Raw genomic sequence first — 111,826 nt, forward strand, 5'->3', positions numbered from 1 at the left:
AACTCGTCCCACGAGCATAAGGTAGAAGGATGCTATGACTCCAGTGCGCCGGGGACAGTGGCAGACGGCTTCCGACGTATTGATGCGGGTGAGCCGTCAGCCCGGGATCACGCGTGCCGCGGTGGCGCGGGAGCTGCGGCTGAGCACGAGTTCGGCCACTGAGGTGACCGCTCGGCTACGCGACGTACGGCTGCTCACCGAGGCACCGGCGCCCAGCCAGGGGCGGGGACGGCCGACCACGGTACTGCGGCCGCATCCGCAAGGGCCTGTGGCGCTCGCACTGGACCTCAGGCAGGGCAGTTGGCGGAGTGCCGTGGTCGCGGTCGACGGGTCGTTCCTGGAGCAGCAGTCCAAGCGGCACCGCAGTCGGCGCTCGCAGGTCGTGCTCAGCAACCTGCAGAAGGAGGTAGAGCGCGTACACCAGCAGTACGGCGCTCGGCTGCGGGTCGTGAGCCTGGCCGCGCCGGGCACCATCCGCGACAACCGTTTGATGCAGGCGCCAACGCTGGACTGGGCCGAGCTTGACCTCGAGACGGTCACAGCACGCACCGGCGTACCACTACTCGCCGGCAACGACGCGACCTTGAGCGGTGTGGCCGAAGCGCGCACTGGTGCGGCCGCGGGAGCCGGTACGGCGTTGCACCTGATCGTCGAGGTGGGTCTCGGCGGCACGCTGATCATCGACGGCGTACCAGCGCAGGGAGCGTCGGGCGCCGGCGGCGAGTACGGACATGTCCCGTTCGGGGATCGCACTCGGTTGTGCCCGTGTGGTGCGCGCGGCTGCTGGGACCTGGACATCGACGGGCGCGCACTGGCCAGGTATCTCAAGGAGACCGCACCGGACGATCCGTACGCCTACGCCGAGGCTGTGCTCCGCCGCACGGACCGTGCAGCGGCCCGGGCAGTCGCCAAGGTGGTCACGGCGTTGGGCACCGGCATCGCCGGTCTGGTCAATGCGCACGACCCCGACGTGGTCACGCTGGGCGGTCTGGCCATCCCACTCCGCGCTGCCGCCGCGACCGCGTTCGAGCAGGCCTACCTAGCCGGTCTGATGACCTTCCACCGCAGCTCTCCCCCGCCGGTCCTGTCGGCCACACACCAACCAGACGGCCCGCTCCGCGGTGCCGCCGCGCTGGCACTCGACCACCTCACCAGCGAGCCTTCCATCGCGACTTGGGCCGCTAGTCGGTAGTGGTCTCCTCCACTGCGGGAGGCGGCTCAGGCTTGGCCTTGGAGACGATCGGGGGCTCCACCTCCGCGAGGATGGTGATGAGGTCGAGCCGGTGGTGCTGGATCTCATGGGCGGTGTGGCGGATGATCCAGCCCAGCGTGCGCGGTGCGCGGACCGGGTAGTTGTAGAGGCCGAGCTTGCCGAGCTGCGGCGGGGTCAGCACCCGTGCGGCGGCACCGAACTCGCGGGCGAACCGCACCAGTGCGGCCGCCACCTCCATCGGGTCCTGGTCCTCGTACTTCTGCTGCTTCACCCGACCGGTCCGGTCCATCGGCGCGTACACCGGCCGGTCCTCCGCGAGGCACTGAGCGATCCGGAACCGCTGCACCTGAAGTACGTCGCGCACGTGGCAGGCGTACTCGATCGCGGACCACACGTCAGGCTTCGGCCGCAGCCGTACGACGTTCGGATCCGGACCGGCCGCGGCCTTGGTCAGAGCCATGCTGCAGTCCGCCGCCTGCCGGATGAGCAGGGTCACCGTGCCCTGCAGGTCACCCGTGTCGTAGTTGAAGCGGCACTGCTCGCAGTACCCGTCCACCGGGGGCTGCTGCTTCGTCAACTGCCACTCCCTCGAAATCTCCACGCGTGATCGACCGGACCGATTCCACCACCGAGTGCGAACCCGGCCGCGATCGCCCCGGTCACGTACTCCTTCGCAGCACCGACCGCACTCGGTACGTCGTACCCGCGCGCCAGGTACGACGCGATGGCGCTGGCCAAGGTGCATCCGGTGCCGTGGGTGTGCCGGTTGTCCGCCCGCACCGCGCTGTAGGACCGTCGTACCCCTGGACCGTGCAGCACGTCCACTGCCGCCGTACCGACGTCGTGGCCGCCCTTGACCAAGACCCACGTGGCTCCGGCGTCCATGAGCAGCTTCGCGGCGAGCTCACGGTCCTCGATGGTCTCCAACTCGATCCCGGCGACCGGTCCGAGCTCGGTCAGGTTCGGCGTCAGGACGGTTGCCAGCGGCACGATCTCGGTCCGTACGGCATCCATCGCGTCAGCGGCCAGCAGCGCGTCACCGTGCTTGGACACCGACACCGGGTCGACCACCACTGGCACCGACGGCGGCAGAGTCCGTAGCAGGGACGCCACCACGCCGACCATCCGCGCGGAGGCCAGCATGCCGGTCTTGACCGCATCCACACCGATGTCGTCCACCACACTGTGGAACTGGGCGCGGACCTGCTCCTCCGGCAGCTCCCACGCACCCTGCACGCCGAGGCTGTTCTGCGCTGTGATCGCGGTCAGCACGCTCATGCCGTGCACACCGTTGGCCAGCATGGACTTGAGGTCGGCCTGGATCCCCGCTCCGCCGCCGGAGTCCGAACCGGCGATCGTGAGCACCCTGGGCAATCGACTCATCTCAGCTCCTGAAGTGGGCGTGACCGGACTCCTCGGCGTACGCCGCGCCGTCCACGGTGACCGTTCCGGCCGGCCGTTCCTCGTTGCCCTCAGCAACCGCACCGATGACGGTCCAGCCCTCGGGCACGTCCGCGGGCTCGAAGGTTCCGACCAGTGCGTGGTCCTCACCACCCGTCAGCACGAACTTTAGCGCGTCCACACCTGTCGCGGCCGCCACCGCCTGCAGCGGCTCCGGCACGGCCAGCGCGTGCGAGTGTACGTCGATGACCACCTGACTCCGGGTGGCGATGTGGCCGAGATCCGAGAGCAGTCCGTCGCTCACGTCACACAGCGACGACGCACCGGCCAGTGCAGCCCGCGGCCCCTCGGCGTACGGCGGCTGCGGGCGGCGGTGCGCTTCCACCACCGACCGCGGCGAGCGGAAGCCGCGGGTGAGCACTGTGTAGCCGGCTTCGGCCCAGCCCAACCGGCCGATGTACGCGACCTCGTCACCTGGGCGTGCACCGGAGCGCAGCACCGGCGCCCGGCCGTCGAGCGTTCCGAAGGCTGTCACCGAAACGACGATCTTGTCCGATTGCACGGTGTCGCCGCCGACGATGTGCACATCGACCAGTTCGCACTCGTCCACCAGGCCCTGGTTGAGCTCCAGCGCCCAAGCGGTCGCCAGGTCGGCCGGTGCGCCGAAGCCGACCACCATGGACGTCGGCCGCGCGCCCATCGCCACCACATCGGCCAGGTTCTGCGCGGCGGCCTTGCGGCCCACGTCGTACGCCGACGACCAGTCCCGGCGGAAGTGGCGGCCCTCCACCAGCAGGTCCGTCGTGATCACCATCCGCCCGTCCGGCACCGCCACCACAGCCGCGTCGTCACCAGGCCCGACCAGGACGTCCTCACTTGTGGACAGCCCCTTGGTGACGGCCTCGATCAGGCCGAACTCACCCGTGCTCCCCAACGTCTCTGTCACGTCAGCAGACCTCCCATATCGCCAGTGGGAGTCTAGGCGGTGTCTGGTGGTCCCGCGCTGTAGCGAGCAGGTGCTCGGTGCGGTGCGGCGAGGTGCCGTGCCGAGTGCCGCGCAGTAGGCGGGGGATTACCAGACACCGCCTTAGGCGGTACCGTGACCGGGCAACGAAGAGTACGCCCGGCCGCCGCCCAGTACAGCGGCCGGAGCCAGCTGAGGACGACTGAGTGGAGAACGACGTGGTGGTCCAGGCCTACATCCTGATCCAGACCGAGGTCGGCCGGGCGGCCGACGTCGCCGCACAGATCGCCGAGGTCCAGGGCGTCACCCTGGCCGAGGACGTCACCGGTCCGTACGACGTGATCGTCCGCGCGGAAGCCCGCAACGTCGACGAACTGGGCAAGCTGGTCGTTGCCAAGGTCCAGAACGTGCCTGGCATCACCCGCACCCTGACCTGTCCCGTCGTTCACATCTGAGCTGGTTCCCGAGGTCCCGCCGTCCTTCAGCATGCCCAAGGTCCTGTTCGCTGCACTCGGTCTGACCGGTCTGCTCGTCCTGGCCGCGTGCAGTCCGGGGGCTGTGCCTGTCGCCGTACCCTCTCCAGCGCCCGAGGTCGCTGCGGTCTGTGAGCCGCTGGTGGCGGCGCTGCCCGACAAGGTGCTGGACACCGACCGCCGCAAGACCGAGCCGCCCAGCCCGCTGACCACCGCGTACGGCGATCCGCCGATCGAGGTCACCTGTGGAGTCACCCCACCGGCCGGGATGGCCGAGGCGCAGTCGCAGTGCTTCGAGGTGAACGGCGTCGGCTGGTTCGCCAAGCCGGCCGACAACGGGGTCATCTTCACGACCATCGGCCGCGAGGTCTACGTCGAGGTCGCGGTGCCGGCGAAGTACAGCCCGGAGGCGAACGCGCTGACCGACGTCTCGGACGCTATCCACAGGTTCGACAAACTCATCACCCCCTGTACCTGACGACGGCATACTCCCTGTCGAGAAGGAAATTCGTCCGCACTCGGTGTCCGGTTCGGTCCGGCGGGGGCGACGTATCGGCTGAGAGGCACCCGCGGTGGGTGTCCGGACGACGGGAGATTCCGATGAAGTACATGATCCTGACCTACGCGTCGCAGCAGGACTACGACGGGATGTCCGGCAAGGACACGGGCAAGCCCGCCTGGACGGCCGAGGACTTCGCGGCGATGGGTGCGTTCATGGAGAAGTTCAACTCCGACCTGGCCGAGTCCGGCGAATTGGTCGAGACCCGCGCCCTGGCCGCGCCGGTGCACACCCGGCGGCTCGGTTCGAAGGATGGCAACGCGGTGGTGACCGACGGCCCGTACGCCGAGACCCAGGAGGTACTCGCCGGGTACTGGATCGTCGAATGCGAGTCGTTCGACCGGGCGACCGAGATCGCCGCCAGACTCGGCGACACACCGGCGCCCGAGTTCGTCCGCGCGACCGCGTACGCCGACATCCGGCCGGTGGTCGAGGGTCGCGACGAACTGGTGGACTGATCGCCATGCCGGCAGCTCTCGAGGACCTGCTGCGCGAGCTGGCGCCGCAGGTGCTCGGGGCGCTGGTCCGGCGGTACGGGCATTTCGACACCGCCGAGGACGCGGTGCAGGAGGCGCTGCTCGCGGCGGCGCAGCAGTGGCCGGAAGACGGCGTACCGGGCAGTCCGCGCGGGTGGCTCATCACGGTGGCCTCGCGCCGGCTGACGGATCTGCTCCGTCGGGAGCAGGCCCGGCAGCGGCGCGAGGACCGGGTGGGGCAGTGGGGGCCCGGTCCGAGCGAGCCGATCGCGAACACCGACGACACGCTGATCCTGTTGTTCATGTGCTGCCATCCATCGCTGTCACCCGCGTCGCAGATCGCGTTGACGTTGCGGGCGGTCGGCGGTCTCACCACCGGGGAGATCGCCCGGGCGTTCCTGGTGCCGGAGGCAACGATGACGCGGCGGATCAGCCGGGCGAAGGCGACTGTGAGCGACAGCGGTGCGCGGTTCGCTCTGCCCGCGGATCGGGACGAGCGGCTCGGCGCCGTGCTGAAGGTCGTCTACCTGATCTTCAACGAGGGCTACGCGAGTACGACGGGGCCGAGTCTGCAACGGGTCGAGTTGTCGGCGGAGGGGATCCGGCTGGGGCGGATGCTGCACCGGTTGCTGCCGGACGACAGCGAGGTGACGGGGTTGCTCGCGCTGATGCTGCTGACGGATGCGCGTCGGCCAGCGCGGACAGGACCGTTGGGTGAGTTGGTCCCGATGGACGAGCAGGATCGGTCGCTGTGGATCTCTGAGCTGATCGAGGAAGGGGTGGGGCTGATCACTGCGGCGCTGCCGCGGGGTCCGGTGGGTCCGTATCAGCTGCAGGCTGCGATCGCCGCCGTACATGACGAGGCCGCGTCGGCGGAGGAGACCGACTGGCCGCAGATCCTTGCGCTGTACGAGGTCTTGCTCCAGTTGACCGACAACCCGATGGTCGCGCTCAACCACGTCGTCGCAGTCGCGATGGCGCGGGGACCGGACGAGGGTCTCAAGCAGCTGAGCACCATCGAAGACGACGACCGCCTCGCACAGGACCACCGCCTGGCAGCCGTGCGCGCGCACCTGTTGGAAATGTCCGGCTATACCGCAGCAGCCCGAGCCGCCTACGAAGAAGCAGCAACCAAAACCACCAGCGTCCCCCAACAGCGCTACCTCCACACCCGAGCCAACCGCCTGTGACTGCGGTGTCGGCGGACCCCCGCCTACGACTGCGGTGTGGGCTGACCGCTACCGCCTATGGCTGCGGTGTGGGCGGACCCAACCGCCTCTAGTTGAGTACCTGGTAGCGGATGTGGGTCGCTTCTGGGGTGTCTAGTACGCGGATGATCTTTAGTTCGGTCTCGGTGGGGAGGAGGTCGAAGAGACGGTGGCCTCGGCCGAGGAGGACTGGGACCTGGTGGAGCTGGATCTCGTCGAGGACGCCGGCTTCCAGCGCGCTCTGAGCTATGTAGCCGCCGCGGACCTGGACGTCGCGGTCGCCGGCGGCTGCCTTGGCTTGCTTCATCGCGCTCACGATGCCGTCGGGGACATACGTCACCAGCGGGTAGCCCCACCGCGCGGCAGGACTGGGCGGTCGGTGACTCGGAACGAAGATCGGCCTGCCGTTGTGATCGCCACCCCAGTGATCCATCAGTTCGGCTGTACGACGGCCCGCGAGGACCGCCCCGCAGTTGTTCCATTCGTCGAAGAACTCCGCCTCCGGTCCGGCCGGCCGCTTCGCTTCGGCGTCCTCGGCGAACCAGTTGTGCAACCGATGCCCGTCGGCTCCACCGAGGTAGTCGTCGAGATCCGCGATGTACCCGTCAACGGACACCGACATGTCGAGCACCGACTTGGACATGAACCTGCTCCCCTCCTGGCCCGGCGCGGGGTCAACCCCACGTCCGCGACCGTAGGCCGCCTGCCTTTCAGTCCACTTTCAGAGTCTGAAAGGCAGGAAAGGGAGTCAGCGGAGACCGGTGGGGCGCGTCATGGCCAGGTCGAGGAGGCGGTTGACCAGGGTCGGGTAGTCGATGCCGGATTCTTCCCACAGGCGCGGGAACATGCTCGTAGGCGTGAAGCCAGGCATCGTGTTGATCTCGTTGATCACCACTCGGCCGTCGGCGTCGAGGAAGAAGTCGACCCGGGCCAGGCCCTCGGCCTCGATCGCGTCGAACGCGGTCAGAGCCTTCGCGCGGATGTCCGCGGCCACGTCGGCCGGGAGGTCAGCCGGCACCGAGAGTGCGAGGTAGTCCTCGCCCTCCGGCAGGTACTTCGTCTCGAAGTCGTAGAAGTCGTGCCCACCACCGGAGACTGCGACCTCGCCGCACACGCTGACCTCGGCCGGACCACCGTCCAAGCCGCCCAGGACGCCGACCTCGATCTCGCGCGGGTCGTTGGCCGACGCCTCGACGATCACCTTCGGATCGTGGGCCCGGGCCTCGACGATCGCGTCGTCGAGCTCGTCGCGGCTGTTCACCTTGCTGATCCCCAGGCTCGACCCGCCGCGGGCCGGCTTCACGAACACCGGGTAGCCGAGCTCGTCCACCGCCTTGCGGCAGGCCTCCGCGTCGCGCACCCAGTCGCGGTCGCGGATCACGACGTACGGGCCGACCTCGAGGCCGGCCGCCTGGAAGACGACCTTCATGTAGTGCTTGTCCATGCCGACCGCGCTGGACAGTACGCCGGAGCCGACGTACCGGATGTCCGACATCTCGAGGAGGCCCTGGATCGTTCCGTCCTCTCCCCACGGGCCGTGCAGGAGTGGGAACACCACGTCAACCTCGCCGAGCGTGCTCGGTACCGTGCCCGGTTCGCTCACCACGAGCTCGCGGTTCGCGCCGAACAGCACCGGCATCGCGGTGACGTCGACCTCCGGGAGCTTGCCGTCGGTGATCGACAGCCGCTCCGGATCACCGCTTTCCAGCACCCAGTGACCGCTGGTACTGATGCCGACCGGGACCACGTCGTAGACGTCGCGGTCGATCGCCTGCAGCACGTTGGCCGCGGTCACACAGGAGATGGCGTGCTCGCTCGACCGTCCGCCGAAGACCACGGCGACGCGGGGCTTGCGTTGTTCCCTCGAGTACTCACTCACCGGCTCGACTGTAGCGGCCCGGCGATCAGGTTCCGATCTGGGTTCGGTTAAGGGCTGTTCAGATTTCGGACGGTAGCGGCGTGTCCCAGCTGACCGGGAGCGCGGTCACGCCGTACACCAAGGTGTTGTCCTTGAACTCGATTTCCTCGAACGGTACGGCGAGTCGCAGCGTCGGGATCCGCCGGTACAGACGGCTGAACGCCTCCTGTAGTTCCACCCTGGCCAACTGTTGTCCGAGGCACTGGTGTGGACCGAAACCGAACGCCACGTGACCGGCCGCCTTGCGGGTCAGCTCGAGCCGATCGGGGTCCGGGAAGGCCCGCTCGTCCCGGTTGGCCGACGACAGCGCTGCGACCAGGAACCCGCCGGCCTCGATCGTCCGGGAGCCGGCCGGGAGGTCGTCCGTCACGTGCCGGAACACGCCGAATTGAACGACCGACAGGTACCGCAGCAGCTCCTCGACAGCGGCCGACGCCAGCGACGGATCGTCACGCAGAGCCTTGAGCTGCTGCGGGTTGCGCAACAACGCAAGGGTGCTGAGGGCAATCATGTTCGCGGTCGTCTCGTGACCGGCGATCAGCAAGGTGATGCCGATCGACACCAGTTCGGGCACCGTCAACGGCTGGCCCTGTTCTTCGGCGCGGGTGATCAGGCGGGACAGGAGATCGTCCTCACGCTTGGACTGCTTGGCGAGCACCAGACCGACGATGTACTGGTTCAGCTCGCCGCTGACACGCATCATCTCGTCCGGATCCCGGTCGATCGCCACCAGGACCGCGTTCCGCTGCTGGAACTCGTCGCGATCCGCGTACGGCACCCCGAGCAGCTCGCAGATCACCAGCGACGGGATCGGCAGCGCGAACGCCTGCACCAGATCGATCGGCCCGCCGGCCGCGAGCATCGCGTCCAGGTGGTCCTCGATCATCTGCACGATCCGCGGCCGCAGCGCCTCCATCCGCTTCACCGCGAACTCGGTCGCCAGCAACCGGCGCAAGCGTCGGTGTGCCATCCCGTCGTTGTGCAGGACCGAACCCGAGTCGACCTCCCGGCCCAGATCGGCGTCCACCCGGACGTGGTCCGACGGTGCGGACCGCGAACTGAGCCGGTCGTCCCGCAGCACCGTGCGTACGTCGTCGTACCGGCTGAAGACCCAGGCGTCGACGCCGGCCGGGGTCGAGACCTTCGACGGACCCTCGGTACGGCGGAGTGCGGCGTACTCGCTCGCGGGGTCGAACGGGCACCCGGACGGGCGGTTGACGGGGAACGTGTCGGTCATCGGCACCCTTTCGGCAGATTCTGGTAGTGACTACCGTATGACTGAGACTGCCGACCAGGAACGTTCACTGGCGAGTCGGCCAACCGATACTCTGCCCGCGGAGGTGGAGATGGGACTGCGCGAACTGAAGCGGGAACGGACCCGCCGGCTGATCGCGGACAAGGCGTTCGAACTGTTCACCGACCACGGCTTCGGCCGGACCACGGTGGAACAGATCGCCGCCGCCGCGGAGGTTGGTCCGAGCACCCTGTACCGGTACTTCCCGACCAAGGAGACGCTCGTCCTCGAGTTCGTCGAGGACTGCCTGATGGACGCCGTCGGCTGGTTCCGCGGGCAGCCAGTGGTCATCGCCCTGCCCGACGGCCTGCGGTCGGTGATCGAGCGGGTGCTGGAGCGGCTGGAGAGCAACCCGGACCGGGTGCGCGCGGTGTTCGACCTGGCCGGTCAGACCGCGTCGGTGAGCGCCCACCTGAACGAGCTGATCTGGCGCTTCCGCAACGACCTCACCGACGAACTCGTCCGCCGCCTCTCCGGCGTGGCCCGGCAACAAGGTTCGGATCCGCAGCAGGTCGAGTTCACCGCGGCGCTGGCGGCCGGGATCGCAATGAACATCATCGAGACGGTGGTCCGCATCTGGGTCGAGAACCCGGACGACACCGAGGTCAAAGTGCTGGCCCGCCGCGCGATGAGCCTGCTCCGCAGCGGCGGCATCCCCCTCCCAGCGGCCGGTTCGCAACGCCCCAGCCATCTCCCGTCCTCCCCCGCCCGGAGCGAGACAGACGGCGGGCGGAACAATTCCCCGTATGGCCTCTGATCTCGATCCCTCCACCGTCGTCGTCCACGCCGGCCGCCCAGAGCGTGTGCCGAACGCGCCGGTCGGCGACTCGCCGGTCTTCAGTTCGACGTACGTCGCGGGCGGCGACCGCGGCTACGGACGGTTCGGCAACGACGCGTGGACCGCACTCGAGGAGACCCTCGGCGCCCTCGAAGGCGGTCGCGGACTGACCTTCGCCTCCGGAATGGCAGCGGTCGCGGCGGTCTGCGATCTCGTCCCGGTCGGCGGCCGGATCGTTGCACCACAGCACGCGTACTCCGGTGTCCTCGCGCTCCTCGACCAGCATGCGGAATCCGGCCGCCTGCGCGTCGACAAGGTCAACATCGCGGACACCGACGCCGTGATCCAAGCGGTCGCAGGCGCCGACATGCTGTGGATCGAGTCACCGACCAACCCGGCGATGGAGGTCGCGGACATCCCCGCGCTCTCAGCCGCCGGTCACGCAACCGGCGCGACCGTTGTCGTCGACAACACGTTCGCGACTCCGCTGCTGCAGCAGCCGCTCAAACTCGGCGCGGACGTCGTGATGCACTCGGCAACCAAGTTCATCGCCGGCCACTCCGACGTCATCCTCGGCGCCGTCATCACCGCCGACGAGGACCTCTGGGCCGCGATCGAGCTCCGCCGCCGTGGCAGCGGCGCGATCCCCGGCCCGATGGAGGCCTGGCTGGGCCTGCGCGGCCTGCGGACCCTCGCGCTGCGGCTCGAGCGTGCCCAGTCCAACGCCGCCTTCCTGGCCGAGCGTCTCCTTCAGCACCCGCGCGTGAGCCGCGTCCGGTACCCGGGCCTACCGGATGACCCCGGCCACGCCCGCGCCGCCGCGCAGATGTCCGGCTTCGGCGCGATCCTGTCCATCGAGCTCGGCGGCGACGGCGAGTACGCCCAGCGGGTCTGCGAGAGCACCGAACTGTGGGTTCACGCGACCAGCCTCGGTGGCGTGGAGTCGATGCTCGAACGCCGTCGCCGCTGGGCGATGGAGGTCGAGACGATCCCGGTGGACCTGATCCGGCTGGCCGTCGGGATCGAGCACCCCGACGACCTCTGGGCCGATCTGGAGCACGCGCTCAAGACCGCGACTTGAGCACCGGCCCACCGAGGAACGTCAGCACGCAGAGCACCAGCGGCAGGATGAACGCGATGTTCAACGGCATCCAGTGCGCGAGTCCACCGATCAGCGCCGGGCCGGCGAGCAGACCGACGTACCCGAGACCGACGACGCGGGCCATCAGGGCACCGGCGGCGCGGGGGTCGAGGTTGCCGGCGGCGGTGAAGAGTTGCGGTACGCCGCCGGCCAGGCCGAGGCCGAACAACGCCCAGCCGAAGAGGGCGACGGGCACCCACGGTACGACGATCACGATGGTCAGACCGACCGCGGCCATGGCGGCGCCCCACCGGACGATCGCCGCCGGTCCGACAACAGCGGCGACCCGGTCGGTGAGGAACCGGCCGACGGTCATCGCCACCGCGAAGGCGCCGTACGCGTAGGCCGCCGTACTGACCGACGTACCGAGGATGTCGCGGAAGTGCAGCGCGGCCCAGTCGTTGGCCACGCCCTCGGCGAGCATCAGGCCGAACGCGAGCCCGCCGAGCGCCCAGACCAGCTTGCCGGGCGGCTTCGCCCGCACCTCCGTCGGCTCATCGGCCTCGTCGGCGCTTGCCTCGATCAAGAACCGGCTGGCGGCAAGTGCGATCACGATGCAGACCGCGCCCGCCACGCCAAGGGTGACCTCGGTCGGTACGCCGGCTCGTAGCGTCGCGGCACCGATCAGCGCGGCGATCGCGCCGCCGATCGACCACATCGCGTGGAAGGCGGCCATGATCGGGCGCGGGTAGCCGCGCTCCACCACCACCGCCTGAGCGTTCATGCCGACGTCGATCGAGCCGTTGCCGAAACCGATGAGAATCAGCGTCAGGCCGAGCGTCCACCAGTTCGTCGCCAGGCCGGGACCGGCGAGGGCAATGCCGAGCAGTACGCCGGCCGCGGGCACGAGCCGTCGCTGGCCGAGGCGGTCCACCAGCGGACCGGCCACCTGCATGCCGGTGAACGCGGCGCCGCCGAGGACCAGCAGCAGAAGCCCGAGCGTGCTGTGCGAGATACCGGTGGCGTGCTCGATGCTGGGGATGTGCACGACCCACATCCCGACGGCGAACCCGTTCAGGCCGAAGTACAGCCAGGTGGCGACGCGGGCGGCTCTTGGCGGTGCGGTCTGCGAACGCAGATCGGTGGCGGTCAAGAAGCGTCCTCCAAGGCGGCAACCTCGACCAGCACGCCGCGTTGGGCCAGCAGCGTGCGCTGGTCCTCGGGCGCGGTCGGGTCGGTGATGATCAGGTCTGGGTAGTCGGCCGGACAGACGTAGGCCAGTGCGGCGCGATCCCACTTCGCGCCGTCGGCCAGCACCATCGAGCGAGCGGCGACGGCCATAGCCTCCTGCTTGACCTCGGCGTCGCCCAGGTCGAACGCAGTCAGTCCGGCGTCGAGGCTGAAGGCACACGGGCTCAGCACGGCCAGGTCGAACCGGAGTGCGCGCAGCGATGCGACCGTCAGCGGACCGACCAGGGCGAGCTCGCCGCGACGTGCCTCTCCCCCGGGCATCAGCAGCCGGATCCGCGGCGCGTCCGCCAACTCGTGCGCGACGTGCAGCGAGAGCGGCATGACCGTCACCGCGCGGTCGTGCAGAAGCTTGGCCACCTCGAGCGCCGTAGTACCGCTGTCGAGGACGATCGTCTCGCCGTCGTGGATGTGCTCGACCGCGGCGCGCGCGATCGCACGCTTCGCGGCGACGGCCGCCTGCGCCCGCAGCGAGTACGGCGGCTCGACACCCGAGGCCATGGCCGGGACGGCACCACCGTGGACCCGCTTGAGGACGCCCTGGGCGGCCAGGAAGTCGAGGTCGCGGCGGATCGTCATGTCCGAGGACTCGGTCGCCTCGACCAGTTCCTGGACCGAGACTCGGTCAACGCCCCGAAGTCGTTCTACGATCACTTGATGCCGTTCTGCACTCCTCACGCGCAGAAATCTACCATCTGCCTGATCGATCAAACAGATTGTCTGTTCGCTTGTGACTGATGACACCACGCTGGTCAGGCGGTCGCGGTACGCCGTGGCCGCGGTCTTCTGCGTTCACGGCTCGGTGACGGGCTCGTTCGCGACCCGCGTGCCATGGATCCAGGAGCACGCCGGCTTGTCTGCCGGGCAGCTCGGGATCGCACTCGCGTTCCCCGCGCTGGGCGCGGCGCTGATGATGCCGCTGGCCGCCCGGGTCACCCACCGCTTCGGGACGCGGAACGCCTTGCGCGGTCTGCTGGCGTTGTGGACGCTCTCGCTGATCCTCCCGTCGTTCGCACCGAACCTGCTGATGCTGGCCGCCGCCCTCTTCGTGTACGGCGGGACGTCGGGGATGGCCGACGTCGCAATGAACGCGCTCGGGGTCGAGGTCGAGCATCGGCTGGGCAAGTCGATCCTGTCCGGTCTGCACGGGATGTGGAGTCTCGGTGCGCTGTTCGGCGCCGCGGTCGGCACTCTGGCGGCGCACGCTGAGCTCAGCGCGCAGGTCCATCACGTGGCGGCGGCCATCGTCCTGACAGTGATCGGGGCTGTGGTGTGTCACTTCGTGCTGAACATTCATCCGGACGACGACGAGGAGCCGCCGGCGCGGTTCGCGCTGCCGCCGCGGTCGGCCTTGCTGATCGGTGCGGTCGGGTTCTGCGCAGTGTTCGCCGAGGGCGCGAGCCTGGACTGGTCGGCGGTCTACCTGCGCGACATCCTCGACAGCACGGCCGGGGTCGCGGCGGCCGCGACGACGGGCTTCGCGTTGACGATGGCGATCGCGCGGATCACGGGGGACGCGGTGGTCGACCGGTTCGGCGCCGTACGGACGGTTCGCTGGAGTGGCGTGATCGCGACGGCGGGCGGCGTACTGGTCGTGGTCGCGCCTCACGCGGCGGTCGCCATGCTGGGGTTCGGGCTGCTCGGGATCGGGATCGCGGTCGTCGTACCGCTCGCGTTCGCCGCGGCCGGCCGGACCGGCACGAACGCGAGTCAGGCCATCGCCGGCGTCGCGACGATCACGTACGCGTCCGGGCTGGTCGCGCCGTCGATCATCGGCGGGATCGCGCAGGCCAGCAACCTGACCGTCTCCTTCATGGTCGTCACCCTCCTGACCGTGGCCCTGGCCGTCTTCGCCCCAGTCCTCCGCACCAAGCCCCGCGTCCGCGCGTAGCCCCGCGCCTGCCTCGCGACGCGCCTAGCCTCGTGTCGTCGCTTAGTCGAGCAGCCGGTCGAGCACCTCCCCGGCTTCCTCGTAGCCGGCGTCGCTGATCCGCTGCAGCTCCAGCAGATCCTTCGCGGCAGCGGCACGCCGCGTGAGGTGCTCCCCCGCCCGCTCGTTCCCCTCGTCCAGCAACTCGTTCAGAGCGTCCAGATCAGACCGCTGATCCGCCAGATCGGCGAGCCGGTCCATCGCCTTCTCGTTCCCCTCGTCGGCCAGCGCGCGCAGGGTGTCCCAGTCAGTCATGGTTCGATCATGCGACCTTGCCCCTAGGGCAAGGTCAACAATGGCCCTGTGCTCACGATCGGACAGCTGGCCAAGTACGTCGGGGTGTCGACCAAGACCATCCGCGTCTACCACGCCAAGGGCCTGCTGCCCGAGCCCGAACGCGACGCATCCGGCTACCGGCGGTACGGCGCGGAGGCGGTGGTCGACCTGATCCGGATCCGGACCCTCGCCGAGGCCGGCGTTCCGCTCGCAAGGATCCGCAACCTCGGTGCAGGGCAGGAATTCGCCGCGGCCCTGCAGCAGATCGACGACGATCTGACCGACCGGATCCGTGGCCTGGAAGCGACCCAGGCCCGACTGCGCGAGCTGGCCTCGGGCGACGTACAGCTGCTCCCGGCCGAGGTCGACGTACACCTGCGGGGTCTGGCCGAGCTGGGCTTCAGCGAGCAGTGGGTGGCGATGGAGCGCGATCTGTGGATCATCGTGTTCGCTACCTATCCGGAGACCGGGGACGAGCTCTTCAGAGACCAGGCCGGTGCTCTGGCCGAGCCGGCGCTGCGGGAGCTCTACCTCGAATACGACCGCGCCCGCGACCTGCATCCCGACGACCCGACACTGGTCGAGCTCGCCGACCGGATCGTCGCAGCCAGCATCGAGCGCTACGGCACCGATCTCCCCGGCCAGGCGATCGACCCCAACCTGCCCCAACTCCTCCAGAACACGGTCAACGCCTCATCCCCCGCCTGGCAACGCCTCGACCAGCTGATCCGCCGCCGCCTCGGCTGAGGCGTGCCAGGCCAACTGTTCGCGCGCGACTACTTGTCGGTGGCGAAGGCGGCGTCGAAGGCGGCTGCGGGCTTGTCGAAGGCCAGGTTGCGGATGACGTTGACTGCTTCGGCGGCGCCGACCTTGCGCTCCATGCCGGCGTCTTCCCACTCGACCGAGATCGGGCCGTCGTAGCCGATCGAGTTCAGGACCCGGAAGCAGTCCTCCCACTGCACGTCGCCGTGGCCGGTGGAGTAGAAGTCCCAGCCGCGGCGCGGGTCGCCCCACGGCAGGTGCGACCCGAGCCGGCCGTTGCGGCCGCCGCCGACCCGCATCCGGGTGTCCTTGCAGTCGACGTGGTAGATCCGGTCCTTGAAGTCCCACAGGAACGCGACCGGGTCGATGTCCTGCCACACCATGTGCGACGGATCCCAGTTCAGGCCGAACGCCTCGCGGTGCCCGATCGCCTCGAGCGTCAGCGTGGTGGTCCAGTAGTCGTACGCGATCTCCGACGGGTGCACCTCGTGCGCGAACCGCACGCCCTCCTGGTCGAAGACGTCGAGGATCGGGTTCCACCGGTCCGCGAAGTCCTGGTAGCCGGCCTCGATCCGCTCGGCCGGCACCGGCGGGAACATCGCGACGTACTGCCAGATCGAAGACCCGGTGAAGCCGATCACCGTGTTCACGCCGAGCTTGGCGGCCGCGCGGGCGGTGTTCTTCAGGTCCTCGGCGGCGCGCTGCCGCACACCCTCGCCGTCGCCGTCGCCCCAGATCCGGGACGGCACGATCGCCTGGTGCCGGAAGTCGATCGGGTTGTCGCAGACGGCCTGGCCGACCAGGTGGTTCGAGATCGCGAACACCTGCAGGTTGTACTTGGCCAGGATGTCCTTGCGGCCCTGGACGTACGAGTCGTCGTCGACCGCCTGCTGGACGTCGAAGTGGTCACCCGAGCAGGCGATCTCGACGCCGTCGTACCCGGCCTCGGAGGCGAACTGGCAGACCTCCTCGAACGGCAGGTCGGCCCACTGACCGGTGAACAACGTGATCGGACGTGGCATCTGACTGACTCCTCAGCGATTAAGAGTTCTCGACGGTGGTCCAGGCGCTGTCGTCCGCGGCCGACCGCAGTACGGCGTCGACCAGCCGGGCGGACCGTGCACCGGCGGCGAAATCGGGCAGACCGTCCGGGCGATCACCCAGTACGGCGGCATAGCTGTCGGCAACGAACGAGTCGAACGCATCCTGGTAGCCCTGCGCATGCCCGGCCGGCAGCCGGTTCACTCGCGCCGCGGGCGGGCTGAGCGTCTCGGGATCCCGGGTCAGCAACTGCGAGGCGGCACGACGGCCGACCCAGAGGCGATCCGGGTCCTCCTGGTCGAAGCCGAAACTCGACTCGGTCCCCGAGACCTCCAGGTAGAGGCGGTTCTTCCGGCCCGCGGCGACCTGGCTGACGACGATCGCGCCGACCACTCCTGCCTCGGTGCGGAACTGCGCGGTCGCCAGATCCTCGGTGCGCACCTGCACGCCACCACGCTCGCTCCGGACGGTCCGCAGTTGCGCACTGATCGCCGCGATCCGGTCGCCGGTGACGAACTCGGTCAGGTCACACCAGTGCGACCCGATGTCGGCGAACGTCCGGGACGGACCGCCGGTCTGGTCGTCGACCCGCCAGTTCTGGTCGTCCACACCGGTCAGCCAGTCCTGCAGGTACGACCCGTGCAGGCTGGTGATCACTCCGGCGTCGCCGGCGGCGATCCGGGTCCGGAGCTCGCGGACCATCGGGTGGTAGCGGTAGACGAACGGCACCGCTCCGACGCGCTCGGCGTCGACAGCGGCGGCATGCAGACCGGCCGCGTCCTGCGCCGAGGTCGCGAGCGGCTTCTCGCAGATCACGTGCTTGCCGGCCTCGAGCGCCTGCAGCGTCACCGGGAGGTGGGTGTTGTTCGGCGTACAGACGTGGACGACATCGATGTCGGCGGCAAGTAGCTCGTCCAGGGTCGCGAAACCGCGCTCGGCACCGGTCGCCTCAGCCGCGGCCTCCGCACGCGCCGGGCTGGACCCGATCGCGCCGACCACCTGGGCTCCTGCCACCAGGGCCGACCTGCCGTGAACACGGCCCATGAAGCCGCCGCCGACGATCCCGACCCGGAGCTTGCGCGCACTGGTGGACACGTCGAAGGACGCTATGTGACACTTTTGAACCCTGTCAAGCAAAAGTCCATCGGTCCAACGACGGAAGTGCTGCGATGAGCGATCTGGGTACGGCGGGCACCGGTGCCGTGCTGCGGTTGCTCCTGGACGGGCAGCCCCGGACCCGCGCCGAACTCATCGACCTGAGCGGCCTGGCCCGGTCCACCGTGACCGGCCGGATCGAAGAGTTGCTGACGGCGGGACTCGTCGTACCGTCCGGTGAGGCAGCGTCGACCGGTGGTCGGCCGCCGGCGCGGTTCCGGTTCAATCCGACCGCCCGACTGATCCTGGCAGCCGACGTCGGCGCGACACATCTATCCGTCGCCCTCACCGACCTGACCGGCGAGATCCTCGATCGGTCGACCATGCCGCTCAACATCGCCGAAGGACCCGAGGTGGTCCTGACTGCGATCGCGCAAACCGGACGTTCGCTGCTGAAGGCTGCGCGGCGTTCAGTCACGGATCTTGCCGGCACCGGAGTCGGACTGCCTGGACCGGTCGAGCACAGCACCGGGCGCCCGAACCATCCGCCGATCATGCCGGGCTGGGACTCCTACGACGTGGTCGGCCGGCTCGACCACGAACTGAAGGCGCCGGTCCTGGTCGACAACGACGTGAACATCATGGCGCTCGGCGAACACGCGACCGAGTACGCCGACGTCGAGCACCTCCTGTTCGTCAAGGTCGCCACCGGCATCGGCGCCGGCGTGATCAGCGGCGGCCGCCTGCATCGTGGCGCCAAGGGCGCGGCCGGAGACATCGGCCACATCCAGGCACCAGGCCGCACCGAACTGTGCCACTGCGGCAACACCGGCTGCCTGGAGGCGGTTGCGTCGGCATCGGCCATCGCCGCCCAGCTGAACGTCGGTGGCAGTCACGACATCGTCGACCTCGTCCGCGCCGGCAACACCGCCGCAACCGCAGCGGTCCGCCAGGCAGGCCGTGAGATCGGCACCGTCCTCGCCGCGGCCGTCAGCCTGCTCAACCCGTCGGTGATCGTCATCGGCGGCTCACTGTCCCAGGCCGGCGACAGCCTGCTGGCCGGCATCCGCGAAGCGATCTACGCCAGATCGTTGCCCCTGGCCACCACCGACCTGCACGTGACCACCAGCCGGTCAGGTCAGGACGCCGCGCTGCGTGGCGCCGCAACCCTCGTCCTTCAGCACGCCCTCGCCGTTTAGCCGGGATCACCAAGACCAGCGGAGCGGGCTCGGATGATCGCCTCGGCCCGGCCGGCCACCTGCAGTTTCGCGAAGATGCTGGTGATGTGGTTGCCGACGGTCGCGTTCGCGACGCCGAGCCTGGCAGCGATCGCAGCGTTGCCGAGTCCGCCCGCGATCAGGTTCAGCACGTCGCGTTCGCGCGGCGTCAGCTCCGGAAACGCGGGCTCGTCGGCACGCGGCCCGGACAGGTAGGCGAGCGCCCGGCGAGCGACCCCCGGTCCGAAGATCGCCTCGCCGGCGGCGACCGCGGCGATGGCCCGGATCACGTTGTCCGGTGCCGCACCCTTCAGCACATATCCGCGGGCACCGGCGCGCACTGCGGCGAACACCGACTCGTCGTCGTCGAACATCGTCAGCATCACCACGGCCACCTCCGGCGCGACCCGACCGATCTCGCGGGTTGCGTCGATCCCGGACACCCCGGGCATCTGGATGTCCATCACCAACACGTCGGGACGCAGCGTCACAGCCGAACGAACCGCCTCCGCCCCGTCGGCCGCCGTACCGACCAACTCGTATCCGTCGTGCGCGGACAGCAGGGCGCCAAGGCCTTCCCGGACGATGCCGTGGTCGTCGGCCACCACGATCCGCACCGTCATGCCCGCACCTCCAGGACGGACGGCCCCAACGGGAGTACGACGCTGACTGTGCACCCGGTCCGGTCGTACCGGATGTCGCACTCGCCACCGAGTTCGGCGGCCCGCTCGGTGATCGACGTGAGCCCGACCCCGGGCTGCCAGTGCGGCCCGTCGTTCACACCGTTGTCCCGCACCTCCATCGACAGCCGCCTGTTCTGTACCGACAGCCGGACCCCGGCCGACGTCGCGTTCGAGTGCCTGATCACATTCGTCAACGCCTCGGTGACGATCCGGTACGTCGCGACCTCCACCGCCGCGGGCAGTTCGCCCAACTCAGCCGGCGCGTCCACCGTGATGCCGAGTGGGCCGCCGTCACTGCGCCGGCCCGCGGTCACGGCGTACTCCCGCAGCGCACCGAGCAGGCCCAGTCCGTCCAGCGCGGGCGGCCGCAACTGGTCCACCAAGCGGCGGATCTCCTCGACCGCCCCGATCGTCAGGTCGCGCAGACTCACCAGCAGGACCGAACTCCGCTCGCGATCCCTGTCGAGCAGGCGCAGCGCCGCGTCGGCGTTCAGTACCACCGCGGTCAGCACGGGACCGAGCCCGTCGTGCAGATCGCGGCGGATCCGCCGGCGCTCCTCCTCACGGCCGGAGATGACCCGTTCCCGGGAGTCCCGCAGTTGATCGGCCAGCCGCCTGGCCTGCACCGCCACCGCGAGCGGAGCCGCCAGCAGCGTGAGGACTCGCTCGTCGGCCGGAGCGAGCCGCTGTTCACCCGAACGCAGTCCGACGACGAGTTCACCAAGCCGCTCGCTTCCGGACCTGAGCGCGATCGCGTGCCGGACGGCGGGCAAGTCGCCGTACGCCGACACCTGGTTGCCGTCGACGAGCACAGCGGCCGCCGGGAAGTGCATGACCCGGCACAGCGCCTCCAGTACGCCGTCCAGCCCGGAGCCGGCCGCTGTACCGAGCCGGGCGCCGACCTCGGCCATCGCCCGCACCGGATCCTGCCGCGCGCCGTAGAACGCCCGATGAATCAATCGCTGCAACCAGACCCGCACGGGGTTGAAGGCGAGCGCGATCACCAAGGTGGCGAGGACCGACGAGTTGAGCGAGACCTGATGGCGCACTGTCCGGTCCAGCAGGAGGACGAGCGCCAGATAGCCGGCCACGACTCCGCCGGTGAGCAGCAGGTACAGCACCGATCGCGAGACCACGAGGCGGATGTCGAGCAACTGGTACCGCAGGACGGCGATCGCGATGGCCACCGGGACGAGCAGGATCGGCAGCACCCCGACGAGCAGCGACTCCGAGCCGGCCGCGGCCGCGACCAGGAAACAGCCGACCATCAGGATCATTGCCAGCAGCAACCAGAGGATCTGCCGGCGGGTCTGCTCGCAGCCGCGCCGGTAGCGGACGACGACCGCGGCCAGCGCCGACAGGTAGCCGACCGCGAGCCCGATCGAGCTGGCGTTCTGCAGCCAGACGATCTGTACGAACCCGGACCAGGCCGGATAGCCCGGGATGCCCAGCTCGCTCGTCAGTCCGCCCTTCGGATCCAGCACCGCCGACGCTGTCCACGTGACTCCGGTGACCACGAGCACCACGACGACCCAGCGCCAGCGACGACTTGGCAACCGCCCGTCCGGGAACAGAACGAGTGACAACGGCAGGAACGTCGCCAAGGCCCAGGTCCAGCCGCCGTTCGTCAGCGTGGCGAACCCACGCCAGAACGTGCTGGGCTCTCCCAGCCACGCCAGCACGCTGGTCCCGAACCCGGTCGAACCGTAGAACAAGCCACCGGCAAGCAGCGACCAGCCCACCAGGTTGCGCGGATGGCGGTCCGCGATCGGCCAGCCCGTCAACGCCAGACAGATCCCGATCAGGGCATTGGTCACTACGAAGAGATCGATCAGCCGGGTCCAGCTCAGTCCCGAAGCCGTTGCAGCGACCACGGTGACGACGGTTTGCGCCGACGCCACAGCGAGCACCGCGAGGGCTACCGACCGCAACCGGCGGTCGGTAGGGCCCGTCCCCTCCGAGGTGGTGCTCACTGGCTCATCATCAGTCCGCGAACCCACAGGCGGATAGGGCCACGCCCCCAGGGCACCCAGGAGGATCTCCGGATCACGACGCGAGCCGCGCACCTGCCGCCTGGGGCCGGTCCGGTCCGACGCTGAGGTGTCCAGCGCTGACGGCAGCGCACTCTCGAAGGAGTTGCTCATGTCCACCACAGCTTCGAAGGCCGCGAAGACCGAACGGAAACCCCGTGACGTGCGCGGCTTCTGGCGGGTCCTGCTCGCCGTCCTCGCCCCGGTGCCGATGCTGCTGCAGGGCATCGTCTACCTGATCAACCCGGTCGGCGGCAACGCACCGTTCGACCAGGCGCTCGCCGCGATCGCCGCTGACCAGGGCCGGTTCGAGCTCATGCAGTGGTTGCAGGTGCCGTTCTTCTTGCTGATCCCGGCGACCTTCGCCGTCGCCTGGGTGACGCGCCGGCAGGTGCCGCGACTGTCGACCGCCGGAGCCGTCGTCTGTCTCGGCGGTCTGGGCGCCGGACTGTTCCTGCTAGGTGGTCCGGTGACACCGGACTACATGACAGTCCATGCAGGGCTGGACCCGGCGGTGATGGACAAGTTCTCCACCGCGATGGAAGACCAGCCCATCGTCGCCCTCGGCGGCCTGCTGTTCATTCTCGCCATCACCGTCGGCCTGTTGCTGCAAGGTCTCGCCCTCTGGCGCAGCCGGGTGGCGCCCGCCTGGATGGGCATCGCCCTGGCAGTGGGCGGCTTCACCCACCCGTTCATGCCGACCCATGTGATCGCCGGCATCGGACTCATGGTCGCGGCAGTCGGCTTCGCCGGAGCCAGCGTGGCCCTGCTCCGCACCTCGAACGACGCCTTCGACCTGCCACCTCTCGGTTGACCGCGCACGCAGTACGTCAGCACCAGCTGATGGCCCAGTGATCCACCAGGGAGAGGATCCGGTCGAGGAGCGGGCCGCCCCGTGCCCGCCCGAAGCCGTGGCGCCTGCCGTGGAAGGCGGCCTGCACGACCTGGAGATGCGCCCACCGCCGGACGCGCTCCGGATCCAGCTCAGCGGCGTCGGCGAAGGTGTCCAGCTCGTGCAGCAGCGCCTTCATCAGGTCGTCGGACTCCATCAGCGCCAACGCACGGGGCTTGAGCAAGGTCGCGCCGTCGTACGCCGGATCCCCGGCGTACCCCTTGGGATCGACGGCCAGCCACGGTTCGCGGCCGGCGCGGAGGATGTTGTTGGAATGGAAGTCGCCGTGGACAACGAGGTCCGGCTGATCCCGGCCCAGTTCGTCGATCACCGCGAGTGCGGCGTCGACCACTGCCACAGGCAGGACACCTGCGAACTCCGCGGCGTCCTTGCGAAGCTCCTCGTCCCAGCCGTCGGCCTGCTCCGCCAGCCGCGGTAGCCCCGCCGGTGCCGGGATCGACAGCCGGCGACTGAGCCGGCCCGCCACGGTAGCGATCTCGTCGCCGTCACCGAGCTCTCTCAGCGTCGAGGGCTCTGCTCGCTCGAGCAGCATGGCGAAGCGGTCGTCGTCCCGCTCGTACAAACGCACCGCACCGCGGCCGTCCCAGGCTGCGAAGGCATCCGGCTCGTGCACGTTGCCGGGGTGCGGGAACGACACCTTGAGCGCAGCGGGTCCACCGGCATGCCGTACTGGTGCGATCACGCCGACCTGACCGTGGCCGAGCGGACCGTCGAGCGCGCAGTCCCAGTGGGCCAGCAGATCCTCGATGATCGTCGGCAGCTCGGACAGCCAGGCCTCGCCTGCCTCGCCTTCGCGGTCGACCGTCGATTGCGCAAAGGCGGCAGGGATCATCCCCAGCGCTCCGACTTGGCCGACCGGGAGACGAGGCTGAACAGCATGTCCTTGGGCGTCATCTCGCCGGCCACGACCTTGGTGACGTGTTCGGCGATCGGCATCTCGACGTCGTGGTGATGAGCCAGGTCGGTGATCGACGAGCAGGACTTCACACCCTCGGCGACCTGGCGGGTAGCGCCGGCGATCTCGGCCACGGTCATGCCCTTGCCGAGGTTCTCGCCGAAGGTCCGGTTCCGCGACAGCGGTGACGAGCAGGTCGCGACCAGGTCACCCAAGCCGGCCAGCCCGGAGAACGTGTGCTCCTGTGCGCCCAGCGCCCTCCCCAGGCGGGCAGTCTCGACCAGACCGCGGGTGATGACCGACGCGCGCGCGTTGTCGCCGAAGCCGAGGCCGACCGCCATCCCCACGGCCAGGGCGATCACGTTCTTGGTCGCACCACCGAGCTCACAGCCGATCACGTCGTTGTTCGTGTACGGGCGGAATGCCGGCGAATGGCACAGCTTCTGCAGCCGCGTCGCGGTCCCTTCGTCGGCACAGGCGACGACGGATGCGGCAGGTTGTCCTTCGGCGATCTCCCGCGCAAGGTTGGGTCCTGACACCACGGCGATCCGCTCCGGTCCGGCGCCGGTGACCTCCGCGATCACCTCGCTCATCCGCTTCGTCGTACCGACCTCGACGCCCTTCATCAGGCTGACCAGGGGTACGGCGTTCGGCAGTACGTCGGCCCAGTCCTTCAAGTTCTCCCGCAACGACTGACTCGGGACCGCCAGTACGACGGCCTCCGCACCATCGGCAGCCGCGGCCGGATCGTGGGTCGCGGTGATCGTGTCCGGGAGTCGCAGTCCAGGCAGGTAGTCGGGGTTCTCGTGCTGGGCGTTGATCACTTCGCACAGGGACTCACGCCGTCCCCAGACGGACACCTGGTTCCCCGCGTTCGCCAGCACCGTGGCGAACGCCGTACCCCAGGAGCCGGCTCCGAACACCGCTACCTTCGTCATGCCGTCTCCTCACCATCGTCGGCTGCACGCGCCTTGCGCAGGTCGTAGAGCTCCTTGGGCGGGGTCTCGCCGCGCAACTCGCCCAGCGTGGCAGCGACCTCGGCCATGATCACCTCGGTTGCCTCGTGCAACAGCGAGTTGGTGATCGGCTTGCCCTGGAACGCGCTCAGGTCGACCGGCTTGCCGGCCCGCACGAGCAGCGTCTTGCGCGGCAGCAGCCGGATCCGCACGCCGCGGCCGGTGTAGGACTTGATGACCTCCTGGGCGCCCCAGTTGGCGATCGGGACCACCGGACAGCCGGTCATCAAGGCGATCCGGGCGGCGCCGGTCTTGCCGGTCATCGGCCACATCGCGGGGTCGCGGGTGATCGTGCCCTCGGGGTAGACGCCGACGCACTCGCCCCGCTCGACCGCGGCGACGGCGTCCCGGAACGCGTCCGCGGCCTGGGTGGAGTCCCGGTAGACGGGGATCTGGCCGGCGCTGGTGATGATCCGGCCGAGCACCGGCAGCTTGAACAGCGACGCCTTGCCCAGGAACCGCGGAATCCGCCGGCACTCCCAGATGAAGTATCCGAGCACGACCGGGTCGAAATGCGAGATGTGGTTCGGCACGTAGACCACGCCGCCGGAGCGGGGCATGTTCTCCCGGCCGGTGAAGGTGCACTTGGTGAACACCAGCATGAACGGCTTCACGATCACGACGATCAGGCCGAACCAGAAGCCCCGGGGTGGCCGGGGATCTTTCCGCTGCCCGTCCACTGCTGCCTCCTGGTGCTCGTGCCTGCCATCGGTCATGGGAGAATCCTGCCTGATGGCAGACCTACAGGTCGCTCCCTGGACCCTGGTGATCCCGGTGAAGCGTACGGCGATCGCGAAGAGCCGGCTCGCTGCCGCCTACCCACAGCACCGTCCGGAGCTCGCGCGCGCCTTCGCTGTCGACACTACTGCCGCGGCCCTCGCCTCTCCCCTGGTCCATGCCGTCCTGGTCGTGACCGACGATCCGGTGGTGTCCGGAGACGTCACCGCGGTCGGCGCTCGGGTGGTGCCGGACCTCCCGGCCGCAGGCCTCAACGAAGCCTTGCTGCACGGCGCCACTGTCGCCGCTGCGGAGTTCCCGGAGCACGGGGTCGTTGCCCTCTCGGCAGATCTGCCCGCTTTGCGGCCCGCCGAGCTGACCGCCGTACTCGCGGCTTGTGTCGCACCCCGGTCCTTCGTCATCGACCTTCCCGGCACGGGTACGTCGCTTCTTGCGGCACAGCCCGAGGTCGCGCTGGACCCGCGGTTCGGTGTGGGTTCCGCACTAGCCCACCAAGCATCCGGGGCGATACCGATCGAGTTGAGCGGCATCGAGTCGGTACGACGTGACGTCGACACGGCAGCCGATCTGGCCCACGCCGTACAACTGGGAGTCGGCGAAGCGACCGCGGATGTGATGTCACTTGTGCTCGGCGCCGCGACTGGGACCGAGAGCCTCGCCGGCTGACTGACCGGGGCGGTGGGGTGGGCGACGAATCAATACTGCTCTAAGTTGGGCGCATGCAGGCAACTGTGAGCCGCTACGACACCGAGACGTTCTCCGGTGCGGTGCTGACCGACACCGGGATCGAGCTGCCCTTCACCGTGCACGCGGTCGCGGACACCCCGGTCCGGCATCTGCGCGTCGGCCAGCGGGTCCGGATCGAGACCACCGGCTCGGGCGCGGATCTCAGCGTGACCAGGGTCGATTTCGGCACCGTGCTGTAATTTCGGCACCGTGCTGTAGAAGGTTGCCAAAGGCATCCGGACACGGCGCTGTGCACACGGCGAAGGCCGGTCGCCCCTGGAGTGGGGTGACCGGCCTTCGCTGTAGTGCGTACTGCGGTGCTGCAGTGCTGAAGGTCAGCGAGACGATGCGCGCTTCGCCGGAGCCTTCTTGGCGGGGGCCTTCTTGGCCGGCGCCTTCTTGGCAACGGTCGCCTTCTTCGCCGGAGCCTTCTTGGCCACGGTCTTGGCCGGGGCCTTCTTGGCCACGGTCTTCGCCGGCGCCTTCTTGGCAACCGTCTTGGTGGCCGTCGCCCTCTTGGCGGCGGTCTTGGTCGCCGCGGCCTTGGCCGGAGCGGCCTTCTTCGCCGGGGCGGCCGCCTTGGTGGCGGTCGCGGCCGGCTTCGGCACGACGAGCTTCGGCAGCTTCTTCGCGCCGGAGACGACGGCCTTCAGCTCCGCACCCGCGCGGAACTTCGGAACCACGGTCTTCTTGGCACGCTTGGTCTCACCGGTCCGCGGGTTGCGCACGATGCGCGCCCCACGCTCGATGGCCTCGAAGGCACCGAAACCGGTGATGGCGACCTTGCCACCCTTTTTGGTCAGCTCGCGCTCCACGGTGTCGATCACCGATTCCAGTGCGTGCTGGGCCTGGCGGCGGTTTCCGTCGAAGTGCACTGCGAGCGCTTCGACCAACTGGCTCTTGTTCACTGCTTCCCTCCGTGAACACTAGGCGTCGAGCACAGCGCTCGATCTCACGTGAACGTTATGGACTCCAGTGCCAGTTCACAAACACCAACGCGGCAATTCGGCCTTGTTTTGGGCGATTCGTGCCACAATTTGGCCCGATCCGGCCGTTCCGGGCCTTCAGAATCCCTGCTGAGCAACGATCCGATGCCCAGCGTGACCGGGTGGAGGACGGGTTTTACAACCAGCCGCGACGCTTGAAGATCTGGTGCAGACCCCCACACACCAACGCCATCAGGCCGATCGCGAACGGGTACCCGAACTGCCAGTGCAGCTCGGGCATGCTGTCGAAGTTCATCCCGTAGACGGTGCCGATCAGCGTCGGCGCGAACAGGATCGCCGCCCAGGCGGAGATCCGCTTCACCTCTTCGTTCTGCTCGCTGCTGGCGATCGCGAGGCTCTTCATCTCCTCGTTCTGCTGCTGGGCCACCAGGGTCGCGTTCACGGTCAGGATGTCGCGCAGCAGTTCGCGGAAACCGTCGACCTTCTCCACCACCTCGGTGACGTGGTCGGCCACATCGCGCAGCGAACGCTGCAGTTCCTCGTCGATGCCGTACTTCTCGAATCCGCCGCGCAGCGCCTCGAGGATCGCGACCAGCGGCCGGGTCGCGCGCTGGAACTCGATCACCTCACGGGACAGTTCGTAGATGCGCCGCGACACCTTCGGGTCGCCGCGGAACACCTCGGTCTCGATCTCGTCGATGTCGTTCTCCAGGCCGGCGACCACCGGCGCGTACCCGTCGACGACCTTGTCCATGATCGCGTACAGCACGGCCTCGGTGCCCCGGTCCAGCAACTCGGGATCGCGTTCGACCCGGCGCCGTACCGCGGCCAGGTTGGGCGCCTCGGCATGCCGGACCGTCACCACGAAGTCCGGGCCCACGAACACGTGCACCTCGCCGAACTCGACCTCCTCGGTCGCGTCCCGGTAGCGGGCGGCCTTCAGTACGACGAACAACGTGTCGCCGTAGCGCTCCAGCTTCGGCCGCTGATGGGCCTGGATGGCGTCCTCGATGGCCAACTCGTGCAGGTCGAACTCCTGGGCCAGCGACGCGAGTTCGCGCCGGTCCGGCCGGTACAGGCCGATCCAGGCCAGGCTCTTGGGCGCCTTGTGCAGCACGTGATAGGTCTCGGCCAGCGAACCCGGCGACGCGACCCGGCGGCCGTCGCAGTAGATCGCACTGTCGACGACGCTGTGTCCCTTGGGCTTCGGCAGGTCGCGCGGCTTCTCGGCCGGCTCGACGACAGGAGCAGCGGCATGCTTGCGGGCGGCGGTGCGAAGCGAGGGGGTGCGGCCGAAGGCGCGCAGCGTGCGCAGGCGCAGGTCGGACATGAGTCCTCCAGGTGCGGTGAGGCGAGTGAGTGATGGGCACGCGTCTGCCCGACCCCCACGGCACTCAAGCCGCAACTACCAGAGGATTCCGCCTCTCAAGGTCGAGCGAGACCGGTATGTCTGGAGGGATCGCTGTTCATCAGCGCCTCACCTCCTCGGTCTCGCAAGCCTTGTTCTGACAACCCGGTAAGGGTAACACCAGAGTTATCGCCGCCGATGTGCTGCGCGTTACGGCGGCGACAACTCCAGCTGTCTCAGGCCTTCTCAGGCCTTCGCCGGCAACGTGGCCGGCTTGAAGGCGGGCCGGGTCGCCTCGTACGCGGCGATCTCGGCCTCGTGGGACAAGGTGATGCCGACGTCGTCGAGACCGTTCAGCAACCGGTAGCGGGTGTAGTCGTCGATCTCGAACGGCGCCGAGACGTCACCGGCGGAGATCGTCTTGTGCTCCAGGTCGACGGTCACCTTGGTGCCCGGGTCGGCCTCGATCGCGGTCCACAGCCGCTCCACGACGTCCTGCTCGACCAGGGCCGCGAGCAGCCCGGCCTTGCCCGAGTTGCCGCGGAAGATATCGCCGAACCGCGAGGACACGACAACCCGGAACCCGTAGTCGAGCAGGGCCCAGACCGCGTGCTCCCGCGACGATCCGGTGCCGAAGTCCGGTCCGGCCACGAGCACCGAGACACCGCCGTACTCGGGCTGGTTCAGGACGAACTCGGGATCGTTGCGCCAGGCCGCGAACAGCCCGTCCTCGAAGCCGGTCCGGGTGACCCGCTTCAGATAGACGGCCGGGATGATCTGGTCGGTGTCGACGTTGCTGCGGCGCAGCGGGGCCGCCGTACCGATGTGCTGGGTGAAGGCTTCCATTCTTCCTCTGCTCCTCAGACGTTCTCGGGTACGGCGACGTCGACCGGCGGCAGGTCCGCGGGGGCTGCGAGGGTCCCGGTGACCGCTGTCGCGGCGGCAACCAGCGGGGACACCAAGTGGGTCCGGCCGCCCTTGCCCTGACGTCCTTCGAAGTTCCGGTTCGAGGTGGAGGCGCTGCGCTCCCCCGGGGCCAACTGGTCCGGGTTCATGCCCAGGCACATCGAGCATCCGGCTCCACGCCATTCGGCGCCCGCGTCCTTGAAGATCGCGTCCAGGCCCTCGGCCTCGGCCTGCAACCGGACCCGGCCCGATCCCGGCACGACAAGCATCCGGGTGCCCTCGGCAACCTTCCGGCCGGCCAGCACTCCGGCGGCGGCACGCAGGTCCTCGATCCGGCCGTTGGTGCAGGAGCCCAGGAACACTGTGTCCACGTGGATCTCGCGCATCGGCGTACCGGCGGTCAGGCCCATGTACTCCAGCGCCCGCTCGGCCGCACGCTTGTCGTTCTCGTTGCCGAAGTCGTCCGGCGACGGGACGGACTCCGACAGCGGGATGCCCTGACCGGGGTTGGTGCCCCAGGTGACGAACGGCGTGATGTCCTCGGCGCGCAGGATGACCTCACGGTCGAAGGTCGCGTCCGCGTCGGTGGCCAGGCTCTTCCAGTACTCGACCGCGGCTTCCCAGTCGACGCCCTGCGGCGCGTGCGGCTTGTCCTGCAGGTACGCGAACGTGGTCTCGTCCGGCGCGATCATGCCGGCCTTCGCGCCCCACTCGATCGACATGTTGCAGATCGTCATCCGGGCTTCCATGCTCAGCGCGCGGATCGCCTCACCGCGGTACTCGACGATGTAGCCCTGGCCGCCGCCGGTGCCGACCTGCGCGATCAGCGCCAGCACCAGGTCCTTGGCCGAAACACCGTCGGGCAGTACGCCGTCGACCGTGACCGCCATCGTCTTCGGCCGGGCCTGCATCAGCGTCTGGGTGGCCAGCACGTGCTCGACCTCGCTGGTACCGATGCCGAAGGCAATCGCCCCGAACGCGCCGTGCGTGCTCGTGTGGCTGTCACCACAGACCACGGTCATGCCGGGCTGGGTCAGTCCGAGCTGCGGGCCGATCACATGGACGACGCCCTGGTCCGGGTCGCCAAGCGTGTGGATCCGGATGCCGAACTCCTCGGCGTTCTTCCGCAAGGTGTCGACCTGGGTGCGCGACACCGGGTCGGCGATCGGCTTGTCCACGTCGAACGTCGGGACGTTGTGGTCCTCGGTGGCGATGGTCAGGTCCGGGCGCCGTACCTGCCGGCCGCCCAGCCGGAGGCCGTCGAACGCCTGTGGACTGGTCACCTCGTGCACCAGGTGAAGGTCGATGTAGAGGAGGTCGGGTTCCCCGTCGGCATGGCGCACGACGTGCGCATCCCACACCTTTTCCGACAACGTCCTACCCATCAGACTTCTCCTCCTTGGATACTTTTCCCAACCCCACCGCGCCGGTCGAGGCGTCTGGTGAGGTGCTGTATCGCTCACAGTGCTCTCGATTGGGTCACGGAAGCGACTTGCGTTCCACGATTCGAGACGGCAATATCGTCTCATGGACAACTCTAGCGGAGTCGGCGTTCTCGACAAAGCAGCCCTCGTTCTGTCCGCCCTCGAGTCCGGGCCGGCGACCCTGGCCGGCCTGGTGGCGGCCACGGGGCTGGCCCGTCCGACGGCGCACCGGCTGGCGGTGGCGCTGGAGCACCACCGGCTGGTCGGGCGCGACATGCAGGGCCGGTTCGTGCTCGGCCCGCGGCTCAGTGAGTTGGCCTCGGCCGCCGGTGAGGACCGGCTGCTCGCGACCGCCGGCCCGGTGCTGGCGCGACTGCGCGACATCACCGGTGAGTCGGCGCAGTTGTTCCGCCGCCAGGGTGAGTACCGCGTGTGCGTCGCTGCCGCCGAGCGTCCGTCCGGCCTGCGGGACACCGTGCCGGTTGGCAGTCAGCTGACCATGGCGGCCGGCTCCGCCGCGCAGATCCTGCTTGCCTGGGAGGACCCGGAGCGGATGCACCGCGGTCTGCACAACGCCACCTTCAACGCGGCCGCGTTGGCCGGTGTACGGCGCCGCGGCTGGGCTCACTCGGTCGGCGAACGCGAGCAGGGTGTCGCGTCCGTCTCCGCTCCGGTGCGTTCCCCGTCCGGCAAGGTGATCGCGGCCGTGTCGGTGTCCGGCCCGATCGAGCGGTTGTCCCGCCAGCCCGGCCGGATGCACGCCCCCGCCGTGATGGCTGCGGCCGAGCGCCTGTCCGAGGCCCTCCGCCGCGCGTCCGAGTAGCCCACACCTCAATCCCGGCGCCCTGACATTCGTCCAAGACCGGCGGTCGGCAGCCGCATAGCGTCCCGTGCATGGTTCATCACGACGTCGAGCTCGTGCACGGGATGCACGTGGTCCACGACGGCCCGCGGACAGCGTCGCCGTTGGTGCTCATTCATGGATCGGGCGCTTCGGGCGCATCCTGGGGCCCGGTGGTCGAGGCACTCGCCGGCCGCCATCGCGTCATCCGGGTCGACCTCCCCGGATGCGGCCGGTCCCCGGCGGCAGCGGCGTACGACGTGCCTCACCAGGCGCGCCGCGTTGCCGAGCTGCTCGATGACCTGGGCCTGCGGGACGTCCCCGTGGTCGGGCACTCCAGCGGCGGCTGGGTCGCCACCTCGCTCGCCGAACAGCGCCACGACCTGGTGGGTTCGCTCGTGCTGATCAGCACCGCCACCAGCCTCGATGCGCTGCAGCCGCAACCGTTCATCCTGCGAGCCCTGCTGGCCCCGCCCTTCGGCCCGCTGCTGTGGCCGAGGCGGTCGGACGCGATGATCCGCAGGGGAATCGGGGCAACGATGGTTCGTCCGGTCGAGATTCCGGATGACGTGGTCGCCGATCTGAAGAACACCACGTACCGCACGTTCCGGAAGGTCCTGCGATGCAACGGCGCGTACGTCAGCGAGCGGAGTACACCCGACCGCCTCGCCGACCTCGACGTCCCCGTGCTCGTGCTCTTCGGCGCCGCCGACCCCCGGTACTACCCGGCCACAGCGCGCCGGTACGACGCGGTGCCGAACACACGGCTCGAGATGCTGCCCGGCGTCGGGCACATGCCCATGCTCGAGGCGCCCGAGCTGACCAGCGAACTCCTGCTGGGCTTCACGGTTGCCGCCGCGGACACTCCCACTCCGTAGACTGATCACGTGCTGTCGAGTGGCACATCACCCAGCTGGACCTGGTCGGACGTGGACATCGCTGTACCGCGCCCGTCAGCTCGGCTGCCGGGGATCAGGATGGCCGGGTTCGGCGTCCGTGCTTGCGCATTCGTGGACATCGCCATGGTTGCCCATCCGTCGGTCACCCTGCTGTTCGACCTGAGCGAGGCAGGAGGCATCGGCTACGAGGCGAATGGGGGCCAGTACCAGCGCGGCAGCTTCGTCGCAGGGCTCCTCCCGGGTCAGCTTCGGGCCGGTGGCTGGAACGGCGAGTGTCTCCAGATCCGCTTGTCCCCGGTGGTCGCGGCCTCGGTGTTCGGTGCGTCGACCGAGCTCTCCGGGACGGTCGCAGCTCTGGAAGATGTCTGGCTCCGCGACGACGCCAGGCAGCTCGAGGAGAGACTGCGCGCCACGAGCTCTTGGGACGAACGGTTCGCGATCGCGGCGGACGTCCTCACCCGGCGCCTGGACGGCCGGTCATCGATCGATCCGGAGGTCGCCCATACCTGGCGGCGGACGGTCGCCGGCCGCGGGCGGATCCGGGTCGACGGCCTGGCGGACGAGGTCGGCTGGAGCCGGCAGCGCCTGTGGTCCCGCTTCCGCTCCCAGATCGGCCTCACGCCCAAACGCGCCGCACAACTGGTGCGCTTCGACCACGCCGCTCACCTGCTCGCGGCGGGCCATGCCCCTGCGAGCGCTGCGGCCCAGAGCGGTTACGTCGACCAGTCCCATCTTCACCGCGACGTCAAAGCCATCACAGGAATCACCCCGTCCGCCGTGGCCACCGCGCCATGGCTCGCGATCGACGACGTCGCCTGGCCCGCGGCCTCCCGAACCTGACACCCGGCTCGCGCATCACATGTGACCGTGTGTCTGGGCGAATGATGAGGTGATGCCGTCGTAGACGAGGCGGAGCATCATTCCTTGATCTGCGTGCGGCAGGTTGTGGCAGTGGTTCATCCACATCCCGGGGTTCGTGGCTCTGAACGCCACCTCCCACACCTCGCCCGGGCGGACGTCGAAGGTGTCCACCCACAACGGGCTGCCGGTACGGCGTTTGCCGTTCCGGGAGAGGACCAGCACGGGATGTCCGTGCAGGTGCCACGGATGATTGGCAAGGCTCCGATTCACCACGCTGAACCGGACCAGGTCGCCCCCGGCGACCAATTGGTCGGGGATCGACGGGTGGCCCAGACCGTTCACGGTGTAGGCGTACGTCGGCCGGCCGTCGACCATCGCCAGACCTCGTCGAGGACCAAGGTGAAGTGGCGGTCGGCGTCCGCGGCATCGAACGGCACCGCAGCGGGTGTGCCGTAGCCGAGCAGATCGAGCTCAGGAACGTTCTCGTACGGCGGTTCGGGCGTAGCGCCGTTCTCAGCGTGCAGCAGCAGCCCCCGGTCCGGATCGTCGTCGACGACAAGGGCAACGGACGTGGACGGCATGTCGAACGTGACGTCGTATCTGCCACCGGCCGGCAATCGCAGTGCCACATCACTGACGTCGTCGGGTCTGTTGAGATCTCTTCCGTCCACCGCGGCGACTCGGAAGGGAGTGCCGGTCAGCGCGAAGCGATGGGGTTCGGAGTCGGTGTTGACCAATCGCAGCCGGACCGCGGTGCCGGCGGCGGTCGTGCGTTGCATGCGAGTGTCGTGAGCTCCGAGGAGCACCGCGCCATCGAGGGTGTGCACTGGCAGCGTCAGGTCCAGGGACCGCTCGGGTCGAGGAGCCCGGGGATGTACGACGAAGGTGCCGTACAACCCCATCCGCACGCCGACGGCCGATGCCTGATGGGTGTGGTACCAGTACGTCCCCACCTGATCGGCTCGGAAGTGGTAGACGAACTCCCCACCAGGAGCCACCCAGTCCTGCGTCAGACCCGGTACCCCGTCCTCGCCGCAGGCGACGTCGTAGCCGTGCCAGTGGATCGTCACACCCTCGTCGATGTCCGCGTTCCGAAGTGTCACCTCGATCAGGTCGCCCTCGGTCGCCGTGATCGGTGGCCCAGGCAGCTGGCCGTCGTACGTCCAGGCCTGGAGCTCGCGCCCGGACGGAAGCCGCACCGTCGTGGTCCGGGCGGTGAGGACGTGGCGTCGGACGGTTCCGCCCGGAGCCGGAGTGAGCGCACCGCGCAGGTCTGCCACCGACAACTGGTGGTGCTGGTGGGAGCTCGGCGCGGCACCGCCCCCGCCGGTGACCGACGCAGTGGGCGCGAGCGACAACGCGGCCCCACCTCCTGCCGCACCGGCCACGACCGCACCTCCGGCGAAGGTGAGGACCTGACGACGAGAGAACCGGCGCGTAGACGTGGACGCCGGTGCTGGGACCGCGTCGCTACGCAGCACCCGAGCCGTCAGCAGTACGGCGAGACCGACGAGAGCGACGGTGATCAACGCGGCTCCCCACGTCACCGGGTAGCCGACGAGGAAGGTCACCGCGAGCCCGGCAAGCGCGGCATAGGCGGCCGTCAGCAAAGCCAGCACGCTGCTCGCCGACACCGGGTGTATCCGGGTCCGTGCGGCGTACACGGAGGCCACCAGCGCGGCGGTCACGAGCATCGGCAGCCCCAGAAGCACCTTCTCCTGGACGAACCACCAGCCGGCACTCGCCAGTCCCACAACGACCGCGACTCTGATCAGTGTGGTGGTCAGGGCCGCTACCAGGAGCGCGCGTGACAGTCGTGTTCTGCCGAGGGCAGCGGTGATGCCTGCCGCGAACCAGCCCGCGACGTTGAGTACGCCGACGACATCGTCCAGGAGCATCCAATGAATCGTCGTCATCGCGACGGCCGGGCTGACCGGTCTCGCGACTCGGTCGTGCCCGGCTCGTCACCCGGCTTGAGTGCGCGCGCCTGGGCGACGACTCTGCCGGCCGTGATCGCGATGGCGATCGCGTTGATCGCGTGCAGCCCGAACACGAGCTTGGCCGTCGTGCTGGTGGTCCCACCGGAGTCGTCGATCGCTCCCGCGACCTCTGCGATCACGATCTGGAGCAGCACGAGACCGGCAACAAGGCCGGTCCTGCCGATCAGTCGGCCAGGGAGCCGGGCCGCGGCTGCCAGCAGCGTGAGGACAACGGCGAACAGAAGAATCCCGTAGCCGAGCGCGCGGTGCGGCACGAACGACTCGTCTCGGCCGGCGGAGTCGAAGGCACCCATCCCGGCGAGGAAGAACTGCAGGGCGATCGCCAGGAGCAACAGCGTGGACAGTGAGGTGAAGATCTTGCGCATGGCAGCCATGCTCACGGTCGGCGCGGGTGCGTGGCTTGGACGAATGTCCGCACCCCGGAACGACAACAGCCGGACCCACACTCCGTGGATCCGGCTGCTTGCCTTCTCTGGTAGCCCCGACGGGATTCGAACCCGCGCTACCGCCTTGAGAGGGCGGCGTGCTAGGCCGCTACACAACGGGGCCAGAGGGTTGTCGTCCGGTCCTCACGGGCCGGGCAACGAGGTTGAACCTTACCGATTTCCGTCGGTGCGGTCCAATCCGCTGGGGTACTAGGACTCGAACCTAGACTAACTGAACCAGAATCAGACGGGCTGCCAATTACCCCATACCCCAAAGGCATTTCACTGCCGTTGTGAGACCGTCTCCGCCCTCACAACCTGGCTCGAAGAGAGTACCCGAGCAAGGGCTCGGACACCAAAACGGGGGTGCCGGTGGCGGGTTGTCACTCCCGTCACACCAGCCTCGTGCCCGGGTGCGGAGCCGGCGTCAGCGGCAGGTCGCACACAGTCGCCAGCTTCATCCTCCGGGCCAGCCACAACGCGACCGCGCCGAACAGCGCGAACTTCACCACATCCACCGTCACCAGCGACCAGGGCGCGTCCTTCGCGCCCAGGCTGGCACCCACGCTGTTCGTCAGCGCCGCGAACACGAACGTCACCACGTTGTTCGCCGCGTGCGCCGCGATCGACGCCTCCAGCCCACCGGTGCGTACGACGAGGAAGCCCGCAACCAACCCGAACGCGAACCGGTCCAGGAACAGCGCCGGGCTCTCCCACGGCCACACCCCGTGCGCCATGGTGAACAGCACCGTCGTGACGAGCACCGCGATCACCGAACTCCGGACCAGCGCGCCGACGGCCTGCAGCAGATAGCCGCGGAAGAAGTACTCCTCCCCCGCCGCCTGGAACGTCGACGTGAGCAGCGTGACCGCGATCACGCCGGCCGCATCCGGCGCGATCCCGCTGCCACCATCACCACCGATGAGCTCGACGCCGCCGAGCTGGATCACCCCGAGCATGACCAATTCGGTCACGACGGCGGCCACCGCGAACCACGCCAGCGGCCGCCACCGCAGCCGGCCGATGACCGAGGACAACAGCCCCGGTGCCTGCCGGTTGAGCGCCCGCGCGACCAGCATGCTCAGCGGGATCAGCACGATCAGCGACAGGTTCGTCGCCAGCAGCCCGAGCCACGAGACCGTGCCCTCGGGGTCCTTCCGGATGCCCTGCTGGATCCCGAGCACGACCACGCTCGTGATCATCCAGCCGACCAGGATCGCTGCGGCGCCGAGGACGACGTACCCCCGCGGTGCCTCCGGGTTCACCAGCAGCCGCTGGTACGGCGGAGGCCCCGCATCGGACCTGTCCGTCGCCGGCGTCACGTCCTGCGGCATCTAGCCCGCCAGGAGGGAAGCACGCGCCTGCTCGAGCCGGTGCAGGGCCTTCTCCCGGCCGAGCAGCTCGAGCGACTCGAACAGCGGGGGCGAGATCCGGCGTCCGGAGATCGCCACCCGGACCGGGCCGAACGCGTTCTTCGGCTTCAGGCCGAGCCCCTCGATCAGCGAGGTGCGCAGCGACGCCTCGATCGCCTCAGTCGTCCAGTCCACGTCGGCCAACGCCTTCACCGACGCCTCGAGAACCGCGCCCGCGTCACCGGTCAGCACCTTCGCGGCGGCGTCCGGGTCGACGCTGAACGCCGCATCGTCGACGAACAGGAAGCCGAGCATGTCGACCGACTCCGACAGCGTGTTCATCCGCTCCTGCACCAGCGGTACGGCGGCCTGCAGGACAGCCCGCTGCTCCGCCGACGGCTCGGCCGGCAGCACGCCCGCCTTGGCCAGGAACGGGATCATCCGGGAACCGAACTCCTCCGGCGCCAGCATCCGCATGTGCGCGGCGTTGATCGCCTCGCACTTCTTCGGGTCGAACCGGGCCGCGTTCGAGTTCACCTTGCGGATGTCGAAGGCCTCGATCATCTCCGCCATCGTGAACACGTCGCGGTCGTCGGCGATCGACCAGCCGAGCAGGGCCAGGTAGTTCAGCAGGCCCTCGGGCAGGAAGCCGCGCTGCATGTACTCGCCGAGGCCGGAGCCCGGGTCGCGCTTGGACAGCTTCTTGTTGCCCTCGCCCATCACGAACGGCAGGTGCCCGAACCGCGGCGTCCGGCCGCTGCCGACGCCGATCTCGGCCAGCGCCTCGTAGAGCGCGACCTGCCGCGGTGTGGACGGCAGCAGGTCCTCGCCGCGGAGCACGTGGGTGATCTCCATCAGCGCGTCGTCGACCGGGTTCACCAGCGGGTAGAGCGGGTAGCCGTTCGCGCGGACCAGGACGTAGTCGCTCAGGTTCTCGGGCAGGAAGGTGATCTCGCCGCGGACCAGGTCGTCGAACACGATCGGCCGGTCCGGCATCCGCAGCCGGACCACGGGCCGGCGGCCCTCGTCGACGTACGCCTTGACCTGCTCCTCGGTGAGCATGCGGCAGTGGCCGTCGTACCCGCTGTGCTGGCCGGCGGTACGCGCGGCCTCACGACGCTGCTCGAGCTCCTCCTGCGAGCAGTAGCAGTGATACGCCCGGCCGGCCGCCAGCAGCTTGGCGACGACGTCGGCGTAGATGTCCATCCGCTCGGTCTGCTGGTACGGGCCGAAGTCGCCGCCCTTCTCCGGGCCCTCGTCCCAGTCGATGCCCAGCCAGCGCAGCGACTCCAGGGTGAAGCTCAGCCCGTCCGGGGTGTTGCGGGCGACGTCGGTGTCCTCGATCCGCAGAACCAGCTTCCCGCCGTAGTGGCGGGCGAAGGCCCAGGCGAACAAGGCCGTCCGGATGTTGCCGACATGCAGGTAGCCGGTCGGGGACGGTGCGAACCGCAGCCGCACCTGGTTCGGTTCGAGGCCACCCAGGACGTCGTCGTCGGTGGGGGCTGGCCGGTCAGTCACGCACGATCACCTTGTTCGTCAGAGTTCCGATTCCTTCGACGCTGATCGCGACCTCGTCGCCGGGCAGCATCGGGCCGACACCCGCGGGGGTGCCGGTGAGCACCACGTCGCCGGGCAGCAGCGTGGTGAAGGAGGTGATGTAGGCCAGCACCTCCGGGATGCCGAAGATGAACTGCGACGTCCGCCCGTCCTGCTTCGGCTCGCCGTTCACCTGCGTGCTGACCCGCAGGTCGGACACGTCGAGCTCGGTGCTGATCCACGGGCCGAGCGGGCAGAACGTGTCGTAGCCCTTGGCCCGGGCCCACTGCCCGTCGCTCTTCTGCAGGTCGCGCGCGGTGACGTCGTTGGCGATCGTGTAACCGAAGATCACCTCGTTCACCCGCTCCTTGGGCAGGTCGCGGCAGATCCGGCCGATCACGATCGCCAGCTCGCCCTCGAAGTGCAGGTTGTTGGTCTGCTCGGGGTACACGATGCCGTCCCGCGGTCCGATCACCGAGGTGTTCGGCTTCAGGAAGATCAACGGCTCGGCCGGTACGTCGTTGCCGAGCTCCTCGGCGTGCGCCGCGTAGTTGCGGCCGACGCAGACCACCTTGCTGCGCGGGATCACCGGCGCGAGCAGCCGGACGTCGGCCAGTTGCAGCTTCTCCCCGGTGAACTGGACCGGCCGGTAGAGCGGGTCCGAGTCGAGCACGGACACGGTGCCGGTGAGCCCCTCGGGGTCGTCGGTCTCGACGACGCCGTACCTCGGCTCGTCGTCCACGGAGAATCTGGCGATACGCACGGCCCGAGCCTACCGGGGTAATGGAATGAGACAGTTATGTGGTGACGATCGAGATCCGGCAGGCCCTTCCTTCCGAGTACGACGCTGTCGGCGAGCTGACGGTTGAGGCGTACTCGCACGACGGTTATGTCCGCGGCGACTATGCGCGAACGCTGCGGGCGGCGGCTGATCGGGCGGCCAAGGCGGAGCTGTGGGTCGCGGCGGACGAGAGCGGACTGCTCGGCTCTGTTACCTACTGTCCGGCAGGCTCTGTGTACCGAGAGATCGGGCTGGACGACGAGGGCGAGTTCCGGATGCTCGGAGTGGTCGGCCGCGCCCGGGGACTGGGTGTCGGGACCGCGCTGACCGAGCGCTGCATCGAGCGCACGCGGGAGCTCGGTCTCGGCCGGATCGTGATGTGCAGCGCGACGTACATGACGACGGCGCACCGGATCTACCAGCGCCTCGGCTTCGTCCGCATCCCCGATCGCGACTGGTCCCCGATCGCCGGCGTCGATCTGTGGGCCTTCGCCCTGGACCTGTGACCGTCACCCTCAGCCCCGCCGAATGGACGTCGTACGAGACAGCCCATCGGAACCGCGTCGACGCCTTGGTCTCTGGGCATCTTGAGCGGCGACGCCGTCGGGAGGCGCACCCGGTCGAGGACTTCCTCTTCACCTACTACCCCACCCGCCCGAACCAGCTCCGCGTCTGGCATCCCGGACCGGGCGTGCTCTTGCTCGGAGCCACGCAGTACGACGGACGCCGCGGCTACACGTACGTCGACGGGGCGGCGAGTGTGGATCCGGCGGAGGTGGAGCGGCGGGCGGACAGCATTCGGTGGATCCGGCGGCTGCTGGGGGCGACGCTGGATCGCCAACCGCAGTTCGGCTGTTTCGGGCTGCACGAGTGGGCGATGGTCTACCGGACGTCCGACGTACGGCATGAGTCCTGGCCGTTGCGACTGGGATCGGAGGGGACGGATCAGGTGGTCGAGTCGCACAAGATCGCGTGCTCGCACTTCGACGCGTTCCGGTTCTTCACGGATTCCGCGCGGCCGCGGAACGTGTTGCAACCGACCCGGGAGTCCCAGCCGCAGCTCGAGCAGGGCGGTTGCCTGCACGCCAACATGGACCTTTACAAATGGGCATCGAAGCTGATGCCCTTCACTCCGAGTTCCTTGGTGCTGGACTGTTTCGAGCTTGCCCGCGACATCCGCACGCTCGACATGCGCGCCTCGCCGTACGACCTCTCCGCTCTCGGCTACTCCCCCGTGCCGATCGAAACCGCAGCAGGCAAAGCCGAGTACGCCGCCGCCCAGCGTGCCTTCGCCGAACGCGCCCGGCCACTCCGGCAGCAACTCGTCGACCTCTGCGACGAGTTGCTCGGCTAGGCTCGGCGGCATGGGGAAGATCGTCGCCATCGCGCTGGGTGCACTGCTGCTTGCCATCGGCGCGGTCTGGACGCTCCAGGGACTCGGCTACCTCAAGGGCAGCTCGATGACCGGCAGCTCGTTCTGGGCGATCGTCGGCCCGATCGTCGCGGCCGCCGGCGTCTCGCTCATCTACGTCGCGTTCCGCGGTCCGCAGAAACGGTGACGACCGCCCACTGGTAGTGCATAGAGCGACCGTCGTCCCAGGTCTCCCATTCGTCGACGGTGCCGTAGCGCTGCAGCGTCGCCCGCAGCACGTCATCCGTGCGGATGCTGAAGAAGCGCCCCGGACCGAAGCCGCTCTCGTCCTGCCAGACCTGCTCGCCGCCGGTGGCACTACCCCACAGACCGATCGCCAGCGGTGCGCCGGGACGCAGTACTCGCACGATCTCGCTCAGCGCCTGGTCGACATCCTCGTCCGCAACGTGCAGGAGTGTGCTCATCGTCCAGCCCGCGTCGAAGGTCTCGGCCTCGAACGGCAACTCCAGGACTGAAGCAACTTCTGCCTGGAGTCCGAGCGAACGGCACGTCTCGACGCTGGCGGGCGCAAGATCCACACCCACATAGGCGAACCCGGCATCCGCGATCGCCTGCCCGTCGCGCCCAGGCCCACAGCCGATCTCGAGCACCGACCGCCGACCATCCTGCTCCAGCCGCCCGAGGTACGCCGTACGCCGAGCGACCCTGGCATCAGGCAGCTCACGCCCGACCCGCGCTCCGACCTCATTGGTGTAGTAGGCAATCAAGTCGCTCTCACGTTGCTCCCGGTCCATCTCCCGATCCTAGAGACAGGCCGACTGGCCCACGGGCTCCGACGCCGATTGGCCCACTCCACTGAGCATTTCAGGCCCTACCGTGGCACTCGTGAAGGTGATGATTGCCGGCGCGACCGGAGCGATCGGACGACGGCTGGTCCCCCTCTTGATCGAGGCTGGGCATCAGGTGACCGGGACCACCCGCTCCGATGCGGGGCTCGAACAACTGCGGGCAGCCGGCGCGCACGGCGTACGACTCGATGTGTACGACGCGGATGCGGTCAAGGCCGCGGTCGCGGCTGCTGCGCCCGACGTGATCATGCATCAGCTGACCGACCTCAGCAGCGGCGTACCGGGCGGCAACGGCCGGATCCGACGCATCGGCAGCCGCAACCTCGTCGACGCAGCCCGCCAGGCCGCCGTACCCAAGATGGTCGCGCAGTCGATCGCCTGGGCCTATGAGGCCGGATCCGGGCCGGCCGTGGAGACCACTCCGCTGGATGAGTCGGCACCGGACCCGCGCGGTGCGACGGTGTCCGCCATCCGAGCGCTGGAGGACGGCGCGGCCGAGCTCCCGGAGTACGTCGTACTGCGGTACGGACTGCTCTACGGCCCGGGCACGTGGCTGCGCCGCGGTGGGTTGGCGGACGACGTACTGCGGAGTGAGCGGCCGGCCGAGCACCCGGGAGCAGCGATCTTCGGAGGTCTCATCGAGGGCGATGGTGTCTTCTCGTTGCTCCATGTCGACGACGCAGCACGGGCTGCCGTCGACGCCCTGAGCTGGCCGAGCGGCGCCGTCAACGTCGTCGACGACGAGCCGGCACCGACGCGCGAGTGGCTCCCCGTCTTCGCAGCGTCGGTGGGAGCACCCTCTCCGGCTCTGGCGTCGGGCCGCAGGCTGTGGGAGCGCGGCGCCGACAACGCCCTGGCCCGCTCGCTCGGTTGGACGCCGCTTCACCACAGTTGGCGCACCGGCTTCAGCGCCGAGTGACCGCCTTCAGGGCGAAGAGGAGTGGGATGCGTGGGGCGTCGTCCGGCAGGCGCCACCAGCCCTCGGCGGTCTGCTTCATGCTGGGCCAGCGCGGCCATTGCAGGACCTCGGATTCACGCAGGCTGGTGAGATGGAAGCCGGCGGACGCGAGGGTGTTGACCACCTCGCCCAGGCCGTGCATCCATTCGTAGCTCGTCTGACGGCCGGGCACCGCATCGCCGGTGTAGGTCATGGTCGAGTCGTGCGCGATCGGTCCGCGGCCTTCGAGGTAGTCGGCACGGATGATCAGGTCGTCCGACTCGCCTGGCAGCGACACCGGCCGCATCGCGTTCAGCAGTGGGTGGAACTCGACGACATACAACGCGCCGCCAGGCTTGAGGAGATCACGGACCACCCGCGCCCAGTGCTCGAGATCGGGCAGGTAGCACAGCGCGCCCTTGCCCGTGTAGACGACGTCGAAACGGCGACCCTTCACCGCGTCCACCGCGTCGTACACATTCGCGTGGACGTAATCGACCTCGACTCCTGCATCAGCAGCGATCTGCCGCGCCTCCTCGAGCGACTTGGCCGACAGGTCCAGCCCGGTCGTCCGCGCCCCGCGCCGAGCGAAAGCGATGGTCTCTGTCCCCAGATGACACTGCAGATGCAGTACGTCGCGACCCTCGAGCGGACCGAGATCCTCCCACTCGTAGTCGGCGAACCAGAACTCGGCCGGCTGACTGTAGAAACGGCTCGCCGCGTGCAGCGGCGCCCGCGCATCCCAGTCCGCCTCGTTGGCGGCCACCATCTGCAGTGTCTGCGCGTCCAGTCGCATAAGCGTCCTCAGGCGTCGGAGTCGTCTGGCAGTCGACCGTAGGACAGATCCTTGGCCCGGTCGAACGTATTGCCGTCCGGGTGATGCGCGTGCGGCAGCGCCGAATCGGTGTCCAGGTCGAAGCCGACCGCTTCCTCCGACTCGGTGACGTCGTCCGTCGCCGGATGGTGCTGGTGGTGCGGCAGGTGTTTGCCGAGAGAGTGCAGCAGACCGGAATGCTCGTCCTGCGGCTCGGTCTCCGTCATCGCCGGGCTCCTTCGGTAGTCGCCCTTCGACGCCGGGCGGGGGCCTGATCGTGACGCGTTCGGATGGCCAGCGGGTGAACGGCGCCTGCGTGCGCCCTTGTTCAAGGTTGCGAAATAAGCTTGAATAAGAGGTATGGCACGGGTGGAGTTGCATCGGTGGCCTGGGCATCCGGACGGATTCACTCGGGCCGAGCGGTTGGGCGGGTCGTACGAGCTGTACTTCCCGGACCCGCTGGTCGGGCGCGGGTTCGACCTGAGCGACGACGTGCTCGCGGCCTTGGAGGACGCCGCCGGCGATCTGGCCCGCCTGGACGCGACGGCCGCCGTACTGACGAACAGTGAGGCCCTGGCCCGCTTGCTGCTGCGCGCGGAGGCTGTCGGGTCGTCGCAGATCGAGGGGTTGGTGGTCGGCGCGCGTCGCCTGCTCAAGGCCGACGTACTGCGGGACCGGCAGCGCGACGTCACCGCCGAGGAAGTGCTCGGCGCGGTCGACGCGATGACGTGGGCGACCGAATCCGTCCACGCCGGCGACAAACTCGAAGTCGACCATCTGCTCGAGGCGCACCGGCAGTTGATGGCCCAATCCCCCACACCCGAATTCGGCGGCGAGGTCCGCTTCCTGCAGAACTGGATCGGCGGCCGCTCCCCCGCCGAGGCGTACTACGTCCCGCCGCCGGCGCACCTGGTGCCCGACCTGCTGGCGGATCTGATGACCTTCGTCCGCGAGTCCCGCCTGCCGGTGCTGGCGAAGACCGCGATCGCACACGCCCAGTTCGAGACCATTCATCCATTTGCCGACGGCAACGGCCGGACCGGGCGCGCGCTGATCCACCTGATCCTGCGGGCGGATGGACTCATCACGCGGACCGTGCCACCGGTCTCGTTGTCGCTCGCCACCCACGCGATGCAGTACGTCGAGGCGCTGACGGCATTCCGGCATGTCGGTCGCGCCACCACCGCGAAGGCTCGGTCGGCGGCGAACCCCTGGCTGCGGATGTTCGCGATGGCCTGCAGCCACGCGACGGCGGAGGCCGCACGCTTCGAGCAGACGGCGGCCGAGCTCAAGTCCGGGTGGCGCGAGCGAGCCGCGCCTGTCCGTAGCGGCTCGGCGGCCGACCTGCTCATCGAGGCACTGCCCGCCGCGCCGGTGCTCACCCTCGCGGCGGCCGCGCAACTGGTCGACCGCTCCCAGCAGGCGACCAACCAGGGTCTGGCGAGGCTCGTCGAGGCCGGCATCCTGCGCGAGATCACCGACGGCCGGCGCAACCGCGTCTACGAGGCGCCCGAACTGATCGACGCGTTCACCCTGCTCGAACGCCGCTTCGCCAGCCCGGCCGCGGACACCCGGATCGAGCCGCCTAGCAGACCGGTTCCATCGAGGCCAGCACCAACACGCCACGCACATTGACTTCCGTCTCCCGAACGAGCAAGAATTCGAACATATGTTCGATCGTACAGGGAGAGACGATGCCAGAGCCGTTCGACTGGGACATCCTGCACCGCCCATCGGCGATGGCCATGGTCCGGGGCCAGCTCGGCTTCAGCTGGATGGTGTTGTCCGGCCGGCTCGCGCAGTTGACCGACGACCAGTACTTCTGGCGACCGAGCAGCGAGGCGCTGACCGTCGTACGCCGCCACTACACCGGGCGGTTCCGATCACTCGGGTCCGGCGAGTGGGTCGCGCAGTGGCCCGACGAGCCGGACCATCGCGGACCACGCACGATCGCCTGGCTGATCGCGCATCTGACCGAGACGTTCTTCGAGCGCTGGGAGTGGACCTTCGGGGCGAGCCAACAGGGACGCGCGGACATCAACCTGCACGGCAACGCGCGGGACGCGGTGGCGTGGCTGACGCATTGGGTCGAGGCCTGGCAGGACGCGATCGCCGACCTGGACGAGGAGCAGGTGATGACGATCGGCCTCAGCCAGGCGACCGAGCTGGACGCCGGCGAGCCGTTCGGTCACGTCGTACTGCGGCTGAATCGCGAGCTGATCCATCACGGCTCGGAGATCATGACGCTCCAGGATCTCTACGCGGTCGCGGCGTGAGATTCGGGCCGGGACCACAACATGTGCGACACGCGGCGTGGCGCTACCACAAGATCTAGGGGCGGCCACCTAACATCACTACTGCTGGTGGTTCGGAATGGTCGGCACCACAAGATGTGGGCCACTTCGAGGCAACAGGGGAATCCGGTGCGAGTCCGGAGCTGCCCCGCAACGGTGAGCGGAAGCCTTCCGCGAGTCCGGATACCTGCCACCGGCGCGTGCACCGCCGGTGCACGCGGTCCGAGACCTCGCGGGTGGGTCGCAGGGCGCGGCGGCAGTGTTCCCGGCCGGTGCTGCCGGCCCGTCGTGCGCCCCTCCGCGTGGCTCCGGTCCTCCGAACTCGTTTGGAGACAACACCTGTGACGATTGCTTCCTCATCCCGGGCGGCGACAGCCGACCAGTCGATCCAGCTGACCGTCGTACGCCGCGACGGCGGCCACACCGGTTTCGACCAGACCAAGATCTCGGTCGCCATGACCAAGGCGTTCCTCGCCGTCGAGGGCGCCGAGGCGGGCACCACCCACCGGGTCCGTGACCTGGTGACCGACCTGACCGGCCGGGTCGTCGAGGCCCTGACCAGCCGCGGTGACGCCCGCCGCAGCGTGCAGGTCGAGGACATCCAGGACCAGGTCGAGCTGGCGCTGATGCGCGCCGGCGAGCACCAGGTCGCCCGTGCGTATGTCCTCTACCGCGAGGAGCGCACCAAGGCCCGCACCCCCGCCGACCCGTCCGGCATCACCGACAAGCCCGCCCTCAGCGTCCGCGCGGCCGACGGCAGCACGGCGCCGCTCGACGTCGACCGGCTGCGCGTGATCGTCGCGGAGGCGGCGACGGGTCTGGACGCGGTCGACCCCGAGCTGATCCTCGACGAGACCCTCGGCTCCTGCTACGACGGCATCGCGCAGCACGAGGTCGAGCTCGCGCTGGTGATGGCCGCCCGGTCGTACGTCGAGACCGAGCCGCAGTACAGCTTCGCCGCGTCCCGGCTGCTGCTCGACCAGATCCGTCGCGAGGCGCTCGGCCAGGTCCACGGCGAGCCGCGGCAGGCCAGCCAGGCCGACATGACCGATGCGTACGCGGACTATTTCCCGCGGTACATCCAGGTCGGCATCGAGGCGGGACAGCTCGACCCGGAGCTGGCCAACTTCGACCTGGACCGGCTCGCCGCCGCCATCCGGCCGGAGCGCGACCTGGACTTCACCTTCCTCGCACTACAGACGCTCTACGACCGCTACCTGCTGCACATCGACAAGGTGCGGTTCGAGCTGCCGCAGGCGTTCTTCCTACGGGTCGCGATGGGGATGGCGCTGCGCGAAGACGACCGCGAGGCGCGGGCGCTGCAGTTCTATGAGCTGCTCAGCTCGTTCCGGTTCATGTCGTCCACTCCGACGCTGTTCAACTCCGGCACCACCCGGCCGCAGCTGTCGTCCTGCTTCCTGACCACGGTCGAGGACGACCTGGCCGGCATCTTCCACGGCATCCGCAACAACGCCATGCTCGCCAAATACTCCGGCGGCCTAGGCAACGACTGGACCCCGGTCCGCGGCATCGGCGCCAAGATCCGCGGCACCAACGGCGAATCGCAAGGCGTCGTACCGTTCCTGAAAATCGCCAACGACACCGCGGTAGCTGTGAATCAGGGAGGAAAACGGAAGGGCGCAGTGTGTGCGTATCTGGAGACTTGGCACGTTGATATCGAGGAGTTTCTCGAGCTGCGGAAGAACACCGGGGACGAGCGGCGGCGTACGCACGACATGAACACGGCGAACTGGGTGCCGGATCTGTTCTTGCAGCGGGTCGAGGCCGGCGGGGACTGGACGCTGTTCTCTCCGAACGAGGTGCCTGATCTGCACGATCTGTACGGCGCCGAGTTCGCCGAGGCGTACGGCAGGTACGAGGCGGCGGCGGACCGCGGTGAGCTTCGGGTGTTCAAGCGGGTCAAGGCGGTCGACCTGTGGCGGCGGATGCTGACCGTGCTGTTCGAGACCGGGCATCCGTGGATCACCTTCAAGGACGCCTGCAACCTGCGCTCGCCGCAGCAGCACGACGGCGTCGTCCACTCGTCGAACCTGTGCACCGAGATCACCCTGAACACGACCGTCGACGAGACCGCGGTCTGCAACCTCGGTTCGGTCAACCTGGTCGCGCACCTGACCGAGGACGGGCTCGACGCCGACCTGCTCCGCGAGACGGTGAAGACCGCGGTCCGGATGCTCGACAACGTCATCGACGTGAACTTCTACACCACCGCGGAGTCGGAGCGGGCCAACCAACGGCACCGCCCGGTCGGCCTCGGCCTGATGGGCTTCGCCGACGCACTCTTCGCGCTGCGCATCCCCTACTCCTCCGAAGCCGCGGTGGCCTTCGCCGACAGCTCGATGGAGCAGATCAGCTACCACGCGATCGAGGCGTCCAGCGATCTGGCCGCCGAGCGCGGCCGCTACTCGTCGTACGACGGTTCGCTGTGGAGCCGGGGGATCCTGCCGATCGACTCGCTCGAGCTGCTCAAGACGGTGCGGGACGGTGACCTGATCGTTGACCAGAGCAAGCAACTCGACTGGGACGCGCTCCGGGAGAAGGTGCTGCGCGACGGCATGCGCAACTCCAACGTGATGGCCATCGCGCCGACCGCGACGATCTCCAACATCTGCGGGGTGAGCCAGTCGATCGAGCCGACGTACAGCAACCTGTTCGTGAAGTCGAACATGTCGGGTGAGTTCACCGTGGCGAACCCGTACCTCGTGGCCGACCTGAAGGCGCGCGGGCTGTGGGACCAGGTGATGGTGTCCGACCTCAAGTACCACGACGGCATCCTGGCGGGGATCGAGCGGATCCCGGCCGACCTGCGCGAGCTGTACGCGACGGCGTTCGAGATCGACCCGATGTGGCTGGTGAAGGCGGCGTCACGGCGGCAGAAGTGGATCGACCAGTCGCAGTCGCTCAACCTCTACATGGCCGCGCCCTCGGGCCGGGCGCTGGACGAGCTCTACAGGTCGACATGGCGGTATGGACTCAAGACGACCTATTACCTGCGTTCCCAGTCAGCGACCCATGTGGAGAAGTCCACGCTGCAAGGGACGGACGGGCGACTGAACGCCGTACCGGTCGCGCTTCCTGAGCCCAGCGGTGCTGTTTGCGCCATCGACGACCCGGACTGCGAGGCCTGCCAGTGACGACCGGATTGGGAGAGATCGCCGTCGGAGCGTCCCGGGTCGAGGTCGCCGACAAGGCGATGATCAACGCGCGGGCGGACGTGAACCAGTTGCTGCCGCTGAAGTACCGGTGGGCCTGGGAGAAGTACCTTGCCGCCTGCAACAACCACTGGATGCCGACCGAGGTGTCCATGCAGGCCGATATCTCGCTCTGGAAGTCTCGCGACGGCCTGACCGAGGACGAGCGGATGATGCTGAAGCGCAACCTCGGCTTCTTCGCCACCGCGGAGTCCCTGGTCGCGAACAACATCGTCCTGGCCGTGTACCGGCAGCTGACCAATCCCGAGTGCCGGCAGTACCTGCTGCGCCAGGCGTTCGAGGAGGCCGTGCACACGCACACCTTCCAGTACATCTGTACGTCGCTCGGCCTGGACGAGGGCGAGCTGTTCAACATGTACCGCGAGGTGCCGTCGATCTCGGACAAGGACGCGTGGGCGCTGAAGTACACCCAGCACCTGGAGGACCCGGACTTCCGGACCGGGACGCCGGACAGCGACACGGCGTTCCTGCGCGACCTGATCGCGTTCTACGTGGTGTTCGAGGGGATGTGGTTCTACACCGGGTTCGCGCAGATCCTGTCGCTGGGCCGGCGGAACAAGATGGTCGGCATCGCCGAGCAGTACCAGTACATCCTGCGCGACGAGTCGATCCACCTGAACTTCGGCATCGACTGCATCAACCAGATCAAGCAGGAGAATCCGCACCTGTGGACGGCGCGGTTCCAGGCCGAGGTGCGGCAGATGCTCACCGAGGCGTGTGAGCTGGAGGTCGCCTACGGCCGCGCGACGATGCCGAACGGCATGCTCGGTCTGACCGCGGACTTGTGCGAGCAGTACATGCACTTCATCACCGACCGCCGCGCCGAGCAGATCGGCCTCGCCCCCATCTTCGGCGAGACCCGCAACCCGTTCGGCTGGATGTCAGAAGTCATGGACCTGAAGAAGGAAAAGAACTTCTTCGAAACCCGCGTCATCGAGTACCAGTCGTCGTCAGGCCTCAGCTGGGACTGACAAGCGGAGTACGACGTGAGCCGGGCAGCGCAACGGTTGCCCGGCTCGCGTCTCGTGTCTTAGGTCTAGGCGGGGAGCTTGGCGAGGATGTCGGCGGTGGTGGCGGTTTCGCCGAGGCGGGGGAAGATGTAGGTGGTGGCGTGGGTGTGGGACTCGGGGCTGAGGTCCGTCATCGCGTCGGTGGCGAGGGTCACGTGGTAGCCGTGCTCGTGGGCGGCGCGAGCGGTCGACTCGACGCCGAAGCTGGTGGCCACGCCGGTCAGGACGATCTGGGTGATGCCGCGGCGGCGGAGGTGAACGTCGAGGTCGGTGCGGTGGAAGGCACCCCAGTTCCGCTTGGTCACCACCGTGTCCTCGGGGTGGCCGGCCAACTGCGGCACGATCTGGTCGGCGTCGGCGGGCGGCGTACCGGTCGCTCGGGTCAGTTGATCGGTCCGGCCTGGCATCCGGTCCGCACCGTCCGCGCGGAAGCTGGCGCGGACCAGAAACACGGGGAGGCCGCGCTTGCGGAACGCGTCGGCAAGCTCCGCGGTCCGGGTGATGACGTCGGCGGTCGGGTACGGCGCACCGGGGATGGCCGTGATGCCGTTCTGCAGGTCGATGACGACGAGAGCTGTGTTCGGATCAAGAGTGGTGACGGGCACGACGTACCTCTCAGTTGGGTTGTGGACGGCCGATCCGCGCGAGGGACCGGTCGAGGAGTGTCACCAGCACGAGCAGGCCGGCGACAACGAGCAGGAACAGCGCCAGCTCGTGCAGACCAGTGGTGGTCGCACCCTGCTGGAAGAAGCGAGCGTTGGCCGCTGCGGCGATGAGGGCGCCGAGGTACCCGCCTGTACGGAGCAGGCCGGCCGACGATCCGATCCGGGCCGGATCGGCTTGGTGATACAGCGCGTTCTGGTTGGCAAGCCCGGTCAGACCAGAGGACAGGCCGGCCAGGACGCCGACGAGCGCCAGCAGAGCCAGGGCGGTGTGCCCGTCGACGAACCGGGGTGCGGTCGCGGCCACGACCAGGAAGATGCTTCCGGCAACGAGTTTGCCGCGGACCCGCGCGCGCCGGCCGGTGATCACGATGATCAGTACGGCGGTGACGGACAGCGGGAGCATGAGCAGTCCGGCAGCCGCGGCGTCCAGGCCGTGCCCGTCCTCGAGCCACTGGGGGAAGGCGTAGAGGAAGGAGTACGAACCAACCATCGCCAGGACCTGCCTGATGTAGGTCGAGATCAGCGGACGATTGCCACCGAGCACCTGCAGGTCGATGAACGGCTCGACCACCCGCAACTGCACCTGTACGAACGCCAGACCAACGGCAGCCGTGAACACCAACAGATACCAGCGCGACACCTGCGGCTGCATCAGGAACAGCATCAGCGAAACCAGAGTGGCGCTGAACAGCACGATGCCCGGGTAGTCCAGGCGACCGGAGGCGTTTCGGGTGCGCGGGCGGCTCGGCAACCACACGACGCCGAGGATCACGCAGATCACCGACAGCGGGACATTGATGGTGAAGATCAGATGCCAGCCGCCGAGGCCGATCAGCGCACCGCCGAGCGTGGGGCCGATCACCGAGATGACCTGGTTGGCGATCGACAGGATGCTGAGGATCCCCGCCGGCGTACTCATTCCGGTCCGGTCGGCTTCACTCCGGATCAGCGACATCGAGGCCGGGTACGCCGCCGACGTCCCGAAACCGAGGAGGACCCGGGACAGGATCAGCACCCCGAGCGTCGGCGCCAGCGCACCGAGCAGACCGGCGATGCCGACGACCGCCGTACCGATCAGATACAGGGGACGCGGTCCGTAGAGGTCGACCAATCGGCCGGCCACAGGCTGCCCGACGGCCGTCGCCAGGTAGAGGCCGGTGATCAGCCAGGCGGTCTGGGACGGAGGTACGCCGAAGGTCGCGCCGATCGGGATCAGCGCGACCGCGAGCATCGACGAGTTGATCGGGTTGAGGATGCCGCCGATCACCATCGGCGCGATGAAACGCCGGTCGAATCCGGCGGGATCCGCGGGCACAGCAGAGGTCACCGGGAGGTCGCCGCCCGGGGTGACGCGGAGGATTCAAGGGCGTGGTCGAGCAGAGCGAGGGCCTTGATGATGGTCTGGCGCTCGGACTCGGTGCAACCGTCCTGCAGGGCACGGGCCAGCCATTCCTGGCGGACCTTGCGATCACCCTGGAGCCGATGCCGTCCGGCGGTGGTGAGCGACACGACCTGCCGGCGACCGTCCTGAGGGTCCGGGTGGCGCTCGATCAGGTCCGACTCCCGCAACCCGGCCAGGATCGCGGCCATCGACTGCGGGCGCACCCGCTCCACGGCCGCCAGTTCACTGGCCGACGCCGGGCCGTCCTTGTCGAGCCGGCTCAGCACCGAGCTCTGCGACGGCGTCAGGTCGTCCTGCTCTGCCAACTCCTTCAGCCTGCGCTTCACCCGGCCGAACATGACGCGCACGTCACTGGCCGCCTGCACCGCCGAAGGGGAGATCCGCTGACTCACCTAGCCAGGATAACTGATCAGTCCAAGCTGAACAGTTAAGGCTGTCGAATCAGGAGTACGTGACCTCGAGGACCCCGATCACCTTGTCCAGCCGGGCAGCGACCCGGCCGGCGTCGAAGCCCTCGCCCTCGACGGTGATGCTCAGCGTGCCTTCGTCGAGGGACAGTGCGAGTTCGCGGACGTCGTACGGGTTCAGCATGACGGCGATCCGGGCCAGCATGCCTTCGGTCTCGACGACGTGAGCGGTGAAGACGGTGACGGTTCGTTCGACTGCGAGCAGGGTCATCGCACGACCTCCTTGTGACGCAGCAGACCGAACGTGACGCCGTCGACGAGCGCCTCCCAGGACGCCTCGACGATGTTGTGGCCGACGCCGACCGTCACCCACGAGCCCTCGCCGTCCGCTGTCTCGATCAGGACTCTGATGACCGCGTCCGTCCCATGCCCCTGGTCGAGGATTCGGACCTTGTAGTCGACCAGTTCGAACTTGTTCACCACCGGGTACGCGCGTTCGATCGCAGTACGCAGCGCATGGTCGAGGGCGTTGACCGGGCCGTTGCCCTCCCCCGTGACGATCTCCCGCTCGCCGCCCGCGACCAGCTTCACGGTCGACTCCGACACCGCCTCGCCGTCGGCGCGCGACTCGGTGATCACCCGCCACGATTCGACGTCGAAGAAGGACGCCCGCTTCCCGGTGACCTCCTCGGTGAGCAGCAGTTCGAACGACGCGTCGGCCGCCTCGAACGTGTACCCGCGGGCCTCCATCTCCTTCACCCGCTCGGTGACCCGGCTGACCAGTTCGCGGTCGTTGCCGAGATCGAACCCGAGCTCACGGCCCTTCAGTTCGACGCTGGCCCGGCCGGCCATTTCGGACACGAGCATCCGCATGTCGTTGCCCACCCGGGCCGGATCCGTGTGCTGGTAGAGATCGGGATCCACCTTGATGGCACTGGCGTGCAGCCCCGCCTTGTGGGCGAAGGCGGACACACCGACGTACGGCTGCCGGGTCGACGGCGGCACGTTCGTCACTTCGGCGATCGCGTGCGCGATCCGGAACGACTCGGCCAGCTTGCCGGCCGGGAGCAGGTCCAGGCCGCGCTTCAGTTCGAGGTTGGCGACGATCGCGAGCAGGTCGGCGTTGCCGGTGCGTTCGCCGTACCCGTTGATGGTGCCCTGGACGTGGGTGACGCCGGCCTCGACGGCGGCGATCGTGTTCGCCACCGCGCAGCCGGCGTCGTTGTGACAGTGGATGCCGAGGCGCGCCCCGGTGGAGTCGAGGACGTCGCGGACGATGTCCTGCAGCTCCCGCGGCAACGTGCCGCCGTTCGTGTCGCACAACGCGACCACGTCGGCGCCGGCCTCGACGGCTACCCGTACGACTTCCAGCGCGTAGGCGCGGTTGGCGCGGTAGCCGTCGAAGAAGTGCTCGGTGTCGAGGAAGACCCGCTGCCCGTTCTCACGCAGGTCGCGGACCGTGTCCGCGACCATCCGGAGGTTCTCGTCCAGCGTCGTCCGCAGCGCCCGCTCGACGTGCGCATCGTGGCTCTTGGCAACGAGTGTGACGACGCCGGCGCCGGAGTCGCGCAGGGCCGCCACCTGCGGGTCGTCGGCCACCGCGGTCTCGGGCTTGCGGGTCGCGCCGAAGGCCGCGAACGTTGCGTTCCGCAGGTGCAACTCGGTCCGGGCCTGCTCGAAGAACTCGGTGTCCTTGGGCACCGCGCCCGGCCAGCCGCCCTCGATGAATCCCACGCCCAGGTCGTCCAGGTGCCGCGCAATGGCGATCTTGTCGGCCACGGACAGCGCCAGCCCCTCCTGCTGCGCACCGTCGCGCAGAGTGGTGTCGTAGACGTGGAACTCGTCCGAGATGCTCATGATGGGCCTTCCGGTGGGGGCTGTCGGGCAAACAAAAAACCTCCCGCAAGGTGCGAGAGGTCTGCGCGCTCAGGTACTGCCTGCTGAGCGCGCCTAGGTAATGATGACCCGGTAGTTCTTCATGACATTTCGCAGTCTGCCACACAATGTCCACACCATGGCGGGACCGTCTCGAATCACGAACATTCAGTACGCCGATCAGTACTCCAGCGCCCACCCCAGTCCACCCACCCCACGCCCCGGCACCCGTGCACCCCGGCACCCGCGCACCCCGGCGCACGCCCACCTTGAGCACCCACCAACCACCAAAACCACCACCCCATGGTTGACCCGTGCCCAAGGTCGCCCACACCCGCGACGGCGGACGGCGGACGGCGGACGGCGGACGGCGGACGGCGGACGGTGGGCGGCGGGCGGCCGGTGGGCGCTGCGCTCGCGGTGCGGTTGGCGGCGCGGCAGATGCCGACGTCCTGGCTCGCAGTGGAGTACGCCGTACGCCGTCGGGATTGAAGGCGGAGTCGGTCAGGCGGTCAGCGACCAGCCGGGATCGTCCCAGGCGGTGTAGAAGTCCTCGCGGGTCAGCGGGCGCAGGCCCACTCGTCGCGGTCCAGGGCCTTGTCGGTGAGCATGCCCTCGTCGTCCTCGAGTCGCTGCCACCAGTATCTGGTGATGGTGCCGTCCTCGGCAGCGCCGATCTGGCGGACCACGACCCACTCGCGCTCGTGCCAGACGGCCTCGTAGAGCCAGTCGGTGCCTTCCTCGTCGGCCACCGCGCCGTACGTGCGGGGCGCCGTACCGCGGTCGAGGTCGCGGATCAGCTCGACGGTCGACCGAATCGCGGCGACGGTCTCGGATGACCACTCACGCCGCCCGGCGAGCTCCACGTAATAGGCCTCGACATCGTCCGGGAAGCTGCTCATGCCGCCCGACCCTATCGAACCCCGGGCTCCGGCAGCTGAAAGCATCCTGTGAATACGAGTCGGCGCTGAGATGACGAACGGCCCCGGTGGAGGTCCACCGAGGCCGTCGTACGTGCGTACTGATCAGCAGATTCTGGTCATCCAGTTGTGGGTGTCGGGGGTGCGGCCGTACTGGACGTCGAGGAGGGCGCTGCGGACCGCGGCGGTGACCGGGCCACCGTTGCCGTCGGCCACCTGCACCTCGCCGTCCTTCCACTTCAGCGACGCGACCGGGGTGATCACCGCGGCCGTGCCGCAGGCGAACACCTCGCGGATCTTGCCCGACGCCGCACCGTCGCGCCATTCGTCGATCGAGATCTTCCGCTCGGTGACGGTGTGGCCGAGGTCGGTGACCAGCTTGAGGATCGAGTCCCGGGTGACGCCCTCGAGGATGGTGCCGGACAGCTCCGGCGTGACGACCGAGTTGTCGTCGAGGACGAAGTACAGGTTCATCCCGCCGAGCTCCTCGACCCACTTCTTCTCGACCGCGTCGAGGAAGGCGACCTGGTCACAGCCCTGCTCGATGGCTTCGGCCTGCGCGATCAGCGACGAGGCGTAGTTACCGCCCGTCTTGGCCGCGCCGGTGCCACCGGGGGCGGCCCGGGTGTACTCCTCGCTCAGCCAGATCCGCACCGGCTTGACGCCGTTCGCGAAGTACGAGCCGGCCGGCGACGTGATCACGCAGTACGTGACCTCCGCGGACGGGCGTACGCCGAGGAACGGGTCCGATCCGAACATGAACGGCCGCAGGTAGAGCGACGTCTCGCCGCCACCGGGCACCCAGGCCTTGTCCAGCTCGACCAGCTTGCGCAGCGAGTCCAGGAAGGCCGCCTCGGGCAGCGCGGGCAGCGCGAGCCGGCGCGCCGACTTCGCGAACCGGGCCGCATTGGCTTCGGGGCGGAACATGTGGATCGAGTCGTCGGGATGCCGGTAGGCCTTCATCCCCTCGAAGATGGTCTGGGCGTAGTGGAACACCGCGGTCGCCGGAGACAGCTCCAGCGGTCCGAAGGCGGTGATCCTCGCGTCGTGCCAGCCGTTCTCCTTGGTCCAGGTGGCGATCGCCATGTGGTCGGAGAAGTACTGCCCGAATCCCGGGTTCGCCAGGATCGTGGCGCGCTGGTCGTCGCTGGCCGCACGGGTGGTTGGCTCAACGGTGAATCGCAGATCGGCGCTCATAGCCGCACCGTACCTCTTGGCCGACTGGTCATGCGAGCGTCAGCCGATCGCGCGCTTGGTGATGGCGTCACCGATCTCCGCGGTGCTCCGGACGGTGCCGGTACGCTCTGCGATATCGGCCGTCACAGCCACCTCGATCGCCGCCGCCGCCTCGGTCAGCCCGAGGTGGTCGCACAGCAGCGACGCGGACAGGATCGCCGCGGTCGGGTCCGCCTTCTGCTGACCGGCGATGTCCGGCGCGGAACCGTGCACCGGCTCGAACATGCTCGGCGCACTGTGGTCCGGGTTGATGTTGCCGCTCGCGGCCAGCCCGATGCCACCGCTGATCGCAGCCGCCAGGTCGGTGATGATGTCGCCGAACAGGTTGTCGGTGACGATCACGTCGAACCGGGCCGGGTCGGTGACCAGGAAGATGGTCGCCGCGTCCACGTGCAGGTAGTCGACCGCGATCTCCGGGAAGTCCGCGGCGACCTTGTCGACGGTCCGCTTCCACAGGTGGCCGGCGTGCACGAGCACGTTGTTCTTGTGCACCAGCGTGAGCTTCTTGCGCGGCCGCGCCATCGCCCGGGCGAATGCGTCCCGGACCACGCGCTCGACGCCGTACGCCGTGTTGACCGACACCTCGGTGGCGATCTCGGCCGGCGTACCGACCCGCAGCGCGCCGCCGTTGCCGACGTACGGGCCCTCGGTGCCCTCGCGGACGACGACGAAGTCGACCTCGCCCGGGTTGGCTAGCGGGGAGCCGACGGAGGGGTAGATCTTCGACGGGCGCAGGTTCACGTAGTGGTCGAGGGTGAACCGGAGCTTCAGCAGCAGGCCGCGCTCGAGCACGCCGGACGGGACCGACGGGTCGCCGACCGCGCCGAGCAGGATCGCGTCGTGCTTGCGGATCTCCTCGAGCTCCGCGTCCGGCAGCGTCTCGCCGGTCGCGTGCCAGCGCCGCGCGCCGAGGTCGTACTCGGTCCGCTCGAACGTCACGCCGTACTGCGCGACTACCGCGTCCAGCACCTTCAGCGCCTCGGTGGTCACCTCCGGACCGATACCGTCACCGGGGACCACGGCCAGCGTGAAGTTCTTCTTGTCGCTCACTTCTTGGGTTCTCCCCCATTGTCGCGGCGGTTCATAGCCTCTTGGACGGCCCTGGCCTCGGCCGCGGTCACGCTCCCCGGGCGCGCCGGACGGCGACGGCGGGTCGCCTTCCGTTCCCGGGCGTCGATCGCGGGCCAGTCGGCCGGATACATGTCGTACATGCTGCTCCTCCCCAGACAGGATGCGGGCGGCAGGATGCCGACGAATTTACTCTGACGTCCGACTATTTCACCACTATGCGGGCACGATGTCCCGGAATGTGAGATGCCGGTGCAGACGCCGGACCAGAGCTGTGCAACTCTCAACCGGTGAGTGCTCCTCCAGAACTACCACCGCTGGTTTCAGCGGCCCTCAGCCTGTCCGGCCGGCGTGGATTCGTCAGCTCCACCAGGAACGAGACCGGCCGGCTGCTGGCGACTCTCGCCGCGTCGAGGACCGGTCTGCTCGGTGAGCTCGGGACCGGCTGTGGCGTGGGCTCCGCGTGGTTGCGCAGCGGCGCCGGAGAGAGCACCCGCATCGTGACTGCGGAGAGCGACCCGCAACTGGCGCAGGCGGTGGCGGAGCTGTTCGCCGCCGACGAGCGGATCGAGGTCGTCTCCGCCGACTGGACCGCCCTGATCGAGCGCGGCCCGTTCGCGCTGCTGTTCGTGGACGCCCGCGAGGCGAAGCTGTCGGCCCGCGACATCATCGCGGACGTGGTCGAGCCCGGCGGCTTCGTCGTACTGGACGACTTCACGCCGTCGGCCGTCTGGCCGCCCATGTACGAGGGCCGGGTCGACACGCTGCGGCAGGAATGGCTGATGGACAAGCGGTTCACCACCGTCGAGGTGATGGTCGCGCCGGACGCCGCCGTACTGCTGGCCACCCGGCACTGACATGAAGCGGGCCCGAGCTATTGAGCTCGGGCCCTTGTCGGCCGCCATGCGCCTGCGGGCGGCTGACCGCTTCCAGTAAATCAGTCGTTCGCCTGAATTACGCCTCCAGGTCCACAGTGCGAGCCGTATCGGCCTGCACCGCACCGGCGATGTCGTCCAGTACGCCGGTCGCGATCGCCGAGTCGACGGCCAGCGCGACCAGCGCCTTGCCGCCCTTGCGGTCCCGGCTGACCTGCATGCCGGCGATGTTCACCTCCGCGTCACCCAGGATGCGGCCGATCTGGCCGACGATGCCCGGCCGGTCCTCGTAGGTGAGGAAGGCCAGGTGCGCGGACAGCTCGATCTCGACGTCGAACCCGTCGATCTCGACCAGCCGCTCCGACTGCCGGACGCCGACCAGGGTGCCGGACACCGACACCTGGATGCCGTCGGCAAGGGTCCCGCGCAGGGTGATCAGGTTGCGGTGCTCGGGGCTGTCGTGGTCGGTGACGAGCCGGACCTCGAGGCCCCGCTCGGCCGCCAGCAGCGGCGCGTTCACGTACGACACGTTGTCCTCGACGACGTCGGCGAAGACTCCCTTGAGCGCGGCCAGCTCGAGCACCTTCACGTCGTACTGCGTGATCTCGCCACGAACCTCGACGTCGAGCTGCTGCGCGACGCCACCGGCCAGCGCGGTGAAGATCCGGCCCAGCTTCTCGGTCAGGCCGATGCCCGGCCGGACGTCCTCGGCGATCACGCCGCCCTGGACGTTGACCGCGTCCGGCACCAGCTCGCCCGACAGGGCCAGCCGGACCGACTTGGCGACGGCAATGCCTGCCTTCTCCTGCGCCTCGTCGGTCGACGCGCCCAGGTGCGGCGTGGCGATGACGTTCTCGAACTCGAACAGCGGCGAGTCGGTGCACGGCTCGGACGCGAACACGTCCAGGCCGGCGCCGGCCACGCGGCCCTCCTTGAGCGCGGTGTAGAGCGCCTGCTCGTCGACGATGCCGCCGCGGGCCGCGTTCACCACGATGACCTCGGGCTTGACCTTGTGCAGTTCCTCGTCGCCGATCAGGCCGATCGTCTCCGGGGTCTTCGGCAGGTGCACCGAGATGAAGTCGCTGGCCGCGAGCAGCTCGTCCAGGGACGCCAGCCGCACGCCCATCTGAGCGGCCCGGCCGGCCTGCACGTACGGGTCGTAGGCGATCACGTTCATGCCGAAGGCGGCCAGCCGCTGCGCGACCAGGACGCCGATCTTGCCGAGGCCGACGATGCCGACGGTCTTCTCGAACAGCTCGACGCCGGAGTACTTGCTGCGCTTCCACTCGCCGTTCTTCAGCGACTGGTCGGCGGCCGGGACCCGGCGCGCGGTGGCCAGCAGCAGCGCGACCGCGAGCTCGGCGGCGCTGACGATGTTGGAGGTCGGCGCGTTGACCACCATCACGCCGGCCTGGGTGGCGGCCTTCACGTCCACGTTGTCCAGGCCGACACCGGCCCGGGCGACGACCTTCAGGCGCTTGGCCGCGGCCAGCGCCTCGGCGTCCACCTTGGTGGCGCTGCGGATCAGGATGGCGTCGACGTCGGCGATGGCCGGGAGCAGCTGGGCGCGGTCTGCGCCGTTGGTGTGCCGGATCTCGAAGTCGGGGCCGAGGGCCTCGACGGTGGCCGGGCTCAGCTCTTCGGCGATCAGGACGACGGGCCGGGTTACGTCAGTCATGGGAGAAGTCTCCTGCGGAAGCGGTAGGGGCTCGAAAGTCAGAGCACCGCGCTGTGCCCGCTGCTCCGATGGTACCTGGTCGCCGGTCGGGCCCGCCGGGCGACCCGAATGACGGTCAGTCGGTGTCGCAACTCTGCGCGACGTTCACCGAGCTGCCCTGGTCGACCTTGAGCCGGCCGCCCTCCCGGACCAAACGGTAGCGGACGTCCAGCCGGTTGCAGGTCTGGCCCTTCGCTCCGCTCGCGTTCGGCGAGAACAGCACGGTGAACATCATCCGGGCGTTCACGCCCTGGGCGTTGGTGGTCACCTCGGTGATCCTGGCGCCGAAGAAGTACGTCGTCTGGTGGCTGTCGCGGTCCCGTTCCTCCGACAGCGCGCCGAGTAGCCGCTTGGAGTAGTAGGCCGTCCGCAGCCCGCCGAAGTCGTGCTGGTTCATCAGCGTCAAGTAGGTGCCGAGCAGTCGCTGCGCCTCCACCGCCAGCTTGGTCTTCGAGACCAGCAGTTCCGGGACGATCGGAGTCTGCGGGCCGCGTGACCGCACACACGTGCCCCCCGGTTCGGGCGTGAGCGCCGGCGCGTTCGGTACGACGTACTCGCGCAACCGGGCGACCGGGACGATGCTCGCGGCCTTGGCGGTGTCACCGACGACCAGGCCGACGACCTGGCCGGACTTGTCGACGACCGGCCCGCCGAGCTTGGCCGTGTTCATGATCTCGATCAGCGGCCGCGGGCGGTCCGTCGTACCGACCTTCTGGATGGCCTGCCTCCCGGCCGCGGTGTAGCCGATGTGTGCGCGCTCGGCCTTCTGGTCCGGGTCCGTGGACGCCAGCGGCACCGGGTCCTCGTCGAGTCGCCCGATCATGCGCAGTACGGCGACTCCGTCCGTGCTGGTGCCGAGCAGGTTGGCCCGGCGGATCCGGCCGTCCGGGGTCACGATCGCCATCGACAGCGACTGCTTCATCGCGGAGGCCGCGGTCAGGACCAGCCCGTCGCCGATCACGACCCCACTCGCTTCACCGTTCCCCGCGCACGTCGTCGCCAGGACGCGAACGACGCCCGGGCCGGCCAGGACCAGCACCTTCGCGGTGTCGATCTTGAGGCTCTGCGCGCGGATCAGCCAGCCGGCCGAAGCGCCGGCGCCGAGGATCAGCAGTACGACGAGAAGCCCGGCCAGGAACCGGCCGAACTTCCACGGCGGCCGCGGACCTCGTCGCGGGGTCCGCGGGACCGGGGTCTGCATCTGGGTGAGGACGCCGGCACCCACCGGCACGCGCCGGGGCGGCCGCGGCAGCGCCTGCCTGCCGTCCTCCACCGAGGCTCACCTCCCCCACCATCACCAGTCCAGACCACAATCAGTGACCGATTGTGCCAAAGAACAGGCCCGGACCACCCACCTGGATGGTCCGGGCCTATCACAAAGGTGGTGTCAGCGGGCTGCCGTGCCCTCCACGTAGTCCTCGTCGTGGGACTTGACCCAGGCCATCAGGCCGCGCAGTTCCTTGCCGACCGCCTCGATCGGGTGCGACTCGCTCTGCTTGCGGAACTCGGCGAACTCCGGCGCGCCGGCGTCCTGGTCGGCGATGAAGCGGGCCGCGAAGGTGCCGTCGGTGATGTCACCGAGAACCTCCTTCATCCGCTGCTTCACCGATGCGTCGATGATGCGGGGGCCGGACACGTAGTCGCCGTACTCGGCGGTGTCGGAGACCGACCAGCGCTGCTTGGCGATGCCACCTTCGTAGATCAGGTCGACGATCAGCTTGAGCTCGTGCAGGCACTCGAAGTACGCGACCTCGGGCTGGTAGCCGGCCTCGGTCAGTACCTCGAAGCCGTTCTGGATCAGCGCGGACACGCCACCGCAGAGGACGGCCTGCTCACCGAACAGGTCGGTCTCGGTCTCCTCGGTGAAGGTGGTCTTGATGCCGCCGGCCCGCAGGCCGCCGATGCCCTTGGCGTACGAGAGCGCGAGGTCCCACGCCTTGCCGGTGGCGTCCTGCTCGACCGCTACCAGCACGGGTACGCCGCGACCCTCGGTGTACTCCCGGCGGACCAGGTGACCCGGGCCTTTCGGGGCGACCATGAACACGTCCACACCCGCCGGCGGCTTGATGTAGCCGAACCGGATGTTGAAGCCGTGACCGAAGACGAGCGCGTCGCCGTCGACCAGGTTCGGCTCGATGGCCTCCTTGTAGAGCTTGCGCTGGGCCGGGTCCGGAGCGAGGACGACGATCACGTCCGCCTCCTCCACCGCCTCGGCCGGGCTGAGTACGCGCAGGCCCTGGGCTTCGGCCTTGGCCCGGCTCTTCGAGCCCTCGGGCAGGCCCACCCGGACGTCGACGCCGGAGTCGCGCAGGGACAGCGCGTGCGCGTGGCCCTGGGAGCCGTAGCCGAGAACGGCCACGTGGCGGCCCTGGATCACCGACAGGTCGGCGTTGTCGTCGTAGAACATTTCTGCTGCCACTGGTGGCACTTCTCCTCTGAGTTGTCAGTTACGGCTGTCAGGCCTGGCGAGCCGGGGCCACGGGTCGGCCCGGCGGCGGCGCCGGCACCGGGTGGTGCGGGTGCGGACGGTCGGCGGGTTGCGCCTGGACGTTCGGGGGACCCGACGCGACGTGCGGGGGTGGCACCGGAACCGGCCGAAGGGTGCGGTCGGAGATGGAGCGACTGCCCCGGCCGATCGCCACCATGCCGGACTGCACCAGCTCGCGGACGCCGAACGGTTCCAGCACCCGGAGCATGGCCTCGAGCTTCTCGGGATTGCCGGTCGCCTCGATCGTGATCGCGTCCGGAGCCACGTCCACCACCTTCGCACGGAACAGCTGGACGGTCTCCAGCACCTGTCCCCTGCTCAGGGTGTCCGCCTTGACCTTCACCAGCAGCAGTTCACGCTGCACGGTCTGGCTGGGCTCGAGTTCGACGATCTTGATCACGTTCACGAGCTTGTTCAGCTGCTTGGTGATCTGCTCCAGCGGCTGCTCGTCCACGCTGACCGCGATGGTCATCCGGGACACCTCCGGGTGCTCGGTCGGACCGACCGCGAGGGAGTCGATGTTGAACCCGCGGCGGGAGATCAGCGCGGCCACCCGGGCCAGCACACCGTGCTTGTTCTCCACCAGGATCGACAACGTGTGCTTGCTCATTACAGCTCCTCGCTGTCCCAGGCCGGCGCCATGTCGCGGGCGATCTGGATGTCGTCGTTGCTGGTGCCGGCCGCGACCATCGGCCAGACCATCGCGTCGCGGTGCACGACGAAGTCGACCACGACCGGCGCGTCGGTGACCGCCATCGCCTTCTCGATCGTGGCGTCGACCGAGTCGCGGTCGGAGCAGCGCAGCCCGACGCCACCCATCGCCTCGGACAGCTTGGCGAAGTCCGGGATCCGGGCCGAGTGCAGATCGGTGTTGGAGTAGCGCTTGTCGTAGAACAGCGTCTGCCACTGCCGGACCATGCCCAGCGACTGGTTGTTGATCACGGCAACCTTGATCGGGATGCCCTCCAGCGCGCAGGTGACCAGCTCCTGGTTGGTCATCTGGAAGCAGCCGTCCCCGTCGATCGCCCACACGGTCTTGTCCGGCCGGGCGACCTTGGCTCCCATCGCGGCCGGAACGGCGTACCCCATGGTGCCGAGACCACCGGAGTTCAGCCAGTGGCGCGGCTTCTCGAACGGGAGGTAGTGCGCGGCCCACATCTGGTGCTGGCCGACGCCCGCGGTGTAGACGGCGTCCGGGCCGGCGATCTTGCCGATCCGCTCGATCACGTACTGCGGGGACAGGCTGCCGTCCTCGGGTTCGTCGTACGCGACCGGGTACTTGGTCCGTACGGCCTCGAGCTGGTGCCGCCACGTGTCGTACGACGGGGTGCGGCCGGCGCTCGCGATCTCGGTCTGGAGCGCGGCGATCAGGTCGGTGATGACCTCCTTGCAGTCACCCACGATCGGCACGTCGGCGGCCCGGTTCTTGCCGATCTCGGCCGGGTCGATGTCGGCGTGGATGACCTTCGCCTCGGGGGCGAACGAGTCGAGCTTGCCGGTCACCCGGTCGTCGAAGCGGGCACCCAGGCAGATGAGCAGATCGGATCGCTGGAGCGCCCCGACCGCGGAGACCGAGCCGTGCATGCCCGGCATGCCGAAGTGGAGATCGTGGGTGTCCGGCAGCGCGCCGCGGGCCATCAGCGTGGTCACCACCGGGATGCCGAGGAGCTCGGCGAGTTCCTTCAGCTCGGCGTGGGCCTGGGCCCGGATCACCCCGCCGCCGACGTACAGGACCGGCTTCTCGGCCGCGGCGATCAGGCGGGCCGCCTCGCGCACCTGCTTGGGGTGCGGACGCGTCACCGGGCGATAGCCGGGCAGCGAGAGCTCGGTCGGCCATTGGAAGTCGACGCGGGCCTGCATCGCGTCCTTGGTCACGTCGACCAGCACCGGGCCGGGCCGGCCGGTCGAGGCGATGTGGAAGGCCTCGGCCACCGTGGTGGCGATGTCGTTCGGGTCGTTGACCAGGAAGTTGTGCTTGGTGATCGGCATCGTGATGCCGCGGATGTCGGCCTCCTGGAAGGCGTCCGTCCCGATCGCGGCGCTGGCCACCTGGCCGGTGATCGCGACCATCGGGACCGAGTCCATGTACGCGTCGGCGATCGGCGTCACCAGGTTGGTCGCGCCCGGCCCGGAGGTCGCCATGCACACGCCGGTCTTGCCGGACGCGGAGGCGTACCCCTGGGCGGCGTGGCCGGCGCCCTGCTCGTGACGTACCAGGATGTGGCGGATCTGGGTCGAGTCGAGCATCGGGTCGTACGCCGGGAGGATCGCGCCACCCGGGATGCCGAAGACGGTGTCCACTCCGGCATGTTCCAGTGCGCGGATCAGAGCCTGTGCCCCGGTCAGCTGCTCACTCATGAGTGCCTTCCCTCAGTCCTGTCACGATATTGCCGTTGACGATCTGGCTTTGTCGCGATCGATCCATCCTCGCTTGTGGCCGTTTCCAGGTCGTCTCTGGGTCGCAGATAGTCGCCCTGGCAACAAAAAACCCCTTCCGCCGGGTTGGCTGAAGGGGCGCGCTCGACTCGGTGGTCGCGTCAGTCGGCGCGCCGCACAAGTACGAGGAGAATCGATCGCATGTAGGCAACATTCGCCGACGCACCGCGATCGGGTCAAGTTCGCCGCTCATGTGTCCCATTCCTTGAGATGACTGTCTTAGATGCAGACAGCCCCTTCGGACGCCGAGCGGACCAGGCGGGTGTACTTGCCGAGCACGCCCTTGGTGATCGCCGGCGTCTTCGGAGTCCAGCCCTCCTTGCGACGTTCGAGTTCCTCCGGGCTGAGGTGTAGGTCGAGGGTGCGGTTCTTGACGTCGAGGGTGATCCGGTCGCCGTCGCGGACGAACGCGATCGGGCCGCCGTCGACGGCCTCCGGTGCGACATGGCCCACGCAGAGTCCCGTCGTACCGCCGGAGAAACGGCCGTCGGTGAGCAGCAGAACCTCCTTGCCGAGGCCCGCGCCCTTGATCGCGCCGGTGACCGCGAGCATCTCGCGCATCCCGGGGCCGCCCTTCGGGCCTTCGTAGCGGATCACCACGACGTCGCCGGGGTTCAGTCCGGCGACCGCGTCCATGGCTGGGCGTTCGCCGTCGAAGACTCGCGCCGTACCTTCGAAGACGTCGGAGTCGAAGCCGGCGCTCTTCACCACCGCGCCTTCCGGAGCGAGCGAGCCGTGCAGGATCGTGATGCCGCCGGTGCCGTGGATCGGCTTGTCCAGCGCGCGGATGATCGTGCCGTCGACGTCCGGCGGCGCGATGTCGGCGAGGTTCTCGGCCATCGTCTTGCCGGTGACGGTCATGCAGTCTCCGTGCAGCAGGCCGGCGTCGAGGAGCGACCGCATGACGACCGGGATGCCGCCGACGCGATCCACGTCCGTCATCACGTAGCGCCCGAACGGCTTGAGGTCGCCGAGGTGCGGGACCCGGTCGCCGATCCGGTTGAAGTCCGCGAGCGTCAAGTCGACGTCGGCCTCGCGCGCGATCGCGAGCAGATGCAGTACGGCGTTCGTCGAGCCACCGAGCGCCATCACGACCGCGATGGCGTTCTCGAAGGCTTCCTTGGTGAGGATCTGGCGGGCCGTGATCCCCTTCTGTAGAAGGCCAACCGCGGCCTCGCCGGACTTGCGGGCGTAGCCGTCGCGGCGGCGGTCGACTGCGGGTGGGGCGGCCGAGCCGGGGAGCGACATACCGAGCGCTTCGGCGGAGGCGGCCATGGTGTTTGCGGTGTACATGCCGCCGCAGGCGCCTTCGCCTGGGCAGATGGCACGCTCGACCGCGTCCACCTCGTCCTGCGTGATCAGGCCGCGCAGACAGGCGCCGACCGCCTCGAACGCGTCGATGATCGTGACGTCCTTGTCGCCGAGCTTGCCGGGCATGATCGATCCGGCGTACAGGAACACACTCGCCAGATCGAGACGCGCAGCAGCCATCAGCATGCCGGGCAGGGACTTGTCACAGCCTGCCAGCAGGACCGAGCCGTCCAGCCGCTCGGCCTCCATCACGGTCTCGACCGAGTCGGCGATGATCTCGCGGCTGACGAGCGAGTAGTGCATGCCGACATGGCCCATCGAGATGCCGTCGGACACGCTGATCGTGCCGAACTCCAGTGGGTAGCCGCCGGCCGCGTGCACGCCCTCCTTGACCGCCTTCGCGAGCCGGTCCAGGGACAGGTTGCACGGAGTGATCTCGTTCCAGCTCGAGGCGACTCCGACCTGTGGTTTGGCCCAGTCGTCGTCGCCCATCCCGACGGCGCGGAGCATCCCGCGCGAGGCGGTCGCCTCCAGTCCGTCGGTGACCGTCCGGCTGCGTGGCTTCACATCGACCATGCGGCTCACTCTATTCCGGTCTCAGGACATCTGATGTGCGACCGCGGTGGCGAAGGCGGTGAGCGGGTCGGGGTCGTTGGTGTAGCCCCACGGCAGGCTCTCGATCCGGCCTGTCGTCAGTGCGGCGTGCTCCATCGCGGCCGCTTTGGCTCCGACCGCCTTCAACGCGAACGCCATCGCACCGTGCGCGGAGATGTCCTCCGGCTGTCGCTCGCGCCCGGGCGCCCACCATTTGTCCCGTGCCGCCAGCAGTTCGTCCCGCCGGTTCGAGACCTCGCGTGTGAAGCGGGCGCCGCGCTGCAGCCGGGAAAGCTCGCTGTCGCCGAGTACGTCGACCCACACCTCGTTGATCACCTGCGCGGCGACGGCACACAAAACGCTCCCCGGCGGTGCGTTCGTCACCACTTGCTGACCGAAGTACACGAGCTCGGCGAGCTCCAGACCGGACCACTTCGGAGCCAGCACCTGCACCCGCCCGCTGTGCGCGGCATAGCTGTCAGGATGCCGCGCCACCGCGGACCGAAAGACCTCGTCCTTGAACTCCATCGACGACTGCAGTCCGACCGTCACCCACTGCATGACCTCCCACGGAGCCGCATCGTCAGGCGCCGCATCGATCGCATGATTCAGTACTGCGCCCGCGGTCCCGAGGATCCCGTGGAAGGACGCGAACTGCTGCTCAGAGACGTACTTCGCGCGACTCCCGCTCCGCCCCTCCCACGCCTCGAACACCAACGTCTGCCCAAGCCACTGCAAGAGATCCGGGTCGCCGGGCAGCGCCTCCAGCCGCAACTCCAACTGCCCACTGTGCCCAACCGCCGCCTGCCCCAGCCCCATCACCCGCACCGACCGCAGCCCGGTATTCACCGGCGTCGCCTTCAGCAACGCCATCCCCGTCGACAGATCGCCGGCGCGCACAGCGGCGTACGCCTGATCGAGCTCGGCATCCGCCCACGCCTGATCAAGCCGAAGCCTGGAGACATCCACCGCCTTGCGAGAGAAGATCCCCATGGTCGGATCGTACGGCGCGTCACGGGTTGTACCCGGCCAGGAGGTTGGCGCCATCCACTCCGCGCCGACCCCGGATCACTGACCCACCACGAGCCTGCCGAGCCCGGAGGGTGCAGGCTGACTGGTCCTGCTCGGCAACCCGGACCTGCAGGGCGCTGTCGTGAAGCGGCTCGCCGTACGCCCGCGACCTTGAGCACCGGCCAACCATCCGCGGCCAGTTCTGGTGGTCGGCCCGTGCTCAAGGTCGCGCCAGCACGTTGGCTACCCGGCGTCCGGTTGTCGGGGCCGTGAACGGGACCTGGGGGCCATGGACACGGCACGACCTGTTCACGGTCACGACAAGCTGTTCACGGCCCCGCCCCGAGCACGCAAACCCCCACCAGCGACCACCCGCCCCGCGCTGAACACGCGCGGGTACGCCCGGGTCCTCCGGCCCACGTGTCCCCTCGCGTCGCCTGCTGTCCCACGGCCGACTCTGTGCACCGATCAACCACCACCGACCGTCCCGCGTGACCAATCGGTGCACAAGGTCGCGTCCGGAACCCATGCGGAGACCGGCCGATCCGCCGGGCCGTGGGTAGCAGGCGGGTGGTCGCGGACCTGCAGGCCATCACAACGACCGAGCCGTAGGCCGTGGTGACTCGGCTCCCGCCTGGCCACGACACCACCGGGGGCACGGTCGGCCATTGTGATGGCCTGGCGGTCCGCAGGACGGCGGATCGTCGGGTCATGGGCGGACGTGCAGCACTCACCAACCACCCGGAGGGTGAGGTCGCCACGCTCACCTCGGGCGTGGAGGTCGGACGACGGGCAGGTTGGTGAGTGCTGCACGTCCGCATCCCGGCACCACCGAGGATTCCGTCCGCCTGCCCGGGCAGATGATCGCCGCAAGCGCTCAAGGATCTCCGACGCAGGGCCCTAGACTGCTGAACGACCGCGACTGGCGAGGGTGGAGTACCACCGGGGAGCGGTCGGTCAGCAAGCAAGGCGTCGTCCGCCTGGGCGCCTCCGATGTGTCCTCTTAGATCTCGGAGGTCGCTGGATGCGTTACGGAATGAACCCACACCAGTCCGCCACCATGACGCCGGTGTCCGATCGGGCGCCGTTCACGGTGGTCAGCGGGAGTCCGTCGTACATCAATGTCCTGGATGCGCTCACCGGTTGGCAGCTCGTGCGGGAAGCGGCTGGGGCGTTCGGGGTGGTCGCTGCAGCGTCGTACAAGCACGTCTCCCCTGCCGGTGCTGCGCTGGCGGATTCGGCTTGCTCCGCGTACGAGCGTGCCCGGGACGCGGATCCGAAGTCGTCGTACGGCGATTTCATTGCGGTTTCGCATCCGGTCGACGCCGAGCTCGCGGGTGTGCTCAAGCGGGTCGTGAGCGACGGGATCATTGCGCCTGGGTACGACGAAGGCGTCGTCGGGACGTTGGCCGGGAAGAAGCGTGGGACCTTTCTCGTCCTCGAAGCCGATGCATCGTTCGAGTCGCCGGAGCATGAGGTGCGCGAGGTGTTCGGGCTACGGCTGACGCAGCAGCGGGACGACCTGCCATTGACTCGTGGGTTGCTGGATCCCCGGGTGCCGGATGCGGCGGCCCGGGACCTGTTGCTCGGGATGATCGTGGCGCGGTACACGCAGTCCAACACGGTCGTGATGGTGAAGGACGGCACAACCATCGGCATCGGCGCCGGCCAACAGTCACGCGTCGACTGCGTCCGCCTGGCCGGCGAGAAAGCCGACGAGTGGTGGTCCCGCCGCTCGTCTGAACCGCTGACGGAAGTCGCGATGGTCTCCGACGGCGCGATCCCCTTCACCGACAACATCGAGGAGGCCCACCGCCACGGCGTAACCCACATAGCCGAACCCGGCGGCTCAATCCGCTCGGAGGAGGTAGCCGAGGCCTGCGCAGCCCACGGCATCACGCTGTCCCAGACAGGCGTACGCCTCTTCCGCCATTAACCCCGGTGAACTGGCGGAGGCGACACTCGCACGGGTGACGGACGGGTGGGAGCAACCGCGACCACACGCCGCCCGCCTGCACACTCGCCACCGCCAGCCCCTGCCACCACCCGCCTTCGAGCGCGGGCGACAGCCCGCACGCCCCGGCGACAGCCGGAAGGTGACGGCGGTAGCCGCAAGGCGGTGGGCGCGTGGGAGCGGCTGCGAGCACGCGACGAAAGGAGCGGGCGTAGCGGCTGCGTGGGGCTCACCACATGTCAGGAGACGTCGACCTTGGGGGTTTCCTGCGGGGCTGGCGGAGGTGGAGCCGCCGGGCCGCCTTCCAGTTGGATGTCGGGGACGATCCGGTCGAGCCATCGCGGCAACCACCAAGCGCGGTCGCCAAGCAGCGTCATCACCGCAGGCACCAGCACCATCCGGACGATGCTGGCGTCAATGAGTACGGCGACCGCCATGCCGACCGCCAGCATCTTCACCGTCGGGTCGTCGTCGAGGACGAAGCTCAGGAAGACCACGATCATGATCGCGGCCGCGGTGGTAATCACCCGGGCCGTCGCGCCGATCCCGATCGCGACGGCGCGGTGACTGTCCTTGGTCGCGATCCACGCCTCGTGCACCCGCGACAGCAGGAAGACCTCGTAGTCCATCGACAACCCGAACACGATCGCGAACATCAGCATCGGCACGAACGACGGGATCGGCACCTTCTCGTCGATCCCGACCAGCGAGGATCCCCAGCCCCACTGGAACACCGCGACGATCACGCCGTACGCCGCTCCGACCGACAGCAGGTTGAGGATCGCGGCCTTGACCCCGATCAGCAGCGATCGGAAGGCGACCGTGAGCAGCAGGAACGCCAGCAGCACCACCGCCCCGATCAGCCACAGCATCCGCCCCGCGACCTTCTCCGTGAAGTCGACGTACCCAGCGGTCGTGCCCACGACGTACGTCGGCTCCTGCTGCCCGGCCAGTACGTCGTCCCGGATCCGGTTGACGAGGTCCTCGGTCTCGGCCGCGGACGGCGACGTGGTCGGGATGACGTTGATGATCGCCGTCGTACCTGAGCTGTTCAAGCTCGGCGGCTGTACGGCGGCCACCCCGGAAGTCTTCTGCAACGTCGACGCCAGCCCGTTCAGCGAGGCCTGCTTGTCGGTCGAGCTCTCAGATGGCAGCTGTACGACGACCGTCAGCGGACCATTCGCGCCCGGACCGAAGCCTTGGGCAACCAGGTCGTACGCCTTCCGGCTCGAGTCCTGCGCCGGATCCGTACCGGCATCGAGTTGGCCGAGATTCATCGACAGCAAAGGGATCGCCAGGACGAGCAGCACCAGCGTCGCGACGATGCCGTACGGCCACGGCCGGTCGCTGACCTTGCGTCCCCAACGGGCGAACGCGCTCTGCTCGTGTTTGAGGTCGCGCCGCTCGCGCTCCTCGGCCCGGTGCTCGGCCACGGCCAGCTCGTCATCGAGGCCGGCCTCGAGCTCCCGTTCCTCCGCGAGGTGCTGCCGGTCCTTGCGGTTGAGCACGAGGAACTTCGCCAGCCCGAGCATGGCCGGGATCAGCGTCAGTGCAGCCAGCACGGTGACAGCGACCACGATCGCCGACGACAGGCCGAGCGCGCCGACGAACGGTACGCCGGACACGTACAGACCGAGGATCGCGATGACGACGGTCCCACCAGCGACCAGGATGGCCGCGCCGGAGGTCGATTCCGTCCGACCGACCGATTCCTCGACCCCCATGCCGTCGTCCAGCTGTTCTCGATGGCGCGACACCATGAAGAGCCCGTAGTCGATCGCGACACCGAGTCCGAGCAGGGTTGCGACCGTCGGCGCCGAGACCGGGAAGTCCTTCACGGCCGCGAGCAGACCGAGTACGGCGAGCCCGCCGCCGACGCTGAAGACCGCGGCCACCAAAGGCAGCGCCGACGCGGTGATGGATCGGAACATCAGGAACAGCAACAGCAGAGCCAGCGCCAGACCGATGGCCTCCGACAGCGCATCATCGGCCTGCTTGCCGATCTGCCCCGCGCCACCGCCGTACTCGACCTCGAGCCCGGCGGTCCGGGCCGGCTGGACGGCCGCGTCCAGCTTGTCGAGGTAGGTGCTGTCGAGCGACGCCGGCACCACCGAGAACGACACCGGAGCGTTGACGACGGTCCCGTCCTTCGAGATGTACGCCGTCGATGACGTCGCCAGCGGATCGACGGCCGAAACGACATCGGGCAGCTTGCCGACCGCCGCCATCGACGTCTTGACGGCGTCGGACTGCTCGGAAACCGTGCCGGACTGCGCGTGGAACACGATGGACCCGGAGTACCCGCCGGCGGTGGAGAAGTCCTTGTTCAGGATCGTCAATCCAGCAGATGATTCACTGCCCGGGACCGTGTAGTTGTTGACGTACGTGCCGCCGAACGCCGCCCGCAGGACGAACAAGCCGACCACGACGACCAGCCAGCCGGCGATCACGAACCAGTGAAATCGTGCGGCCCCCCGGCCGAGCCGATCCAGAAACGCATGCACAGGGCGCCCCCTCCCCCAGGCGCCCCCAGGCTGCGGCCCCGCCACGCGCCCCTTCGCCGACAGTAAGCCGGGCTCGACCGTGCGACAACCCCTTGGTCACTGTGCGCAGCTCTACGCCACCAGATAATCGCTCTCCGTCGTCACCCGACCAAACGGAAGCGCTGGGACGAGACCGCACGCCGTACCTCGTCCGCCGTGGCGGCCGCGTCCAGTCCGCTGGTGTCCATCACATGCGACTCCAGCTCACCCAGGTCGGCGAACATCTCGTGCAGCCCGGTGATCGCTCCGGCATCCTTGAGCGAGTCGCCGCCCCGGTCCCGGTCCCGGCCGAGCGTGGTCTCGAGATCCGGCCGGAGTACGACGTACGACAGCACCAGGCCGGCCTGCTCCGCGGCGGCGCGGAACGGTGGCACGTAGTGGAGGCCGACGACCCCGTCCACCACGACGTCGTACCCGCCTCGTGCGTACGTCGTGGCTGCCCCGACCATCACGTCGACAACCACGTCGTTCTGGTCCGCCGACCCAGGCAGGTACGGCGGCACGAAGCCGGTGCGGATGGCCGTGTAGAACTGATCGGTCAGGAGGTGCACGGTCAGGCGTTCCGCGTCGGTGGCAACCAACTCGGCCACGGTCGACTTGCCTGCGCCAGGCGGTCCGGTCAGCACGATGAGCTCGCCAGTCATGCCGCCAGACGCTAACCAACCTGGCCGGCGAACGGCAGTCATTTAACCGCCGGCGACACTCGGGAGGATGAGGAGCTCGGCGTCGTCGGGCAGCTTGGTGTCCAGACCGTCCAGGTCGCGGATGTTGTCGTTGCCGAGGTAGACGTTCACATGCCGGCGGATCGCGCCCTGCTCGTCGGTCAGGCGCCGGCGGAGCGCCGGGTGCTGAGCCTCGAGGGCAGCGAGGACCGAGGCGAGGGTCGGCTCGCCGCCGGCCTCGATCTCGACCCTCTCGGCTCCGCCCGCGAACGGTCTGAGCACCGTCGGCAGCCTGATCGCGACCATCGTCAGCCCAGCACCGCGGCGCGCACGGTCAGCACGTCCGGCAGGTGACTCGCCACCTCGACCCAGGTGTCGCCGCCATCTGGGCTCGCGTACACGCAGCCGTCGCGCGTGCCGACGTACACCCCGGCCGGGTCGGCCGTGTCGGTCGTCATCGCGTCGCGCAGGACCGGCACGAACGAGACGTCGGGCAGTCCGGTGGACAACGGCTCCCAGGTCGCTCCGGCATCGCGGGATCGGTAGACGCGGCAGTTGGCCTCGGTCGGGATCCGGTTCGCGTCCGCGACCAGCGGGAAGACGTACACCGTGTCGGGGTCGTGCGGATGCACCACGATCGGGAACCCGAAGTCCGACGGCAACCCGTCCGCGATCGACTTCCAGATCGCGCCACCGTCGTCGGACCGGTAGACCCCGTGATGGTTCTGCGCGAACATCCGCTCCGGTACGTCGGGATGCCCGGCCAGCTTGTGCACGCACTGACCGAACTCCGGATCCGGGTCGGGCATGAACTTCGCCTTGATCCCGTGGTTCGCCGGCGACCACGACGTACCACCGTCGGCGGTCTGGTAGACGCCACCGGTCGACATCGCGACACTCACCCGCTTTGGGTCACTCGGGTGCGGCAGCACGGTGTGCACCGCCTGCCCGCCGAAGCCGGCGCCCCACTCCTTGCGGTGCGGGTGGTCCCACAGACCGCGGACGAGCTCGAACGTCACTCCCCCATCGGTCGACTTCCACAGCGCCGACGGCTGCGTCCCGGCGTACACGACTCCGGGCTGCGATTCTGGCGCCGGCTGGATCTGCCAGACCCGCTCGAGCGACGCCTCGGCGCCCTCCGGGAACCCGATCGAGCCCTGCGGCGGCTCGGCCCATGTCGTCCCGAGGTCGTCGGAGTGGAACACCGCCGGGCCCCAGTGCTCACTGGTCCCGCCGACGAACAGCCGAGGCCGGTCGCCGCGCGTGTCGATGCCGACCGCGTACACGCCCTGCATCTCGAACTCCGGCACCGGGCCGTCCAGGGTCCACTTCCGGCGCGCAGCGTCGCTCCGGCCGATCCAGAGCCCCTTCTTGGTCCCGATCAGCAGTACGGCCTCGGACATCGTTGTCCTCCTTTAGCGTGGCGGCCCCGCCACCACATTGATGAGTGCTTCCCCGTTCGCGTAGCGCTCCAGCTGGGCGCGCACCAGGCGAGCAACTCGCGGCTCGAAGGCCGTCGACGCGCCGCCACGGTGCGGGTTGATCAATACGTTCGGAGCCGACCACAGCGGATGGCCGGCGGGCAACGGCTCGGGATGGGTCACGTCGAGCGCGGCGCTGATCCGCTCCGTGGTGAGCTCCGCCAGCAACGCGTCCGTGTCCACGACGACACCGCGCGCGACGTTCACCAGCAGTGCGCCGTCCTTGAGCTGGGCCAGGAACTTCGCGTCCACCATCCCCCGCGTCTCGGCGGTCGCCGGCGTGAGTACGACGACCACGTCCGCGCGCGGGAGCAGTTCAGGAAGATCGGTGATCGGGTGCACGCCCTCCCGCGGCCGCCGAGCGACCCGGATGATCTCGCACTCGAACCCGGTCAGCCGTCGCTCCAGCGCCCCGCCGATCGACCCGTACCCGAGGATCATCACCGTCCGGTCCGCGAGCGAGTCGTCCAGCTCGGTGTACGACGACGGCCAGACCTCCTGCGCCTGGTTCCGGACCGCTCGCGGCAGGCGCCGGTACGACGCCAGGATCAGGCCGACCGCCAGCTCCGCCGTGGACGCGTCATGGACGCCGCGGGCGTTGCACAGGGTGACGTCGTCCGCGACGTGCTTCTGGATGTGCTCGAACCCGGCTGTCTGCAGCTGCACGACCTTGAGTCTGGGCATCTCCCGGACAACCTCGATCACCTCCGAGCCGCCCATGTACCCCGGCACGTAGAACTCCACCTCGGCGAGCGACGCCGGCCGCTCGCCACCGTCGAAGAAGTCCACGTCGAACCCCGTGGGCAGCCCGCCGAGGAAGGTGTCGGGGTCCTCCCAGGGCAGCCATGCCTTCACCACATCAGCCATGCCCAAGAACCTACTCGGCCGCTCCGACAGTGTGAACTCCCGTGCCAGCCACGATGCGTCGTCGTACTCTGGATCGGTGCCTTCGACATCGGATCTGGTGGGGACCCTCGAGCACGATCAGGCGGTAGGGCAGCTGCGGGCGTCGTACGAACGCATTCCCGCAGGCGCTCCGGTGCGGCTGGCGAAGCGCAGTTCCAACCTCTTCCGGCCCCGAAGCGAACTCGACCGGCCCGGCCTCGACGTGTCCGGACTGACCGGCGTGATCGAGGTCGATCCGGTGGCGCGGACGGCCGACGTCCAGGGCATGTGCACGTACGAGGACCTGGTCGCGGCGACGCTGCCGCACGGCCTCACCCCGATGGTCGTCCCGCAGCTGAAGACCATCACCCTCGGCGGCGCGGTCACCGGACTCGGCATCGAGTCGTCGTCGTTCCGCGCCGGCCTGCCGCACGAGTCGGTCCTCGAGCTCGACATCCTCACCGGAGCCGGCCAGCTCGTCACGGCGCGGCCCGAGGGTGAGCACGCGGAGCTGTTCCGCACCTTCCCGAACTCCTACGGCACGCTCGGCTACGCGACCCGGCTGCGGATCGAGCTCGACCGGATCTCGCCGTACGTCGCGCTCCGGCATGTGCGGACCGACCTGGACCGGCTGGGTCCGGTGATCGAGGAGATCGTTGCCTCCGGCATGTACGAGGGCGAGCCGGTGCACTTCGTCGACGGAGTGGCGTTCACGCCGTCGGAGGCGTACCTGACGCTCGGCCGCAACAGCGACGCGGCGGTGCGGACCAGCGACTACACCGGCCAGCAGATCTACTACCGCTCGATCCAGCAGCGGCCGACCGACTTCCTCACCGCGCACGACTACCTGTGGCGCTGGGACACCGACTGGTTCTGGTGCTCGGCCGCGTTCGGTGCGCAGAACCCCTGGGTACGGCGGGTGTGGCCGCGGCGCTGGCGCCGTAGCGACGTGTTCCACAAGATCGTCGGCTTCGAGAACCGGCATCACGTCGCTGCACGGCTCAATCGCCGGCGCGGTCACGCCGACCGCGAACGCGTGGTTCAGGACGTCGAGATCCCGGCGTCGCAGCTGGCCGGGTTCCTGCGCTGGTTCGACGCCGAGGTGGGGATGCGGCCGGTGTGGCTGTGCCCGTTGCGGCTGCGCGGGTCCACCGATTGGCCGCTGTATCCGCTGAAGCCCGGCGAGACGTACGTGAACGTGGGCTTCTGGGGCACGGTGGCGATAGCCGACGGCGCCGCCGACGGTGACGTGAACCGGGCGATCGAGGACGCCGTCGCCCGCTTCGACGGCCACAAGTCGCTGTACTCCGATGCCTACTACGACCGCGACACGTTCGACCGGCTCTACAACGTTCCGGCCCTGAACGCGGTGAAGAAACGCTACGACCCCGACGCCCGGCTCACCGGGCTCTACGAGAAGGCGGTGACGCGCCGATGACGACGCTTGCGACCCAGGTTTCGATTGCCGATGCACTCACGACGGTGACCCCGGACGGCTTGCCGTTCCGGTTCACGGCGTACGACGGCAGCGCGACCGGCCCGGAGGATTCGCCGATCCACATGCACCTCGCCTCCGAGCGTGGCCTGTCCTACGTACTCACCGCGCCCGGCGACCTCGGCCTGGTCCGCGCCTACGTGATGGGCGACCTGGAGATCACCGGCGTGCACCCGGCCAATCCGTACGAGCTGATGCGGATGATGCTCAACCAGTTGCACTTCGAGCGGCCGACGACCGCGGAGGCGCTGCGGATCGTCCGCGGGCTCGGCTGGAGCCACCTGAAACCGCCTCCGCCTCCGCCACAGGAGCACCTGCCGAAGTGGCGTCGTACGTTCGAGGGACTGCGCCACTCGCGGACCCGGGACAAGGCGGCGATCCACCACCACTACGACGTGTCGAACACGTTCTACGAGTGGATCCTCGGGCCGTCGATGACGTACACGTGCGCGGTGTACCCGTCCGCGGATGCCACGCTGGAGCAGGCGCAGTACGAGAAGTACGACCTGGTCGCGCGGAAGCTCGACCTGAAGGCAGGGCAGCGGCTGCTCGACGTCGGGTGCGGCTGGGGCGGCATGGTCCGGCACGCGGCCCGCGAGTACGGCGTTCGCGCGCTGGGCGTCACGTTGTCGTCCGCGCAGGCTGAGTGGGCGTCGGAGGCGATCAAGCGCGAGGGGCTGGAGGATCTGGCCGAGGTACGGTTCCTCGACTACCGCGATGTGCCGGAGCGCGACTTCGACGCGATCAGCTCGATCGGTCTGACCGAGCACATCGGCGTACGGAACTATCCGTCGTACTTCGGTTTCCTGCTCGACCGGCTCAAGCCCGGCGGCCGGCTGCTGAACCACTGCATCACCCGGCCGGACAACCGATTCCGCTCCACCGGCGCCTTCATCGACCGCTACATCTTCCCCGACGGCGAACTGATCGGCTCCGGCCGCATCATCGCCGAAGCCCAGGACGCCGGCTTCGAGGTCCGTCACTCGGAGAACCTCCGCGAGCACTACGCCCTCACCCTGGCCGCCTGGTCCGACAACCTCCAAACCCACTGGGACGAAGCCGTAGCCGAAGTAGGCCACCCCATCGCCAAAATCTGGGGCCTCTACCTGGCCGCCTGCCGAGTCGGCTTCGAACGCAACAACACCCAACTCCACCAGTTCCTGGCCGTAAAACTAGACCCCAACCACAACGCCCACTTCCCCCTCCGCCCCACCTGGCTCAGCTGAGTTCCACCAGCAGAGGCTCCGGCACCCAGATGCCGGAGCCTCTCCGCGTCACGGACGAGAATTACGTACTCAGGCTCCGTGTCTGGACAGAAGGCTCGGACAAGCCTCTGCAGGGCTGCGGTGTGCGTGGGTTCTTTCAGAGATTCTCATGTGTGGGCTGCATGGAGTTGGGGGGTTGTTGGCATTGGACGGGGGCTGGTGGGGCGGGAGACGGTGGTGGGGTGGATGTTGAGTTCGGGGTACTGGTGGATGTTCGAGAAGAGGGGGCGGGGTACTCGGGGGAACGGGTGGAGGAGGTGGCGGTTGCCGACGAGCTCGGGTTTGAGGGGGCCTGGTTGTCGGAGCATCATCTGGCCGCGGATGGCGTGTTGCCGTCGCCATTGGTGATGGCGGGGGTGCTTGCGGGACGGACATCGCGGATTCGGATCGGGACGAACGTGCTGGTGTTGCCGCTGCACCATCCGTTGCGGGTCGCGGAGAACGCGGCTGTGCTGGACCTGGTGTCCGGTGGGCGGTTCGTGCTGGGGGTCGGTCAGGGGTACGCCGAGCGTGAGTTCGCCGCGTTCGGAGCCGATCGACGACGGCGCGGGGCACTGCTCGAAGAAGGCGTGGAGACGATCCGGCGAGCGTGGGCGGGCGACCTGTCGGTGACACCGCGGCCCGGCCATCGGATCCCGATCTACGCCGCTGGAGTGACAGAGGCGGGGCTGCAGCGGGCAGCGCGAGTGGGCGACGGCGTGATCATCTACTGCGCGACCCCGGCGGATCTGATCGCCCGGCGGAAACTGCTGGACGAGGTCGTCGAGGACCCGCCGCCGTTGATCTGCACGGGCATCATGCACGTCGACGAAGACGCCGATCGAGCCTGGGCCGCCGCAGCGCCTGGGATCGCTTATCTGGAAGGGGAAATCGCGTCGTACGGCGGGACCGAGCCACCGGCGCTGCGGCGGGAGGACTATCTGGTCGGTACGCCGGAGGACGTCGCCGGGCGGCTGATCGAGTTGCAGGCGGCGACCCGGTTCGTCCAGTTCGCGCACTGGTTGCGCCTTCCAACCATGTCGCACGAGGCGGCGCTGCGGTCTCTCGAATTGGTTGCAGCTCGGGTGATTCCCGCCGTGCGGGCTGGTGTTGGACGCTAGCTTGGGTGCAGGACGACCTGAGGAGACGGCGTGGGCGGGACCAGGGTCAGGCAACGGGGACGGGCTGCGGTGGTTTTGACCGCGCTGGCGTTGGCGGCGGGATGCTCCGATGACGGTAGCGCGACGACAGCGGGTCCCGGCACCTCCGCACCCAGTACGACGCCCGCACCGAGCAGCACCGGTACGACGTCCGGCCCGGCACCGGGCACGAGTCAGCAAGGGCCGGTGAAGCTGACCGTGGCGTCGACGGTCGCGACCGGGATCGACGTACCGTGGGGGCTCGCGTTCCTGCCCGACAAGAGTGCGCTCGTGGCGGAGCGGGATTCGGCCAAGATCAAGCGGATCGCCGGCGGCCAGGTGAACGAGGTCGGCGAGGTGGACGACGTCGACCCGTCGTCCGAGGGTGGACTGCTCGGGCTGGCGGTGGATCCGGGGTACCCGGGCAAGCCGTACATCTACGCCTACTACTCGACCGGCGACGACAACCGGATCGCCCGGATCACGTACCAGAACAACAAACTGTCCGACCAGCAGGTGATCCTCGACGGGATCCCGCAGTCGGCGGTCCACAACGGCGGGCGACTGCGGTTCGGTCCGGACGGGTACCTGTACGCCGGCACCGGTGACGGGTCGGACCGGCCGAACTCCCAGGACGACGGATCGCTGGGCGGGAAGGTCCTGCGTATCACGACCGACGGCAGGGCGGCGCCGGGGAATCCGGACGGCCGGCTCTGGTTCTCCAAGGGCCACCGCAACGTGCAAGGCCTCGCCTTCGACGGCAAGCAGTTGTACGCCGCCGAGTTCGGCCAGAACACGTGGGACGAGCTGAACGCGATCACCGCCGGCACGAACTACGGCTGGCCGGCCGCGGAGGGCGTGAGCGGACTCGACGGTATGGCGGACCCGATCGCGCAGTGGCACACCAGCGACGCGTCGCCGAGCGGGATCGCGTTCGCGCAGGGGCACATCTTCATGGCCTCGCTCCGCGGCGAGCGGTTGTGGGCCATACCAGTTGCCAACGGCAAGCGAACCGGCGAACCGCAGGCGTTCTTCACCAACCAGTTCGGCCGGCTGCGCACGGTCGAGACCGCGCCGGACGGCTCGCTGTGGCTGACCACCTCCAACACCGACGGCCGCGCCGACACCCGCGACGGCGACGACAGAATTCTCCGGATCACCATCAGCCATTGACCGACAACCGTTTGAAGGCTTTGCGCGTCTGGTACTAGTGGGGGAAGCCTTACAGAACAGCCGGTCGAGGGAGGAGTTGGTGATGCGGCCCGATCAGGTGTCCGTTGTCCCTAGCAGTGTGGTCGCTTCGGTGAGCACCTTCGAGGATGCTCAGCAGACGGTCAGCTATCTGCGCAGTTACGGGATGGAACCGGGCAGCCTGGAGGTGGTCGGATCCGACCTGAGACAGGCCCGCAGACAACGGGTCGTCCCGGTCGCCAAGCTGACCGGCGTCGGCGCCGTACAGGGCGCGCTGCTCGGCATCCTCGCCGCCGTCTTCGTCACCCTCGTCGCCGAGACGACCCTGACCGGCCTGGCCGTCGTCGTCTGGGGCTTCGTGTACGGCGTACTGATCGGTGCGCTCTGGGGATTGTTCCGGGGACTCGTGCGGAACCGGCCCAAGGCGGTGACGACCGAGGTCGTGCCGACCCGCTTCGAGGTGCGCTGCCCGTCCGAGGAACTGTCGGTCGCGCGGACGCTGCTCGCCGACGCCACCGACGTCGACGACGACGGCCGGGTCGAACGCGAGGTCATCGCGAACGCACCCCACAAGGACAAGAAAGCAGCCTGAACCGCGTCGGACCCCCGCAGGCGATGCCCGCGGGGGTCCGGCGACCAGGCTCAGATGCCCAGCTTGGCGTTCAGCAACTCGCGGACCTTCGCCGCGTCCGCCTTACCGCGCATGTCCTTCATGACCGCGCCGATCAACGCACCGGCCGCGGCCGGCTTGCCGGAGTTGACCTTCTCGACCACGTCCGGGTTGGCCGCGATCGCACGGTCGATCGCCTCGATCAGCGCCGAGTCGTCAGACACCAGGGCCAGGCCACGCTTCTCGATGATCTCGGCCGGCGTGCCTTCACCCTTGATCAGGCCGTCGAAGACCTGCCGCGCCAGCTTGTCGTTCAGCGAACCGGCGTCGACCAGCTTCTGCACCTCAGCGACCTCGGCCGGGCCGACGCCCAGCGCCTCCAACTCCTGACCGGACTCGTTCGCGGCCCGGGCCAGCTCACCCAGCCACCACTTCTTCGCGGCCGCCGGCGTGACCCCGAGCTCGACCGTTGCGACGATGGGCTCGAGCGCGTTGCCGTTGATGACGTCGCGCATCTCGAGATCGGTGAAGGCCCACTCCTCCTGCAGCCGGACCCGCCGCAGTGAAGGTGCCTCCGGCAACGAAGCGCGGATCTCCTCGACCCATTCGCGCGACGGAGCCACCGGGACGAGGTCAGGCTCCGGGAAGTACCGGTAGTCCTCGGCGTCGGACTTCTCCCGGCCCGAGGTGGTGATACCGGTGTCCTCGTGCCAGTGCCGGGTCTCCTGCACGACCTTGCCGCCGGCCGACAGCACCGCCGCCTGCCGGGTGATCTCGTACGTCACCGCCCGCTCGACCGAGCGGAACGAGTTGACGTTCTTGGTCTCGGTCCGGGTGCCTAGAACAGTGGAGCCCGAAGGCTTCAGCGAGACGTTCGCGTCGCAGCGCAGCGAGCCCTGGTCCATCCGGACGTCGGAGACGCCGAGCGCGAGCAGCAGGTCGCGCAGCATGCTCACATACGCGCGCGCCACCGCCGCGGCCTTGTCCCCCGGCACCTCGATCGTCTTGGTGACGATCTCGATCAGCGGGATACCGGCCCGGTTGTAGTCGACCAGCGAGTGCGACGCGCCGTGGATCCGGCCGGTCGCGCCACCGACGTGGGTGGACTTGCCGGTGTCCTCCTCCATGTGGGCGCGCTCGATCTCGATCCGGTACGTCTCACCGTCGACGACGACTTCGGTCCACCCGTTGTACGCGATCGGCTCGTCGTACTGGGAGGTCTGGAAGTTCTTCGGCATGTCCGGGTAGAAGTAGTTCTTCCGGGCGAACCGGCACCACTCGGCGATCTCGCAGTTCAGCGCCAGGCCGATCTTGATCGCGGACTCGACGCCGCGCCGGTTCACCACCGGCAGCGCGCCGGGCAGGCCGAGGCAGACCGGGCAGGTCTGCGTGTTGGGCGGCGCGCCGAACTCGGTCGGGCAGCCGCAGAACATCTTCGACTTCGTGTTCAGCTCGACGTGGACCTCGAGGCCCATCACCGGGTCGTACTGCGCCAGCGCGTCGTCGATCTCGAGGACGTCGGCAGTCATCGGGTCACCTCCAGCTCCGGAGCCTTGGTCATCAGTACGCCGCCCCACTGCTCGGCCAGCGCGGACTCCAGCGCGGCACCGACGGTGTAGCACAGGTCGTCGCGCAGCACCGGCGCCATCACGTGGAAGCCGACCGGCATGTTGTCCTCGTCGGCCAGACCGCACGGGAACGACGCGGCCGCGTTGCCGGCCAGGTTGGACGGGATCGTGCAGAGGTCGTTCTTGTACATCGCGATCGGGTCGTCGATCCGGTCACCGATCGCGAACGCCGTCGTCGGCGTCGCGGGCGAGACGAGTACGTCGACGTGTTCGTAGGCGTTGACGAAGTCGCGGGCGATCAGCGTCCGCACCTTCTGCGCCTGGCCGTAGTAGGCGTCGTAGTACCCGCTCGACAACGCGTGCGTGCCGAGCATGATCCGGCGCTTCACCTCGTCACCGAAGCCCGCCTCACGGGTCAGGTTCATCACCTTCTCCGCGCTGTTCGTGCCGTCGTCGCCGACCCGCAGCCCGTACCGCATCGCGTCGAACTTGGCCAGGTTGGACGAGGCCTCGCTCGGCAGGATCAGGTAGTACGCCGGCAGCGCGTACTGGAAGTGCGGGCAGGAGACCTCGACCACCTCGGCGCCGAGCTTGGTGAGCAGCTCGACCGCCTCGTGGAAGCGCGCCTCGACACCCGGCTGGTACCCCTCGCCACCGAGCTCCTTGACCACGCCGACGCGCAGACCGGCCACGTCACCGTTGCGGGCCGCCGCGACGACGGCCGGGACCGGCTGGTTGATCGACGTCGAGTCCATCGGGTCGTAGCCGGCGATCGCCTCGTGCAGCAGCGCCGCGTCGAGCGTCGTACGTGCACACGGACCAGGCGTGTCGAGCGAAGACGCCAGCGCGATCAGCCCGTACCGCGAGGTCCCGCCGTACGTCGGCTTGACCCCGACCGTCCCGGTGAACGCGCCGGGCTGCCGGATCGAGCCACCGGTGTCGGTGCCGATCGCGAGCGGTGCCTCGTAGGCCGCCAGTGCGGCCGAAGACCCACCGCCGGAACCACCCGGGATCCGGCCGAGATCCCACGGGTTGTGGGTCGTGCCGTAGGCCGAGTTCTCCGTCGAGGAGCCCATCGCGAACTCGTCCATGTTGGTCTTGCCGAGGATGACGATGCCGGCCGCCTTCAGCCGCTTCACCATCGTCGAGTCGTACGGCGGCTTCCAGCCCTCGAGGATCTTCGAGCCGGCGGTGGTCGGAATGCCCTCTTGGGTGAGCACGTCCTTCAGCGCCAGCGGGACACCGGCCAGCGGAGCGAGCTCCTCGCCCGCCGCCCGGCGGGTGTCCACAGCGGCGGCTTGCGCCAGCGCGCCCTCGGTGTCGACGTGCAGGAACGCGTGCACGTCACCGTCGACGGCGGCGATCCGGTCCAGATGCGCCTGGGTGATCTCCACCGAGCTGGCCTGGCCGGACGTCATCAGCTCCGCGAGCTCTGCCGCGGTCTTGCGGATCAGGTCGCTCATGTCAGTCCTCCTCCAGGATCCGCGGCACCCGGAATCGCTGCTCCTCGGCGGCCGGCGCACCGGACAGCGCCTGCTCGGGTGTGAGGCACGGCACGTTCTCGTCCGCGCGCATCACGTTGGTGAGCGGGAGGGCATGCGAGGTCGGCGGGATGTCGTCCGCGGCCACCTGGCTGACCTGCCCGACCAAGGTGATGATCTGGTCGAGCTGCGGGGCGAGGTGGTCGAGCTCGTCGTCGGTGAGCTCGATCCGCGCCAGTCGCGCCAGGTGCGCGACCTCTTCGCGGGTAATCGATGGCATGAACTGATCCAATGGTTTCTTGAGGATTGACCGGGGTGAATTCGGCCCGGACCCGGCCATCCTAGTGGGCTCGTGTATCGGCTGCGTTTCCTTGTCCCCCGGGCTGTGGACAACGCTGCGGGTTCGCCGGCCGAGAGGGCCGGGCGTGTCTTCGGGTTCCGCTCTGTAACATGGGCCGCGACAGGGCGTTACGCGCAAGGTGATCGGCTGGGAGATGATCGTTCGGTGTTCCTGCTGCGCTTGATCATCCCGGACCGGCCCGGTTCGCTCGGCACCGTGGCCACCGCCCTCGGTGAGGTGAACGCCGACATCCACGCGATCGAGATCGTCGAGCACCGCCGTGAGAACGGCACCGCTGTCGACGACATCGTGGTCGACGTGCCGACCGGCGTACTGCCGGACCGACTCGTCTCCGCGTGCAACAGCGTCGCGGACGTCGAGGTCATCTGGTTCTCCCGGTACGGCGCCGGCGGCGGACTGCACATGGACCTCGAGGCCGTGGAGCAGATGACGTCTGCCCCGGCCGACGCGATCGACATCCTGGTCGAGCAGTCACCGGCCGTGCTGCACGCCGACTGGGCTGCATTGCTCGACGGCACGGGCAGTGAGGTGAAGGTGGCGCTCGAGACCAGCGCCACGCCGGAGTTCGGTGACGTGGCGGCGACCTGGCTGCCGTTGAAGAAGGCCACCACAATGGCGTCCCCGATGGAGCACAAGGGTCTCGCGGAATCTGTTCTGGTCGCGGCGCCGCTGGAGTCCGACCGCCGGATGCTGGTCATCGGGCGTCGTGGCGGGCCGGAGTTCCTGGCCTCCGAGGTGGCCCGGCTCAGCTACCTGGCGTCGCTGGCAGTCACCATCCGCGCGACCGCCTGACCGTTGCCCTACCGCGCACCGCCGTACTGCTGGCCGCCGTTCGGCTCGCCTACGTGAACTTGAAGTAGGCGAGCGTCCACAGCCCTGCGATCACCAGCAGGACGACGACCCCGACCAGGGCCACGATCAGGATCGCCTGGCTGTTGCTGCCGGAACGCTCCGGGAGGTCGAACTGGGTAGGCCCCCAGGGCCCACCGCCGTCGACCCGCTGGGATGCCTCGGGCGGCGGTTTGACCACCGCCCGGGCATCCCGCTTCTCGTGGGGGAACTTCATCCGGCCTCCGTTGTGCGCTTGCTCAGACGTAGAAGGTCTCGTAGCTGACCGAGATCCGCTGCGAGGCGTAGTCGTCCTCGCTGTTGCCGGTGATCTCGACCCGCCATCCGGCCACATAAGCAGCGTACGACTTGCCGTCACTGTGCTTGTCGACGTACTCCTTCACCGCGGCCACGTCCTCGCCCTTCAGCGCGCCGAACGCGTCGTTCACCGCAGCCGGGAACGCCGTCTTCACGTCTGCCGGATCACCGGACGCGCTCACCTCGAGCGACCGGATGCCCTCGCCCTTGCCGGCGTAGGAGTAGACCCGCTGCGAACCGTACTTGCCGACCTGCTTGCTGCAGGAGCTGGTGCAGACGTACTTCTTCGTCTTCAGCGCGGCGACCAGCTGCGGCTCGGTCGTGTCGAACGCCTTCCGCGGCAGGTCGAGCGAGTCGGCGCCGGACTTGCCGCCGGACAGCTGCAGGTCGTCGCCGTCGTTGCGCAGCTCGAACTCGCCCCAGCTGCTGCCGACCTTCTGCGACTTCTGGCCGGTCTTGACCGCGTCCTGGATCTTCTTGACCTCGCCGCCGCCGAACGTGTCGTTGCCGATCGCCTGCAGCTCGGCGTCGAAGGTGACGCCGGCGTTGTTGACGTTGTCCTCGTTCTGCGACCGCAGCAGGACGCCGAGGATGGTGCCGTCCTTCTGGAACTGGAAGACCGCCTCGGCCTCGGTGGCGCCGTCGTACTTGAAGCAGCCGCGGTGCGCACCCTGTTCGGTGTTGAACAGGTCGCTGCACCGGAACCCGATGCCCTGCAGCTTCTCGGTTGCGGTCTTCGCCTGGCCGGTCGACTCGCCGAGCGAACCGTCGTCCTCGCCGTTGCTCTGGTTGCCGGTCGGCTGCGACTGCCCGTTGGTGGGACCGGCCTCGGGCTTGTCGTCACCGCCGAGGGCGCGGACACCGAGGAAGATCAGCAGACCGATCAGCACGATGCCGACGACACCGCCACCGATCACCAGCGGCATCTTGTCCTTGCTGATGCCACCGGGACCCTTGCCGGGACCGCCCTGCTGCCACTGCTGCTGGCCGGACTGACCGCCTTGCTGCTGGTGCCAACCGCCCTGCTGCTGGCCCTGCTGGCTCCACGGCTGCTGCTGATAGGAGCCGCCGCCTTGCTGCTGCGGGGAGCGCTGACCCCAGCCGCCCTGCCCCTGGCCGGGTTGACCCTGACCTGGCTGGCCGTGCTGAGGCGGCTGCCCCGGCTGCTGTCCCCAGCCGCCGCCCTGCTGCGGGGGCCGGCCTTGCTGCGGAGGCTGCCCTTGCGGGGGCTGACCCTGCTGCGGAGGCTGGCCTTGTTGCGGGGGCCCTTGGCGTGGGGGCTGACCCTGTTGCGGTGGCTGCTGCGGGCGCTGGCCCCAACCGCCACCGCCCTGGCCCGGAGGCTGTTGTCCCCAGCCGCCTTGACCTCCCTGTCCCCCTTGCTGCCCGCCTGGCTGGCCCCCCGGCTGCCCAGGACCCCACGGTCCCTGCGGCGGCGTCGTCATATTCGCTCCTTCTGAACCCACGTGTAGACGTGCAAAGTTAACAGTCCGACGGCTCAGTCCGGCCGCCGGATCCGTGGAATCCGGTGTGCTACGCGTCTCCGGGTTCGGGGGTGGTCGCAACCTCGGCGGCAGCGTCCGCGCCGTCGTCCAGCAGGACGCGGAAACCGGGGGCATCGAGGATCGGTACGCCGAGTTGGACGGCCTTGTCGTACTTCGAACCCGGCGAGTCACCGACCACCACGAACGACGTCTTCTTCGAGACCGAACTCGCGACCTTGCCGCCCCGGGACACGATCGCCTCGGTCGCCTCGTCGCGGCTGAATCCCTCGACCGTCCCGGTGACCACGATCGACAGACCGGTCAGTGTCTGCTCGACGGTCGGACCGGTCCGCTCCTGCCGCAACTCGACGCCGGCCGCCTTCCACTTGTCCACGATCGCCTGGTGCCAGTCGACCTCGAACCACTCGATCACCGCGTGCGCGATGGTCGGTCCGACACCCTCGATCTCGGACAGTTCTTCCTCGCTCGCCGCGCGCACCGCGTCGATGTCGTCGTACACCGCGGCCAAGGCCTGCGCCGCGGTCGGGCCGACGTGGCGGATGGACAGCGCGACCAGGCCGCGGGACAGCGGCTGGGTTTTGGCCTGCTCCAGATTCGCGATCAGGCGCTGGGCGTTCGCCGACAGCGCCCCGGCCTTGGTGGTGAAGAACGAACTGCGCGCCAGGTCCTCCTCGGTCAGCGCGAACAGGTCGCCCTCGTCGGTGATCAGGCCGCCGCTGATCAACGCGTCCGCGCCCTTGAACCCCAGCACCTCGATGTCAAAGGCCGACCGCCCGGCCAGGTGGAACAGCCGCTCCCGCAACTGCGCCGGGCAGGACTTGTTGTTCGGGCAGCGGATGTCGACGTCGCCTTCCTTCATCGGGCGCAGCGTCGTACCGCAGGAGGGGCACTCGGTCGGCATGACGAACTCGTGGGCGTCGTCGGGCCGCAGATCGATCACCGGGCCGAGGATCTCCGGGATCACGTCGCCGGCCTTGCGCAGTACGACGGTGTCACCGATCCACACGCCCTTGCGCTTGACCTCCTGCGCGTTGTGCAGGGTCGCGAACTCGACCGTCGAGCCGGCCACCCGGACCGGCTCCATCTTCCCGTACGGCGTGACGCGGCCGGTGCGGCCGACGTTCACCTCGATGTCGAGGAGCTTGGTGGTGACCTCCTCGGGCGGGTACTTGTACGCGATCGCCCAGCGCGGCGCGCTCGAGGTGGAGCCGAGCGCGCGCTGCAGGTCGACCTCGTCCACCTTCACCACGACGCCGTCGATCTCGTGGTCGACCGAGTGCCGGTTCTCGCCGTAGTACGCGATGAACTCGTTCACCTGCTCGAGCGTCTCGACCTTGCGGGCGCGGTCGCTGACCGGCAGGCCCCAGGCCTTCAGTTGGTCGTACGCCGACGACAGCCGGGCGACGTGATACCCATCGACGCGGCCGAGGCCATGGACGACGAAGCGCAGCGGGCGGCTCGCGGACACCCGCGGATCCTTCTGCCGCAGCGAACCGGCGGCGCTGTTGCGCGGGTTCGAGAACGGGTCCTTGCCGGCCTCGACGAGCTGCGCGTTCAGCTCCTCGAAGTCCTCGACCCGGAAGTAGACCTCGCCGCGGACCTCCAGGAAGGCCGGGTGGTCCTTGCCCTCCAACTCGTTCGGGATGCTCTTGATCGTGTGGACGTTCGGCGTGACGTCCTCACCGGTGCGGCCGTCGCCGCGGGTGGCGCCGGTGACGAGGCGCCCGTTCTCGTAGACCAGGTCGAGGGCGAGGCCGTCAACCTTCAGCTCGCACAGAAAACCGCTGTCGTGGATCTGCTTGACGGTCACCTCCCGCTCCAGCCGCTTCGCCCAGGCCTCCATCTGCTCGGCGGAGAACGCATTGCCCAGGCTCTCCATCCGGGTCGGGTGCTGCACCGGGGTGAACAGGGTGGAGATCGGTACGCCGACCTTCTGCGTCGGCGAATCCGGTGTCCGGAGCTCGGGGTATTGCTCCTCGATCGCCTGCAACTCGTGCATCAGCGCGTCGAAGTCCGCGTCCGAGATCGTCGAGGTGGCCAGGTAGTACCGCACCCGGTGGTCCTCGATCTCCTTGCTCAAATCGGCATGCCGCTCCCGCACCTCAGCGGGCGCAGCAGGCTGTTCGGCAGCAGTCGTCTCGGGAATCTCCGTGCTCATGTGCAAAACCTACAACCCACCACCGACGTTCCCAGGAAAGAAAGCGCCGCCTTCGGCGGCGGGGTGTTGGCGGGGGTCACCGACGTTTCAGCTGTTCTCCGCGGCTTCGGCGACGGCATCCGCGGTACGCCGCAGGAGTTCGAGGCGGGACCGCGCATCGGCCGGAGACGGGGAGGCAGCCAGTCCACATGCGGGTGTGATCACGACCTTCTTGAGCAGCTCAGGGTCGAGTCCGAGCTCACGCCAGCGCCGGACCAGTGGGTCGGCGGCCTGCTCCTCGTTCGGCAGAGCGCCTGTGGTGGCGATCAGCCCTGCATAGAGCGTCACGCCCGCCTCAGCCGCGATCGCAATCTGATCCCAGGCGGCGTTGTTGAGCAGGGAGATGTCCACGGCAACGCCGGTGGCGCCGGACTTCGTGAGGACCTCGATCGGCGGTCGTGCGGCGCAGCAGTGGATGACTGTCGGTGCCTGCGTGGTCACGAGACTGAGCAACTCGACCGCCCCCGGGCCGTCCACAGACCGGTGTTTGCTCCAGCCACTAGCAGTCGGCACGGCTCCAGCCAGCGCAGCAGGCAGCCCCGGCTCATCGATCTGTACGACGACCTCCGCACCAGGCACACGACGTCGTACCTCGGCCACGTGATCACTCAGGCCCAGCGCCAGCGTCTGAGCGAGGTCCCGCCGGGCACCGTGGTCCGCCAGCACCTTGTCACCGCGCGGCAACTCCACAGTGGATGCCAGGGTCCACGGTCCGGTGAGCTGGAGCTTCAGTGGCCCGCTGTAACCATCTGCCAACTCTTCGAGCGCATCCAGGTCCTCAGCCAGCAGCGACCGCGCCCGCCGCTGGTCCAGACTCGCCCGCGGATCGCCACCCCCGGTGAGCCGCCAGCCCGCCGGCTGCAGGTCCACAGCAAGCTCATTCAGTACGGCGACCGCCCGGCTGAGCATGTCGCCGTACGGACGGGCCGGCAGCTCGGCGAGGAACGGGATGTCGACAGCCTCGAGCAGCACCTTCGTCCACTCGCGGATGTCATCGCCCGGGAGCGACCCCAGGCCGGTTGTGCTCATCCACGTCCTCGCTTCGCTCCGGGCGCGGATGAGACACGAGATCGGCTGTGCTTGATGATGAACTCACTGCGTTCGTTCATGCGTGCTGCGCTGCCACGCGGGAGACCGTGTCGATCGTGGCCGAGCCGATCACGCGCGTCCCGTCGTACAGCACGACTGCCTGACCGGGTGCGACCGCGGACGCCGGCTCATCGAAGGAGACCTGCACCTGGTCACCCTCGAGGCGGGCGGTGACAGCGACCTCCTCGCCGTGCGCGCGCAGCTGGGCCTTGACGTGCAGCTCCGACGCCGGCGCGGGTCCGCACCACCGCGGCTTCGAGGCGGTCAGATGCGAGACCGCCAGCTCCTCGCGCGAGCCGACCGTGACAGTGCGGTCGACCGGGCTGATGTCGAGGACGAACCGCGGCTTGCCGTCGGCGGCCGGCGTACCGATCCGCAGGCCCTTGCGCTGGCCGACGGTGAAGCCGTGCGTGCCCTTGTGCTCGCCGAGCTTGTTGCCCTGCGCATCGACGATGTCGCCGGGCGCCTGGCCCAGGTGCTGGTCGAGGAAGCCGGGAGTGTTGCCGTCGGCAATGAAACAGATGTCGTGGCTGTCCGGCTTGGCCGCCACCGACAGCCCGAGCCGCTCGGCCTCGGCCCGCACCTCGGTCTTGACCGTGTCACCGAGCGGGAAGAACGCGTGCGCGAGCTGCTGCTGGGTGAGTACGCCGAGCACGTAGGACTGGTCCTTGGCCGGATCCACCGCCCGGTGCAACTCGCGGGCGCCGTCCGGAGTGTCCACGATCCGCGCGTAGTGCCCGGTCGCGACCGCGTCGAAGTCGAGCGCCAGCGCCCGCTCGAGTACGGCGCTGAACTTCACCTTCTCGTTGCAGCGCAGGCACGGGTTGGGCGTCCGGCCGGCGGCGTACTCGCTGACGAAGTCCTCGACCACGTCGGCGTGGAAGCGCTCGGCCAGGTCCCAGATGTAGAACGGGATGCCGATCACGTCCGCGGCGCGGCGGGCGTCGCGGGAGTCCTCGATGGTGCAGCAGCCGCGCGCACCACTGCGGTACGACTGCGGGTTGCGACTCAGCGCCAGGTGCACTCCGACCACGTCGTGCCCGGCCTCGGCCATCCGCGCCGCCGCGACGGCGGAGTCGACCCCGCCGCTCATGGCTGCGAGTACCCGCATCAGGTGTTCCTTCCCACGTTCTGCAGTCCGGCGGACTTGGCCCGCTCCACCACCGGTCCGATGTTGTCCAGTACGGCGTCGATGTCGGCGCGGGTGCTGGTGTGGCCGAGGGTGAACCGCAGCGATCCGCGCGCCCGCTGGTCGTCGTACCCCATGGCCAGCAGGACATGGCTCGGCTCGGCGACCCCGGCGTTGCACGCGGAGCCGGTGGAGACCTCGATCCCGCGTGCGTCGAGCAGCAGCAGGAGCGAGTCGCCCTCGCAGCCGCTGAAGGACAAGTGTGCGTTACCGGGCAAACGGTCCGCCGGGTCCCCCGACAACTTGGCGCCCTCGACCGTGTTGACGACGCCGCTGATCAGCGCATCCCGCAGTTCGGTCAGCCGCCGCGCCTCGTCCGCCTGGTGCTTCACCGAATGCTCGACCGCGACCGCGAATCCGGCCGTCGCGGGAGCATCCAGAGTGCCCGAGCGTACGTCGCGCTCCTGCCCGCCGCCGTGCAGGACCGGCGTCAGCTTCGTCTCCTTGTGGACGACCAGCGTACCGATTCCGTAGGGACCACCGAGCTTGTGGGCGGACACGGTCATCGCGTCGACGCCCAACTCGGCGAAGTCCACCGGCACCTGCCCGACAGCCTGGACGGCGTCGGTGTGCACGGGGACGCCGTACTCCTTCGCGATCTCCGCGACTTCACGCACCGGCTGCAGCGTGCCGACCTCGTTGTTCGCCATCATCAACGTGACGAACGACACGGACTCCGGGTCCTGCTCGATCGCCCGCCGTACGTCGTCCGGCCGCACCCGGCCGAGCTCGTCGACCGGCAGCCACTCGATCTCGGCCTGCTCGTGCTCAGCCAGCCAGACGGCCGGATCGAGTACGGCGTGGTGTTCGATCCCGCTCAGCAGGATCCGGCGCCGGCGCGGATCCTCGGCCAGCCGGGCCCACCACAGCCCCTTCAGGGCCAGGTTGTCCGACTCGGTCCCGCCGGAGGTGAACACGACCTCGCTCGGCTGGGCTCCGAGCGCGGCGGCGATCGTTTCGCGCGACTCCTCGACGGTCCGCCGGGCGCAGCGGCCGGAGCCGTGCAGGGACGACGCGTTGCCGGTGCGCGCGAGGTGGAAGGTCATCGCCTCGATCGCTGCCGGCAACATCGGGGTCGTCGCCGCGTGGTCCAGGTACACCGGGCGGCGGTCGGAAGCAGTCATATCGGTTTCAAGGGTATGTCCGCCGCCGTTGTTCCCGCTCATCCGGGCCGATTCACAGCTCCAGCGTGACCTTCTGCTCGAATCGGGCCCCGATCCGCTCGAACGCGGCCGCCGCCTCGGTCATCGCCTCCGGATCACCGGTCTGCCGGGCCCTGATCCGGAGTACCACGGCGTCCGACCACAGGTTCTCGGCGGCCGCGGCCGTCTCGACGTACCGCTCCGCGTCGGCCAGTCCGGCGACCACAGCCAGCTCGGCGCCGGCGGCGTGGGCGTACGGGACCCACCAGGGCTCGGGGAAATCCGCGAACGCTCCCCGTACCACTGCCCCGGCGGCGCGGGTGTCGTCGCGGTGGAGAGCCAGGCGCGCGGCAACGAACGCGGACGCGGCCTGCAGATTGGGACCCGCAGCCGGGGTCCGGACGCGGGCCATCTCCAGTGCACGGGCCTGCCAGACCGGTTCGTCGCCCGTGCCGAGCAGGCCGTGCGCGAGCGCAGCGAGGGCCGCGGCCGACGACATCCAGGCGTGCGACGGGCGACCGGCGGCCAGCCAGCTGCCGTACATCCGGTCCGCGGTCCGGACCGCTTCGTCGAGCAGACCGCCCAGCGCGAAGGCGCGAACCTGGCGCGGTCCGGTGATGAACGGATGCCCGTGCATCGGGTCATCGGTGCGCCGCGCCAGCCGGACCGCCTCGACCAGGTCGCCGATCGCGACGGCCGTCGTCGAGGCGACGTGGAACGCGTCCACGATCTCCGCGCATGCCCGGGGGTCGTGCTCCGGAAGGGTTGCGGCCAGTTCGAGCCGCTCCACCGCTGCCTGACGCGCGTCCCGGAGCCGTCGGGCGCCGCCGAGGGCCGTGCCATACGCGTCGAGCGCGTTCATCACGGCCAGCGGGTCCTGCGCCCGTCGGGCTGCCGCGACGGCTGCCTCGGCTGGCTCGAGCTCGAAGCGCGCCACCCAGGCTCGCGCGATGCGGACCTCCACCGTGTCCGCATCGGACGCGAGCAGTCCGGCGCCGCGGTCGGCCGGAACGGGCGGCTGGACCTCGTAGCGGTTCAGCATCATGACGACGTACGCGAGGGCTTCCTGCTGAAGCTCGTGGTTGCCTTCGGCTTCTGCGCGGTCCGCCGCACGCAGCATCAGGTGATACGCCTGCGTGCCGTCGGCAACGGTCAGCGTCGCGTCGGCCGCGTCCCGGAGGTCGTTGTACAGCTCTGCGGCATCGGTGGCGTGGTCGGCGGCAGTGAGGTAGTGGTCATGCGCCTCGACGAACCGCTTGCGCGCGAACGTCAGGTGAGCCAGTCGGCGCGCCAACCGGCGTACGTCGGCCTCCGGGTGGCTGACCGCTGCGCGGAGATCTGCCGTGACCTGATCGAACTCGGCCTGCCACTCCTCCCCCGCTTCGAGCCGCTTCTCCAGATCGGCGGCCGTGGCATCGGCCCAAGCCAGATGCAGTACGGCGACCTCGTCGTACTCACCGGCGCGGTCAAGCTCCTCGAGTGCGTACACGCGGACCGTCTCCAGCATGCGCCATCTGCTCGTGCCGGCGTGCTGGCTGCGATACAGGAGGCTCTTGTCGGTCAGGCGACCCAGCAGGTCGCTCAGCTCGCCGCGGGAGCTTCCGGGCGCCACTCCGCTCACGGCGGCCAGGTCGAACCCGCCGACGAACACTCCGAGCCGCCGGAACAGTGCGCGCTCGTCGTCGTCGAGCAGGTCGTAGCTCCAGCCGATGACGTGAGCCAGCGAGTGGTGCCGCTCGTTCGGCCCGCGCCCGCCTGCCAGCAGCCGCAGACGATCATCCAATGCCGCCAGCAGCCCGTCCGGCCCCAGCGAGCCCGCCCGGGCAGCCGCCAATTCAATGGCCAGCGGAACGCCGTCGACTCCGGCACACACCTGCGCAGCGATGTCTGGCTGCTCAGTTGCCGTGAACTCCGGTGCGACCAGCGCGGCCCGGTCCCGGAACAGCTGCTCGGCCTCGGACCCCTCCAGCGGTCCCAGCCGCAGCGACCTCTCGCCCGCCACTCCGATCCGCTCCCGGCTGGTCGCCAGTACGGCGGTCTCCGGCGCTTCGGTGAGGATGCGGGCCACCAGGTCGCCCACGTCCGCCACCACGTGTTCGCAGTTGTCGAGCACGAGCAGAGTCCGGCCCTGAGTGAGGCGTCCCACCACCGCATCGGTGAGCGTCTGCGGTGGTTGCTCCCGCACTTGGAGTGCTTCCGCCACGGCTGCGACGACGAACCCGGGTCGTACCGGGACCAGGTCGACGACCGCTCCGCCGTACGGATAGTTCTCGCCGACCTCGGCGGCGACGCGCAGGGCCAGTCGGGTCTTGCCGACGCCGCCGGGGCCGAGGAGGCTCACCAGTCGGTTGCTGTCGAGGGCGGTGAGGAGTTCGGCGCGGTCCTGCTCGCGGCCGACGAAGCTGGTGGCCGGACCGGTCGGTGCAGTGAACCCGTGGGCTCGGGCTGGGTCCACGCCTTCCAGTTCGGCCAGTCTGGCCAGTTCACGGCGGTCCGCTACTCCGTACTTGCGCAACAGTGACGAGATGTGGCTCTCGACCGTGCGGACGCTGATGTGCAGGTGCCGCGCGATCTGGGCGTTCGAGCGATCGCCGGCCAGCGCGGACAGGACCTCGGCCTCTCGCGCGGACACGTCTCTCGGACCAGCCACCGCCCCATCATGCCCTGGCCATGGTGCGTTCGGTGGCGGTTCCGTGGCCGCTACTGAGGACAGTGCGTGCTGTCCGATGCGACGGTGAACCCATGACTCAGGACATCCTCGACCGGCGCGCGGCGGCGGTCATCGAAGCGAACAAGTACATGACGCTGGGGACGGTCGACCCCGACGGCCGGCCGTGGGTGACGCCGGTCTACTTCACCCCGGACGGTCACGCCACGTTCTACTGGGCCTCGGCGACGGCGGCCGCGCACTCGGTGAACATCGCGGCCAACCCGGACGTGAGCATCGCGATCTTCGACTCCAGCGTCCCGATCGGCGGCGCGTCGGCCGTCTACTTCCGCGCCAGGGCCGAGATCGTCCCCGACGACGAGCTCGAACGCCGCGCGGCGTTCTACACGTCCCGCTACCCGGAGCTGCGCTCGTTCTCCGCCGACGAACTCCGCGAGCCGGAGGGACTCCGCCTCTACCGGGCTCACGCGACCGACCACTGGATCCTGGTCCGCGGCAGCGACCCGGACTACGGCACCGGCATCGACTCCCGCCGCTCGGTGTGGCCGTGAGGTGACCCCGGGTCACGCCATCCTTCCGATGAGCGAAGCTCAGGCTGATCGGCTCAGGGGCGGACGGTTTCGATCCAGGGGTGGCCGGGGTGTAGGTGGTTGATCATGTCGGCCAGCCAGGTACGACGGTCGTCGGTCAGCAGCGGGAGGGTCGCGGCCAGATCCTGCTCGTCCTTCGGGCGGGCCTGTTTCGCTTTGTAGGCGAGCGCGATCTCGGGGTTCAGGTAGCGGATGCCGTCGGGCGCGACCCAGCTGATGTCGTGCAGGACGTAGTCGAGCTCCGGGTCGCGGCGGAACACCCACCGGCCGTCGCGGTCCGGATTCACCACCAGGTCGAACTCCCACGGCGACAAAGCATGCTTCCGCAACCAGATCTGGTCGGCTTCAGCGGGCTGCTCCGGCCGCTCGTCGGTGAGCGGCTTGAGCCGTCCACCCGCGTTCGACCAGAGGTCGTACTTGCCCTTCAGGTGCAGCCGTACCTTCTCGATGTCCCGCCGCCACAGCGACACGTCGACGTCCTCGTGCTCCCGCCGTACGCCGGTGAACGCCTCGATCGCCCATCCGCCGGCGATCCACCACTCCCCGTCGTACCCGTCGAGCGCCTCTCGCGCCTCGGCGGGAGTCGACTGCTTCCACGGCCCGTACAGCCGCTGGAACGCGAGCTCTTCGGCGTCCAGTCCATCCGGATACCACGTGCGCTCCATGGTCAACGGTCCCTCCATCGGCTCTGATGATTCCAGCCGATGATCTCGGCGGCACGGCGGCAGTCGTACGGCGATGTGGTGCCGGGGAGGTCTCCCCGGATCGCGGTGTCAGGTGAGTAGCGGGCGAGCAGTTCGGCGGTCGGCTGCTCCATGCCGGTGTCCTCTGCGGCGATCAGCAGGGTCTCGAACCGTTGAGCGGGCGGTTGGGGTTGGAGCGAGAGCACGCACGCTCGGGCGGCCTCGGCGAGGTCGACGTACCCCCAGAGGTTGCGTCGGTTCTCCTCGGGCGGCGCCTCGGCGATGTAGCGGCGTACTTCGGTGGGTGTGAGGATCCAGTGGAAGCGCAGAGCGGTGACCTGCATGCCGCGGCGGGCGTACATCTGACCGGTGCGCTCCAGCAGGTCTTTGGTCAGCGCGTACGGGTCGACGTACCGCAGCTCGGTGTCCTCGTCGATCGGGACCTCGGCGACGGTGAGCTCCTCCGGTGACCACGCCGTGCCGTAGATGGACCCGCTCGACGCGAGAACAGCGGTTCGAATGCCCTGAGTCCAGGCCTCCTCGAGCGCGTTGAACGTGGTCAGGGCGTTGATCTCCACCAGCCGAACGGGCGTGATGTTCTCCGGGCTCGGGATCGCGGCGCAATGCACGATCGCGTCCGCCCCCTGCAGCGACCGCGCAACCGCCTCACGATCACTCAGATCAACAGGCGCCGCCCCGGTCAGGTCGGCCTCAACCACCTCATGCCCGTCAGCAACCAACTGCCGACAGACCTCGCTCCCCAACTTCCCCCGCGCCCCACTAACCCAGATCCGCACCCGCCGAATAGTAGTCACGGGTAGTAGGTAGAGCTGGAGCGGTCCGGCTCGGGAGGGGGCCGAGCCGGACCGCGAGTGGCTGGGGGCAGAGGGGTCGGCCTCCAGCCGGGTGTGTCAGGCCTTGCGCTTGGTGACTTCCTCGGTGGCGGCGGGGAGGACCTTGTGGAGGTCGCCGACGACGCCGAAGTCGACCAGCTCGAAGATCGGCGCTTCCTCGTCCTTGTTGACCGCGACGATCGTCTTCGAGGTCTGCATGCCGGCCCGGTGCTGGATCGCGCCTGAGATCCCGGCCGCGACGTACAGCTGCGGCGACACGGTCTTGCCGGTCTGGCCGACCTGGTACGCGTGCGGGTACCACCCCGAGTCGACCGCCGCACGGGACGCACCGACGGCCGCACCCAGCGAGTCGGCGAACGCCTCGATCGGACCGAAGTCACCACCGGTACCCCGACCACCGGACACGATGATCGCCGCCTCGGTCAGCTCCGGACGACCGGTCGCCTCCCGCGGCTTGGACTCGGTGATCCGCGCGGTCTTCGCGGCGTCGGAGATCGTCACGTCGAACTCCTCCACCTCCGGCGAAGTCTCGGCGGCCTCCGGGGTCGCCGCGTTCGGCTTGACCGTGATGATCGGCGTGCCATGGGTGACCTTGGCCTGCACCGTGTAGTTCCCGGCGAACACCGACTGCGTGGTGACCGGCCCGCCGTCACCGGCGACGACATCGACAGCGTCGGTGATCAGGCCGGAGTCCAGCTTGACCGCCAGCCGGGCCGCGACCTCCTTGCCCTCCGTGCTCGACGCGATCAGGATCGCGGCCGGCTCGACCTTCGCCGCGACCTGCTGCAACGCCTCCGCCTTCGGCGCCACCAAGTACTGCGTGAGGTCGGCATTCGTCAGCGCGATCACTTTGGTCGCGCCGTACTGACCAAGAGCCGGCAGGGCCTCCTGCACGCCGTCGCCGATGAAGACCGCGACCGGCTCGCCGAGGCGCCGCGCGATGGTGAGGAGCTCCGCGGTGGTCTTGCGGACCTTGCCCGCGGTGTGGTCAACGAGAACCAGAACGTTCGACATGAACTGATCGCCCCTCAGAGGAACTTGTTGGTGGACAGGAACTCGACGAGCTCGGAAGCACCACTGCCGTTGTCGTCGGTGACGATCGTGCCGGCGCTGCGCGGCGGACGGGCGGTCACCTCGACCACCTCGGTCCACGCACTCGCGCCACCCACCTGGTCCGGCGCGATCTCCAGGTCGGCCAGCGACCAGGTCTCCACCGGCTTCTTCTTCGCCGCCATGATGCCCTTGAACGACGGGTACCGCGGCTCGTTCGCCTGGTCAGACACCGACAGCACCAGTGGCAGCGTGCCCTCGATCGTGTCGCTGGCGGTATCGCCGTCGCGGCGGATCCGCACGGTCTGACCGTCGACGGTGACCTCGGAGCCCAGCGTCACGGCCGGCAGGCCGAGCCGCTCCGACACCATCGCCGGGACGACACCCATGCCACCGTCGGTCGAACCCATCCCGAACACGACCAGGTCGGCCTCGAGCTTGGCCAGCGCCTTCGACAGGATCAGCGACGTCGCGACCGCGTCCGAGCCGTGGATCGCGTCATCGAGCACATGGACACCCGCGTCGGCGCCCATCTGCAGACCCTTCTTCACCGCGTCGGCCGCCTGCTCGGGACCAACCGTGAGGATGGTCACCTCGGCGTCACCTGCCTCTTTCACGGTCAGCGCGGTCTCGACGGCATACTCGTCCAGCTCGGACAACAGCCCGTCGACACCGGCCCGGTCCACCGTGCTGTCCTCCGGGCGGAACCGGCGGTCCGCCGTGGCATCCGGCACGAACTTCGCGCAGACGACGATCTTCATAGCGTGTGGGACCCCTTCTGGTTAACGGTCTCTCCCAAGCCTGCCACGGATGTTACTCGCGAGAAACATGAGTCCCGTGCGAGTCCTATCACAGTCCGGCGCACCCGTAGTGTGACCCGGGTGAGCGAGACGTTACCGCTGACCGGCGAGAGGACTGCGCCCGGGATCTGGCACGAGAACTACTGGTTCGCGCGCCACGACGCCGCCTATCGCTGGATCACGGCCAATCTGGACCTCGGGACCGGTCGGGTCCTCGACGCCGGCTGCGGCGAGGGCTACGGCGCGGAGTTGCTCCGCCTGGCCGGCGCGGCCTCCGTGACCGGTCTCGACTATGAACATACGACGTTGGGCCACGTCCGCCGGGTTTATCCACAGGTCAATGTGGTGCGCGGCAATCTCGTCCAGACCGGGTTCGCCGACGGCAGCTTCACCTTCGTCACGTCGCTGCAGACGATCGAGCACCTGTGGGAGCAGCCGCGGTTCGTCACCGAGTGCGCGCGCATCCTCGCCCCGACAGGCACCCTCGTGCTGAGCACGCCGAATCGCCTGACCTTCCCGAGCGGCAATTGGTACCACACCCGCGAGCTGACCCCCGCCGAGTTCACCGAGCTCCTCGACCGCAAGTTCGAGATCACGCACGCTCTAGGACTCCACCACGGCGAACGGCTCCGCGCCTGGGAAACGCAGTACGGCTCCTGCGTGGACGCCCAGTTGGCCAGGTCGTACGACGAATGGGACGCCGAGCTGACCGCGCTCGTGAAGAGCGCACACCACGAGGACTTCGAGATTCGCCCAGGCGACCTGGACGAATCTCTCGATCTCATCCTCGTGGCGCGACCACGCAGCTAGGGCCGGACGAACCGCTCGACGATCTTGCCGACGATCAGGTAGACCAGCGCCGCGATCCCCCAGTTCACCAGCAGGGTGTTCTTCGCGGTCTCCAGCCGGAACAGATCCTTGAACGGACCGACCAGATCCTGACCGCGCTCCAGCACCCAGCGCACGATCTCGTTGCTCTGGTTGGTCTGGTCGAGCGCAGTGAACAGCGCGCCGAGTGCAAGCACCGCAGCCGCCAGTACGGCGACCAGCCAGATCAGCGACGCCAGCAGGTTGCGCAGCCGCTTGACTCCGGAGCCGAGCGTGCCCAGCGCCTGCGTGCCCTTGCCAGACGAGCCAACTGCCGTCCGGCCCGTCGGCGGTTTGTTGCCCGAGGCACCAGCGCTGGTAGTCGGCACCTTGCTCACCGGCGTCGTCACCGAGGTCTCGGCCGGATCCTTGCCTGCGGCATCCTTACCGGTCCCCGTTGCGGCGTCCTCCGAGCCGGCCGCACCAGTACCGGCCGCCGCGGCCGGAGCCTCGGCAGCTGCCCTCTCCCGGGCCCGCTGCTCCGCGACGATCTCCGCCGCGGTCTTCGGCCGGGCCGGCTTCGTCGCCGTCGCGGTCGTTGCCCGGCCGCTGTCGCGCGAATCGGTGTCCTTCGAGGCCGTCACCGCCTTGTCGGCTTCGGCGGCCGCCGCCTTCTCGTCGTGCGTACCCACGTCGTCCATCTCCTCAGCCGGGGTCGGTTCCTCATCCGTCGCCGTTGCCGGTGCTGCGGCCGGCGGTCTCCGCCGCCGGCTGACCGGGACCGGGCGCGGCGACAGCCTGCGCCGGGCGCCCGCGAGCGGGGCCGGTGGGGCTGTCCTGCCGTCCACTGTCTGCACTTCTGGGTCCAACCTTCGGTTCACGCCCACTTCCGTTCCCGCCGCCGGCGGCGAGCCAGCGCTCGTTTCAAGCACTGATTCCAACGTAGCGCCCCCGGGTTCCGTCACGATCGGAACGGGGTCGACCGCGCGCGTCCGCGCCTGCGTGATCGAGTCGTCGGCCGCGGCCTGGTCGAGCAGCGACCGGTCGGTCGCGGACTCGGCCCCGGTCTGGTCAGCCACGCTGCGTCTCCTCTCCGACGATCGACCGATCGGGCGGGACATCCAAAGGTTCGTGCGGGACATAGTGCCGGACTGGTGAGTAACTTGAGAACCCCTCAGCGCCGGTCTCGTCCTCACCAGGAGTTCTTACCCCGTCACCGGCAGTTTCTCCCGGAACCGTTTCCGGCGGTTCTCCCGGAACGGTTTCCGGCGGCGGAGGCGCCCCGGTGTGCAGCCGGGCCGTCGTACGGGCGTTTGCCTCGGCCAGACCGGCCAGGTAGGCGCGGCGAGCGGCGTCGGCGGCATAGCGGGTGGTGCGGTCGGCCACCACCACGGCCGGAACCCCGACCGCGACGGCGTACGACGGAATGTTGCCACGGGCAACGCTGTTCGCGCCGATCACCACGCCGCGGCCGATGTCGGTTCCGCGGGTGACGGTCACCTTGGTGGCCAGCCAGCAGTCCGGGCCGATCCGGACCGGCGACTTCACCAGGCCCTGGTCCTTGATCGGCAGGTCCAGATCCTCGGTCTTGTGGTCGAAGTCGCAGATATAGGTCCAGTCCGCGATCAACGTGGACGCGCCGATCTCGATGTCCAGGTAGCAGTTGACCGTGACGTCGCGGGCGAACACCACCTTGTCGCCGATCCGCAGCGTTCCCTCGTGCGCGCGCAGCCGGGTCTCGTCACCCAGGTGCACCCACTTGCCGAGGATGATCCGGCCATGCCCGGGCCGCGCCACGATCTCGAGATGCTTGCCCAGGAAGACGAATCCCTCGGTGATCACCTGCCGGTGGCGCAGCTTGAACCAGGCGAACCGCCAATAGCGCTTCAGGTAGTACGGCGTCCAGGCCCGATGGCGCACCACCCAGCTCAGATTCGCCGCGGTCAGCAACCGCATCCGGACACCCTACTGCGCAGAAGGCGCGACACCAGTGATCGAGACGTTGTAGTACAGCTCGTCCGGCACCACGGCCGACAGAACCTTGTCCACCTTGGACAGCTGCAGCCACGACTTGTAAGCGAACATCCGCCAGCCGAAGCCCAGCTTCTGCTCCGGTACGGCGGCCTCGAACGTCCGGATCGGCCAGCCGACCCACGCCGCCAGCAGCTCCTCCGTCACCGTCTTCACGTTCGTCGCACCGGCACGCGAAGCCATCCGGGCCAGCGTGTCGGGGTCGAAGGTGTGCAGGTCGACGACAGCCTCCAGCGCGGCGGCCCGCGAGGACTCGTCGAGCTCCTCCTGCGGACGACGCCAGTGCGAGAGCGCGGGCAGCTTGGTCACGTTGGTCGTCGCCCACCAGGTGAACCGGGACAGTCGCCGGGCGACGTAATCGCCGTACCGGGTGGGTTCGCCGCAGATGACGAAACGGCCGCCCGGCTTGAGGACCCGCAGCATCTCACGGAACGCGAGCTCGACGTCGGGGATGTGGTGGATCACCGCGTGCCCGATGACGAGGTCGAAGGTGTCGTCGTCGTACGGCAGCTTCTCGGCGTCGGCGACCCGGCCCTCGACCGCGAAGCCGAGCGTCTTCGCGTTCTTCTCGGCCGCCTCCACCATGCCTGGTGAGAGGTCGGTGACATGCGCCTCGGCGAGAACCCCGGCCAGCTTGAGGTTCAGGGTGAAGAAGCCGGTTCCCGCGCCGATCTCCAACGACTTGCCGTAGGGCCAGCCGTTCGATCCGGCGATCGCGTCGAAGCGGTCCCGGGCGTAGTTGACGCAGCGTTCGTCGTACGAGATCGACCACTTCTCGTCGTACGTCGAGGCCTCCCAGTCGTGGTAGAGCACCTGGGCGAGCTTGTTGTCGTTCCAGGCCGCCTCGACCTCTTCGGCGGTCGCGGCCGGCTTCGCGGTTGCAGACATCAGATTCCCTTGAACTCGGCCTTGCCCGGGCCGTTCTCGACGAAGGACTTCATCCCGATCGCCCGGTCCTCGGTGGCGAACAGGGCGGCGAACTGCTGCCGCTCGATCTCCAGCCCGGTGGACAGCTCCACGCCGAGCCCGGAGTCGATCGCCTCCTTGGCGGCCCGCAGCGCCAGCGCGGCGCCACCCGCGAACTGCGCGGCCCACGCGACTGCGGCGTCGTACACCTCGGCCGCGGGCACCACCTTGTCGACCAGACCGATGGCCAGCGACTCGGCGGCATCCACGAAGCGACCGGTGTAGATGATGTCCTTGGCCTTGGACGGGCCGATCAGCCGGGACAGCCGCTGCGTGCCGCCCGCGCCGGGGATGATGCCGAGCAGGATCTCCGGCTGGCCGAGCTTGGCGTCCTCCGCAGCGATCCGGTAGTCGGCGCACAGCGCCAGCTCACAGCCACCGCCCAGCGCGTATCCGGTGACAGCGGCAACGGTCGGCTTGGGGATCGCGGCGACCGCGGAGAGCGAGGACTGCAGCGGGCCGGAGCGCTTGACCATGTCGGCGTACGACATGTCGGCCATCTCCTTGATGTCCGCCCCGGCCGCGAACACCCTCTCGCCGCCATAGATCACCACCGCGCGTACGTCGTCGTTCGCGGTCGCCTCCAGCGCGGCGGCCCGGATCTCCTCCTGGACCTGGACATTCAGCGCGTTCATCTTCGGCCGATCCAGCCGGATCGTGCCGACACCGTCGCTCACCGTGAGGTTCACGAACTCGCCCATGCCTGGCTCCTCCACTCGTCGGGACTACCCGCGGGTCACATCAGATCGGCACGGTACCGGACGAGTGGAGGATCCGGCTCAGCAGCCGTCGGTGTAGGTCACTCCGAGCCGCTCCAGCAGCGGCCGCAGGTTGTTGACGTCCAGACTCAGCTCGCCGGCCTGGAGCCGAGCGCGATTCGCCGCCTCGCGCTCCTCGCGGAGCCTGGCGGCCTCGACCGCGGCAGCGACCTCGGAGCGGGGGATCACCATCGCACCGTCGTCGTCAGCGATGACCAGATCGCCCGGCTGCACGGTCGCACTGCCACAGACGACCGGCACATTGACCCACCCCGGCGTCGCCTTCACCGTCCCGGCGGCACTCACCGCCCGCGACCACACCGGGAACGACATCTCCTGCAGGTCCCGCTTGTCGCGGACTCCGGCGTCGAGTACGACGCCTGCGATCCCCTGCGCTCGGCACTGCGTCGCCAGCAACTCGCCGAACATTCCGTGCGTCGACGGACTCAACGTGGCAACCACCAGCACGTCACCGGGCTCACACACCTCCACAGCCGCGTGCAGCATGAGGTTGTCGCCCGCGTGGTTGAGCGAAGTGACCGCCGGCCCACACATGCGAGTGCCAGGCACCACCGGATGGATGTCCAGCATCAGTCCGCGTCGTCTGTTCGCCTCGTGCAGGGTGGCGACACCGTACTGCGCTGCCGTCTTCACCAGCTCGGGATCTGGGCGGGTGATTCGGCGTACGACGGTGGGGCTACTGGACATGGGCTGCTCCCAGGTGGGCGGCGGCGCGGGGGAACAGGCGCAGCGCGTTGCCGGACAGGATCTTGGTCAGGTCGGACTGGTCGAGTCCGAGTCCGTCGAGATCGCCGAGGATGTCGTCGAAGAATCGGCCGGTCGCAGCGTCCCGGGTCTTCGCCGTACCGAACATCTCTGAGCCGAAGAGCACGTTGTCCGGACCGATCTTGCGGATCAGCATCGCCAGCGAGTCGGCGTCGTACACCGCGGTGTCGAAGTACAGGTTGCGGACGGCCTCCTCGAACGGTGGCAGCGACTCCGCCACGTGCAGTGCGCGGCTGCGGTTGAAGTGGAACGGGACGCCACCGCCGCCGTGCGGCACGATCAGTCGCAGCGCCGGGAAGTCGGTGAAGACCGACGACGAGCACAGCTCGACCACAGCGGCGTAGTGCTGGGCGATGTAGTGCGAGCCGTTGAGGTGCATGGCCGGATTGCGGGTCGAGCTGGCGTGGATCATGCCAGGCACGTCCAGCTCCACCATCGCTTCCCACAGCGGGTACCACCACCGGTCCCCCAACGACGGCGTGAACGGTTGGAGCCCACCGGACACGTCCGGATTGATCAGGCAGCCGACGAATCCGAGCTCCTCGACGGTACGACGAAGCTCGCGGATCGAACCGTCGAGCGCGGCACCCGGGCTCTGGGGCAGCTGCGCCACCGGGACGAACTGCGCCGGGTACAGCCCGGCCACCCGGGCGATCAGGTCGTTGTTGATCTCGGTCCAGTGCCGGCTGATCGTCTCGTCACCGACGTCGTGACCCATCGCCGACGCGCGCGGCGAGAAGAACACCGCATCGATGCCCCGGGCACCCATCTGCTCGAGATGCCCGGCCAGCGACGCGCGGAGCTGGTCGTCGGTGATCGACAGCGAGCCTCGAACCGGCTTGTTCTGCAGGGCCATCTGCCGGCCGCGGTACGCGTTCAGCGCCGCCGGAGCAGTGGTGTAGTGACCGTGGATGTCGATGATCAACGCTCGCTCTCCTTCCACGGAGCGATCCGTGCCTCGGCCTGGCGCAGTCCCGCGGTGAGCGCGACGCCGAGCACCATCAGCACCAGCACCGGTACCAGCATCGAGGCGGTGTCGAACTGGTTGCCGTACTTGACCACGAGCGCACCCAGCCCGGTGATCGCGGTGAAGAACTCGGCCACGACCATGCCGATGATCGCGCGGCCGACACCCAACCGCAGACCGGTCATCGTGTACGGCAGCGACGCGGGCAGGATCACCTTGGTGAACACCTGCCACTCGCTGGCCGCGAACCCGGTGCCGACGTCGATCAGCGCCGGCGGCACGTTGCGCACACCGCTGGCCGTGTTGATCAGCACCGGGAAGATCGCGAGCAGCACCACCACGAACAGCTTCGCGCTGAAGCCGAGCCCGAACCACAGGATCACCAGCGGTACGACGGCCACCAGGGGCGTCGCGTACAGCGCGTTGACCAGCCAGTCGGTGGCCACCTCGACAGTGCGGTAGCGGCCGATCACCAGACCGGCCAGCACCCCCAGTACGGCGGCGATCGCGAAGCCGAGCGCCAGCGTGGTCAGGCTGCTGACCAGCGCGGTCGGCAGCTCACCGCTCTTGGTCAGCCGTACGGCGGCCTGCCCGACCGCACTCGGGTAGGACATGAACAGTGGGTCGATCCGGCGGCCGACTACTTCCCAGGCACCGAGCACGACCAGGATCGAGACCAGCCGGATCAGCCGGTGCTTGCGCCGGGCGCGTGCCTGCTGGTCCACGGCCGGCTCAGCGTCAGTCTCGGCGATCACTGCGGTCCGCGGTTGTACTTCAGTCCTGGACACGGTCGCTCCCTGCGTTGGTCGAGCGGATCAGCTGCCAGACCTGACTGCGCAACTGCTGGAACTCCGGCAGCCCGCGAAGCTCGGTGAGCTCTCCCCGCGGCCGGTCGAAGGGCACGTCGATGACCTGCTTCACCCGGCCCGGGTTCGCGGCCAGGATGACCACCCGGTCGCTCAGGTACAGCGCCTCGTCCAGGTCATGGGTGACGAACAGGACGGTCTTACGGGTCTCCGCGTGGATGCGGAGCAGTTCCTTCTGCAGCACCTCGCGGGTCTGCGCGTCGAGCGCGCTGAACGGTTCGTCCATCAGCAGCACGGCCGGGTCGATGGCCAGCGCCCGGGCCAGTCCGATGCGCTGCTGCATGCCGCCGGACATCTGGTGGGGGAAGTGGTCCGCGAACCCGCCCAGCCCGACCAGGTCGAGCAGTTCGCCCGCCCGCGCGGACCGCTGCGCCCGGCTCAGCCCCTGCAGTTCGAGGCCGAACTCCACGTTGCGCCGGGCGGTCCGCCACGGCAGCAGGTTGGCCTGCTGGAAGACCAGTCCGCGGTCCCGGCCAGGCCCGGTCACGACATTGCCGTCGACAACGACCTGGCCGGCGTCGGCGCCGAGCAGACCCTGGACGATCCGCAGCACGGTGGTCTTGCCGCACCCGCTCTCGCCGATCAGGCTGACGAACTCGCCCTCCGCGACCCCGAAGGACAGGCCGCGCAGCACGGTGTGCGCCTTGCGATTGGTCTGGAAGGTCTTGCTCAGTCCTTCGACGCGCAGCTTCTCCGGTGCGTCGATCATGATGCGGCCCCTCTCAGGGAGAACAGGTCGTCCACGGCGAGCCGGTCCGGGACCAGGCCCTGCTCGTGGGCGTAGCGGGTGATCAGGTCGAGCGCGGGCCGGTTGGCCTCCAGGCCGACCGGGGTCATGTCGATCTCGCCGACCCGGTGATCGGCGTACTGCTTGGCGTCGACGAACAGTTCGGTCAGCTCCTCGCGCCGGCCGGCCAGGTCGGAGCGGATCACCACCATGTGATTGATCGGGACGGCGTGCGTGCGCTCGTACCAGGCCCGCGCGGCCGCCTTGGCGTCCGGGATCAGCGGGCGCAGGCGTGGGTCGTCGGGCAGGTCGTTGCCCATGATCACGGCGTCCAGGTCGCCGGCGTGCAGCAGGTCGATCAGCTTCGAGCCGGCCGGAGCACGCTCGACCTGCGGCGGATCGGCGTACTCGGCGAGGTGGCCGTCCTCGATGCTGACCCACTGGACCTTGCCGAGCGGTACGCCGTACTCGTCGCCGAGGATGCCGCGCAACCACACACCGGTGGTCTGAGCGTACGTCCGGACGCCGATCCGCTTCCCTGCCAGGTCGGTCACATCCAGTGGGTCGTCGGCCCGGCAGACGATGTGGTCGTGCTGGAAGCGCGAGCGCAGTACGACGGGCAGCAGCAGCAACGGCTTGCCCTCGGCCCGCGCCTGCAGATAGGTCACGATCGCCATCTCGCAGACGTCGTACGCCTGCTCGCGGACCATCGCCGCGAAGGCCTTGTGGACCGGGTCGACCTCGACGAAGTCGAAGACCGCCCCTTCCTTCAGCGCGCGGACGTGGGGGTAGTCCGCGAGGACCGCCTTCACGAGCCGGCCCAGACCGGGTACAGGCGGTCCGCCGTACCGGTGAAGATCTGCTCGCGCGCCGCGGCCGGCAGGAAGCCGAGGACCTCGCGACTGCGCTCGTACAGCGTGGGCAGGTCGTCCTCGGCGGCCGGGTAGTTCGATCCCCACATCAGCCGCTCGGCACCGAAGTCGAGCAGCAGCCGGCCGAGGAACGACTCCGGGTCGGCCGGCGCCTTCGTCGACGACACCAGCGTCCGCTCGGTCAGTTTGAGGTAGACGCCGTCGTACTGCGCCAGGTCGAACAGCTCCCGGGCTTCGTCGTACGGCGCTCCGCCGGTCAGGTCAGGGCGTGCCGCGTGATCCAGCAGGACCTTCACACCGGGGAAGCGGTCCAGCAGCTCACGCAGTGCGGGGATGCCTTCCGGACGCATCTGCAGGCACAGCGGGAGGTTGTTCTCCTCCGCCCACTCCCATGCGGGGTGCAGCCGTGCGTCGGACAGCCAGGAGGCTTGGCCGGGCATGGTGCTGCCGGTGGTGAAGAGCCGGGCGCCCTGCAGTCCGCGGGAGACCCAGTGGGCAAGCTGCTCCGGTGCGTCCGGGGCCAGCATGTCGACGGAGAACACGCCGGCGAACCGGTCCGGGTACTGCTCGACGGAGTCGGCCACGTAGCTGTTGTCGTGCCCGTACGCCGTCGAGGCCTGCACCACGATCGCGCGGTCGATGCCGGCCTCGTCCATATCGGCGATCAGTTCCTTGGCGCCGACCGGTCGCTGCTGCGACCAGGCGGACTCCACGCCGCCCAGCGGGTTGCGCGGATACCGGTCCCGGTCCACCGCGATCACATGACAATGCGCGTCAATGGTCATCAAGAGTCCTTCAGTTGGATGCAGTCACGAGGTCCGGGAAGAACCGGTCCAGGGCGGTGTCCGCCGGGACCAGGCCCTGGCGGCGGGAGTAGTCGACCAGGGCGCCGATCGAGGCCTGGTTGGCCTGCAGGCCGTACGGCAGCGGGTTGCCCACGATCTCCGCCAGGCGTTGGTAGCGAAGATCCTCGGGCGTACTCGCGGCCGGCCCGCCGAGCCGGTGCAGGTACCTCGATCGACTGTCCTGGAAGGCCTGCAGGAGCGCGCCCGCCAGCCAGGGGTGGTCGTTCAGCAGTTCCTCGCGGACCACGACAACGCCGTGGATCGGGTAGACGCCGGTCCGCCGGTACCAGTCGGCCGCCAGGCTCGCCGCCTCGTCGAGCAGCTCGTGGTAGCCCGACACCAGCGTGACCCCGGGATCACCGATCCCGGCGCCGCGGGTGAACGCCGCGTCCACCTCGCCCTGCCGGAAGAGGTCGACCAGCTTGGGTCCGGGACGCCGTACATTCGATGGCAGGACCAACGACTCCACGTGCTCGTCGTCGTCGACGATCCACTCGATCTGCGCCGGATCCACGCCGTACTCGTCCGCGAGGACACCGCGAGTCCAGACCGCGCTCGTCACGGAGTACGCACGTACTCCGACCCGACGACCGTGCAGGTCGGTCGGGCGCTCGATCCCGGCACCGTTGCGGACCACGAGACCCTCGTGGTGGAAGCGCCGGCTCAGGAAGACCGGCAGGGCGACGTACGGCGCGCCGAGCGCCCGCGCGATCAGGTACGTCGTCGGGGCCAGTTCGCAGACGTCGAACTCGACCGAGCGCACCATCCGCCGGTACGCGGTGATCATCGACGCGAAGCCGACCGGATCGAGCGTGCAGCCGTCCACCAGGACGCGGCCGTCCAGCAGGTCCGCGGTGTGTCCGTAGCGGCCGAGGGCGACCCGCAGCGGGAGCCCGGTCACAGCATCTTCACCGCGTCGGAGGCGATCGACATGTCGGCGACCTGGTCGAACGGCAGCACCTTGGACTGCACGCCCTGCGACACGTTGAGCTCCTGCATGTACTTGATCCGCTTCTCGTCGAGGACCAGATCGACGGCGTACGCGCCGGGCTGCTGGGCAAAGGTCCACAGCGAGCCGGCTTCCTTCGGATCGCTGCTCGGCACGGCCTTCTGATAGGCCTTCAGGTAGGCGTCCTTGGACTCCGGCGAGGAGATGTAGCGGAACAACTTCGCGTACGCCGCCAGGCTGCGGACCAGGACGTCGCGACGCTTGGAGATCGCACTGTCCGAGGTGTACGCGCCCTGGTAGGTGTACTCCGGGAGTTCCTTCCACAGCTCGGCGATCGCGTGCACGCCGAACTTGTCCTGCTCGTCGTACACGTCCACCAGCGACGGGCCGGCGTCGACCTTGCCGGCCGCGATCGCCTTGAAGACGTCCGCACTGGAGCCGATGTTGACGAACTTCACCTGCTCGGGCTTGATGCCCTTCTTGGCCAGGAACGCGACCATGATCTGGTGCAGCAACGCACCGACCGGGCCGGTGCCGATGGTCTTGCCGACCAGATCCTCGGCGGACTTGACCGACTCGGACTTGGCGTAGACCGCGTGCGCCAGCAGCAGGCCGGAGCCGGAGACGATCTTGAGCTTGGCGCCCTTCTCGATCGCCGGCAGCACCTGGCCGAAGCCGGACAGCAGGGTGAGGTCGTTGCTGCCGTTGAGCAGGCTGGCGATCAGCTTGGACCCGTCGGACACGTTCTGGGTCTTCGCGGTCAGGTCGACCGTACTGAAGTAGTTCTGTGCCTGGAGCAGTTCCTGCAGCACCAGGGTGCTGTTCGAGCCGGTGTTGACGATCGTGACGGCCTTGGCGTCGCCGGCGCCGGCGGCGTTCGGGCCGCAGCCGGTCAGGCCGGCCACAGACGCAAGCGCGCCGAGCTTCAGCACGGTACGGCGTGACGGGCGGGCGAAGTGCTCGGGGAGTCCCTTGGACATGGTCGTTCTCCGGTGGGTCGGGAAGAGCCAGTGGTGCCCGGGGCGAGGGCTATGGTTCGGGATCCTAGAAATGTGTCGACAAAAATGTCAACATTTTCGTCTACACTTTCTCGTGACGGTTCGGGACCCATCAGCCGTCACACTGGTAGACGCACGAGACGGGAGGACGACCATCAGCGGGAAGAAGACCCTGGAACGCGGGGGGATGGCCGGGCAGGAATACGTCCGGGACGCGGTGCGCGACGACATCGCGTCGGGCCGGCTGGCACCCGGTCAACGGCTGGTCGAGGCCGACCTGGCGGAGCAGTACGGCGTGGTCCGCAGCGGCGTACGCGCGGCCTTGCTGGACCTGTCGGCGGAGGGACTGGTCGAGCGGATCCCGCAGCGCGGTTCGCGGGTGCGGATGCTGTCGGTCGAGGAAGCCATCGAGGTGACCGAGGCACGGATGGTGCTGGAGTCGCTGTGCGCTGCGAAGGCAGCGGCGCGGATCAGCGACCAGGGCATCGTGGACCTGACCGCACTGGGCGACCGGATGGCGCGCGCGGTGTCCGAAGGCGACGACCTGGAGTACGCCGAGCTGGACGACGCACTGCACCGGTTGATCCGCGAGCTGAGCGGCCAGCGGACTGCGACCACGATCATCGAGCGGCTACGGGTGCTGAACATCCGGCACCACTTCCGGATGACGCGACTCCCCCGCCGCCCACAGACCTCACTCGAGGCGCATCTGCGCATCATCCGGGCGATCGCTGCCCGCGACGCCGACGCGGCGAGTGCGGCGATGACGGAGCATCTGAGCGACGTCATCGACCACCTGACGCTCGCGGCCCAACGAGTGTGAAAAGACGCCGGTCGCCCCCAGACCCTGGAGGCGACCGGCGGATGTCAGACCTCGACCGGCTGGCCGGACACTGCGGACCGGCGGGCCGCATCGACGATGCGGAGCGTGCGCAGGCCGACGGCACCATCGGGCTGGG

Annotated in this window: 114 protein-coding genes, 2 tRNA genes and 2 riboswitches (1 of these 118 running past the window's edge); of the genes, 37 read left to right on the plus strand and 79 right to left on the minus strand. The window is 68.9% G+C overall.

Annotated features, from left to right (window positions below; all coding sequences use genetic code 11):
• The first annotated feature begins 34 nt into the window (after positions 1-34).
• Entirely contained in the window at positions 35-1,192 is a 1,158-nt protein-coding gene (locus E0H73_RS14415; protein ID WP_131355248.1) for an ROK family transcriptional regulator, read from the plus strand.
• Here E0H73_RS14415 and E0H73_RS14420 read toward each other — a convergent pair.
• The 3 genes from E0H73_RS14420 to E0H73_RS14430 are packed head-to-tail and all read right to left on the minus strand — an operon-like array spanning position 1,182 to position 3,560.
• Positions 1,182-1,790: a DinB family protein gene (locus E0H73_RS14420; protein WP_131355251.1), complete on the minus strand. Its 609-nt coding sequence runs from the start codon at positions 1,788-1,790 to the stop codon at positions 1,182-1,184. The two genes, E0H73_RS14415 and E0H73_RS14420, sit on opposite strands and share 11 nt — an antisense overlap.
• Positions 1,787-2,596, minus strand: a complete 810-nt coding sequence (gene thiD, locus E0H73_RS14425; RefSeq protein ID WP_131355254.1) for a bifunctional hydroxymethylpyrimidine kinase/phosphomethylpyrimidine kinase — start codon at positions 2,594-2,596, stop codon at positions 1,787-1,789. The genes E0H73_RS14420 and thiD overlap by 4 nt, the downstream gene beginning before the upstream one ends.
• A gap of 1 nt (position 2,597) precedes the next feature.
• Entirely contained in the window at positions 2,598-3,560 is a 963-nt protein-coding gene (locus E0H73_RS14430; RefSeq protein WP_131355257.1) for a thiamine-phosphate kinase, read from the minus strand.
• 224 nt (positions 3,561-3,784) lie between these two features.
• Here E0H73_RS14430 and E0H73_RS14435 point away from each other — a divergent pair, with 224 nt between their 5' ends.
• The 4 genes from E0H73_RS14435 to E0H73_RS14450 all read left to right on the plus strand — a co-directional run bounded on the left by E0H73_RS14435 (position 3,785) and on the right by E0H73_RS14450 (position 6,276).
• Positions 3,785-4,033: an Lrp/AsnC family transcriptional regulator gene (locus E0H73_RS14435; RefSeq protein ID WP_131355260.1), complete on the plus strand. Its 249-nt coding sequence runs from the start codon at positions 3,785-3,787 to the stop codon at positions 4,031-4,033.
• 31 nt (positions 4,034-4,064) lie between these two features.
• Complete coding sequence (locus E0H73_RS14440; RefSeq protein ID WP_131355264.1) at positions 4,065-4,529, plus strand: DUF3515 domain-containing protein; 465 nt, start codon at positions 4,065-4,067, stop codon at positions 4,527-4,529.
• 122 nt (positions 4,530-4,651) lie between these two features.
• Positions 4,652-5,068 (plus strand): YciI family protein, encoded by a 417-nt coding sequence (locus E0H73_RS14445; protein ID WP_131355266.1) that lies wholly within the window; start codon positions 4,652-4,654, stop codon positions 5,066-5,068.
• 5 nt (positions 5,069-5,073) lie between these two features.
• Positions 5,074-6,276, plus strand: coding sequence for an RNA polymerase sigma factor (locus E0H73_RS14450; RefSeq protein WP_131355269.1), 1,203 nt, complete (start codon positions 5,074-5,076; stop codon positions 6,274-6,276).
• An 88-nt stretch (positions 6,277-6,364) separates the two neighbouring features.
• Here the strand turns inward: E0H73_RS14450 and E0H73_RS14455 are convergent, their stop codons facing one another.
• The 3 genes from E0H73_RS14455 to E0H73_RS14465 all read right to left on the minus strand — a co-directional run bounded on the left by E0H73_RS14455 (position 6,365) and on the right by E0H73_RS14465 (position 9,449).
• Positions 6,365-6,937, minus strand: coding sequence for a dihydrofolate reductase family protein (locus tag E0H73_RS14455; protein WP_131355272.1), 573 nt, complete (start codon positions 6,935-6,937; stop codon positions 6,365-6,367).
• A gap of 105 nt (positions 6,938-7,042) precedes the next feature.
• Entirely contained in the window at positions 7,043-8,173 is a 1,131-nt protein-coding gene (locus E0H73_RS14460) for a D-alanine--D-alanine ligase family protein (RefSeq protein ID WP_131355275.1), read from the minus strand.
• Between the two features lie 58 nt (positions 8,174-8,231).
• Entirely contained in the window at positions 8,232-9,449 is a 1,218-nt protein-coding gene (locus tag E0H73_RS14465; RefSeq protein WP_131355278.1) for a cytochrome P450, read from the minus strand.
• Positions 9,450-9,558: 109 nt separating this feature from the next.
• On the opposite strand from E0H73_RS14465, the gene E0H73_RS14470 reads away from it, so the two are divergent.
• Both E0H73_RS14470 and E0H73_RS14475 read left to right on the plus strand, forming a co-directional pair.
• The gene (locus tag E0H73_RS14470; protein ID WP_131355281.1) at positions 9,559-10,263 is read left to right on the plus strand and encodes a TetR/AcrR family transcriptional regulator; all 705 of its coding nucleotides are present in this window, start codon (positions 9,559-9,561) and stop codon (positions 10,261-10,263) included.
• Positions 10,253-11,365 carry a trans-sulfuration enzyme family protein gene (locus tag E0H73_RS14475; protein WP_131355284.1) on the plus strand — a complete coding sequence of 371 codons (1,113 nt, stop codon included), beginning with the start codon at positions 10,253-10,255 and terminating at the stop codon, positions 11,363-11,365. The genes E0H73_RS14470 and E0H73_RS14475 overlap by 11 nt, the downstream gene beginning before the upstream one ends.
• Here E0H73_RS14475 and E0H73_RS14480 read toward each other — a convergent pair.
• Both E0H73_RS14480 and E0H73_RS14485 read right to left on the minus strand, forming a co-directional pair.
• Positions 11,349-12,518, minus strand: coding sequence for an MFS transporter (locus E0H73_RS14480; protein ID WP_238164000.1), 1,170 nt, complete (start codon positions 12,516-12,518; stop codon positions 11,349-11,351). The genes E0H73_RS14475 and E0H73_RS14480 overlap by 17 nt on opposite strands.
• Positions 12,515-13,267 carry a DeoR/GlpR family DNA-binding transcription regulator gene (locus E0H73_RS14485; protein ID WP_131355287.1) on the minus strand — a complete coding sequence of 251 codons (753 nt, stop codon included), beginning with the start codon at positions 13,265-13,267 and terminating at the stop codon, positions 12,515-12,517. Before E0H73_RS14485 ends, E0H73_RS14480 begins: the two co-directional genes overlap by 4 nt.
• Before the next feature lie 76 nt (positions 13,268-13,343).
• On the opposite strand from E0H73_RS14485, the gene E0H73_RS14490 reads away from it, so the two are divergent.
• A complete protein-coding gene (locus E0H73_RS14490) occupies positions 13,344-14,504 on the plus strand; it encodes an MFS transporter (protein ID WP_131355290.1) in 1,161 nt (386 codons plus the stop codon).
• 42 nt (positions 14,505-14,546) lie between these two features.
• Here E0H73_RS14490 and E0H73_RS14495 read toward each other — a convergent pair whose 3' ends face one another.
• Entirely contained in the window at positions 14,547-14,798 is a 252-nt protein-coding gene (locus E0H73_RS14495; protein ID WP_131355293.1) for a hypothetical protein, read from the minus strand.
• Positions 14,799-14,846: 48 nt separating this feature from the next.
• Between E0H73_RS14495 and E0H73_RS14500 the strand changes: the two genes are divergently transcribed.
• Positions 14,847-15,566: a MerR family transcriptional regulator gene (locus tag E0H73_RS14500; protein WP_131355296.1), complete on the plus strand. Its 720-nt coding sequence runs from the start codon at positions 14,847-14,849 to the stop codon at positions 15,564-15,566.
• A 29-nt stretch (positions 15,567-15,595) separates the two neighbouring features.
• Here E0H73_RS14500 and E0H73_RS14505 read toward each other — a convergent pair whose 3' ends face one another.
• Positions 15,596-16,603 carry a sugar phosphate isomerase/epimerase family protein gene (locus tag E0H73_RS14505; RefSeq protein WP_131355299.1) on the minus strand — a complete coding sequence of 336 codons (1,008 nt, stop codon included), beginning with the start codon at positions 16,601-16,603 and terminating at the stop codon, positions 15,596-15,598.
• A 19-nt stretch (positions 16,604-16,622) separates the two neighbouring features.
• Positions 16,623-17,717, minus strand: a complete 1,095-nt coding sequence (locus E0H73_RS14510) for a Gfo/Idh/MocA family protein (RefSeq protein WP_131355301.1) — start codon at positions 17,715-17,717, stop codon at positions 16,623-16,625.
• 74 nt (positions 17,718-17,791) lie between these two features.
• Between E0H73_RS14510 and E0H73_RS14515 the strand changes: the two genes are divergently transcribed.
• Positions 17,792-18,916, plus strand: coding sequence for an ROK family transcriptional regulator (locus E0H73_RS14515; protein WP_131355304.1), 1,125 nt, complete (start codon positions 17,792-17,794; stop codon positions 18,914-18,916).
• Here the strand turns inward: E0H73_RS14515 and E0H73_RS14520 are convergent.
• A complete protein-coding gene (locus E0H73_RS14520) occupies positions 18,913-19,557 on the minus strand; it encodes a response regulator transcription factor (RefSeq protein ID WP_165555670.1) in 645 nt (214 codons plus the stop codon). The genes E0H73_RS14515 and E0H73_RS14520 overlap by 4 nt on opposite strands.
• The gene (locus tag E0H73_RS14525) at positions 19,554-21,590 is read right to left on the minus strand and encodes a sensor histidine kinase (RefSeq protein WP_165555671.1); all 2,037 of its coding nucleotides are present in this window, start codon (positions 21,588-21,590) and stop codon (positions 19,554-19,556) included. Before E0H73_RS14525 ends, E0H73_RS14520 begins: the two co-directional genes overlap by 4 nt.
• Positions 21,591-21,759: 169 nt before the next feature.
• Between E0H73_RS14525 and E0H73_RS14530 the strand changes: the two genes are divergently transcribed.
• Positions 21,760-22,461 (plus strand): hypothetical protein, encoded by a 702-nt coding sequence (locus E0H73_RS14530; RefSeq protein ID WP_165555672.1) that lies wholly within the window; start codon positions 21,760-21,762, stop codon positions 22,459-22,461.
• Positions 22,462-22,477: 16 nt separating this feature from the next.
• Here E0H73_RS14530 and E0H73_RS14535 read toward each other — a convergent pair whose 3' ends face one another.
• The 3 genes from E0H73_RS14535 to E0H73_RS14545 are packed head-to-tail and all read right to left on the minus strand — an operon-like array spanning position 22,478 to position 25,187.
• On the minus strand, positions 22,478-23,392 hold the full coding sequence (locus E0H73_RS14535; RefSeq protein ID WP_202867390.1) for an aminoglycoside phosphotransferase family protein: 915 nt from the start codon (positions 23,390-23,392) through the stop codon (positions 22,478-22,480).
• Positions 23,389-24,393, minus strand: a complete 1,005-nt coding sequence (locus E0H73_RS14540; protein ID WP_131355316.1) for an NAD(P)H-dependent glycerol-3-phosphate dehydrogenase — start codon at positions 24,391-24,393, stop codon at positions 23,389-23,391. Before E0H73_RS14540 ends, E0H73_RS14535 begins: the two co-directional genes overlap by 4 nt.
• Entirely contained in the window at positions 24,390-25,187 is a 798-nt protein-coding gene (locus E0H73_RS14545; protein WP_131355319.1) for a lysophospholipid acyltransferase family protein, read from the minus strand. The genes E0H73_RS14540 and E0H73_RS14545 overlap by 4 nt, the downstream gene beginning before the upstream one ends.
• A gap of 16 nt (positions 25,188-25,203) precedes the next feature.
• On the opposite strand from E0H73_RS14545, the gene cofC reads away from it, so the two are divergent.
• Together cofC and E0H73_RS14555 are read left to right on the plus strand one after the other, a co-directional pair.
• Positions 25,204-25,875: a 2-phospho-L-lactate guanylyltransferase gene (cofC, locus tag E0H73_RS14550; protein WP_131355322.1), complete on the plus strand. Its 672-nt coding sequence runs from the start codon at positions 25,204-25,206 to the stop codon at positions 25,873-25,875.
• A 53-nt stretch (positions 25,876-25,928) separates the two neighbouring features.
• Positions 25,929-26,135: a hypothetical protein gene (locus E0H73_RS14555; RefSeq protein ID WP_131355325.1), complete on the plus strand. Its 207-nt coding sequence runs from the start codon at positions 25,929-25,931 to the stop codon at positions 26,133-26,135.
• A 135-nt stretch (positions 26,136-26,270) separates the two neighbouring features.
• Here E0H73_RS14555 and E0H73_RS14560 read toward each other — a convergent pair whose 3' ends face one another.
• The 4 genes from E0H73_RS14560 to leuC form a co-directional block, all read right to left on the minus strand.
• Positions 26,271-26,843 carry an HU family DNA-binding protein gene (locus E0H73_RS14560; protein ID WP_131355328.1) on the minus strand — a complete coding sequence of 191 codons (573 nt, stop codon included), beginning with the start codon at positions 26,841-26,843 and terminating at the stop codon, positions 26,271-26,273.
• 214 nt (positions 26,844-27,057) lie between these two features.
• On the minus strand, positions 27,058-28,212 hold the full coding sequence (gene corA, locus E0H73_RS14565) for a magnesium/cobalt transporter CorA (protein WP_131355330.1): 1,155 nt from the start codon (positions 28,210-28,212) through the stop codon (positions 27,058-27,060).
• 264 nt (positions 28,213-28,476) lie between these two features.
• Positions 28,477-29,076 carry a 3-isopropylmalate dehydratase small subunit gene (gene leuD / locus E0H73_RS14570; protein ID WP_131355333.1) on the minus strand — a complete coding sequence of 200 codons (600 nt, stop codon included), beginning with the start codon at positions 29,074-29,076 and terminating at the stop codon, positions 28,477-28,479.
• A gap of 14 nt (positions 29,077-29,090) precedes the next feature.
• Entirely contained in the window at positions 29,091-30,521 is a 1,431-nt protein-coding gene (leuC, locus tag E0H73_RS14575; protein WP_131355335.1) for a 3-isopropylmalate dehydratase large subunit, read from the minus strand.
• Between the two features lie 142 nt (positions 30,522-30,663).
• Between leuC and E0H73_RS14580 the strand changes: the two genes are divergently transcribed.
• The 3 genes from E0H73_RS14580 (at position 30,664) to E0H73_RS14590 (ending at position 33,140) form a co-directional block, all read left to right on the plus strand.
• Positions 30,664-31,383 (plus strand): IclR family transcriptional regulator, encoded by a 720-nt coding sequence (locus E0H73_RS14580; protein ID WP_012922430.1) that lies wholly within the window; start codon positions 30,664-30,666, stop codon positions 31,381-31,383.
• Positions 31,384-31,454: 71 nt separating this feature from the next.
• Positions 31,455-32,279 (plus strand): alpha/beta fold hydrolase, encoded by an 825-nt coding sequence (locus E0H73_RS14585; protein WP_202867391.1) that lies wholly within the window; start codon positions 31,455-31,457, stop codon positions 32,277-32,279.
• Between the two features lie 9 nt (positions 32,280-32,288).
• Entirely contained in the window at positions 32,289-33,140 is an 852-nt protein-coding gene (locus tag E0H73_RS14590; RefSeq protein ID WP_238164001.1) for a helix-turn-helix domain-containing protein, read from the plus strand.
• Positions 33,141-33,155: 15 nt separating this feature from the next.
• On the opposite strand, the gene E0H73_RS47185 is transcribed toward E0H73_RS14590, so the two are convergent.
• The 8 genes from E0H73_RS47185 to E0H73_RS14625 form a co-directional block, all read right to left on the minus strand.
• On the minus strand, positions 33,156-33,536 hold the full coding sequence (locus E0H73_RS47185) for a multicopper oxidase domain-containing protein (protein WP_238164002.1): 381 nt from the start codon (positions 33,534-33,536) through the stop codon (positions 33,156-33,158).
• Positions 33,500-35,059, minus strand: coding sequence for a multicopper oxidase family protein (locus E0H73_RS14595; protein ID WP_238164003.1), 1,560 nt, complete (start codon positions 35,057-35,059; stop codon positions 33,500-33,502). Before E0H73_RS14595 ends, E0H73_RS47185 begins: the two co-directional genes overlap by 37 nt.
• A gap of 14 nt (positions 35,060-35,073) precedes the next feature.
• Positions 35,074-35,526, minus strand: coding sequence for a DUF6220 domain-containing protein (locus E0H73_RS14600; RefSeq protein ID WP_202867392.1), 453 nt, complete (start codon positions 35,524-35,526; stop codon positions 35,074-35,076).
• Between the two features lie 108 nt (positions 35,527-35,634).
• A tRNA-Glu gene (locus E0H73_RS14605) sits at positions 35,635-35,710 on the minus strand.
• Between the two features lie 78 nt (positions 35,711-35,788).
• Positions 35,789-35,860: transfer RNA gene (locus E0H73_RS14610), tRNA-Gln, on the minus strand.
• Between the two features lie 118 nt (positions 35,861-35,978).
• Complete coding sequence (locus E0H73_RS14615; RefSeq protein ID WP_131355338.1) at positions 35,979-36,920, minus strand: CPBP family intramembrane glutamic endopeptidase; 942 nt, start codon at positions 36,918-36,920, stop codon at positions 35,979-35,981.
• Positions 36,921-38,456, minus strand: a complete 1,536-nt coding sequence (gltX, locus tag E0H73_RS14620; protein WP_131355341.1) for a glutamate--tRNA ligase — start codon at positions 38,454-38,456, stop codon at positions 36,921-36,923.
• Positions 38,449-39,237 (minus strand): fumarylacetoacetate hydrolase family protein, encoded by a 789-nt coding sequence (locus tag E0H73_RS14625; protein WP_131355344.1) that lies wholly within the window; start codon positions 39,235-39,237, stop codon positions 38,449-38,451. Before E0H73_RS14625 ends, gltX begins: the two co-directional genes overlap by 8 nt.
• A gap of 41 nt (positions 39,238-39,278) precedes the next feature.
• On the opposite strand from E0H73_RS14625, the gene E0H73_RS14630 reads away from it, so the two are divergent.
• Genes E0H73_RS14630 through E0H73_RS14640 form a run of 3 tightly spaced genes read left to right on the plus strand, consistent with a single transcriptional unit; the run spans position 39,279 to position 40,814 of the window.
• Positions 39,279-39,761, plus strand: a complete 483-nt coding sequence (locus E0H73_RS14630; protein WP_238164004.1) for a GNAT family N-acetyltransferase — start codon at positions 39,279-39,281, stop codon at positions 39,759-39,761.
• Entirely contained in the window at positions 39,758-40,609 is an 852-nt protein-coding gene (locus E0H73_RS14635; RefSeq protein WP_131355349.1) for a 3-methyladenine DNA glycosylase, read from the plus strand. Before E0H73_RS14630 ends, E0H73_RS14635 begins: the two co-directional genes overlap by 4 nt.
• Before the next feature lie 10 nt (positions 40,610-40,619).
• Entirely contained in the window at positions 40,620-40,814 is a 195-nt protein-coding gene (locus tag E0H73_RS14640) for a hypothetical protein (protein WP_131355352.1), read from the plus strand.
• Here E0H73_RS14640 and E0H73_RS14645 read toward each other — a convergent pair.
• On the minus strand, positions 40,777-41,421 hold the full coding sequence (locus E0H73_RS14645; RefSeq protein WP_131355356.1) for a class I SAM-dependent methyltransferase: 645 nt from the start codon (positions 41,419-41,421) through the stop codon (positions 40,777-40,779). The two genes, E0H73_RS14640 and E0H73_RS14645, sit on opposite strands and share 38 nt — an antisense overlap.
• A gap of 100 nt (positions 41,422-41,521) precedes the next feature.
• Here E0H73_RS14645 and E0H73_RS14650 point away from each other — a divergent pair, with 100 nt between their 5' ends.
• On the plus strand, positions 41,522-42,394 hold the full coding sequence (locus E0H73_RS14650) for an NAD-dependent epimerase/dehydratase family protein (protein ID WP_238164043.1): 873 nt from the start codon (positions 41,522-41,524) through the stop codon (positions 42,392-42,394).
• Here E0H73_RS14650 and E0H73_RS14655 read toward each other — a convergent pair.
• Both E0H73_RS14655 and E0H73_RS14660 read right to left on the minus strand, forming a co-directional pair.
• On the minus strand, positions 42,381-43,208 hold the full coding sequence (locus E0H73_RS14655) for a class I SAM-dependent methyltransferase (RefSeq protein ID WP_131355366.1): 828 nt from the start codon (positions 43,206-43,208) through the stop codon (positions 42,381-42,383). The two genes, E0H73_RS14650 and E0H73_RS14655, sit on opposite strands and share 14 nt — an antisense overlap.
• An 8-nt stretch (positions 43,209-43,216) precedes the next feature.
• Positions 43,217-43,453, minus strand: a complete 237-nt coding sequence (locus tag E0H73_RS14660; RefSeq protein ID WP_131355369.1) for a hypothetical protein — start codon at positions 43,451-43,453, stop codon at positions 43,217-43,219.
• A 133-nt stretch (positions 43,454-43,586) separates the two neighbouring features.
• Here E0H73_RS14660 and E0H73_RS14665 point away from each other — a divergent pair, with 133 nt between their 5' ends.
• The 4 genes from E0H73_RS14665 (at position 43,587) to E0H73_RS14680 (ending at position 49,724) form a co-directional block, all read left to right on the plus strand.
• On the plus strand, positions 43,587-44,861 hold the full coding sequence (locus E0H73_RS14665) for a Fic family protein (RefSeq protein ID WP_238164005.1): 1,275 nt from the start codon (positions 43,587-43,589) through the stop codon (positions 44,859-44,861).
• Between the two features lie 59 nt (positions 44,862-44,920).
• Positions 44,921-45,502 (plus strand): DinB family protein, encoded by a 582-nt coding sequence (locus E0H73_RS14670; RefSeq protein ID WP_131355372.1) that lies wholly within the window; start codon positions 44,921-44,923, stop codon positions 45,500-45,502.
• A 71-nt stretch (positions 45,503-45,573) separates the two neighbouring features.
• Positions 45,574-45,729, plus strand: a riboswitch (cobalamin riboswitch).
• A 132-nt stretch (positions 45,730-45,861) separates the two neighbouring features.
• Entirely contained in the window at positions 45,862-48,675 is a 2,814-nt protein-coding gene (locus E0H73_RS14675) for a ribonucleoside-diphosphate reductase subunit alpha (protein ID WP_202867393.1), read from the plus strand.
• Positions 48,672-49,724: a ribonucleotide-diphosphate reductase subunit beta gene (locus E0H73_RS14680; RefSeq protein ID WP_238164006.1), complete on the plus strand. Its 1,053-nt coding sequence runs from the start codon at positions 48,672-48,674 to the stop codon at positions 49,722-49,724. Before E0H73_RS14675 ends, E0H73_RS14680 begins: the two co-directional genes overlap by 4 nt.
• 65 nt (positions 49,725-49,789) lie before the next feature.
• Here E0H73_RS14680 and E0H73_RS14685 read toward each other — a convergent pair whose 3' ends face one another.
• From E0H73_RS14685 to cimA, 5 genes are read right to left on the minus strand one after another with little or no spacing between them, the layout of a single operon-like run.
• On the minus strand, positions 49,790-50,368 hold the full coding sequence (locus E0H73_RS14685) for an isochorismatase family protein (RefSeq protein ID WP_131355378.1): 579 nt from the start codon (positions 50,366-50,368) through the stop codon (positions 49,790-49,792).
• A 10-nt stretch (positions 50,369-50,378) separates the two neighbouring features.
• Positions 50,379-51,755, minus strand: a complete 1,377-nt coding sequence (locus E0H73_RS14690; protein WP_202867394.1) for an MFS transporter — start codon at positions 51,753-51,755, stop codon at positions 50,379-50,381.
• Complete coding sequence (locus E0H73_RS14695) at positions 51,752-52,222, minus strand: MarR family winged helix-turn-helix transcriptional regulator (protein ID WP_202867395.1); 471 nt, start codon at positions 52,220-52,222, stop codon at positions 51,752-51,754. Before E0H73_RS14695 ends, E0H73_RS14690 begins: the two co-directional genes overlap by 4 nt.
• A gap of 49 nt (positions 52,223-52,271) precedes the next feature.
• Complete coding sequence (locus tag E0H73_RS14700; RefSeq protein ID WP_131355381.1) at positions 52,272-52,508, minus strand: hypothetical protein; 237 nt, start codon at positions 52,506-52,508, stop codon at positions 52,272-52,274.
• Entirely contained in the window at positions 52,505-54,094 is a 1,590-nt protein-coding gene (gene cimA, locus E0H73_RS14705) for a citramalate synthase (RefSeq protein WP_131355384.1), read from the minus strand. The genes E0H73_RS14700 and cimA overlap by 4 nt, the downstream gene beginning before the upstream one ends.
• 321 nt (positions 54,095-54,415) lie before the next feature.
• On the opposite strand from cimA, the gene E0H73_RS14710 reads away from it, so the two are divergent.
• The gene (locus tag E0H73_RS14710) at positions 54,416-54,604 is read left to right on the plus strand and encodes a hypothetical protein (protein WP_131355387.1); all 189 of its coding nucleotides are present in this window, start codon (positions 54,416-54,418) and stop codon (positions 54,602-54,604) included.
• 68 nt (positions 54,605-54,672) lie between these two features.
• Here the strand turns inward: E0H73_RS14710 and E0H73_RS14715 are convergent, their stop codons facing one another.
• The 4 genes from E0H73_RS14715 to E0H73_RS45840 form a co-directional block, all read right to left on the minus strand.
• On the minus strand, positions 54,673-55,014 hold the full coding sequence (locus E0H73_RS14715) for a hypothetical protein (protein ID WP_238164007.1): 342 nt from the start codon (positions 55,012-55,014) through the stop codon (positions 54,673-54,675).
• Positions 55,015-55,137: 123 nt separating this feature from the next.
• On the minus strand, positions 55,138-56,229 hold the full coding sequence (locus E0H73_RS14720; protein ID WP_131355389.1) for a branched-chain amino acid aminotransferase: 1,092 nt from the start codon (positions 56,227-56,229) through the stop codon (positions 55,138-55,140).
• Positions 56,230-56,268: 39 nt separating this feature from the next.
• Complete coding sequence (locus tag E0H73_RS14725; protein ID WP_131355392.1) at positions 56,269-57,318, minus strand: 3-isopropylmalate dehydrogenase; 1,050 nt, start codon at positions 57,316-57,318, stop codon at positions 56,269-56,271.
• Positions 57,315-57,479, minus strand: coding sequence for a hypothetical protein (locus tag E0H73_RS45840; protein WP_165555673.1), 165 nt, complete (start codon positions 57,477-57,479; stop codon positions 57,315-57,317). Before E0H73_RS45840 ends, E0H73_RS14725 begins: the two co-directional genes overlap by 4 nt.
• Before the next feature lie 147 nt (positions 57,480-57,626).
• Here E0H73_RS45840 and E0H73_RS14730 point away from each other — a divergent pair, with 147 nt between their 5' ends.
• Positions 57,627-58,193, plus strand: coding sequence for an O-methyltransferase (locus E0H73_RS14730; protein ID WP_131355395.1), 567 nt, complete (start codon positions 57,627-57,629; stop codon positions 58,191-58,193).
• Positions 58,194-58,290: 97 nt separating this feature from the next.
• Here E0H73_RS14730 and serA read toward each other — a convergent pair whose 3' ends face one another.
• The 7 genes from serA to E0H73_RS14765 form a co-directional block, all read right to left on the minus strand.
• Positions 58,291-59,889, minus strand: a complete 1,599-nt coding sequence (gene serA / locus E0H73_RS14735; RefSeq protein WP_131355398.1) for a phosphoglycerate dehydrogenase — start codon at positions 59,887-59,889, stop codon at positions 58,291-58,293.
• 115 nt (positions 59,890-60,004) lie between these two features.
• The gene (locus E0H73_RS14740) at positions 60,005-61,201 is read right to left on the minus strand and encodes a S1 family peptidase (RefSeq protein WP_238164008.1); all 1,197 of its coding nucleotides are present in this window, start codon (positions 61,199-61,201) and stop codon (positions 60,005-60,007) included.
• A 114-nt stretch (positions 61,202-61,315) separates the two neighbouring features.
• On the minus strand, positions 61,316-62,335 hold the full coding sequence (gene ilvC, locus E0H73_RS14745) for a ketol-acid reductoisomerase (RefSeq protein ID WP_131356552.1): 1,020 nt from the start codon (positions 62,333-62,335) through the stop codon (positions 61,316-61,318).
• A 49-nt stretch (positions 62,336-62,384) separates the two neighbouring features.
• The gene (ilvN, locus tag E0H73_RS14750; RefSeq protein ID WP_131355401.1) at positions 62,385-63,026 is read right to left on the minus strand and encodes an acetolactate synthase small subunit; all 642 of its coding nucleotides are present in this window, start codon (positions 63,024-63,026) and stop codon (positions 62,385-62,387) included.
• On the minus strand, positions 63,026-64,774 hold the full coding sequence (locus E0H73_RS14755; RefSeq protein ID WP_131355404.1) for an acetolactate synthase large subunit: 1,749 nt from the start codon (positions 64,772-64,774) through the stop codon (positions 63,026-63,028). Before E0H73_RS14755 ends, ilvN begins: the two co-directional genes overlap by 1 nt.
• Before the next feature lie 297 nt (positions 64,775-65,071).
• Positions 65,072-66,739, minus strand: coding sequence for a dihydroxy-acid dehydratase (gene ilvD, locus E0H73_RS14760; RefSeq protein ID WP_131355406.1), 1,668 nt, complete (start codon positions 66,737-66,739; stop codon positions 65,072-65,074).
• Between the two features lie 21 nt (positions 66,740-66,760).
• Complete coding sequence (locus E0H73_RS14765) at positions 66,761-67,750, minus strand: hypothetical protein (protein WP_131355409.1); 990 nt, start codon at positions 67,748-67,750, stop codon at positions 66,761-66,763.
• Positions 67,751-68,676: 926 nt separating this feature from the next.
• Positions 68,677-68,761: riboswitch (ZMP/ZTP riboswitch) on the plus strand.
• 31 nt (positions 68,762-68,792) lie between these two features.
• Here E0H73_RS14765 and E0H73_RS14770 point away from each other — a divergent pair.
• Positions 68,793-69,704: a 5-aminoimidazole-4-carboxamide ribonucleotide transformylase gene (locus tag E0H73_RS14770; RefSeq protein WP_131355411.1), complete on the plus strand. Its 912-nt coding sequence runs from the start codon at positions 68,793-68,795 to the stop codon at positions 69,702-69,704.
• Positions 69,705-69,961: 257 nt separating this feature from the next.
• Here the strand turns inward: E0H73_RS14770 and E0H73_RS14775 are convergent, their stop codons facing one another.
• From E0H73_RS14775 to E0H73_RS14795, 5 genes are all read right to left on the minus strand, one after another.
• The gene (locus E0H73_RS14775; protein WP_131355413.1) at positions 69,962-72,226 is read right to left on the minus strand and encodes an MMPL family transporter; all 2,265 of its coding nucleotides are present in this window, start codon (positions 72,224-72,226) and stop codon (positions 69,962-69,964) included.
• A 140-nt stretch (positions 72,227-72,366) separates the two neighbouring features.
• Complete coding sequence (locus E0H73_RS14780) at positions 72,367-72,909, minus strand: AAA family ATPase (RefSeq protein ID WP_131355416.1); 543 nt, start codon at positions 72,907-72,909, stop codon at positions 72,367-72,369.
• Between the two features lie 42 nt (positions 72,910-72,951).
• Positions 72,952-73,233 carry a ubiquitin-like small modifier protein 1 gene (locus tag E0H73_RS14785; protein WP_131355419.1) on the minus strand — a complete coding sequence of 94 codons (282 nt, stop codon included), beginning with the start codon at positions 73,231-73,233 and terminating at the stop codon, positions 72,952-72,954.
• Between the two features lie 2 nt (positions 73,234-73,235).
• Positions 73,236-74,330: a WD40/YVTN/BNR-like repeat-containing protein gene (locus tag E0H73_RS14790; RefSeq protein WP_131355422.1), complete on the minus strand. Its 1,095-nt coding sequence runs from the start codon at positions 74,328-74,330 to the stop codon at positions 73,236-73,238.
• A gap of 12 nt (positions 74,331-74,342) precedes the next feature.
• On the minus strand, positions 74,343-75,275 hold the full coding sequence (locus tag E0H73_RS14795; RefSeq protein ID WP_131355425.1) for a 2-hydroxyacid dehydrogenase: 933 nt from the start codon (positions 75,273-75,275) through the stop codon (positions 74,343-74,345).
• 76 nt (positions 75,276-75,351) lie between these two features.
• On the opposite strand from E0H73_RS14795, the gene E0H73_RS14800 reads away from it, so the two are divergent.
• The 5 genes from E0H73_RS14800 (at position 75,352) to E0H73_RS14820 (ending at position 80,954) form a co-directional block, all read left to right on the plus strand.
• Complete coding sequence (locus tag E0H73_RS14800; protein WP_238164010.1) at positions 75,352-76,731, plus strand: FAD-binding oxidoreductase; 1,380 nt, start codon at positions 75,352-75,354, stop codon at positions 76,729-76,731.
• Positions 76,728-78,014, plus strand: a complete 1,287-nt coding sequence (locus E0H73_RS14805; RefSeq protein ID WP_131355430.1) for an SAM-dependent methyltransferase — start codon at positions 76,728-76,730, stop codon at positions 78,012-78,014. The genes E0H73_RS14800 and E0H73_RS14805 overlap by 4 nt, the downstream gene beginning before the upstream one ends.
• 221 nt (positions 78,015-78,235) lie before the next feature.
• Positions 78,236-79,153: an LLM class flavin-dependent oxidoreductase gene (locus E0H73_RS14810; protein ID WP_165555674.1), complete on the plus strand. Its 918-nt coding sequence runs from the start codon at positions 78,236-78,238 to the stop codon at positions 79,151-79,153.
• A 69-nt stretch (positions 79,154-79,222) separates the two neighbouring features.
• Entirely contained in the window at positions 79,223-80,344 is a 1,122-nt protein-coding gene (locus E0H73_RS14815) for a PQQ-dependent sugar dehydrogenase (protein ID WP_238164011.1), read from the plus strand.
• Positions 80,345-80,474: 130 nt separating this feature from the next.
• Positions 80,475-80,954, plus strand: coding sequence for a hypothetical protein (locus E0H73_RS14820; protein WP_131355440.1), 480 nt, complete (start codon positions 80,475-80,477; stop codon positions 80,952-80,954).
• A gap of 50 nt (positions 80,955-81,004) precedes the next feature.
• Here the strand turns inward: E0H73_RS14820 and gatB are convergent, their stop codons facing one another.
• The 3 genes from gatB to gatC are packed head-to-tail and all read right to left on the minus strand — an operon-like array spanning position 81,005 to position 84,301.
• The gene (gene gatB / locus E0H73_RS14825; protein ID WP_131355443.1) at positions 81,005-82,501 is read right to left on the minus strand and encodes an Asp-tRNA(Asn)/Glu-tRNA(Gln) amidotransferase subunit GatB; all 1,497 of its coding nucleotides are present in this window, start codon (positions 82,499-82,501) and stop codon (positions 81,005-81,007) included.
• Positions 82,498-84,003 carry an Asp-tRNA(Asn)/Glu-tRNA(Gln) amidotransferase subunit GatA gene (gene gatA / locus E0H73_RS14830; RefSeq protein WP_131355446.1) on the minus strand — a complete coding sequence of 502 codons (1,506 nt, stop codon included), beginning with the start codon at positions 84,001-84,003 and terminating at the stop codon, positions 82,498-82,500. Before gatA ends, gatB begins: the two co-directional genes overlap by 4 nt.
• A gap of 1 nt (position 84,004) precedes the next feature.
• A complete protein-coding gene (gene gatC / locus E0H73_RS14835; RefSeq protein WP_131355449.1) occupies positions 84,005-84,301 on the minus strand; it encodes an Asp-tRNA(Asn)/Glu-tRNA(Gln) amidotransferase subunit GatC in 297 nt (98 codons plus the stop codon).
• Between the two features lie 225 nt (positions 84,302-84,526).
• On the opposite strand from gatC, the gene E0H73_RS14840 reads away from it, so the two are divergent.
• The gene (locus E0H73_RS14840; protein WP_131355452.1) at positions 84,527-85,174 is read left to right on the plus strand and encodes an ACT domain-containing protein; all 648 of its coding nucleotides are present in this window, start codon (positions 84,527-84,529) and stop codon (positions 85,172-85,174) included.
• A 49-nt stretch (positions 85,175-85,223) separates the two neighbouring features.
• Here E0H73_RS14840 and E0H73_RS14845 read toward each other — a convergent pair whose 3' ends face one another.
• A complete protein-coding gene (locus E0H73_RS14845; RefSeq protein ID WP_131355455.1) occupies positions 85,224-85,448 on the minus strand; it encodes a hypothetical protein in 225 nt (74 codons plus the stop codon).
• Between the two features lie 22 nt (positions 85,449-85,470).
• Complete coding sequence (locus E0H73_RS14850) at positions 85,471-86,454, minus strand: hypothetical protein (RefSeq protein ID WP_238164012.1); 984 nt, start codon at positions 86,452-86,454, stop codon at positions 85,471-85,473.
• 84 nt (positions 86,455-86,538) lie between these two features.
• Here E0H73_RS14850 and E0H73_RS47190 point away from each other — a divergent pair, with 84 nt between their 5' ends.
• On the plus strand, positions 86,539-86,988 hold the full coding sequence (locus E0H73_RS47190; RefSeq protein ID WP_238164013.1) for a hypothetical protein: 450 nt from the start codon (positions 86,539-86,541) through the stop codon (positions 86,986-86,988).
• Between the two features lie 73 nt (positions 86,989-87,061).
• Here E0H73_RS47190 and ligA read toward each other — a convergent pair whose 3' ends face one another.
• The 5 genes from ligA to E0H73_RS14875 form a co-directional block, all read right to left on the minus strand.
• Positions 87,062-89,191 (minus strand): NAD-dependent DNA ligase LigA, encoded by a 2,130-nt coding sequence (gene ligA / locus E0H73_RS14855; RefSeq protein ID WP_131355461.1) that lies wholly within the window; start codon positions 89,189-89,191, stop codon positions 87,062-87,064.
• 87 nt (positions 89,192-89,278) lie between these two features.
• Entirely contained in the window at positions 89,279-90,259 is a 981-nt protein-coding gene (locus E0H73_RS14860) for a uroporphyrinogen decarboxylase/cobalamine-independent methonine synthase family protein (RefSeq protein ID WP_131355465.1), read from the minus strand.
• Between the two features lie 76 nt (positions 90,260-90,335).
• Positions 90,336-91,430: a tRNA 2-thiouridine(34) synthase MnmA gene (gene mnmA, locus E0H73_RS14865; protein ID WP_131355468.1), complete on the minus strand. Its 1,095-nt coding sequence runs from the start codon at positions 91,428-91,430 to the stop codon at positions 90,336-90,338.
• Entirely contained in the window at positions 91,430-92,632 is a 1,203-nt protein-coding gene (locus E0H73_RS14870; RefSeq protein WP_131355471.1) for a cysteine desulfurase family protein, read from the minus strand. The genes mnmA and E0H73_RS14870 overlap by 1 nt, the downstream gene beginning before the upstream one ends.
• A gap of 52 nt (positions 92,633-92,684) precedes the next feature.
• Positions 92,685-95,300 carry an ATP-binding protein gene (locus E0H73_RS14875; protein ID WP_131355473.1) on the minus strand — a complete coding sequence of 872 codons (2,616 nt, stop codon included), beginning with the start codon at positions 95,298-95,300 and terminating at the stop codon, positions 92,685-92,687.
• A 92-nt stretch (positions 95,301-95,392) separates the two neighbouring features.
• On the opposite strand from E0H73_RS14875, the gene E0H73_RS14880 reads away from it, so the two are divergent.
• On the plus strand, positions 95,393-95,869 hold the full coding sequence (locus tag E0H73_RS14880) for a pyridoxamine 5'-phosphate oxidase family protein (RefSeq protein WP_165555675.1): 477 nt from the start codon (positions 95,393-95,395) through the stop codon (positions 95,867-95,869).
• Between the two features lie 53 nt (positions 95,870-95,922).
• Here the strand turns inward: E0H73_RS14880 and E0H73_RS14885 are convergent, their stop codons facing one another.
• The 4 genes from E0H73_RS14885 to E0H73_RS14900 all read right to left on the minus strand — a co-directional run bounded on the left by E0H73_RS14885 (position 95,923) and on the right by E0H73_RS14900 (position 99,256).
• Complete coding sequence (locus E0H73_RS14885) at positions 95,923-96,573, minus strand: nucleotidyltransferase domain-containing protein (RefSeq protein ID WP_131355479.1); 651 nt, start codon at positions 96,571-96,573, stop codon at positions 95,923-95,925.
• A 2-nt stretch (positions 96,574-96,575) separates the two neighbouring features.
• Positions 96,576-97,388 (minus strand): NAD-dependent epimerase/dehydratase family protein, encoded by an 813-nt coding sequence (locus E0H73_RS14890; RefSeq protein ID WP_165555676.1) that lies wholly within the window; start codon positions 97,386-97,388, stop codon positions 96,576-96,578.
• Positions 97,389-97,502: 114 nt separating this feature from the next.
• Complete coding sequence (locus tag E0H73_RS14895; protein ID WP_131355485.1) at positions 97,503-98,459, minus strand: electron transfer flavoprotein subunit alpha/FixB family protein; 957 nt, start codon at positions 98,457-98,459, stop codon at positions 97,503-97,505.
• A gap of 14 nt (positions 98,460-98,473) precedes the next feature.
• Positions 98,474-99,256: an electron transfer flavoprotein subunit beta/FixA family protein gene (locus tag E0H73_RS14900; protein ID WP_131355488.1), complete on the minus strand. Its 783-nt coding sequence runs from the start codon at positions 99,254-99,256 to the stop codon at positions 98,474-98,476.
• A gap of 120 nt (positions 99,257-99,376) precedes the next feature.
• Between E0H73_RS14900 and E0H73_RS14905 the strand changes: the two genes are divergently transcribed.
• A complete protein-coding gene (locus E0H73_RS14905; protein WP_131355491.1) occupies positions 99,377-100,105 on the plus strand; it encodes a class I SAM-dependent methyltransferase in 729 nt (242 codons plus the stop codon).
• Here E0H73_RS14905 and E0H73_RS14910 read toward each other — a convergent pair.
• The 12 genes from E0H73_RS14910 to E0H73_RS14965 form a co-directional block, all read right to left on the minus strand.
• Entirely contained in the window at positions 100,102-100,803 is a 702-nt protein-coding gene (locus E0H73_RS14910; RefSeq protein WP_238164014.1) for a hypothetical protein, read from the minus strand. The genes E0H73_RS14905 and E0H73_RS14910 overlap by 4 nt on opposite strands.
• Positions 100,804-101,173: 370 nt before the next feature.
• Positions 101,174-102,058, minus strand: coding sequence for an acyltransferase (locus E0H73_RS14915; protein WP_131355497.1), 885 nt, complete (start codon positions 102,056-102,058; stop codon positions 101,174-101,176).
• Positions 102,059-102,067: 9 nt separating this feature from the next.
• Complete coding sequence (locus E0H73_RS14920; protein ID WP_131355500.1) at positions 102,068-103,021, minus strand: class I SAM-dependent methyltransferase; 954 nt, start codon at positions 103,019-103,021, stop codon at positions 102,068-102,070.
• The gene (locus tag E0H73_RS14925; protein ID WP_131355503.1) at positions 103,021-103,800 is read right to left on the minus strand and encodes an enoyl-CoA hydratase/isomerase family protein; all 780 of its coding nucleotides are present in this window, start codon (positions 103,798-103,800) and stop codon (positions 103,021-103,023) included. The genes E0H73_RS14920 and E0H73_RS14925 overlap by 1 nt, the downstream gene beginning before the upstream one ends.
• A 78-nt stretch (positions 103,801-103,878) precedes the next feature.
• Entirely contained in the window at positions 103,879-104,565 is a 687-nt protein-coding gene (locus E0H73_RS14930; RefSeq protein WP_131355505.1) for a 4-carboxy-4-hydroxy-2-oxoadipate aldolase/oxaloacetate decarboxylase, read from the minus strand.
• Entirely contained in the window at positions 104,555-105,568 is a 1,014-nt protein-coding gene (locus E0H73_RS14935; protein WP_131355507.1) for an amidohydrolase family protein, read from the minus strand. The genes E0H73_RS14930 and E0H73_RS14935 overlap by 11 nt, the downstream gene beginning before the upstream one ends.
• A complete protein-coding gene (locus tag E0H73_RS14940) occupies positions 105,565-106,398 on the minus strand; it encodes an ABC transporter permease (RefSeq protein ID WP_131355510.1) in 834 nt (277 codons plus the stop codon). The genes E0H73_RS14935 and E0H73_RS14940 overlap by 4 nt, the downstream gene beginning before the upstream one ends.
• Complete coding sequence (locus E0H73_RS14945) at positions 106,385-107,185, minus strand: ABC transporter ATP-binding protein (protein ID WP_131355512.1); 801 nt, start codon at positions 107,183-107,185, stop codon at positions 106,385-106,387. Before E0H73_RS14945 ends, E0H73_RS14940 begins: the two co-directional genes overlap by 14 nt.
• Positions 107,182-108,015: a substrate-binding domain-containing protein gene (locus E0H73_RS14950; protein WP_202867396.1), complete on the minus strand. Its 834-nt coding sequence runs from the start codon at positions 108,013-108,015 to the stop codon at positions 107,182-107,184. Before E0H73_RS14950 ends, E0H73_RS14945 begins: the two co-directional genes overlap by 4 nt.
• Positions 108,012-108,860 carry an amidohydrolase family protein gene (locus E0H73_RS14955; protein ID WP_131355515.1) on the minus strand — a complete coding sequence of 283 codons (849 nt, stop codon included), beginning with the start codon at positions 108,858-108,860 and terminating at the stop codon, positions 108,012-108,014. Before E0H73_RS14955 ends, E0H73_RS14950 begins: the two co-directional genes overlap by 4 nt.
• 10 nt (positions 108,861-108,870) lie before the next feature.
• On the minus strand, positions 108,871-109,821 hold the full coding sequence (locus E0H73_RS14960) for an ABC transporter substrate-binding protein (RefSeq protein WP_131355518.1): 951 nt from the start codon (positions 109,819-109,821) through the stop codon (positions 108,871-108,873).
• Positions 109,818-110,849 carry an ABC transporter substrate-binding protein gene (locus E0H73_RS14965; RefSeq protein ID WP_131355521.1) on the minus strand — a complete coding sequence of 344 codons (1,032 nt, stop codon included), beginning with the start codon at positions 110,847-110,849 and terminating at the stop codon, positions 109,818-109,820. The genes E0H73_RS14960 and E0H73_RS14965 overlap by 4 nt, the downstream gene beginning before the upstream one ends.
• A 205-nt stretch (positions 110,850-111,054) precedes the next feature.
• On the opposite strand from E0H73_RS14965, the gene E0H73_RS14970 reads away from it, so the two are divergent.
• Positions 111,055-111,690 (plus strand): GntR family transcriptional regulator, encoded by a 636-nt coding sequence (locus tag E0H73_RS14970; RefSeq protein WP_131355524.1) that lies wholly within the window; start codon positions 111,055-111,057, stop codon positions 111,688-111,690.
• A 44-nt stretch (positions 111,691-111,734) separates the two neighbouring features.
• On the opposite strand, the gene E0H73_RS14975 is transcribed toward E0H73_RS14970, so the two are convergent.
• Positions 111,735-111,826, minus strand: partial view of a Gfo/Idh/MocA family protein gene (locus tag E0H73_RS14975; protein ID WP_131355527.1) — the end only. It continues 952 nt past the right edge of the window; the window shows 92 of its 1,044 coding nt (coding positions 953-1,044); the start codon falls outside the window, past its right edge; the stop codon is at positions 111,735-111,737.

Source organism: Kribbella pittospori (genome assembly GCF_004331465.1).
Classification (GTDB): domain Bacteria; phylum Actinomycetota; class Actinomycetes; order Propionibacteriales; family Kribbellaceae; genus Kribbella; species Kribbella pittospori.

Excerpts from the sequence above, each read along its gene's own strand:
- E0H73_RS14670 (WP_131355372.1), top strand. The coding sequence starts at position 44,921 with ATGCCAGAGCCGTTCGACTGGGACATCCTGCACCGCCCATCGGCGATG.
- E0H73_RS14895 (WP_131355485.1), bottom strand. The coding sequence starts at position 98,459 with ATGTCGAACGTTCTGGTTCTCGTTGACCACACCGCGGGCAAGGTCCGC.
- E0H73_RS14440 (WP_131355264.1), top strand. The coding sequence starts at position 4,065 with ATGCCCAAGGTCCTGTTCGCTGCACTCGGTCTGACCGGTCTGCTCGTC.
- E0H73_RS14955 (WP_131355515.1), bottom strand. The coding sequence starts at position 108,860 with ATGACCATTGACGCGCATTGTCATGTGATCGCGGTGGACCGGGACCGG.
- E0H73_RS14615 (WP_131355338.1), bottom strand. The coding sequence starts at position 36,920 with ATGCCGCAGGACGTGACGCCGGCGACGGACAGGTCCGATGCGGGGCCT.
- E0H73_RS14720 (WP_131355389.1), bottom strand. The coding sequence starts at position 56,229 with ATGAGCGCCGATCTGCGATTCACCGTTGAGCCAACCACCCGTGCGGCC.
- E0H73_RS14755 (WP_131355404.1), bottom strand. The coding sequence starts at position 64,774 with ATGAGTGAGCAGCTGACCGGGGCACAGGCTCTGATCCGCGCACTGGAA.
- E0H73_RS14530 (WP_165555672.1), top strand. The coding sequence starts at position 21,760 with ATGTCCACCACAGCTTCGAAGGCCGCGAAGACCGAACGGAAACCCCGT.
- E0H73_RS14580 (WP_012922430.1), top strand. The coding sequence starts at position 30,664 with ATGGACAACTCTAGCGGAGTCGGCGTTCTCGACAAAGCAGCCCTCGTT.
- E0H73_RS14765 (WP_131355409.1), bottom strand. The coding sequence starts at position 67,750 with ATGGGGATCTTCTCTCGCAAGGCGGTGGATGTCTCCAGGCTTCGGCTT.
- E0H73_RS14640 (WP_131355352.1), top strand. The coding sequence starts at position 40,620 with ATGGGGAAGATCGTCGCCATCGCGCTGGGTGCACTGCTGCTTGCCATC.
- E0H73_RS14445 (WP_131355266.1), top strand. The coding sequence starts at position 4,652 with ATGAAGTACATGATCCTGACCTACGCGTCGCAGCAGGACTACGACGGG.
- E0H73_RS14965 (WP_131355521.1), bottom strand. The coding sequence starts at position 110,849 with ATGTCCAAGGGACTCCCCGAGCACTTCGCCCGCCCGTCACGCCGTACC.
- E0H73_RS14970 (WP_131355524.1), top strand. The coding sequence starts at position 111,055 with ATGGCCGGGCAGGAATACGTCCGGGACGCGGTGCGCGACGACATCGCG.
- E0H73_RS14595 (WP_238164003.1), bottom strand. The coding sequence starts at position 35,059 with ATGCTCCTGGACGATGTCGTCGGCGTACTCAACGTCGCGGGCTGGTTC.
- leuD (WP_131355333.1), bottom strand. The coding sequence starts at position 29,076 with ATGGAAGCCTTCACCCAGCACATCGGTACGGCGGCCCCGCTGCGCCGC.
- E0H73_RS14470 (WP_131355281.1), top strand. The coding sequence starts at position 9,559 with ATGGGACTGCGCGAACTGAAGCGGGAACGGACCCGCCGGCTGATCGCG.
- E0H73_RS14555 (WP_131355325.1), top strand. The coding sequence starts at position 25,929 with ATGCAGGCAACTGTGAGCCGCTACGACACCGAGACGTTCTCCGGTGCG.
- E0H73_RS14515 (WP_131355304.1), top strand. The coding sequence starts at position 17,792 with ATGAGCGATCTGGGTACGGCGGGCACCGGTGCCGTGCTGCGGTTGCTC.
- E0H73_RS47185 (WP_238164002.1), bottom strand. The coding sequence starts at position 33,536 with ATGGTCGACGGCCGGCCGACGTACGCCTACACCGTGAACGGTCTGGGC.
- E0H73_RS14770 (WP_131355411.1), top strand. The coding sequence starts at position 68,793 with ATGCGTTACGGAATGAACCCACACCAGTCCGCCACCATGACGCCGGTG.
- E0H73_RS14805 (WP_131355430.1), top strand. The coding sequence starts at position 76,728 with ATGACGACGCTTGCGACCCAGGTTTCGATTGCCGATGCACTCACGACG.
- E0H73_RS14710 (WP_131355387.1), top strand. The coding sequence starts at position 54,416 with ATGGTTGACCCGTGCCCAAGGTCGCCCACACCCGCGACGGCGGACGGC.
- E0H73_RS14505 (WP_131355299.1), bottom strand. The coding sequence starts at position 16,603 with ATGCCACGTCCGATCACGTTGTTCACCGGTCAGTGGGCCGACCTGCCG.
- E0H73_RS14870 (WP_131355471.1), bottom strand. The coding sequence starts at position 92,632 with ATGACTGCTTCCGACCGCCGCCCGGTGTACCTGGACCACGCGGCGACG.
- E0H73_RS45840 (WP_165555673.1), bottom strand. The coding sequence starts at position 57,479 with ATGTACGACATGTATCCGGCCGACTGGCCCGCGATCGACGCCCGGGAA.
- corA (WP_131355330.1), bottom strand. The coding sequence starts at position 28,212 with ATGTCCGACCTGCGCCTGCGCACGCTGCGCGCCTTCGGCCGCACCCCC.
- gatA (WP_131355446.1), bottom strand. The coding sequence starts at position 84,003 with ATGAGCGACCTGATCCGCAAGACCGCGGCAGAGCTCGCGGAGCTGATG.
- E0H73_RS14910 (WP_238164014.1), bottom strand. The coding sequence starts at position 100,803 with ATGGACGACGTGGGTACGCACGACGAGAAGGCGGCGGCCGCCGAAGCC.
- E0H73_RS14880 (WP_165555675.1), top strand. The coding sequence starts at position 95,393 with ATGACTCAGGACATCCTCGACCGGCGCGCGGCGGCGGTCATCGAAGCG.
- thiD (WP_131355254.1), bottom strand. The coding sequence starts at position 2,596 with ATGAGTCGATTGCCCAGGGTGCTCACGATCGCCGGTTCGGACTCCGGC.
- serA (WP_131355398.1), bottom strand. The coding sequence starts at position 59,889 with ATGACTGACGTAACCCGGCCCGTCGTCCTGATCGCCGAAGAGCTGAGC.
- E0H73_RS14535 (WP_202867390.1), bottom strand. The coding sequence starts at position 23,392 with ATGATCCCTGCCGCCTTTGCGCAATCGACGGTCGACCGCGAAGGCGAG.
- E0H73_RS14665 (WP_238164005.1), top strand. The coding sequence starts at position 43,587 with ATGGCACGGGTGGAGTTGCATCGGTGGCCTGGGCATCCGGACGGATTC.
- cimA (WP_131355384.1), bottom strand. The coding sequence starts at position 54,094 with ATGAGCATCTCGGACGAGTTCCACGTCTACGACACCACTCTGCGCGAC.
- E0H73_RS14790 (WP_131355422.1), bottom strand. The coding sequence starts at position 74,330 with ATGTCCGAGGCCGTACTGCTGATCGGGACCAAGAAGGGGCTCTGGATC.
- gatB (WP_131355443.1), bottom strand. The coding sequence starts at position 82,501 with ATGACTGCCGACGTCCTCGAGATCGACGACGCGCTGGCGCAGTACGAC.
- E0H73_RS14655 (WP_131355366.1), bottom strand. The coding sequence starts at position 43,208 with ATGCGACTGGACGCGCAGACACTGCAGATGGTGGCCGCCAACGAGGCG.
- E0H73_RS14660 (WP_131355369.1), bottom strand. The coding sequence starts at position 43,453 with ATGACGGAGACCGAGCCGCAGGACGAGCATTCCGGTCTGCTGCACTCT.
- E0H73_RS14645 (WP_131355356.1), bottom strand. The coding sequence starts at position 41,421 with ATGGACCGGGAGCAACGTGAGAGCGACTTGATTGCCTACTACACCAAT.
- E0H73_RS14930 (WP_131355505.1), bottom strand. The coding sequence starts at position 104,565 with ATGTCCAGTAGCCCCACCGTCGTACGCCGAATCACCCGCCCAGATCCC.
- E0H73_RS14860 (WP_131355465.1), bottom strand. The coding sequence starts at position 90,259 with ATGAGCACAACCGGCCTGGGGTCGCTCCCGGGCGATGACATCCGCGAG.
- E0H73_RS14795 (WP_131355425.1), bottom strand. The coding sequence starts at position 75,275 with ATGGCTGATGTGGTGAAGGCATGGCTGCCCTGGGAGGACCCCGACACC.
- E0H73_RS14885 (WP_131355479.1), bottom strand. The coding sequence starts at position 96,573 with ATGGAGCGCACGTGGTATCCGGATGGACTGGACGCCGAAGAGCTCGCG.
- ilvN (WP_131355401.1), bottom strand. The coding sequence starts at position 63,026 with ATGAGCAAGCACACGTTGTCGATCCTGGTGGAGAACAAGCACGGTGTG.
- E0H73_RS14845 (WP_131355455.1), bottom strand. The coding sequence starts at position 85,448 with ATGAAGTTCCCCCACGAGAAGCGGGATGCCCGGGCGGTGGTCAAACCG.
- E0H73_RS14585 (WP_202867391.1), top strand. The coding sequence starts at position 31,455 with ATGGTTCATCACGACGTCGAGCTCGTGCACGGGATGCACGTGGTCCAC.
- cofC (WP_131355322.1), top strand. The coding sequence starts at position 25,204 with ATGGCAGACCTACAGGTCGCTCCCTGGACCCTGGTGATCCCGGTGAAG.
- E0H73_RS14475 (WP_131355284.1), top strand. The coding sequence starts at position 10,253 with ATGGCCTCTGATCTCGATCCCTCCACCGTCGTCGTCCACGCCGGCCGC.
- leuC (WP_131355335.1), bottom strand. The coding sequence starts at position 30,521 with ATGGGTAGGACGTTGTCGGAAAAGGTGTGGGATGCGCACGTCGTGCGC.
- E0H73_RS14540 (WP_131355316.1), bottom strand. The coding sequence starts at position 24,393 with ATGACGAAGGTAGCGGTGTTCGGAGCCGGCTCCTGGGGTACGGCGTTC.
- E0H73_RS14920 (WP_131355500.1), bottom strand. The coding sequence starts at position 103,021 with ATGTCTGCAACCGCGAAGCCGGCCGCGACCGCCGAAGAGGTCGAGGCG.
- E0H73_RS14850 (WP_238164012.1), bottom strand. The coding sequence starts at position 86,454 with ATGCCGCTGGTGATCGGTGGCGGTGTCGTCGGCATCGTGCTGATCGGT.
- E0H73_RS14495 (WP_131355293.1), bottom strand. The coding sequence starts at position 14,798 with ATGACTGACTGGGACACCCTGCGCGCGCTGGCCGACGAGGGGAACGAG.
- E0H73_RS14465 (WP_131355278.1), bottom strand. The coding sequence starts at position 9,449 with ATGACCGACACGTTCCCCGTCAACCGCCCGTCCGGGTGCCCGTTCGAC.
- ilvD (WP_131355406.1), bottom strand. The coding sequence starts at position 66,739 with ATGGTCGATGTGAAGCCACGCAGCCGGACGGTCACCGACGGACTGGAG.
- E0H73_RS14925 (WP_131355503.1), bottom strand. The coding sequence starts at position 103,800 with ATGGGCGAGTTCGTGAACCTCACGGTGAGCGACGGTGTCGGCACGATC.
- ilvC (WP_131356552.1), bottom strand. The coding sequence starts at position 62,335 with ATGTTCTACGACGACAACGCCGACCTGTCGGTGATCCAGGGCCGCCAC.
- E0H73_RS14520 (WP_165555670.1), bottom strand. The coding sequence starts at position 19,557 with ATGACGGTGCGGATCGTGGTGGCCGACGACCACGGCATCGTCCGGGAA.
- E0H73_RS14785 (WP_131355419.1), bottom strand. The coding sequence starts at position 73,233 with ATGGTCGCGATCAGGCTGCCGACGGTGCTCAGACCGTTCGCGGGCGGA.
- E0H73_RS14780 (WP_131355416.1), bottom strand. The coding sequence starts at position 72,909 with ATGACTGGCGAGCTCATCGTGCTGACCGGACCGCCTGGCGCAGGCAAG.
- E0H73_RS14650 (WP_238164043.1), top strand. The coding sequence starts at position 41,522 with ATGATTGCCGGCGCGACCGGAGCGATCGGACGACGGCTGGTCCCCCTC.
- ligA (WP_131355461.1), bottom strand. The coding sequence starts at position 89,191 with ATGAGCACGGAGATTCCCGAGACGACTGCTGCCGAACAGCCTGCTGCG.
- gatC (WP_131355449.1), bottom strand. The coding sequence starts at position 84,301 with ATGCCATCGATTACCCGCGAAGAGGTCGCGCACCTGGCGCGACTGGCG.
- E0H73_RS14450 (WP_131355269.1), top strand. The coding sequence starts at position 5,074 with ATGCCGGCAGCTCTCGAGGACCTGCTGCGCGAGCTGGCGCCGCAGGTG.
- E0H73_RS14900 (WP_131355488.1), bottom strand. The coding sequence starts at position 99,256 with ATGAAGATCGTCGTCTGCGCGAAGTTCGTGCCGGATGCCACGGCGGAC.
- E0H73_RS14545 (WP_131355319.1), bottom strand. The coding sequence starts at position 25,187 with ATGACCGATGGCAGGCACGAGCACCAGGAGGCAGCAGTGGACGGGCAG.
- E0H73_RS14945 (WP_131355512.1), bottom strand. The coding sequence starts at position 107,185 with ATGATCGACGCACCGGAGAAGCTGCGCGTCGAAGGACTGAGCAAGACC.
- E0H73_RS14700 (WP_131355381.1), bottom strand. The coding sequence starts at position 52,508 with ATGACCCTGCTCGCAGTCGAACGAACCGTCACCGTCTTCACCGCTCAC.
- E0H73_RS14600 (WP_202867392.1), bottom strand. The coding sequence starts at position 35,526 with ATGCGCAAGATCTTCACCTCACTGTCCACGCTGTTGCTCCTGGCGATC.
- E0H73_RS14915 (WP_131355497.1), bottom strand. The coding sequence starts at position 102,058 with ATGCGGTTGCTGACCGCGGCGAATCTGAGCTGGGTGGTGCGCCATCGG.
- E0H73_RS14415 (WP_131355248.1), top strand. The coding sequence starts at position 35 with ATGACTCCAGTGCGCCGGGGACAGTGGCAGACGGCTTCCGACGTATTG.
- E0H73_RS14455 (WP_131355272.1), bottom strand. The coding sequence starts at position 6,937 with ATGTCCAAGTCGGTGCTCGACATGTCGGTGTCCGTTGACGGGTACATC.
- E0H73_RS14715 (WP_238164007.1), bottom strand. The coding sequence starts at position 55,014 with ATGAGCAGCTTCCCGGACGATGTCGAGGCCTATTACGTGGAGCTCGCC.
- mnmA (WP_131355468.1), bottom strand. The coding sequence starts at position 91,430 with ATGCGGGTACTCGCAGCCATGAGCGGCGGGGTCGACTCCGCCGTCGCG.